Annotated in this window: 112 protein-coding genes and 1 tRNA gene (1 of these 113 only partly in view); 65 read left to right on the top strand and 48 right to left on the bottom strand. The window is 60.1% G+C overall.

The window, feature by feature from the left end:
• The first annotated feature begins 49 nt into the window (after positions 1-49).
• Entirely contained in the window at positions 50-685 is a 636-nt protein-coding gene (gene nth, locus GH722_06830) for an endonuclease III (protein MRG71473.1), read from the top strand.
• Between the two features lie 13 nt (positions 686-698).
• On the opposite strand, the gene GH722_06825 is transcribed toward nth, so the two are convergent.
• From GH722_06825 to hisB, 6 genes are all read right to left on the bottom strand, one after another.
• Positions 699-2,021 (bottom strand): hypothetical protein, encoded by a 1,323-nt coding sequence (locus GH722_06825; protein ID MRG71472.1) that lies wholly within the window; start codon positions 2,019-2,021, stop codon positions 699-701.
• A 145-nt stretch (positions 2,022-2,166) separates the two neighbouring features.
• Positions 2,167-2,892, bottom strand: coding sequence for a 1-(5-phosphoribosyl)-5-[(5-phosphoribosylamino)methylideneamino]imidazole-4-carboxamide isomerase (hisA, locus tag GH722_06820; protein MRG71471.1), 726 nt, complete (start codon positions 2,890-2,892; stop codon positions 2,167-2,169).
• 8 nt (positions 2,893-2,900) lie between these two features.
• On the bottom strand, positions 2,901-3,416 hold the full coding sequence (locus GH722_06815) for a GNAT family N-acetyltransferase (protein MRG71470.1): 516 nt from the start codon (positions 3,414-3,416) through the stop codon (positions 2,901-2,903).
• Between the two features lie 2 nt (positions 3,417-3,418).
• Positions 3,419-4,066, bottom strand: a complete 648-nt coding sequence (gene hisH / locus GH722_06810) for an imidazole glycerol phosphate synthase subunit HisH (protein MRG71469.1) — start codon at positions 4,064-4,066, stop codon at positions 3,419-3,421.
• A complete protein-coding gene (locus GH722_06805) occupies positions 4,063-4,437 on the bottom strand; it encodes a DUF2628 domain-containing protein (protein ID MRG71468.1) in 375 nt (124 codons plus the stop codon). The genes hisH and GH722_06805 overlap by 4 nt, the downstream gene beginning before the upstream one ends.
• 27 nt (positions 4,438-4,464) lie before the next feature.
• Positions 4,465-5,064 (bottom strand): imidazoleglycerol-phosphate dehydratase HisB, encoded by a 600-nt coding sequence (gene hisB, locus GH722_06800; GenBank protein MRG71467.1) that lies wholly within the window; start codon positions 5,062-5,064, stop codon positions 4,465-4,467.
• A gap of 134 nt (positions 5,065-5,198) precedes the next feature.
• Between hisB and hslV the strand changes: the two genes are divergently transcribed.
• Positions 5,199-5,750 (top strand): ATP-dependent protease subunit HslV, encoded by a 552-nt coding sequence (gene hslV / locus GH722_06795; GenBank protein MRG71466.1) that lies wholly within the window; start codon positions 5,199-5,201, stop codon positions 5,748-5,750.
• Entirely contained in the window at positions 5,747-7,057 is a 1,311-nt protein-coding gene (gene hslU / locus GH722_06790; protein ID MRG71465.1) for an ATP-dependent protease ATPase subunit HslU, read from the top strand. The genes hslV and hslU overlap by 4 nt, the downstream gene beginning before the upstream one ends.
• Positions 7,058-7,488: 431 nt before the next feature.
• Here hslU and GH722_06785 read toward each other — a convergent pair whose 3' ends face one another.
• From GH722_06785 to GH722_06755, 7 genes are read right to left on the bottom strand one after another with little or no spacing between them, the layout of a single operon-like run.
• Positions 7,489-7,836, bottom strand: a complete 348-nt coding sequence (locus GH722_06785) for a helix-turn-helix domain-containing protein (GenBank protein MRG71464.1) — start codon at positions 7,834-7,836, stop codon at positions 7,489-7,491.
• Positions 7,833-8,372 (bottom strand): hypothetical protein, encoded by a 540-nt coding sequence (locus tag GH722_06780; GenBank protein ID MRG71463.1) that lies wholly within the window; start codon positions 8,370-8,372, stop codon positions 7,833-7,835. Before GH722_06780 ends, GH722_06785 begins: the two co-directional genes overlap by 4 nt.
• Positions 8,369-9,052 (bottom strand): lactate utilization protein, encoded by a 684-nt coding sequence (locus tag GH722_06775; protein MRG71462.1) that lies wholly within the window; start codon positions 9,050-9,052, stop codon positions 8,369-8,371. The genes GH722_06780 and GH722_06775 overlap by 4 nt, the downstream gene beginning before the upstream one ends.
• Complete coding sequence (locus GH722_06770; GenBank protein MRG71461.1) at positions 9,049-10,473, bottom strand: iron-sulfur cluster-binding protein; 1,425 nt, start codon at positions 10,471-10,473, stop codon at positions 9,049-9,051. Before GH722_06770 ends, GH722_06775 begins: the two co-directional genes overlap by 4 nt.
• Positions 10,470-11,237 carry a (Fe-S)-binding protein gene (locus GH722_06765; protein ID MRG71460.1) on the bottom strand — a complete coding sequence of 256 codons (768 nt, stop codon included), beginning with the start codon at positions 11,235-11,237 and terminating at the stop codon, positions 10,470-10,472. Before GH722_06765 ends, GH722_06770 begins: the two co-directional genes overlap by 4 nt.
• Positions 11,238-11,290: 53 nt before the next feature.
• Positions 11,291-12,463, bottom strand: a complete 1,173-nt coding sequence (locus GH722_06760; GenBank protein MRG71459.1) for a murein transglycosylase — start codon at positions 12,461-12,463, stop codon at positions 11,291-11,293.
• 8 nt (positions 12,464-12,471) lie between these two features.
• Positions 12,472-13,158: a Tim44/TimA family putative adaptor protein gene (locus GH722_06755; GenBank protein ID MRG71458.1), complete on the bottom strand. Its 687-nt coding sequence runs from the start codon at positions 13,156-13,158 to the stop codon at positions 12,472-12,474.
• Positions 13,159-13,309: 151 nt separating this feature from the next.
• On the opposite strand from GH722_06755, the gene GH722_06750 reads away from it, so the two are divergent.
• Genes GH722_06750 through secB form a run of 3 tightly spaced genes read left to right on the top strand, consistent with a single transcriptional unit; the run spans position 13,310 to position 14,997 of the window.
• Entirely contained in the window at positions 13,310-13,822 is a 513-nt protein-coding gene (locus GH722_06750; GenBank protein MRG71457.1) for an FxsA family protein, read from the top strand.
• Positions 13,822-14,376, top strand: coding sequence for a histidine phosphatase family protein (locus tag GH722_06745; GenBank protein ID MRG71456.1), 555 nt, complete (start codon positions 13,822-13,824; stop codon positions 14,374-14,376). Before GH722_06750 ends, GH722_06745 begins: the two co-directional genes overlap by 1 nt.
• A 42-nt stretch (positions 14,377-14,418) precedes the next feature.
• Positions 14,419-14,997, top strand: a complete 579-nt coding sequence (gene secB, locus GH722_06740; GenBank protein ID MRG71455.1) for a protein-export chaperone SecB — start codon at positions 14,419-14,421, stop codon at positions 14,995-14,997.
• Positions 14,998-15,073: 76 nt separating this feature from the next.
• Here secB and GH722_06735 read toward each other — a convergent pair whose 3' ends face one another.
• The 7 genes from GH722_06735 to GH722_06705 form a co-directional block, all read right to left on the bottom strand.
• The gene (locus GH722_06735) at positions 15,074-16,537 is read right to left on the bottom strand and encodes a DUF2927 domain-containing protein (protein ID MRG71454.1); all 1,464 of its coding nucleotides are present in this window, start codon (positions 16,535-16,537) and stop codon (positions 15,074-15,076) included.
• Positions 16,383-17,606 (bottom strand): DUF2927 domain-containing protein, encoded by a 1,224-nt coding sequence (locus GH722_06730; protein ID MRG71453.1) that lies wholly within the window; start codon positions 17,604-17,606, stop codon positions 16,383-16,385. The genes GH722_06735 and GH722_06730 overlap by 155 nt, the downstream gene beginning before the upstream one ends.
• Positions 17,603-18,235 (bottom strand): hypothetical protein, encoded by a 633-nt coding sequence (locus GH722_06725; protein ID MRG71452.1) that lies wholly within the window; start codon positions 18,233-18,235, stop codon positions 17,603-17,605. The genes GH722_06730 and GH722_06725 overlap by 4 nt, the downstream gene beginning before the upstream one ends.
• 248 nt (positions 18,236-18,483) lie before the next feature.
• Positions 18,484-19,440 carry an acetyl-CoA carboxylase carboxyltransferase subunit alpha gene (locus GH722_06720; protein MRG71451.1) on the bottom strand — a complete coding sequence of 319 codons (957 nt, stop codon included), beginning with the start codon at positions 19,438-19,440 and terminating at the stop codon, positions 18,484-18,486.
• Positions 19,441-19,496: 56 nt separating this feature from the next.
• Positions 19,497-20,471 carry a CoA ester lyase gene (locus GH722_06715; protein ID MRG71450.1) on the bottom strand — a complete coding sequence of 325 codons (975 nt, stop codon included), beginning with the start codon at positions 20,469-20,471 and terminating at the stop codon, positions 19,497-19,499.
• 82 nt (positions 20,472-20,553) lie between these two features.
• A complete protein-coding gene (locus GH722_06710) occupies positions 20,554-21,345 on the bottom strand; it encodes a helix-turn-helix domain-containing protein (GenBank protein ID MRG71449.1) in 792 nt (263 codons plus the stop codon).
• Positions 21,346-21,434: 89 nt separating this feature from the next.
• Positions 21,435-22,712: an EamA family transporter gene (locus GH722_06705; protein MRG71448.1), complete on the bottom strand. Its 1,278-nt coding sequence runs from the start codon at positions 22,710-22,712 to the stop codon at positions 21,435-21,437.
• Between GH722_06705 and GH722_06700 the strand changes: the two genes are divergently transcribed.
• Genes GH722_06700 through tgt form a run of 3 tightly spaced genes read left to right on the top strand, consistent with a single transcriptional unit; the run spans position 22,669 to position 25,386 of the window.
• Entirely contained in the window at positions 22,669-23,202 is a 534-nt protein-coding gene (locus GH722_06700) for a queuosine precursor transporter (GenBank protein MRG71447.1), read from the top strand. The genes GH722_06705 and GH722_06700 overlap by 44 nt on opposite strands.
• Positions 23,203-23,224: 22 nt before the next feature.
• Positions 23,225-24,262 (top strand): tRNA preQ1(34) S-adenosylmethionine ribosyltransferase-isomerase QueA, encoded by a 1,038-nt coding sequence (queA, locus tag GH722_06695; GenBank protein ID MRG71446.1) that lies wholly within the window; start codon positions 23,225-23,227, stop codon positions 24,260-24,262.
• Positions 24,259-25,386 (top strand): tRNA guanosine(34) transglycosylase Tgt, encoded by a 1,128-nt coding sequence (tgt, locus tag GH722_06690; protein MRG71445.1) that lies wholly within the window; start codon positions 24,259-24,261, stop codon positions 25,384-25,386. The genes queA and tgt overlap by 4 nt, the downstream gene beginning before the upstream one ends.
• Before the next feature lie 7 nt (positions 25,387-25,393).
• Here the strand turns inward: tgt and GH722_06685 are convergent, their stop codons facing one another.
• Complete coding sequence (locus GH722_06685; GenBank protein ID MRG71444.1) at positions 25,394-26,143, bottom strand: glucose 1-dehydrogenase; 750 nt, start codon at positions 26,141-26,143, stop codon at positions 25,394-25,396.
• A 96-nt stretch (positions 26,144-26,239) separates the two neighbouring features.
• Between GH722_06685 and GH722_06680 the strand changes: the two genes are divergently transcribed.
• Complete coding sequence (locus GH722_06680) at positions 26,240-27,466, top strand: cyclic nucleotide-binding domain-containing protein (protein ID MRG71443.1); 1,227 nt, start codon at positions 26,240-26,242, stop codon at positions 27,464-27,466.
• Here GH722_06680 and GH722_06675 read toward each other — a convergent pair.
• Entirely contained in the window at positions 27,452-28,135 is a 684-nt protein-coding gene (locus GH722_06675; GenBank protein MRG71442.1) for a J domain-containing protein, read from the bottom strand. The genes GH722_06680 and GH722_06675 overlap by 15 nt on opposite strands.
• Before the next feature lie 430 nt (positions 28,136-28,565).
• Here GH722_06675 and GH722_06670 point away from each other — a divergent pair.
• Positions 28,566-28,641, top strand: a tRNA-Thr gene (locus tag GH722_06670).
• A gap of 23 nt (positions 28,642-28,664) precedes the next feature.
• Positions 28,665-29,831 carry a redoxin domain-containing protein gene (locus GH722_06665; GenBank protein MRG71441.1) on the top strand — a complete coding sequence of 389 codons (1,167 nt, stop codon included), beginning with the start codon at positions 28,665-28,667 and terminating at the stop codon, positions 29,829-29,831.
• A gap of 19 nt (positions 29,832-29,850) precedes the next feature.
• Here GH722_06665 and GH722_06660 read toward each other — a convergent pair whose 3' ends face one another.
• The 3 genes from GH722_06660 to GH722_06650 are packed head-to-tail and all read right to left on the bottom strand — an operon-like array spanning position 29,851 to position 33,533.
• Complete coding sequence (locus GH722_06660) at positions 29,851-30,771, bottom strand: EamA family transporter (protein ID MRG71440.1); 921 nt, start codon at positions 30,769-30,771, stop codon at positions 29,851-29,853.
• A 3-nt stretch (positions 30,772-30,774) separates the two neighbouring features.
• Entirely contained in the window at positions 30,775-32,286 is a 1,512-nt protein-coding gene (locus tag GH722_06655; GenBank protein MRG71439.1) for a tetratricopeptide repeat protein, read from the bottom strand.
• A complete protein-coding gene (locus GH722_06650; protein ID MRG71438.1) occupies positions 32,283-33,533 on the bottom strand; it encodes a tetratricopeptide repeat protein in 1,251 nt (416 codons plus the stop codon). The genes GH722_06655 and GH722_06650 overlap by 4 nt, the downstream gene beginning before the upstream one ends.
• 71 nt (positions 33,534-33,604) lie before the next feature.
• Between GH722_06650 and GH722_06645 the strand changes: the two genes are divergently transcribed.
• The 5 genes from GH722_06645 (at position 33,605) to rlmH (ending at position 36,732) form a co-directional block, all read left to right on the top strand.
• Positions 33,605-33,922, top strand: coding sequence for a DUF1289 domain-containing protein (locus tag GH722_06645; protein MRG71437.1), 318 nt, complete (start codon positions 33,605-33,607; stop codon positions 33,920-33,922).
• 3 nt (positions 33,923-33,925) lie between these two features.
• On the top strand, positions 33,926-35,113 hold the full coding sequence (locus tag GH722_06640; GenBank protein MRG71436.1) for an MFS transporter: 1,188 nt from the start codon (positions 33,926-33,928) through the stop codon (positions 35,111-35,113).
• 102 nt (positions 35,114-35,215) lie between these two features.
• Positions 35,216-35,818 carry a nicotinate-nucleotide adenylyltransferase gene (locus tag GH722_06635; protein MRG71435.1) on the top strand — a complete coding sequence of 201 codons (603 nt, stop codon included), beginning with the start codon at positions 35,216-35,218 and terminating at the stop codon, positions 35,816-35,818.
• 81 nt (positions 35,819-35,899) lie between these two features.
• Positions 35,900-36,241 carry a ribosome silencing factor gene (rsfS, locus tag GH722_06630; protein ID MRG71434.1) on the top strand — a complete coding sequence of 114 codons (342 nt, stop codon included), beginning with the start codon at positions 35,900-35,902 and terminating at the stop codon, positions 36,239-36,241.
• A gap of 32 nt (positions 36,242-36,273) precedes the next feature.
• Positions 36,274-36,732, top strand: a complete 459-nt coding sequence (gene rlmH, locus GH722_06625; GenBank protein ID MRG71433.1) for a 23S rRNA (pseudouridine(1915)-N(3))-methyltransferase RlmH — start codon at positions 36,274-36,276, stop codon at positions 36,730-36,732.
• Between the two features lie 197 nt (positions 36,733-36,929).
• Here rlmH and polA read toward each other — a convergent pair whose 3' ends face one another.
• Positions 36,930-39,695: a DNA polymerase I gene (gene polA, locus GH722_06620; protein ID MRG71432.1), complete on the bottom strand. Its 2,766-nt coding sequence runs from the start codon at positions 39,693-39,695 to the stop codon at positions 36,930-36,932.
• An 82-nt stretch (positions 39,696-39,777) separates the two neighbouring features.
• Complete coding sequence (locus tag GH722_06615; protein MRG71431.1) at positions 39,778-40,242, bottom strand: low molecular weight phosphotyrosine protein phosphatase; 465 nt, start codon at positions 40,240-40,242, stop codon at positions 39,778-39,780.
• An 87-nt stretch (positions 40,243-40,329) separates the two neighbouring features.
• On the opposite strand from GH722_06615, the gene GH722_06610 reads away from it, so the two are divergent.
• Positions 40,330-41,043, top strand: coding sequence for an NAD-dependent protein deacylase (locus GH722_06610; protein ID MRG71430.1), 714 nt, complete (start codon positions 40,330-40,332; stop codon positions 41,041-41,043).
• A complete protein-coding gene (locus GH722_06605) occupies positions 41,037-41,636 on the top strand; it encodes a uracil-DNA glycosylase family protein (GenBank protein MRG71429.1) in 600 nt (199 codons plus the stop codon). The genes GH722_06610 and GH722_06605 overlap by 7 nt, the downstream gene beginning before the upstream one ends.
• A 4-nt stretch (positions 41,637-41,640) precedes the next feature.
• On the opposite strand, the gene GH722_06600 is transcribed toward GH722_06605, so the two are convergent.
• On the bottom strand, positions 41,641-41,778 hold the full coding sequence (locus tag GH722_06600) for a hypothetical protein (GenBank protein MRG71428.1): 138 nt from the start codon (positions 41,776-41,778) through the stop codon (positions 41,641-41,643).
• Positions 41,779-41,831: 53 nt separating this feature from the next.
• Between GH722_06600 and GH722_06595 the strand changes: the two genes are divergently transcribed.
• Positions 41,832-42,611 carry an ATP-binding cassette domain-containing protein gene (locus tag GH722_06595; protein ID MRG71427.1) on the top strand — a complete coding sequence of 260 codons (780 nt, stop codon included), beginning with the start codon at positions 41,832-41,834 and terminating at the stop codon, positions 42,609-42,611.
• Positions 42,612-42,621: 10 nt separating this feature from the next.
• On the opposite strand, the gene GH722_06590 is transcribed toward GH722_06595, so the two are convergent.
• Positions 42,622-45,951 (bottom strand): IMP dehydrogenase, encoded by a 3,330-nt coding sequence (locus tag GH722_06590; GenBank protein MRG71426.1) that lies wholly within the window; start codon positions 45,949-45,951, stop codon positions 42,622-42,624.
• Positions 45,952-45,992: 41 nt separating this feature from the next.
• On the opposite strand from GH722_06590, the gene GH722_06585 reads away from it, so the two are divergent.
• Positions 45,993-46,904, top strand: coding sequence for an SDR family oxidoreductase (locus tag GH722_06585; GenBank protein MRG71425.1), 912 nt, complete (start codon positions 45,993-45,995; stop codon positions 46,902-46,904).
• 34 nt (positions 46,905-46,938) lie between these two features.
• Complete coding sequence (locus GH722_06580; protein ID MRG71424.1) at positions 46,939-48,558, top strand: hypothetical protein; 1,620 nt, start codon at positions 46,939-46,941, stop codon at positions 48,556-48,558.
• An 82-nt stretch (positions 48,559-48,640) separates the two neighbouring features.
• Here GH722_06580 and secA read toward each other — a convergent pair whose 3' ends face one another.
• Positions 48,641-51,385: a preprotein translocase subunit SecA gene (secA, locus tag GH722_06575; protein MRG71423.1), complete on the bottom strand. Its 2,745-nt coding sequence runs from the start codon at positions 51,383-51,385 to the stop codon at positions 48,641-48,643.
• 148 nt (positions 51,386-51,533) lie between these two features.
• On the opposite strand from secA, the gene GH722_06570 reads away from it, so the two are divergent.
• The 10 genes from GH722_06570 (at position 51,534) to GH722_06525 (ending at position 60,482) form a co-directional block, all read left to right on the top strand.
• Positions 51,534-52,091, top strand: a complete 558-nt coding sequence (locus tag GH722_06570) for a hypothetical protein (protein MRG71422.1) — start codon at positions 51,534-51,536, stop codon at positions 52,089-52,091.
• Positions 52,088-53,164 carry a hypothetical protein gene (locus tag GH722_06565; GenBank protein ID MRG71421.1) on the top strand — a complete coding sequence of 359 codons (1,077 nt, stop codon included), beginning with the start codon at positions 52,088-52,090 and terminating at the stop codon, positions 53,162-53,164. The genes GH722_06570 and GH722_06565 overlap by 4 nt, the downstream gene beginning before the upstream one ends.
• Complete coding sequence (locus tag GH722_06560) at positions 53,165-53,551, top strand: response regulator (GenBank protein MRG71420.1); 387 nt, start codon at positions 53,165-53,167, stop codon at positions 53,549-53,551.
• 195 nt (positions 53,552-53,746) lie between these two features.
• Positions 53,747-54,604, top strand: coding sequence for a branched-chain amino acid ABC transporter permease (locus tag GH722_06555; protein MRG71419.1), 858 nt, complete (start codon positions 53,747-53,749; stop codon positions 54,602-54,604).
• The gene (locus GH722_06550) at positions 54,601-55,596 is read left to right on the top strand and encodes a branched-chain amino acid ABC transporter permease (protein MRG71418.1); all 996 of its coding nucleotides are present in this window, start codon (positions 54,601-54,603) and stop codon (positions 55,594-55,596) included. The genes GH722_06555 and GH722_06550 overlap by 4 nt, the downstream gene beginning before the upstream one ends.
• On the top strand, positions 55,593-56,348 hold the full coding sequence (locus GH722_06545) for an ATP-binding cassette domain-containing protein (protein ID MRG71417.1): 756 nt from the start codon (positions 55,593-55,595) through the stop codon (positions 56,346-56,348). The genes GH722_06550 and GH722_06545 overlap by 4 nt, the downstream gene beginning before the upstream one ends.
• Positions 56,332-57,039 carry an ATP-binding cassette domain-containing protein gene (locus GH722_06540; protein MRG71416.1) on the top strand — a complete coding sequence of 236 codons (708 nt, stop codon included), beginning with the start codon at positions 56,332-56,334 and terminating at the stop codon, positions 57,037-57,039. Before GH722_06545 ends, GH722_06540 begins: the two co-directional genes overlap by 17 nt.
• Positions 57,040-57,086: 47 nt before the next feature.
• Positions 57,087-58,397, top strand: a complete 1,311-nt coding sequence (locus GH722_06535; GenBank protein ID MRG71415.1) for an ABC transporter substrate-binding protein — start codon at positions 57,087-57,089, stop codon at positions 58,395-58,397.
• A gap of 77 nt (positions 58,398-58,474) precedes the next feature.
• Positions 58,475-59,512 (top strand): carbon-nitrogen hydrolase family protein, encoded by a 1,038-nt coding sequence (locus tag GH722_06530; protein MRG71414.1) that lies wholly within the window; start codon positions 58,475-58,477, stop codon positions 59,510-59,512.
• Between the two features lie 25 nt (positions 59,513-59,537).
• On the top strand, positions 59,538-60,482 hold the full coding sequence (locus GH722_06525) for a LysR family transcriptional regulator (GenBank protein MRG71413.1): 945 nt from the start codon (positions 59,538-59,540) through the stop codon (positions 60,480-60,482).
• A 61-nt stretch (positions 60,483-60,543) separates the two neighbouring features.
• Here GH722_06525 and GH722_06520 read toward each other — a convergent pair whose 3' ends face one another.
• From GH722_06520 to GH722_06510, 3 genes are all read right to left on the bottom strand, one after another.
• Positions 60,544-61,260, bottom strand: a complete 717-nt coding sequence (locus tag GH722_06520) for a BAX inhibitor (BI)-1/YccA family protein (protein MRG71412.1) — start codon at positions 61,258-61,260, stop codon at positions 60,544-60,546.
• A 103-nt stretch (positions 61,261-61,363) separates the two neighbouring features.
• Positions 61,364-63,889: an FtsX-like permease family protein gene (locus GH722_06515; GenBank protein MRG71411.1), complete on the bottom strand. Its 2,526-nt coding sequence runs from the start codon at positions 63,887-63,889 to the stop codon at positions 61,364-61,366.
• The gene (locus tag GH722_06510; GenBank protein MRG71410.1) at positions 63,889-64,599 is read right to left on the bottom strand and encodes an ATP-binding cassette domain-containing protein; all 711 of its coding nucleotides are present in this window, start codon (positions 64,597-64,599) and stop codon (positions 63,889-63,891) included. Before GH722_06510 ends, GH722_06515 begins: the two co-directional genes overlap by 1 nt.
• Here GH722_06510 and GH722_06505 point away from each other — a divergent pair.
• From GH722_06505 to GH722_06485, 5 genes are read left to right on the top strand one after another with little or no spacing between them, the layout of a single operon-like run.
• Positions 64,598-65,302, top strand: coding sequence for an arylesterase (locus tag GH722_06505; GenBank protein ID MRG71409.1), 705 nt, complete (start codon positions 64,598-64,600; stop codon positions 65,300-65,302). The genes GH722_06510 and GH722_06505 overlap by 2 nt on opposite strands.
• Before the next feature lie 3 nt (positions 65,303-65,305).
• Complete coding sequence (locus GH722_06500; protein ID MRG71408.1) at positions 65,306-66,412, top strand: histidine kinase; 1,107 nt, start codon at positions 65,306-65,308, stop codon at positions 66,410-66,412.
• A 35-nt stretch (positions 66,413-66,447) separates the two neighbouring features.
• The gene (locus GH722_06495) at positions 66,448-67,497 is read left to right on the top strand and encodes an aldo/keto reductase (GenBank protein MRG71407.1); all 1,050 of its coding nucleotides are present in this window, start codon (positions 66,448-66,450) and stop codon (positions 67,495-67,497) included.
• Positions 67,498-67,519: 22 nt separating this feature from the next.
• Entirely contained in the window at positions 67,520-68,083 is a 564-nt protein-coding gene (gene thpR / locus GH722_06490) for an RNA 2',3'-cyclic phosphodiesterase (protein MRG71406.1), read from the top strand.
• A gap of 17 nt (positions 68,084-68,100) precedes the next feature.
• Positions 68,101-68,700, top strand: coding sequence for a glutathione S-transferase (locus GH722_06485; protein MRG71405.1), 600 nt, complete (start codon positions 68,101-68,103; stop codon positions 68,698-68,700).
• 8 nt (positions 68,701-68,708) lie between these two features.
• Here the strand turns inward: GH722_06485 and GH722_06480 are convergent, their stop codons facing one another.
• Complete coding sequence (locus tag GH722_06480; GenBank protein MRG71404.1) at positions 68,709-69,707, bottom strand: alpha/beta fold hydrolase; 999 nt, start codon at positions 69,705-69,707, stop codon at positions 68,709-68,711.
• A 5-nt stretch (positions 69,708-69,712) separates the two neighbouring features.
• The gene (locus GH722_06475; GenBank protein MRG71403.1) at positions 69,713-70,681 is read right to left on the bottom strand and encodes an ATP-binding cassette domain-containing protein; all 969 of its coding nucleotides are present in this window, start codon (positions 70,679-70,681) and stop codon (positions 69,713-69,715) included.
• A 110-nt stretch (positions 70,682-70,791) separates the two neighbouring features.
• Between GH722_06475 and GH722_06470 the strand changes: the two genes are divergently transcribed.
• From GH722_06470 to GH722_06440, 7 genes are all read left to right on the top strand, one after another.
• Entirely contained in the window at positions 70,792-70,977 is a 186-nt protein-coding gene (locus GH722_06470) for a zinc-finger domain-containing protein (protein ID MRG71402.1), read from the top strand.
• 218 nt (positions 70,978-71,195) lie between these two features.
• A complete protein-coding gene (gene rpoH, locus GH722_06465; GenBank protein ID MRG71401.1) occupies positions 71,196-72,080 on the top strand; it encodes an RNA polymerase sigma factor RpoH in 885 nt (294 codons plus the stop codon).
• 122 nt (positions 72,081-72,202) lie between these two features.
• Entirely contained in the window at positions 72,203-73,441 is a 1,239-nt protein-coding gene (locus tag GH722_06460) for a hypothetical protein (GenBank protein MRG71400.1), read from the top strand.
• 33 nt (positions 73,442-73,474) lie between these two features.
• Entirely contained in the window at positions 73,475-74,587 is a 1,113-nt protein-coding gene (locus GH722_06455; GenBank protein MRG71399.1) for a CoA transferase, read from the top strand.
• Between the two features lie 69 nt (positions 74,588-74,656).
• The gene (locus GH722_06450) at positions 74,657-75,493 is read left to right on the top strand and encodes an amidohydrolase family protein (protein ID MRG71398.1); all 837 of its coding nucleotides are present in this window, start codon (positions 74,657-74,659) and stop codon (positions 75,491-75,493) included.
• On the top strand, positions 75,472-75,873 hold the full coding sequence (locus GH722_06445; protein MRG71397.1) for a hypothetical protein: 402 nt from the start codon (positions 75,472-75,474) through the stop codon (positions 75,871-75,873). The genes GH722_06450 and GH722_06445 overlap by 22 nt, the downstream gene beginning before the upstream one ends.
• Positions 75,870-76,991, top strand: coding sequence for a hypothetical protein (locus tag GH722_06440; protein ID MRG71396.1), 1,122 nt, complete (start codon positions 75,870-75,872; stop codon positions 76,989-76,991). The genes GH722_06445 and GH722_06440 overlap by 4 nt, the downstream gene beginning before the upstream one ends.
• A 145-nt stretch (positions 76,992-77,136) precedes the next feature.
• On the opposite strand, the gene GH722_06435 is transcribed toward GH722_06440, so the two are convergent.
• Genes GH722_06435 through GH722_06420 form a run of 4 tightly spaced genes read right to left on the bottom strand, consistent with a single transcriptional unit; the run spans position 77,137 to position 80,545 of the window.
• Positions 77,137-78,147, bottom strand: a complete 1,011-nt coding sequence (locus GH722_06435; protein ID MRG71395.1) for a LysR family transcriptional regulator — start codon at positions 78,145-78,147, stop codon at positions 77,137-77,139.
• On the bottom strand, positions 78,026-78,955 hold the full coding sequence (locus tag GH722_06430) for a hydroxymethylglutaryl-CoA lyase (GenBank protein ID MRG71394.1): 930 nt from the start codon (positions 78,953-78,955) through the stop codon (positions 78,026-78,028). Before GH722_06430 ends, GH722_06435 begins: the two co-directional genes overlap by 122 nt.
• Positions 78,952-80,172, bottom strand: a complete 1,221-nt coding sequence (locus GH722_06425) for a CoA transferase (protein ID MRG71393.1) — start codon at positions 80,170-80,172, stop codon at positions 78,952-78,954. Before GH722_06425 ends, GH722_06430 begins: the two co-directional genes overlap by 4 nt.
• Positions 80,165-80,545, bottom strand: a complete 381-nt coding sequence (locus tag GH722_06420) for a VOC family protein (GenBank protein ID MRG71392.1) — start codon at positions 80,543-80,545, stop codon at positions 80,165-80,167. The genes GH722_06425 and GH722_06420 overlap by 8 nt, the downstream gene beginning before the upstream one ends.
• 173 nt (positions 80,546-80,718) lie before the next feature.
• Here GH722_06420 and GH722_06415 point away from each other — a divergent pair, with 173 nt between their 5' ends.
• The gene (locus GH722_06415; GenBank protein MRG71391.1) at positions 80,719-81,009 is read left to right on the top strand and encodes a 4a-hydroxytetrahydrobiopterin dehydratase; all 291 of its coding nucleotides are present in this window, start codon (positions 80,719-80,721) and stop codon (positions 81,007-81,009) included.
• Here GH722_06415 and GH722_06410 read toward each other — a convergent pair whose 3' ends face one another.
• Positions 81,010-83,004 (bottom strand): M24 family metallopeptidase, encoded by a 1,995-nt coding sequence (locus tag GH722_06410; protein MRG71390.1) that lies wholly within the window; start codon positions 83,002-83,004, stop codon positions 81,010-81,012.
• 141 nt (positions 83,005-83,145) lie between these two features.
• Here GH722_06410 and GH722_06405 point away from each other — a divergent pair, with 141 nt between their 5' ends.
• Together GH722_06405 and GH722_06400 are read left to right on the top strand one after the other, a co-directional pair.
• Positions 83,146-83,496 carry a c-type cytochrome gene (locus GH722_06405; GenBank protein ID MRG71389.1) on the top strand — a complete coding sequence of 117 codons (351 nt, stop codon included), beginning with the start codon at positions 83,146-83,148 and terminating at the stop codon, positions 83,494-83,496.
• Positions 83,497-83,556: 60 nt separating this feature from the next.
• A complete protein-coding gene (locus tag GH722_06400) occupies positions 83,557-84,750 on the top strand; it encodes an MFS transporter (protein ID MRG71388.1) in 1,194 nt (397 codons plus the stop codon).
• On the opposite strand, the gene GH722_06395 is transcribed toward GH722_06400, so the two are convergent.
• The 3 genes from GH722_06395 to GH722_06385 are packed head-to-tail and all read right to left on the bottom strand — an operon-like array spanning position 84,735 to position 87,244.
• Positions 84,735-85,790 (bottom strand): 4-oxalomesaconate tautomerase, encoded by a 1,056-nt coding sequence (locus GH722_06395; protein ID MRG71387.1) that lies wholly within the window; start codon positions 85,788-85,790, stop codon positions 84,735-84,737. The genes GH722_06400 and GH722_06395 overlap by 16 nt on opposite strands.
• 24 nt (positions 85,791-85,814) lie before the next feature.
• Positions 85,815-86,516, bottom strand: a complete 702-nt coding sequence (gene ligK, locus GH722_06390; protein ID MRG71386.1) for a 4-carboxy-4-hydroxy-2-oxoadipate aldolase/oxaloacetate decarboxylase — start codon at positions 86,514-86,516, stop codon at positions 85,815-85,817.
• Positions 86,513-87,244 (bottom strand): PIG-L domain-containing protein, encoded by a 732-nt coding sequence (locus GH722_06385; GenBank protein ID MRG71385.1) that lies wholly within the window; start codon positions 87,242-87,244, stop codon positions 86,513-86,515. The genes ligK and GH722_06385 overlap by 4 nt, the downstream gene beginning before the upstream one ends.
• A 371-nt stretch (positions 87,245-87,615) precedes the next feature.
• Between GH722_06385 and GH722_06380 the strand changes: the two genes are divergently transcribed.
• The 8 genes from GH722_06380 (at position 87,616) to GH722_06345 (ending at position 96,143) form a co-directional block, all read left to right on the top strand.
• Complete coding sequence (locus GH722_06380) at positions 87,616-88,314, top strand: FCD domain-containing protein (GenBank protein ID MRG71384.1); 699 nt, start codon at positions 87,616-87,618, stop codon at positions 88,312-88,314.
• Entirely contained in the window at positions 88,311-89,513 is a 1,203-nt protein-coding gene (locus GH722_06375) for a threonine synthase (GenBank protein MRG71383.1), read from the top strand. The genes GH722_06380 and GH722_06375 overlap by 4 nt, the downstream gene beginning before the upstream one ends.
• A gap of 137 nt (positions 89,514-89,650) precedes the next feature.
• Entirely contained in the window at positions 89,651-90,685 is a 1,035-nt protein-coding gene (locus GH722_06370) for a transporter substrate-binding domain-containing protein (GenBank protein MRG71382.1), read from the top strand.
• A 151-nt stretch (positions 90,686-90,836) separates the two neighbouring features.
• Positions 90,837-92,003: an ABC transporter permease subunit gene (locus tag GH722_06365; protein ID MRG71381.1), complete on the top strand. Its 1,167-nt coding sequence runs from the start codon at positions 90,837-90,839 to the stop codon at positions 92,001-92,003.
• 4 nt (positions 92,004-92,007) lie between these two features.
• Positions 92,008-93,132, top strand: coding sequence for an ABC transporter permease subunit (locus tag GH722_06360; protein MRG71380.1), 1,125 nt, complete (start codon positions 92,008-92,010; stop codon positions 93,130-93,132).
• A 17-nt stretch (positions 93,133-93,149) separates the two neighbouring features.
• Positions 93,150-93,917, top strand: a complete 768-nt coding sequence (locus tag GH722_06355; GenBank protein ID MRG71379.1) for an ATP-binding cassette domain-containing protein — start codon at positions 93,150-93,152, stop codon at positions 93,915-93,917.
• Between the two features lie 28 nt (positions 93,918-93,945).
• Positions 93,946-95,091 (top strand): aminotransferase class V-fold PLP-dependent enzyme, encoded by a 1,146-nt coding sequence (locus GH722_06350; protein ID MRG71378.1) that lies wholly within the window; start codon positions 93,946-93,948, stop codon positions 95,089-95,091.
• Positions 95,092-95,096: 5 nt separating this feature from the next.
• On the top strand, positions 95,097-96,143 hold the full coding sequence (locus GH722_06345) for a low specificity L-threonine aldolase (GenBank protein MRG71377.1): 1,047 nt from the start codon (positions 95,097-95,099) through the stop codon (positions 96,141-96,143).
• 19 nt (positions 96,144-96,162) lie between these two features.
• Here GH722_06345 and GH722_06340 read toward each other — a convergent pair whose 3' ends face one another.
• Positions 96,163-97,362 (bottom strand): aminotransferase class I/II-fold pyridoxal phosphate-dependent enzyme, encoded by a 1,200-nt coding sequence (locus GH722_06340; GenBank protein MRG71376.1) that lies wholly within the window; start codon positions 97,360-97,362, stop codon positions 96,163-96,165.
• A gap of 56 nt (positions 97,363-97,418) precedes the next feature.
• Positions 97,419-98,636: an aminotransferase class V-fold PLP-dependent enzyme gene (locus GH722_06335; protein MRG71375.1), complete on the bottom strand. Its 1,218-nt coding sequence runs from the start codon at positions 98,634-98,636 to the stop codon at positions 97,419-97,421.
• 146 nt (positions 98,637-98,782) lie between these two features.
• Here GH722_06335 and GH722_06330 point away from each other — a divergent pair, with 146 nt between their 5' ends.
• From GH722_06330 to GH722_06305, 6 genes are all read left to right on the top strand, one after another.
• On the top strand, positions 98,783-99,997 hold the full coding sequence (locus tag GH722_06330) for a LysR family transcriptional regulator (GenBank protein ID MRG71374.1): 1,215 nt from the start codon (positions 98,783-98,785) through the stop codon (positions 99,995-99,997).
• A 119-nt stretch (positions 99,998-100,116) separates the two neighbouring features.
• Positions 100,117-100,812, top strand: coding sequence for a TetR family transcriptional regulator (locus GH722_06325; GenBank protein MRG71373.1), 696 nt, complete (start codon positions 100,117-100,119; stop codon positions 100,810-100,812).
• On the top strand, positions 100,809-102,746 hold the full coding sequence (locus tag GH722_06320; GenBank protein MRG71372.1) for a TRAP transporter fused permease subunit: 1,938 nt from the start codon (positions 100,809-100,811) through the stop codon (positions 102,744-102,746). The genes GH722_06325 and GH722_06320 overlap by 4 nt, the downstream gene beginning before the upstream one ends.
• A 43-nt stretch (positions 102,747-102,789) precedes the next feature.
• Entirely contained in the window at positions 102,790-103,773 is a 984-nt protein-coding gene (locus GH722_06315) for a TAXI family TRAP transporter solute-binding subunit (protein ID MRG71371.1), read from the top strand.
• Between the two features lie 49 nt (positions 103,774-103,822).
• Positions 103,823-104,695: an amidohydrolase family protein gene (locus GH722_06310; GenBank protein ID MRG71370.1), complete on the top strand. Its 873-nt coding sequence runs from the start codon at positions 103,823-103,825 to the stop codon at positions 104,693-104,695.
• 53 nt (positions 104,696-104,748) lie between these two features.
• Complete coding sequence (locus GH722_06305; protein ID MRG71369.1) at positions 104,749-105,465, top strand: spermidine synthase; 717 nt, start codon at positions 104,749-104,751, stop codon at positions 105,463-105,465.
• An 11-nt stretch (positions 105,466-105,476) separates the two neighbouring features.
• Here GH722_06305 and GH722_06300 read toward each other — a convergent pair whose 3' ends face one another.
• The 3 genes from GH722_06300 to gcvA are packed head-to-tail and all read right to left on the bottom strand — an operon-like array spanning position 105,477 to position 109,329.
• Positions 105,477-107,669, bottom strand: a complete 2,193-nt coding sequence (locus tag GH722_06300) for a cyclic nucleotide-binding domain-containing protein (protein MRG71368.1) — start codon at positions 107,667-107,669, stop codon at positions 105,477-105,479.
• A gap of 46 nt (positions 107,670-107,715) precedes the next feature.
• A complete protein-coding gene (locus GH722_06295) occupies positions 107,716-108,405 on the bottom strand; it encodes a hypothetical protein (protein ID MRG71367.1) in 690 nt (229 codons plus the stop codon).
• A gap of 9 nt (positions 108,406-108,414) precedes the next feature.
• Positions 108,415-109,329: a transcriptional regulator GcvA gene (gene gcvA / locus GH722_06290; protein MRG71366.1), complete on the bottom strand. Its 915-nt coding sequence runs from the start codon at positions 109,327-109,329 to the stop codon at positions 108,415-108,417.
• A gap of 128 nt (positions 109,330-109,457) precedes the next feature.
• Here gcvA and GH722_06285 point away from each other — a divergent pair, with 128 nt between their 5' ends.
• From GH722_06285 to GH722_06270, 4 genes are all read left to right on the top strand, one after another.
• The gene (locus GH722_06285; protein MRG71365.1) at positions 109,458-109,628 is read left to right on the top strand and encodes a hypothetical protein; all 171 of its coding nucleotides are present in this window, start codon (positions 109,458-109,460) and stop codon (positions 109,626-109,628) included.
• Positions 109,629-109,786: 158 nt separating this feature from the next.
• Positions 109,787-112,459, top strand: a complete 2,673-nt coding sequence (gene mutS / locus GH722_06280; GenBank protein MRG71364.1) for a DNA mismatch repair protein MutS — start codon at positions 109,787-109,789, stop codon at positions 112,457-112,459.
• On the top strand, positions 112,456-113,472 hold the full coding sequence (locus tag GH722_06275) for a hypothetical protein (GenBank protein ID MRG71363.1): 1,017 nt from the start codon (positions 112,456-112,458) through the stop codon (positions 113,470-113,472). Before mutS ends, GH722_06275 begins: the two co-directional genes overlap by 4 nt.
• Before the next feature lie 81 nt (positions 113,473-113,553).
• On the top strand, positions 113,554-114,328 hold the 5' portion of the coding sequence (locus GH722_06270; protein MRG71362.1) for a [protein-PII] uridylyltransferase. It continues 2,045 nt past the right edge of the window; the window shows 775 of its 2,820 coding nt (coding positions 1-775); its start codon is at positions 113,554-113,556; its stop codon lies beyond the right edge, outside the window.

The raw sequence follows: 114,328 nt of genomic DNA, 5'->3' as shown, positions 1-114,328 counted from the left end.
AGTTTCCATTCGTTCCCCGGACAGGTAAATTTGCCGCATGACAAAAGCCATGAAACTTGCCGACGTTGATCGCTTCTATGAACGGCTGTGGGAACGCAACCCGGAACCGAAGGGTGAACTGGATTACCGCAACGCCTTTACCCTGCTGGTTGCTGTGGTGCTGTCGGCCCAGGCCACGGATATCGGGGTCAACAAGGCGACGAAAAACCTGTTCCCGATTGCCGATACGCCGGAGAAGATGCTGGCGCTGGGCGAAGACGGACTGAAACAGCATATCAAGACGATTGGCCTGTTTAACGCCAAGGCAAAGAACGTCATCAAACTTTGCGAACAGCTGATCCGCGACCATGGCAGCGAAGTGCCACAAACCCGCGAGGAACTGGAGAAACTGGCCGGTGTCGGGCGGAAAACCGCCAATGTGGTACTGAATATTTATTTCGGTCAGTTAACGATTGCCGTCGATACCCATCTGTTCCGTGTTGCCAACCGGACGGGTCTGGCGCCGGGAAAGAATGAACTGGCGGTGGAAAAGGCCCTGATGCGCCGGACGCCGGACCGTTGGCGGCTGCATGCGCATCACTGGCTGATTCTGCATGGCCGCTATATCTGCAAGGCCAGAAAGCCTGATTGTCCGGCCTGCCCGGTCAATGACATCTGCCTGTCAAAAGAGAAGACGACTGTCTGATCTGATTGTCAGATCAGTTTTTCGCGTCTGAATCCGAGTTCTTGAATCCCTGATATTTGCTCAGTCCCTGTGACATTGCCTGTGCAAACCAGTCGGCATTGCCACTTGCGGCTGCCTGTGGAGCGGCTGCTGCCGACGGGGCGCGGCTGGTCTGGGTCGCAATCTGGGCATCAATCAGGCTGGACCCCGTGCCTGTCAGTTCGGCGCTTTGTGTTGCGGGCTTTTGCGGCGCATCGGTGCCGGTCTTTGCGGGGACTGCCGGATCAACCGGGGCATGGGCTTCTGCGGCAGCTTTTCTGGCGCTGTAGCTGGTTGCCGGAACATTCATGCCCCGTGAATTGACCTGCGCCTGCAGCAGGGCACTCTTGATCTGGGCTTCGCTGAGGCGTTGTTCTTTCACACGCGGCTTGTCATCGCGGAAACGGGTCACATCTTCGGCGTTCTGTGCAAAATCCATTGCGGTGGTCCGGGCTGCCGGGGACACCGGATTGCGCGGCTTGTTGACCGGAAACCATTTGGTCTCCGGGCTTTTCGCCGTGAAGGCCGAGGCGGTGACGGCGGCACTGCCGAGAGTGTTTGGTGTTGTTGCAGCAGCATCCGGGGTGATTGAGAAGGTGGCCGGGCCGGTGGGTGTTGCCCGGACAGTCCCTGCGGGTGCGGCGGCGACGACGTCGTGCAACATGTTCGGGCTTGAAAACGCATTGATATTTGCGTTGCTGTTCGCTGCTGCGGTGGCCTGAACCCGGCTCCAGCCTGCGCTGTCAGCCGCCAGTGATTGCTGCGCAAGAGCAACCGGATCGGTCTGTGCGGCAGCCTGTTGTGGTGCGCCCTGCCCGCCGCTGGCAACGACAACATCTTCCTGGCCATATTCAACGGCATCTTTCCACAGGGCGACGGCATGTTCGCCAATATCCTGTCCGGACATCGCCTCAACGGCCACATTGGCCCCGGAAATGGCAAGACCAATTGGCCCGCCAAACAGAAAACCCCCGGCAAGCCGCGGGGCAGCACCAATTTCGTCACCGGTCATCTCACGATACAGGGTGTTGACGAAAGGGATATGCTGCAGCGGGTTGATGACGTCCAGAATGTCCCAGAAATCAAATCCGTCTTCGCCCCAGAGCGACAGTTCACCACCTCCGTCTTCCGGCAGGTCGTCCGGGTTCGTGCTGTCGGCAGCGCGGGGCGTGGCCAGGGCAACCTGACCCGGCGTACCAGACTGGCGTTCCAGCCAGGGCAGAACCTCTGTCGTCGCCGGTGGTCGTGGCGCCGGAACAGATCTGCCGGTTGTCGCACCGGCCGGCGTGATGATGTCTGATGAGAACGGTATCGTCATCGAAGGCTCCCTTGTCGTCGCGCTTTATCACGCAAAAGAGATGCCAGAAAAATAATGTTTTAAATCAGATGGTTATATGATCACCGATGTGATGAAGATCACAGGGTCGGCAGCTTCTGCCGGGCCGCCCGGCTGTTCCTGCCGGTCAGTCCCGCAGTATCGACAGGGCCTGTTTCAGGTCTATCCTGCCGTCATAGATTGCCCGTCCGGAGATCACGCCGACGATACCGCTGTCGGCTTCCGCCCTGAGGGCACGCAGATCGTCGAGTGAGGAAACGCCACCGGAGGCGATGACCGGGATGCTGATGGCGCGGGCCAGCTCTGCCGTGGCAGACGTGTTCGGGCCGGTCAGGACACCATCGCGGTCGATATCCGTATAGATGATGGCGGCAACCCCGGCATCTTCAAACTTCCGTGCCAGATCAAGTACGGTCATGTCCGAGGTTTCGGCCCAGCCCTCAACAGCAACCCTGCCGCCGCGCGCATCAATGCCGACGGCAACCTTGCCCGGACAGGCGGTGGCGGCGTCGCGAACCAGCTGGGGATCACGCAAGGCGGCGGTTCCCAGAATCACCCGCTCAACCCCCCGCTCCAGCCAGAAATCGATTGTGGCGCGGTCGCGGATGCCACCCCCAAGCTGGATTGGCACGGAGACAGCAGACAGGATTGATTCCACGGCCGCAGCATTGACCGGCTTTCCGGCAAAGGCACCGTTCAGGTCGACCACATGCACCCAGTCGCATCCGGCATCGGTAAAGCTTTTCGCCTGCGCGCCGGGGTCGTCGGCATAAACCGTCGCCTGATCCATATCACCCCTGATCAGGCGCACGCAGGCCCCGTCCTTCAGATCGATTGCCGGAAACAAAATCATGTCAGTGCCTACAGTTCACGTACGTAGTAATGCCCGGCGATAACCTTGCCATCGACAACGGCATAATTTGGATTGCGACCCCAGCAGACAAAGCCCAGAGCTTCGTAATGCTGGATCGCGGCGGTCTGGGTTTCCCGGACATCAAGCGACAGGAACCTGAAGTTCTGGGCTTTTGCCTCGCTCACCACAGCACGGGTCAGCATATTAGCGACGCCTTTGCCGCGCGCCCAGGGGGCCACGAAATTGCCGGTCAGGGTTGCTGTTGCGGCCTGTGCCTCATTGTTTGCCGGCGGCCGCACCAGCTGGGCAGCGCCACAGATCGCCCCGTCAATGCGGGCCAGAAACAGGGTTCGGTCCGGAACAACAAGAACACCGCGCCAGTAACGCTCAAGGGTTTCCCGGGGTGGCGGCTGTAGCCAGCCGAACCCGCCACCATCGACGATGGCACTGTCGGTCGCATCGCACAGGTCGTGCAGATCGGCGCTCTGGATCTCACTGGCCAGCTCTACGAAGGGCTCTGCCATGGTCAGGGCTTCCAGTTCAGGAAGTTTGCCAGCAGATGCAGCCCCGTGCGCTGGCTTTTCTCCGGGTGAAACTGCACGCCGACCATATTGTCACGGGCGACGATGGCGGTCAGCGGGTGGCCGTAATCCACGGTTGCTGCCACCTCCGCAGGGTTTTTGCAGGTCAGGTGATAGCTGTGGACGAAATAGGCATGTTCGCCGGATGATATACCGGCAAAGACAGGGTGGTCCGGTTTCAGAATCTGCAGATCGTTCCAGCCCATATGCGGGACTTTCAGGGCCGGGTCTTCCGGCGCGATATGGACGCAGTCGGCCTCAATCCAGCCCAGTCCTTCATGCTCGCCATATTCCAGACCCCGGGTCGCCATCAGCTGCATGCCGACACAAACACCGAGAAACGGCTTTGCCTGGCGCTCCACGGCCTCACGCAGGGCCTCGACCATGCCATCGACGGCGTTCAGTCCGCGGCGGCAATCACCAAAGGCACCAACCCCGGGCAGCATGATATGGGACGCGCTTTTCAGATCCTCCGGATTACCGGACACGGACACATCCGTCTGCAGACCCTGCTCGCGGATCACCCGTTCACAGGATTTTGCGGCTGAACGAAGGTTTCCGGAGCCGTAATCGATGATAACCAGACGATTCACGCCGCCTGCCCCGCTTTATGTGCCCAGCGCCAGACCGCTTCGTCTGCGTCCTGTCCGCTGACAATGTCATCCAGATACCAGCCGCTGCGCTCAATCTGCCAGCGACGGATATCATTGGCCATCAGACCGAGCAGAAAATAGGTCCCCAATGTCAGCACCAGCCGGGCAGCGGGCGCAATGCCGGACAATTCCAGCCCGACGGACAGAATCGTCAGAACAATGAAGATGGCCGTGCCCACAAGCCACATGCGGTGCCACAGCGCCCAGACAAAGGTGAAGAAAAAGGCCGGCCAGCAGAAACCCTCACGGATTGGCAGAGGGTCGGCTGAAGCCGTCTCTTCCGGGGGCAGGTGAATGGTGAAAACGTTCATGTTGTTTCCTGCGATCAGCAGCAGGCCTCAGAGAGACCCGCCGAGCACACCCTTGGTCGAGGGCACGGCATCCGCCTTGCGCGGATCAATTTCAATTGCCTGACGCAGCGCCCGGGCCAGGGCCTTGTAGCTGCTTTCGACAATATGATGGTTGTTTTCGCCATACAGATTTTCGACATGCAGGGTAATACCGGCTGCCTGGGCAAAGGCCTGGAACCATTCCTTGAACAGTTCGGTGTCCATATCCCCCAGTTTCGGGCGGGTGAAATTCACCTTCCAGATCAGATAAGGCCGCTTGGAGACGTCCAGCGCCACACGGGTCAGGGTTTCATCCATCGGAATCAGCGCGCTGCCATAGCGGGTGATGCCCTTCATGTCACCGATGGCCTCCGCAAAGGCTTCGCCAATGGCGATGCCGACATCTTCCGTCGTGTGGTGAAAATCGATATGCAGATCACCCTTCGCCCGGACAGTCAGATCCATCAGGCTGTGGCGCGACAGCTGTTCCATCATATGATCAAGAAAGCCGATACCGGTTTTCACGTCATACTGACCAGTTCCATCCAGATTGATCTGGACGGAGACTTCTGTTTCCTTGGTTTTGCGCTCGTAAGAACCCTTGCGCATGGCAAATTCCTCCATCAGGCGGGCGGGGTATAGCAGGAACACAGGCCCGCGGAAAGGCCGCAGCGCTTGACCCGGCCCCATATCGGCCCACATTGTGCCGACAACTCCTTAAACCAAGATTTCCGGACAGCGTTATGAGTGAAAAAGGCCCGATCCCCATGCATGGCACCACAATTCTCTGCGTCCGGCGGGACGGCAAGGTCGTTCTTGCCGGTGACGGACAGGTCAGCCTCGGCGACACGGTGGTGAAGGCCAACGCCCGCAAGGTCCGGCGTATTGGCGCGGATGAAGGCGTGCTGGTTGGCTTTGCCGGGGCGACAGCGGATGCCTTTACCCTGTTCGAGCGGCTGGAAGCGAAGCTGGAAAAACATCCGGGTCAGCTGGCCCGTGCCTGTGTGGAACTGGCAAAGGACTGGCGGACTGACCGCTATCTCCGCCGCCTTGAGGCCATGCTGGCGGTAGCTGACAGCGAGGTTTCCCTGCTGGTCAGCGGTACCGGCGATGTGCTGGAGCCGGAAGACGGCCTGATTGGTATCGGGTCTGGCGGCAACTACGCCCTGTCCGCGGCCCGCGCGCTGATGGAGGCGACGGAACTGGATGCCGAAACGGTTGCCCGCAAGTCCATGAAAATTGCCGCAGATATCTGTGTCTATACCAACAACAATGTAATCATCGAGAGCCTATGACCAACTTTTCCCCCCGCGAAATCGTCTCCGAGCTGGATCGTTTCATCATCGGCCAGCAGGACGCCAAGCGTGCTGTCGCCATTGCGCTGCGCAACCGCTGGCGCCGTCAGCAACTGCCGGAGGATCTGCGCGAAGAGGTTCTGCCGAAGAATATCCTGATGATCGGCCCGACCGGGGTCGGCAAGACGGAAATCGCCCGGCGACTGGCGAAGCTGGCCAACGCCCCTTTCCTGAAGGTTGAGGCGACGAAATTTACCGAGGTCGGTTATGTCGGCCGCGATGTCGAACAGATCATCCGTGATCTGGTCGAAGCTGCCATCACCATGACGCGTGAGACATTGCGCAAAAAGGTCACTGCCCAGGCGGAACTGAATGCCGAGGAACGGGTGCTTGATGCGCTGGTTGGTGAAGACGCCCGCCCCGAAACGCGCCAGAAATTCCGGGTCATGCTGCGTGAAGGCAAGCTGGATGACCGGGAAATCGATATTGAAATGGTCGACAGCGGCAATGGCGGTATGCCGATGTTCGAGATACCGGGCATGCCGGGCTCGCAAATGGGCATGATGAATCTGAACGACATGATGTCGAAGGCGATGGGCGGTCCGCGCACCAAGACGCGGAAGATGTCCGTTGTCGAGAGCTATGAGGTTCTGGTCAAGGAAGAGGCCGACAAGCTGCTGGATGATGATCAGGTTGTCGAAGACGCGATCGAAGCCGTTGAAAACAATGGCATCGTCTTTCTGGACGAGATCGACAAGATTACCGTCCGGAATGAGCGCGGTGGAGATGTCAGTCGTGAAGGTGTGCAGCGCGACCTGCTGCCGCTGATTGAAGGCACGACGGTTGCCACGAAGTATGGCTCCCTGAAGACCGACCATATTCTGTTTATTGCTTCCGGTGCCTTCCATTTGTCGAAGCCGTCAGACCTGTTACCGGAGCTGCAGGGTCGTTTGCCGATCCGGGTTGAGCTTCAGGCCCTGACCCGCGATGATTTCCGCCGGATACTGACGGAAACCGAGGCCAGCCTGATCAAACAGTATGTGGCGCTGATGAAAACTGAAGAGGTCGATCTGGTCTTTGGTGACGATTCCATCGATGCCCTGGCCGACCTCGCCGCGGATGTTAACCGGTCTGTCGAGAATATCGGCGCCCGCCGTCTGCATACGGTGCTGGAGAAACTGCTGGAAGAAATCAGCTTTACCGCTTCTGACAGATCAGGCGAGAAAATCGAAATTGATGCCGGATATGTCCATAAGCAGGTTGGCGAACTGGCCAAGGATGCGGACCTCAGCAAGTTCATCCTGTAGCGGTGGATTTCGCGGCCGCCGGTCCTGTACAGACACTGCTCCGGCTCTGTTTCTGATTGGGTTCCGGCTCTCCCCAGAAACGGAGCCGCTTCATAATCAACGGGTTACATCCCCTTTCTGCGGCATTGCCTTAGACTGTGGATGGAAACGGTTTCTTGTTGGGCAGTGCAGCGACAACAAGACCGCAAACAACGGAAAATCCCTGACTGTCAATTAAAATATATTAAAATCAATGGATTACGGGAATATAGTAATGATTTACATAAAATGCCTCATAAATTACATTAACTTTCGACCTGTGGATAATTCTGTGGATAAAACAGAGGGTTATCCAGATCTGATCTGATTTTGTATAAAGTCTGAAAATCCGGCTGGGGTTCGGCGGATGCGGCGATCAAACCGAAACCGGAAAGTCAGCAACAGGATATTACCTATTGTAATTCCTCAAGAAGTCTCAGAATCGTCTGATCATCAAGAGACTTGATCTGCTGTGCCAGCCGATTGGCCAGTAAAGTTGCATTCGGGGAGAGCCCGGCAGTATCGATCGTCACCCGGGGATGCGACAGTTCGGCCAGTTGCTTCAGTTCCTCCGCGTCATCCCAGATCACCCCGAGATAGCCGCAGACCTGCAGGACAAATCCCGCTGACGGGCGTCCGCGATGACCGTGTTCCAGTGCCGAGAGATATGCAGAAGAAACATTAAGGTCAGCCGCCATATCCTTGAGGGCAATGGATTTTTTCCGACGAAGTTCCCGGACCTTTTCACCAAAGGGGGTCATGAGCGCCGCCGTCTCATGATGACATAGAGCGCCCCCTCCCCGCCATGTCGGCGGTGGGCGTAATTGAAGCCCTGTATCAGTTGCCGGGCATTGTCGTTAAGCCATTTCGGAACCTGGCGGCGCAGAATTCCGACTTCCCCTGTTTCGCGCAGGCCCTTGCCGGTAATAACCAGTACGCACCGGCTGCCACGGCGATAGGATTCTTCAAGAAATCGCATCAGGGACTGATAGGCCTGGGTTTGCGACATGCCATGCAGGTCGATGGTTCCGTCGACTTCGACCTGGCCCCGTCGAAGCCGCTGGTTTCGGCGGCGATCCACCCCCGGCATGACACCATGCACCAGTTCCGGGTCCTTGTTCGGCTTGCGGATGACCGGCTCAACGGCCTTTGGCCGGATCGGCTGTTTTTGTTTCGGAGGCGTAACAACTGGTATGTCCGGTTTTGCTTCCGGCTCAGGGTTTCTGCGGCGTACGTCCTGCATGACATGCCGCCAGAGCGCAATCTCGTCCTGGTCGGGAAGGCGTTTGCGGCTCATGCCGGATCGTCGAGCAACAGGATATGCAGACGGCGGGGCCCATGTGCCCCGAGCAGCAGGGTCTGCTCGATATCGGCAGACCGTGACGGGCCGGTAATGAAATTGACCGCCCGGGGCATGAGGCGTGATGCGCCCATATGCTGGCGCAGACGATCCCAGGAATCCTCATATCCGCCGACGATATCCCCGGCCCGGACGACAACAATATGTGTATCCGGCAGAAAATTGAGCGTGATCGGCGATTGCGGACCGGAAGCCATCACCAGCGTGCCGGTTTCCGCGACCCCGCAAAGGGCAACACTTAACCCGACGAGATCATTGCCGTCTGTGGCACCGGTGCTGACGGAAAGCAGGGAGCCAGCCTGCCAGTCCGGTGCTTCGAGCAGCGAATGTTCGGCACGGCGCAGGGCCTTGGGCAGGTTCTGGCCCGCCAGATAGGCGCTGATCCGGGCGGGGGCCTCGGAAATATCAGACAGACGGTCGACGGAGGCCGAGGCTTCGGTTGCCATGGCGATGAAACGCTCAATCAGATCCTGAGGCTTGCCCTGTGCCCGGTCAGGGACAAGATTTCGGGCGGGTTCTGTCAGCCCGGCATTGACGGTCGCGGCCTCGTCAGGCCCGAGCGGACCACGGCCCAGGGCGGTGCGGATACGGCCCAGCATGGCATCACGGCTGCTCATTTCGTCGCCCTCCTGCCCTTGCGGTACTGCTGCATGAAGGTTGCGCCCTCCGGTGCCGGCAGATCCCGGTGGTCGGTCCAGCCCCCTGCCAGCGGCAGGTTCAGGAAGTTTCCATGTCGTCGCCCGAGACGGCCCAGCAGCTTCATCGCCAGCCCCGTGGCGATCTGGTAAAGCCGGGGGCGGCTGGCCAGCATGGCCCAGAGATCAAGGCCCCACCGCACGCTGCGCGGGCTGAGCTTCTTGTCATGTTCGCGTTCGCGCCAGGCGCGCAGCATACGGGGCAACGGGATATGCATCGGGCAGACGGCCTCGCAGCGACCGCAGAGCGTCGAGGCGTTTGGCATATTCCCGGCATCTTCGATACCGATCAGCCCGGGACTGAGAACCGAGCCCATCGGACCGGGATAGACCCAGCCATAGGCATGGCCGCCAATTGCCCCATAGACCGGACAGTGATTCAGGCAGGCCCCGCAGCGGATGCAGCGGAGCATTTCGGAAAATTCGCTGCCCAGCAGGTCGGTCCGGCCATTATCCAGCAGCACGACATGGAATTCACCCGGCCCATCCGGATCATCCGCCCGTCGCGGGCCGGTGGAAAAGGTGGTGTAGACCGACAGTTCCTGACCGGTGGCAGAGCGCGCCAGCAGCCGCATCAGGGTCGAGGCATCTTCCAGCGTCGGGACAATCTTCTCGATAGAGGCAACAACCACATGCGCTTTCGGCAGGGTCTGGGTCAGGTCGCCATTGCCTTCATTGGTGACAATGACCGTCGAGCCGGTCTCTGCGATCAGAAAATTTGCCCCGGTAATGCCGACATCCGCCGCGATGAAGCGGCCGCGCAGTTCTGCCCGCGCCTCGCCCATCAGCTGGGGCGGTTCCATCAGCTGGCGCGCCGGGTCAAGATGGCGGTGATGTTCGCGGAAGGTCTCCTCCACCTGACGCATCTGCAGATGGATCGCCGGTGCAATGATATGGCTGGGCGCTTCATGGCGAAGCTGGATGATATATTCCCCGAGGTCTGTCTCTACCGGGGTAACACCGTTCGCTTCGAGGTAATCGTTGAGCCCGATCTCCTCGGAGATCATGGACTTGCCCTTGGTCACGGTGCGGGCGTCCAGTGACTGGCAGATTCCGAGGATTGCGGCGTTGGCCTCTTCGGCATCGGCACACCAGTGTACCTTGCCACCTGCGGCAATCACCTTTTCCTCGAAAGCTTCGAGGTAATGATCGAGGTTCGCCAGCACCCGGTTCTTGATGTCACGACCCTGATCGCGGAGCGCATCGAACTCAGGCAGCCGGTCGCGGGCAATGGCGCGCTTCGAGGAAAAGCCGGTTTTCATCCGGTCGAGACTGTCCTGCAGCGCCGGATTGGCCATCGCATCGACGGCATTATCCTTCATCCGGTGGGTTGTCGCCTTCATGATTCCGGTCCCTGCGAGATCGGCGCGACATCCCCGGTCATGTCGGCCAGCACTTCGGCCACATGGCGGACCTTTACCGGACGGCCCTCGCGGCTCAGCTTGCCGGCCATGTTCATCAGGCAGCCCAGATCACCGGCCAGCAGGGTATCGGCCCCGGTGGCCAGAATATCCTCGGTTTTGTCGGCAACGATGGCGTTCGAGATATCGGCATATTTGACACAGAATGTACCGCCAAACCCGCAACAGACCTCGGCTCCCGGCAATTCCGTCAGGTTCAGGCCGGCAACCTTGTCCAGCAGCTTGCGGGGCTGGGATTTGACCCCGAGTTCACGCAGGCCCGAGCAGCTGTCGTGATAGGTAACGGACCCGTCATAGCTCGCATCAACCGCGTCAAACCCGACAACATCGGTCAGAAAGGAGGTCAGTTCCCACGTCTTGCCGGCCAGTGCAGTAGCCCGCGCCTCCCAGATATCATCACCGGCAAACAGTTCGGGATAGTGCTTGCGGATCATCCCGGCGCAGGAGCCGGAGGGGGCGACCACATAGTCGAAAGGCTCAAACGCCTCGATCAGGCCGCGGGCGACCTTCTGTGCGTTACCCCGGTCGCCGGAATTGAAGGCGGGCTGGCCGCAACAGGTCTGCGCTTCGGGAACCGAGACGTCACACCCCGCCTGTTCCAGCAGTTTCAGCGCAGCAAACCCGACGGTCGGACGAAACAGATCGACCAGGCAGGTGACGAAAAGCGCGACTTTGCGTTGACTCATGACGGCTCCAGTTAACGGATGTACCGTTAATCTGACCGCAGGACCCGGCCCGGTCAACTGACAGGTGGTGTGAAACCCCGTGGCAGCAGCAGGAACATATTGACCGGCTGGTTCATCAGCCCGGCCTTGTGTGCGGCCTCCGGCCCTGGTCCCCAGAACAGATCAAGCCGGACCACGCCCCTGATTGCGCCGCCGGTGTCCTGCGCCATGGTCAGGCGCCGGATCGGACTGTCGTCATCCGGATCGGTGGTTGATATCCAGACGGGCGTGCCAAGGGGGTAATAGCGACGGTCGACGGCAATGCTGCGGCGGGGCGTCAGGGCAACGCCTTCTGCGCCCATCGGTCCGTCGCCGGTCAGCTCCCGAAAGAAGACATAGGACGCATTGGCGTCCATCAGGGCGGGTGCGCGGTCCGGATTGCTTTCCATCCAGCTGCGGATGGCCTGCATCGACATTTTCTCACGCGGAACCTCGCCATCCTGAATCAGAATCCGGCCAACCGGTGTGTAGCTGCGACCATTGGCCCCGGCATAACCGACCCGCATCACCTGCCCGTCCGGCATCACCACCTGTCCGCTGCCCTGAATTTGCAGGAAGAAGGCATCGACAGGGTTATCGACCCAGATCAGCTCCAGATCGCGATTGGCCAGCGCACCACCGACAATCTGTTTGCGTTCCGGCATCGGGACCAGCCGCCCCTTCTCGACCCGCCCGGTAATCTTTTTGCCTTTCAGCTCGTCACTGAAATCGCCGAGATTGACCGTCACCAGCTCGGGCGGGGTTTTGTACAGCGGCGTCTGGTAGGGTCCGAAGCGGTTCAGGGCACCCCGCAACTGTGGTTCGTAATAGCCAGTTGCGACACCCTTCGCATCTTCGGCGGTGTCTTCGGCCCGCCAGACCGTAAACCATGTCTCGATGGCCTGACGTGCAGCCTGGTCGTCGCCTGCCGGCAGGTCCATGAGCCTGGTACAGACATCGTGCCAGTGTCCGGCGGTCAGGCCGAAGCCTGCAGGTTTGACGGGACGGTCGGCAGGGCGCCTGAGATGCAGGGCGCAACTGCGTTGCAGGGCGGGCAGAAACGCGCTGACATTATCGTCCTGCCAGCCGGCCAGATCTGCAAAGCTGGTCGGTGTGAGTTTCAGGCCAGAGGGTTTATCGGCGGTTTCGCAGGAGGCAATGGCCAGCAACGCGGTCAGGCACAGGACAAACTGCCAGCCATGCCGCATAGAGATTATCATTCCGGTTCGGCGGTATCGACCAGTTGCCAGGTGGGATCGCTCGACTTCAGATCCCGCTCAAAGGTCCAGATATCAACCAGCTTCACGACCTTGTTCGGGTCGCCATCCACCACTTCGCCGGCCTTGTCATAGGTCACATTGACCTGTTCGCTTTCGATCTCGACCGTGATGCGGGCAACGGAACCGTTCAGCTGAGCTTCCAGAATGTCGGTCCGGTTGATACCGATCACCTGCTCTTCGATGCGCTCCCCGGCTTCACGCCGGGCTTCAATCGCACCGGAGAAGCTCTCGAACAGATCGTCAGACAGCAGTGGCTTCAGTGTTTTCGTATCGGAATTGGCAAAGGCACCGACAATCATTTCGAATGCAGCTTTGGCCCCGCCGAGGAATCCTTCGGCAGAAAAACTTCCGTCCGCGATTGCAATGCGGGTCAGACCGGCGCCGACCGGGCTTGAATCATCCATGTCCTGAGGCAGGCGGTCAGCAGGATCAGCATCGGCTGACTTGCGGTCAGGGAGCGCGATGACATTGTCATTATCGGAAGGATCCGCCTTCTTGCGGCTAAAGCCGGGCTGCGGATCGCCTTCATGACCAGACCGGTCACCTAGTTTGCTGCGCAGACGCAGAACCAGAAACGCCGCAAGCAGGGCGAACAGAATGATGTCAACAGGTATACCGCCCATAGTCTTTTCCGGATTCAGTTAGATTTTCGCCGCCCGGGTTGGAAACGACTGACAATGATTTAAGTTACAGTTCAACAGGCTTACGGTCCAGCGGACATAAAGCCAAACCCCTATCGCTGACAGATAGTATCAAAGTATTGCGAGAACAAGTATGGCGCCGTTAATCCTGCTGGCATTCATTCTGGTGCCGATCGCCGAAATTGCTGTTTTTATTCAGGCGGGTGAGCTGATCGGCCTCTGGCCGACGATTGCCACGGTGATTCTGACGGCGATTATCGGCACGGCGATGTTGCGCCAGCAGGGAATTGCCACCCTGATGCGGCTTCGGGCGACAGTGGACCGGGGCGAGATGCCGCTGCGCGAGGTTTTTGATGGTGCCTGCCTGCTGATCGCCGGTGTGCTGTTGCTGACGCCGGGCTTTCTGACGGACGCCGTGGGCTTTCTGCTGCTGATCCCGCCGGTCCGGTTCGCCATCGGTGCCGGTATCTGGCACCGGATGCAGCAGAGTGGCAATTTCACGGTTCACAGCGCCCCGCACCCTGACCCGTCGCAGGGCCAGCACCGTCCGGACTATCCGGATCAGGGGCCGGGGCCGGTTATTGATACGGATTACAGCGTGATCGATGAGGAAAAGGACAGGACGGACCAGGAGCCGAAGAACTGATGTTACTGATCCGGCACGGAGAATCCGAGTTTAACGTCCATTACGGCAAGACCCGGATCGACCCCGGGATCGAAGACCCCCGGCTGACCGAAAACGGCATTGCCCAGGTTGAGGCCGCGGCCCGGCGGCTGGCCCGCGAGCCGGTCACACGAATCATCACCAGCCCCTATACCCGCGCCCTGCATACGGCCCAGATCATTGCTGATGTGATCAATGTGCCGGTCGAGGTCGAGACGCTGGTGCGTGAGCGGTATCACTTCGCCTGCGATATCGGCACCCTGCGTGACGAACTGGCGGTGCAATGGTCGCATCTGGATTTCGCGCATCTGACGGACCGCTGGTGGCCGGAAGTGTCCGAGCCGGAAAGCGCCATCGATCAGCGGGCCGTTGATTTTCATGCGTCCCGTGCATCTCATGACGACATCGCCACGACGCTGGTTGTCAGTCACTGGGGCTTCATCCGAGCGCTCACGGGCGAGCGTGTCGGCAATGCGCAGATCTTGCGGATCAACCCGCTCAATCCCCGCGAGGTTGTGGCGTTTATTGATCCGTGATAGGCAGTAATCTCTGATTTATCCACCGGAGTGATGGCATCCATGGCCCGCAAGACGCGTTCAACTTCCAAGAAACAGGACGACAAGACAAAAACCGAAGCGGCAAAAGACGCACCGGAAACTGAAGTAACGGAAACACCGGCGACGCCTGCAACGGCAGAAACAGCCTCGCCGGCAACCGGTGACGCCGCTCAGCCGATGCTGGTCATCAACGGGCAGTACATCAAAGACCTGTCCTTTGAAGTCCCGAATGCCCCGGCTGTCTTCACCCAGACCGGCACGCCTCCGGAAATTCCGATCAATATCGATGTGAAGGCCCGCAATGTTCAGGCGAACATTTACGAGGTCGTCATCGATATACGGATCGACGCCAAAATCAAAAATGACCCGGCTTTCATTCTTGAACTCAGCTATGGCGGAGTTTTCACCATCAATGTGCCGCAGGAAAACCTGCAGCCGGTTCTGCTGATCGAATGCCCGCGCCTGATGTTCCCCTATGCCCGGAACATTGTCTCCGACATCACCCGTGATGGCGGTTTCGCACCGCTGATGCTGTCGCCGATCGACTTTGCGCAGCTTTATCGCCAGCGCATGCAGCAGGCCGCAGAAGCAAAAAGCTGATTACCGGCTGATAGAAAATCGCCATCCCTGCCATTGCGGGGGTGGCGTTTTGCTGTCCGGGTTCCGGCGTTACCTGTCAGGAGGCCGGTGGTAGACCGATATTGTTGATGATTTGGATCGCATCCTGTTCGGTTATTTTGCCGCTCTCCCGGCAATATTTCCCCGCCGCCCGGTAGCCCTGTGAGTTGCCGTCTTCCGCCCCGGCAGAAACAGCCCCGTCGTTGCGCAACCCGGTTTCAAAATACAGACAGGCAATTTCCGGCGTGGTCAGCGTAATCATCCGGGGATGTCCGGGGACCGGGTCCGGGGCCAGAAAATTGAATTCGGAAAGTCGGCCCGAGATCTCGGCCAGTCTGGTCCGGGTCATGTCGGTTAAAGGGTGCAGCGAGAAGAACTGGCGTTCGTTTTCTGACAATCGGTCCGACTTCAGGATATCCAGCCGGGCTTCGGCCCGATGTGGCGGCTTTGCCCCGAAGATCATTCGTGTCATTGAGGAGTCCGGACGGTCGTCGAAGCTGCCTTCAAAGACCAGAGTGGGTTCGTCGGTGATATCCTGAAGATTGAATCTTATTCCTGTCCTGTCCTGTTTGATGATTTGCAGGGCTGGCCCTAGACTTGTGGTGATCTGGCGAAGCTGGTTACCGGGGTGTTTCAGCATGTTTGCATAGGCATTTGAGACCCGCGTGATCGCTGAGGACTGCGATTCCAGCGGATAGTGAAGCCGATAGAGCATTGCCAGTGTGAGATAATCCCAGTTTGTCAGCGTCGTTTTCCCATGTGCGTAACTGATGGCAGAGGGCAGCGTGTGAGAATGCCCGTTCATGCCCATGGCATGTAAAAGCTCATGAACAACGCAGGAGCTGCTCATAACGGGGTCATCAGAAGGCAGAAAGATCGTTGCCCGGACAATGCGCCCGTACCTGCTGCTGATTTGAGTGAAGCAGCTGACAAGCGCGTGATTCCTGGCCTGAATTTCTGATCGGGGCAAAGCCCGGATGATGATCTCGCCTGACCTGCGGTCCGGATCAAATTTCAGTCTGAGTCCGGTTGCCTCCGTTATTGTTGGTATGGCCCCGCTGATATTCCGGACTGTCTCACTGCTTAGCCGGTTGTCGCCGGAAATGACGAGATCGGTTCCGGACGGCCAGCGAATGATAAGCTTGTGGTTCTGGCCCCGGCGCCCGCCAACATCAGACACATTATCGAATACAGCCTCACCAAAGAACTGGACCAGCCGGCGGTGGGTGACAGCAAGCTCGGCAGGCAAACCTTCATCCGGTACAGTTATCCGCGATGTCGTCGGTTCTGATGTGGTGACGCAGCCCGCAGCCAGAACCGGCAGCAGAACGACACTGAGGAGCCGGGCGGCGACCCGCCACATCCCGTCAGCTTCCCGCTGTCGGGGCCGGGCGCTCGCGCAGACCGGACAGAAGATCAGGTACTTTGTCGGCGCTGAGGCCGTCGCGTTCACAGTGATATCCCCGGAAGAACCGGCCGGCGCTGTTTCCGGACCGGGCGAAGACCACGCAATCACGGCCATAGCTGCGGACGATCTTGAAGATCAGGGAGGTATCTCCGGTCGTGCGTTCCTGCGGTGAATCCAGCGTCGAGACACCCCGGGCAATATGTCGCCAGCGTTTCGAGACCTCCGACCACTGTTCTTTCAGGCTGTCTCCGGAAGCCAGTGTGACCTCGGCGCGCGGATTTCCGTCTGCGGGGGCAAAGGTTGCCCTGGTCTGTACCTGTTCGCTGTTGTCGGCCCGGGTGCTCAGCACCAGACGGGGAAGTGCGGGAATGCCCTTTGCCTTGTAAGTAAAGGGAGTTTCGTCAGCGAACACGGCCCAGTATTCCGGCCCGAGATCCGGCATCGGTGCTGAACCGGCCGTGAGCCGGTTGATCTCGTCGGACAGCAGGGACTGCAGGACCGGCCAGGCATCCTGACGATGAATGCCGGTCTTCAGTGCCGGGCTGTAGAGGGTGCGCAGCATGATCTCGTCCCAGGCCGTCAGCCGCCCGAGATTATGCATATAGCTGAGCGCGGAATTCATGCGGTGGGAATGCCCGCCAAAACCAAAGGCATGCATCAGCTCATGGTCGAGGCAGTCATTCAAAAGACGCTCGCGGTCGTAGGGCAGAAAGATGGTGGCAGAGGTGATTCTGCCGGAAGACTGACGGGTGTTGGCGAAACAGGCAGTGTCATGGCTTGCCCGCTGCCGGATTCCGTTGGTCGCGCTGAGCACAATCTTGACGTTGTAGCGTTTCGCATCCCGGCCTTCCCAGACCAGTCGCACGCCGGTCAGGCTTTGAAAATATTCCAGCCGTTCCCGGACTTTCTTCTCAACTGTTTTGCTGACCACGCCGCCAATGGTGATACGCAAGGGCAGATCCCAGCGGGTGAGAACCCGGTCATAGGATTTGACCTCACTGCGCATCAGCACATCATCATGGCCAAACGCCGCCTCATCAAAGAAGGCCGCCAGCCGGCTGAAGGCGGGGTTGTTCGCCGTTTCGGTCAGGTTATAGGTGTGATCAAGCGCCTTCAGTCGGGTCGGATTGTTGACGCAGGCGGCGAGGGTCAGACCGGCCGCCAGGCAGGTCAGCAGCCTCATGCGCCCGCTTTCCGCAGTTCCTCGGCATAGGCATCACGGTCGTTTACCTTGCGGACACCGGCCATCATGTCTTCGGTCGCCTTGATCAGGTCGTCGTCACCGCAGGCCCAGACCTCAATGATGGTATCGATCAGCCCCCGGTCGTTGTCATAAGGCGAGGGCCCGCCAAGACGATAACCACCACGCGCATAAATACAGTTTACGGTGCCGCGTCTGATGCGGGCAGCAAACCCGCGGGTCCGGACCCGGTCGTTATGGGACAGCTCTGTGATGGTGCTGTCGATGGACCGGTTGTTTGTGATTTCCCCGAGACGCTTGTCGAATTCTTCCCGGCTGGCCGTCCGGTCCTCGGTTTTTTCTGAAAACCAGCTTGAGGCGCGCTGGCTCTGGACACTGCCTTTTTCCCCGAGATTGTAATTATCAATGGGAGACGCGTTATCCCTGATTTCCTGGGTGACCGAGGCGATATGTTCATGCAGGTAAAGCGGGATGGTCAGGTCCGTTTTCGGGAAGGCAACTTCCTGTGCCGGCGTCAGTTGCATCACGGTGCCGCCACTGTCGCGCTCACCGGTGACGCATCCGGTTAGTGACAGGACCGATACCATCAGTCCGGTGATCAGAACCTTCATTGTCGCCCCCTTTGAAAACAGACAACAAAGCGTAGGAAACAGCGCGATAAGGTTCAACCTTTCATTCGCGGGGATTGTCGCCGTTACTCAAGGCTGAATTACCCCGATCACCCGAAGCGATTTGCTCATCAGGGCAAGAGGGGAGGTCGCAAGCAGGAGGGCGACACAGAAATGAGCGCAGAAAGACTGAAAGAGTCTTCGATGACTCATCGTTCCGGCGCATAACCGGCGGGGCTTCCGGAGGAGCGTCAGTTCAGGCCGCTGCGGCCCATCTCCAGGAATTTCTTGCGGCGGCCTGCCCGAAGCTCGTCACCGGACTGTCCGGAAAGCTCGGTGAGGGATCGTTCAATCTGGTCGCCGACGGTGGTAATGGCAGCTTCCGGATCGCGATGGGCTCCCCCAAGCGGCTCGCCAATGACCTTGTCGATAACACCGAGGCGGAACAGATCGTCGGCGGTAATGCGCATGGCGGCAGCGGCATCCGGGGCCCGGCTGCCTTCACGCCACAGGATCGAGGCACAGCCTTCCGGAGAGATGACGGAGTAGACCGCATGTTCCAGCATGAAGACGCGGTTTGCGACAGCCAGCGCAATGGCCCCGCCGGACCCGCCCTCACCGATGACGATGCTGACCAGCGGCGTCGCCAGATCAAGGCAGGTTTCAATGGATCTTGCGATAGCTTCGGACTGGCCCCGTGCTTCCGCATCGATGCCAGGATAGGCCCCGGAGGTATCGACCAGTGTGACAACGGGCAGGTGGAAGCGTTCGGCCAGACGCATCAGCCGGTCAGCCTTGCGATAGCCTTCCGGCCGGGCCATGCCGAAATTATGTTTCAGGCGGCTTTCCGTATCAGCCCCTTTTTCGTGGCCCATCAGCAGGATTGACTGTCCGCGAAACCGCCCGATCCCGCCAATAATGGCCGCATCTTCGGCGAAGTTCCGGTCACCGGAAAGCGGCTCGAATTCATCCATCAGCTGTTCGGCATATTGCAGGAAATGCGGACGTCCCGGATGCCGGGCAACCTGGGTTTTCTGCCAGGGTGTCAGTTTGCCATAGGTCTGGGTCAGCAGTTTTTCGACCTTGCCCTGCAGCCGGCTGACTTCTTCGGCGATGTTAAGCTCGCCGGACCCGGAGATATGACGGAGTTCCTGAATCTTGCCTTCAAGCTCGGCGACGGGTTTTTCAAAATCGAGATAGGATTGCATGACTATGTCCTAGCACAGGCGCGGTGATTTGGCGATTGTCCGTATGGCGTCCGGGTTCAGTGGCCGGCGATCTGTGCGGCCTTCTGGACCATCACTTCGGCCTGCTTGATGGAGGCGATGTCGATCAGGCGGCCATCAAGGGCAACAGCCCCCTTGCCTTCCTTCTGTGCCTTTTCCATGGCTTCGAGAATGCGTTTGGCCTGGGCAACTTCTGCTTCCGAGGGGCTGAACACTTCGTTCGCAAGCCCGACCTGACTGGGATGAATGGCCCATTTACCTTCACAGCCCAGCACGGCAGAGCGGCTTGCCTGCGCCTTGTAGCCCTCAGGATCAGAGAAATCGCCGAAGGGTCCATCGACCGGGCGCAACCCGTTGGCGCGGGCGGCGACGACCATGCGGTTGATCGCATAATGCCACATGTCACCCCAGTGATAATCCCGGTTACCCTTATCGTCCGGGTCGGTCAGCACACCATAGCCGGCATTCGGACCGCCGATGCCCGTAGTTTTCGCCTTTGTGGAAGCGGCATAGTCGGCGACACCGAAATGCAGGCTTTCATTGCGCGGGGAGGCGGCTGCGATTTCGTCGACATTGGCCATGCCGAGGGCGCTTTCGATGATCATTTCGAAGCCGATCTTGCGCGGGCGGCCCATGGCAGTCTCGATCTGGGTGACCAGCATGTCGAGGGCATAGATGTCTGCGGCTGTTCCGGCCTTCGGGATCATGATCAGGTCGAGACGCGGACAGGCTTCGACAATATCGACGACATCGCGGTACATGTAATGGGTATCAAGTCCGTTGATGCGGACGCTGACCGTCTTGTTGCCCCAGTCCACGTCATTCAGGCCTTCGATGATGTTCTTGCGGGCCTGCGGCTTGTCGTCCGGTGCCACGGCATCTTCGCAATCAAGGAAGACCACATCGACCGGTCCCTTTGCCGCTTTCTCGAACAGTTCCGGGCGGGAGCCGGGAACAGCAAGCTCGCTTCGGTTCAGGCGGGGGGTGGCCGGATCGACGATGGTGAAGCTCATTGCGGGACTCCCGTGGTGATCATGTGCATTTGTGCAGTGCAATGAACAAATGCCGGGCCGCAGGGTCAAGCGGAATCGGGGATCAGCCCTTCACAACCGGGCGGATACCGCCCAGCGCCTGGGTTGCTTCCAGCGCCACGGTCTGTATCAGCCGGCCCAGAACCGGGATGCGTTCGTCGGTGACCCGGGCGGCGGGGCCGGAAACGCTGACGGCAGCAATCGGGTCACCATGTTCGTTGAACAGGGCCGCCGCAACACAGCGCAGACCGACCGCATGTTCTTCATCATCGATGGCATAGCCAAGCTCGCGGGCCTGGGCGAGCTCTGCTTTCAGGGCGGCTGGTGTGGCGATGCTGCTGCCGGTGACTTTCTGCAAACCGACGCGGTTCAGCAGGCGGGCCACCTGATCATCCGGGCGGGCCGCAAGCATGGCCTTGCCGACGGCTGACGAGGTCATGGGCACGCGGGCGCCGGGCTTGGCAAAGGCACGCATCATTTCACGACATTCAACCTGCGCCAGATAGACCGCCTCTTCCCGGTCTTCGACGGCAAGGTTTGTCGTCTCGCCGCTTTCTTCCATCAGCCGGCGCATATAGGGGCGTACCATGCTGATCAGTTCCCGCGAGCGGACAAAGGCGTTGCCGACGGCGAAGGCCTGCAGGCCGACCAGCCAGACTGATCGCTGGTCATCAAAGCGGACGAACCGCTCCTGTTGCAGGGTGGTCAGCAGGCGGTGGGTAGTAGAAGGGGCCAGACTGACGGTATGGGACAGTTCGGTCAGCGTCAGTCCGTTTTCCTCAACCGACAGGGCATTGAGGATGCTGATTGCCCGGGTAACGGACTGGACCTGGCCAGAACGATTGGCATCGTTCATCGGTTTTTTGGAAGTAGTGTTCATATGGTGGAAAATTGCACTTGTTGTGACAGTTTCAATCTGCGTTTCCATCATGTGGAATTGTACATCTAGAAAATGGAAATTGCGATCACCCCGGCCGCGACAAACAGGGCGGCGGTAATACGCCGGGGGCCAAACCTTTCGCCGAGAAAAAACACCCCGATCAGGGCTGCAAACAGGACGCTGGTTTCCCGCAGGGCGACCACACCGGCAGTTGCTCCGAACTGAAAGACCCAGACCGCCGCACCATAGCTGACCCCGGCGATCAGGCCGCCGCCAATCCAGACATGCCAGCGTTGCCGCAGTTCCGGGATCAGGTGGGACCGTCGCCGCAGAATCGTGAAGATCACCAGCGGCAGGCAATCAAGAGCCAGCAGCCAGCCGATATAGCCGAGGCCGGTGGTTGAAGCCCGGATGCCGGCCGCATCAATCGAGGAATAGGCAGCGATGCAGACCGCGACCCCCAGTGCCCAGCCGACCGACCGGAAATGGGCAATGCCCCCCATCCGGATATAGGCAATTACCAGCACCCCGACGGAGACCATGATGACCCCGGCCAGTTGCGGCGTGCGCAGACCCTCATCCAGCAACAGCCAGGCAATGGCGGCGGTGAACAACGGCGCACTGCCCCGGGCAATCGGGTAGACCTGACTCAGATCCCCTTCCCGATAGGCCGACAGCAGGCAGAAATAATAGACGATATGGGTGGCGATGGAGCCGGCCAGCCAGGGTGCGGCGTCCCAGCCCGGTGGCTCGACGAACGGCAGGGCGACAACCCCCATGATGCCGGAGACACCGACCACGGCGGTCAGCAAGACCAGGCGGTCACCGGAGGATTTAATCAGGGCATTCCAGCAGGCATGCAGGAAGGCCGAGAGCAGGACGAGGGCAATGGCGCCGAGGGGAAGAGACAGGGTCATGGAGTTTTCACACGGAGAGGGACTCTGTTTATAGATTTTTAACCCTGTTTGCGCTACGAGTTTCCAATGACCATCGGACCCACCAGCATTGATACCCGCGTCGGCGGCGCACCACCGCAGTCGCGAGACTATGACAGTGCGGTGAATCTCGAACGCCGGGTCAAGGTTTCCAACTTCCGGCGCGATCCGATGATCGAACGCGCCGTTGAACGGCTGGATGCGCTGCTGGCATCCGGTCAGCAGCTGCGGACCGACGTTCCGCGTGGTTATTATATCGATATCGTTGTCTGACCGCGGGTTTCCGCGCCCGCAGGTCTCGACTTTGCATGAATAGCGCACTATACCGTCGCTTTTCCGCGCCCGCAGACAGGAACCGCACATCATGCCGGTCATTCTTATTCCTATTGCCGCGATGGCCCTTGTCATCGGACTGTCGAACTTTGCTGTCCAGTTTCCGATCAATGACTGGGTTACCTGGGGCGCGTTCACCTATCCCGTTGCCTTTCTTGTCACGGACCTGACCAACCGGGTTGCCGGCGCGCAAAAGGCACGGCTGGTGGTCTATACCGGTTTTGCCGTCGGCGTTGCCCTGTCGCTGTGGCTGGCGGACTGGCGAATTGCGGTGGCTTCCGGAACCGCTTTTCTGGCTGCGCAGCTGCTGGATGTCGCGGTTTTCGACCGGCTGCGTCAGGGCCGGTGGTGGAAAGCCCCTCTGGTCTCCACCCTGCTGGCCTCCGTTCTTGATACGGTGATTTTCTTCTCGCTCGCCTTTGCCGGATCCGGGTTGCCCTGGATGACATGGGCGGTCGGTGATTTTGCCGCCAAGCTGGCGATGGCTCTGTTGCTGCTCGGTCCGTTTGGTCTGCTGAGCCGGCACTTGCCGACGCTGTCTGTCGAACGCGCGCTGCGCGCCTGAAGCGTCAGCGGCGGATCGGGTCATGCTGGTCGATATCTTTGACTTTGAGCTGCCCGAGGAGCTGATTGCGCAGACCCCGGCAGTCCCCCGGGAATCCGCGCGCCTGCTTGACCTTTCCGCAGCCGGAACGACTGATCGCACCGTCTCTGACCTGCCCGGACTGCTGCGCTCCGGTGATGTGCTTGTCAGCAACGATACCCGCGTTATCCCGGCCCGCCTGTTTGGCCACCGGGGCGAGGTCAGGGTCGAGGTTACCCTGCATAAACGGGTTGGCCCTGCGGCATGGCATGCATTTGCCCGCCCGGGAAAGCGGCTGAAGGTTGGCCAGGAAATCCGTTTCGCCGATGACTTCACGGCAACCATTGCCGAAAAGCGGGAGGGCGGCGAGATTCATCTGGATTTCAATCTGGGTGAAGGCGCGCTGTTTGCCGCGCTGGAACGTTATGGTGCCCCGCCCCTGCCCCCTTATATTCATCGCGAACGCGGTGGCGATCCGACTGATCGCGAGAACTATCAGACCATTTTTGCCCGCCGTGACGGCGCCGTTGCGGCCCCGACTGCGGGACTGCACTTTACCGACCGGCTGCTGGCGGAAGTGGATGCCCGCAACATCGCCCGCGAGACCATCACCCTGCATGTCGGGGCCGGTACGTTTCTGCCTGTGAAGGTGGATGACACGACGGATCACCGGATGCACAGCGAATGGGGTGAAATATCGCCGGAAACGGCGGACCGGCTGAACCGGATGCGGGCGGACGGCGGGCGTCTGATCGCAATCGGCACGACATCGCTCCGGCTGCTGGAATCAGCGGCGGATGAACAGGGCATCATTCATCCGTTTTCCGGTGAGACCGACATCTTCATTACCCCCGGCTACAAATTCCGGGCGGTTGACCTGCTGCTGACCAATTTTCATCTGCCGAAATCCACCTTGTTCATGCTGATCAGTGCTTTCTCCGGCCTCGACCGGATGAAGCAGGCCTATGCCCATGCCATTGCTGAGAAATACCGGTTCTATTCCTATGGTGACTGCTGCCTGCTGGCACGGGGTGACGCATGACGGACTTCTCCTATGACCTGATTACCACGGATGGTGCCGCCCGGCGCGGGCGGGTGAAGACAGCGCATGGCAGTATCGAGACCCCGGCCTTCATGCCGGTCGGTACGGCGGCAACCGTCAAGGCGATGTTCCCCTGGTCGGTCGGGGAAACCGGGGCCGAGATCATTCTCGGCAATACCTATCATCTGATGCTGCGTCCGGGGGCAGAGCGGATCGACCGTCTTGGCGGACTGCACAAGTTTATGAACTGGGACCGGCCAATTCTGACGGATTCCGGCGGCTATCAGGTGATGAGCCTCGCCAAGCTGCGCAAGATTGACGAAAATGGTGTGACCTTCCGGTCGCATGTCGATGGCTCTGCCCATGAACTTACCCCGGAGCGGTCGATTGATATTCAGCGCCTGCTGGATGCGGACATCACCATGTCCTTTGACGAATGCACCCCCTATCCGGCGACCGAGAAAGAGGCCGCAACCTCCATGCGCCTGTCGATGCGCTGGGCAAGGCGCAGTCGCGATGCCTTTGTCGAGCGGCCCGGCTATGGCATTTTCGGCATTGTTCAGGGCGGGATTCATGCTGATCTGCGAGCGGAGTCCGTCGCCGCGCTGACGGATATCGGCTTTCACGGCTATGCGGTTGGCGGGCTGGCGGTTGGTGAAGGTCAGGAGCTGATGTTCTCGACGCTCGATGTGACCACGCCGCTGATGCAGACCGACCGGCCCCGTTATCTCATGGGTGTCGGTAAACCGGATGATCTGGTGGGTGCCGTGGCCCGGGGGATCGACATGTTTGATTGCGTGTTGCCGACCCGGTCCGGGCGTAACGGTCAGGCTTTCACCTGGCGGGGGACGGTTAATCTGCGCAATGCCCGTCATGCGGACGATCCGCGTCCGCTGGGCGAAAACTGTGCCTGCCCGGCCTGCAGCAAGTTCAGCCGGGCCTATCTGCACCATCTGGTCAAGGCAGGCGAGATGCTCGGCCCCATGCTGGTAAGCTGGCACAATATTCAGTTCTATCAGGACCTGATGGCAGCAATGCGTACAGCCATTGAACAGGGACGGTTCAGTGCCTTCGCGGATGATTTCGCGGCAACTTACGGCAAGGGCGATATCGACCCGGTCTGACCCGGCCTCAGATACAGCGTCCGCCATCCACCTCCATACAGACACCGGTAATGAAATCCGCCTCATCCGAGGCCAGATAGAGCGCGGCATTGGCGATGTCGCGTGGTTCACTCATGCGGCCCAGCGGGATGGTGGCCAGGAAACTGGCCCGGTTTTCCGGTGTGTCCGGCAGACCCATGAAAGATTCCAGCAGGCCCGTTGCGCCGATAACCGGATTGATGGCGTTGACGCGGATGCGGTCACCCGCCAGTTCAGCGGCCATTGACTTGGTCATGGTGATCGCCGCTCCCTTGGTGGCGTTGTACCAGGTCAGGCCGGGACGTGGCCGGACGCCGGCCGTCGAGGCGATATTGATGATGACACCGCCGCTAGCCTGCTGCATCACCGGCACGATATGGCGGGTGCAGAGAAAAATGGATTTGCAGTTCACGGAGAACATCCGTTCGAAATCCGCTTCCGTCACATCCAGCAGCGACTGGCGTTTTGTCGTCCAGCCCGCGTTATTGACATGGATATCAATCCCGCCCCAGGCTTCTGTGACCTGACCGGTCATGGCCCTGACGGAGCGATCGTCGGTGACATCGGTCGCGATGAACAGGGCAGCCTCGCCAAGCTCCGCGGCGACACGCTTGCCTGCCGCCTCATTGATGTCGGCGATGGCGACTTTCGCACCTTCCGCGACAAACCTGCGGGCGATGCCTTCGCCAAACCCGGATCCGGCACCCGTCACAATTGCTCGTTTTCCTGCAAGTCGCATTCGACTCCTCCCCGAAGCTGGTTATATATAGGCAAGACATTATCTGTCGTACGAAGGCAAGCAAGCGATGGGTCATCGCATATCAGGAGATACGGGTTGACCGGCAAAGAACAAAAACCCAAGACGGGCCGCATCCGGGTCAGTGAAGCGACAACCGACGAACAGAAAGAACGCCTGTACCGGTTCCGCTATGACATCTATGTCGATGAACTGGGCAAAAGCGGTGTTTCAGCCGCCGATCATGACAACCGCATGCTGGTTGATGACTATGATCAGGAGGCCCGCCAGTATTTTGTCGAGACCGGTGACAGCCTGACCGCCTGCCTGCGTATTCTGATGACCGGCAGCCGGGATGGCGACAGCGCCATGCCAAAGGCGCTGGAAGATCTGTATCATGTCCGCCCGTTTCTGGAATTTTCCCCCCGCGCCCGGATTTCCTTCACCTCGCGTCTGATGGTGGCGGCCGGCCAGCGTGGTTCCGCGGCGCTGCATCTGATGCTGTCGCAGGCCTATGAAGTGGCGCTGGATCAGGGGGTGTTGTTTGATTTCTGCCATTGTTCCCCGGCGCTGGTGGAACTTTACGAGCATCTGGGCTATCGCCGTTACGCCCCGAACTTTACTGACCCGGATGTTGGCTACCGGGTGCCGCTGGTGCTGTTGCTGCGGGATGCGGACCATCTGCGCGCTATTCGCTCACCATTCTGGCGCAAGCTTCGGGAACGCCCCAACCTCTGGCATTCCGAGACGGTTGGTGCCTGGTTGCGGTCGGAATTCCCGATGTCGGCGACCATCAGCGAATGGCTGCTGGATGAAGAAAGCTTCTGGGAATTTCTCGCCAACAAGCTGCTGCCGGTTCCCCGGCAGGACATCCCCTTCCTTGACGGGCTGTCTGATGATGAGACCAAGAAGGTTCTGCGCAGCGGAACCGTTCTGTCCGCCCGGGCGCATGACACGATCATCCGTGCCGGTGAGGTGGGTAACGAGCTGTTTGTGATTCTGTCCGGACTGGTCGAGGTACGGGCTGCACAGAGCGGCCGGCCGATTGCGGTCTTTGAGCCGGGCCAGGTGTTTGGTGAAATCGCCTTTATCTCCAACACCACCCGTTCTGCCGATGTGGTGGCGCTGGATGATACGGAAATCCTTGTGGTGACACAGGGCTGGCTCAAGAAAATGATGCTGGGATCACCGGAACTTGCCTCGAAAGTACTGCTGAACCTGTCGCGTATTCTCTGTGAACGGCTGGTGGTCAGCACCCGCACCTGGGTTGGCTCCGAAAATCTGTCTTCCGCCTATGCGAATGAGGACGCGCTACCGTTTCAGTAAATGTTCCGCAGCCTGATTAAGCAGGCTCATGCGTTCATGGCTGCCAAATTCGCTGTCCGGGTGATGGACGGTTGCCAGCATCCGGAAACGCGCCCTTATCTCAGCCTTTGCCGGGGACGCACCGGGAACAAAGCCCAGAATATGCAGGGCATCTCGGGCTGACTGAACCCCGCTCGGCGGTGCGTCATTGACCAGCATCCCGGCAATGCTCTGCAACCGGTCGATCTGTTCACGCTGTTGCGCGCAAAGGCGTTTCAGCTCAGTCTCCGTGGCAGTGGGGCCGGGCGGTGGCGGGGGTGGATCGCCGGGAAGCGAAAGGGTCATTTCGACATCATTACAGGCAAGTAACAGCGCCAGATTAAGGGCTTTGCGCAGATGCTCCGGTTTGATCGCTTCCGGCATTCGCAGTTGCAGCCGGGGCTTGCGCCGCAGTTCGCGACCGCTGGTCTTGCCGGATTTCAGGATAATTGTTTCACGATCGTCATCTGCCGGTTCGCCCGGATCAGGGCTGCGATCAATATCCGCTTTCGGGATCGTCAGAAGGATGGACCGGGCGAGGTCAGCGGTGTTCACCCCCTGCTTTTCAGCCAGCGCCTCGACCTGATCCCGGAAGGCGGAGCTGCAGGGGACTGTGCAGGCAATTTTTGACAGGGTTTTATCCTCGTTCAGGAGTGAAACAGCAGATTACCAGCCCTGTAAGCGACCGGAAACTACATAAGTATTTTCCACAATGGACAACTTCACTGATTTCTGGATAACTTTTAAAAATAGAGTCTAACCGATTGATATTTATGAAAAATAATATCCACAGGAGGGTAATATCAGGGCCTGTTCGGGGCTGCGCTGGCGATGAATTTCCGGATTTAGTCCCGGTTCTTCCCCGATTGCCGGGTTTGCCCGGGTTGCTGTAACTTTCATTGTAGTACAAAACTTCGATTCTGGTCCCCCGCCCAGCTTTGTCATGGTTTGTCAGTGGTGTTGAGACTGCCGGAGCAATCAGGCCTGTGAAAACAGTTGTCATTCAGAAATGAAAACAACAGGTCGCTCTCTGCTTGAAAAAGAATCTGAACGCGCATAATGTCCCGCCAAATCGCCGGAAGCCGCCTTAGCTCAGTTGGTAGAGCATCGCATTCGTAATGCGGGGGTCGGGTGTTCGAGTCACCCAGGCGGCACCACGATCGCTTCACAACGTGAAGCGATGAATTCCCCTCCAAAGCCACAATCAGCGTCAGCCGTTTCACAGAAACGGCGAGAGCGTCGGTCACCTGTTTCCTTTCTGTTTGCTCGGAATCCCCGTCTCATATCCGTCAGGGAATTCGTAACCATATCCGGCCAGACTGTGTCCGGTATTCTGGCCCCTTCGGTGAAACCTGATTTGCAACCCTGCCCGCCCGGTCCCGGTGATCGTCTGAACGACTTCCTGCTGACAGATCAGCAGGGCCTGCCTTTCTCGCTGTCCGGTGGCGCACGGGGGCGGCCGGTTCTGGTGCTGTTTTGCCGTGAGGAGGGAGGCGACCTGTTCGGGACGCTGGCCCGGCAGCAGGGGGCGATGGACGCGGCCGGTCTGGATATTGTGCTGATTACCTCGTCGACGGTTCCGGATAATGCCCGGAGATGCCGTGACGCTGGGGTGCAGTTTCCGGTGCTGGCAGACCCGGAGGGCGCGGTCTGCCAGTCATATCTTGCGGCGGCGGGGCGGACAGAGGGGCCGCTTGGCTATCTGATCGACCCCAACCAGCGGATCATTGAGGTTCTTGCGGCGGATGCCGGTCTGTCTGACGCCCGGGCCCTGGAGGCGATGGCAGGGCAGCCTGAAGTTCCACCGCCGGTGCTGTTCATTCCCCGTGTCGTTGATCCTGACTTGCGCGATGAACTGATCGGCCTCTGGCGGATGCAGAACGAGGAAATCGGCTATTCCCTTGGGAATGGTGATGACCGCGACCGGGAGGCGAAATCAAGCCGCGACCATGTGGTCCGTGATCCCCGCATGAACGCCCGGCTGATGGATCTTGTCACGCGACGTATCCGGCCGGAACTGGAGCGGGCGTTTGGCCTGCGCGAGGCGCTGGATTTCGAAGTGTTTGTGATTCTCGGTTATCACGCTGACCGGCAGGATTTCTTTGGCCCGCACCGGGACAATGATGCCGCCCGCATGGCGCACCGCCGGATCGCTATATCGATCAATCTGAATGATGATTATGACGGCGGGGAGTTGCAGTTTCCCGAATACAGCCTGCGGGGATATCGCTTTCCGGCGGGCATGGCGGCAGTCTTCGGTTGTGGCCTGTTACATCAGGCCCTGCCGCCAGTCAGTGGCGAGCGTTTCGTGCTGACCACCTTTCTGTGCGATCCTGAACAGCCATGAGCAGACCGGCTGATATTTATCAGATTGGTCGGGCCGTGCCGTCGTCCTTGACCTTTTTCAGGCGGGATTCCCGGTAGGTAATGAAGGCGGTCGATCCGAAGATCACCACGGCACCGACGAAAGTCCAGATATCCGGCATCTCCGTGAAGATGATCCAGCCGAGAATGGTGGTGACGATCAGGCGGCAGAAATCAATCGGCATGACCACGCTGGCATCGGCTTCCCGGAAGGCCTGTGTCAGGCAGAGATGGGCAACAGTTGCCAGACAGCCGATGGCGACGAGGCGGACATATTGCGAGGCATCCGGCCAGACCCAGACCGGCCAGGCGGCGATTAGCGATATCGGGGTGGAAAACAGCGCGGCATAAAACACGATGGTGACGCTGGAGTCGTCCTTAGAAACCAGCTTGACGATGGTCAGGGAGGCTGCCCAGAACACGGTCGATGCCAGCACCAGCAGGGCACCGACATCAATCTCCAGCAGTCCCGGCCGCAGGATGATCATGGCCCCGACAAAACCGAAAAAAACCGCCGCCCAGCGTCTCGGGCCGACAGATTCCTTCAGGATAAGGGCGGCGGCGATGGTGATGAATACCGGAGCGGCAAAGCTCAGCGCGGTTGCCGTCGCTACGGGAACCATCGACAGCGAATTGAACCATGTCAGGATGGCAAAGGCGCCGATGATGCCGCGCAATGTATGCAGCCAGGGGTGACTCGTGCGCCAGGTGGCGGGGCCCGAGCTCAGGATCATCGGTGCCATGAAGGCCAGGGTGACGAGATTACGGAAGAAGGCGATCTCGAAGGCGTGAACCTCGCGGCTGAGTTCCCGGATCATGACATGCATGACCGAGACGACAGCTGTTGCCATGGTCATCAGGATGATGCCCCGGACAGGGGCGGAGACACCGCTGAAAATATGGTCGTAGAAGCGGGCGATCATGGGTCAGTCCGATCGGAGAATGTCGAAGGCGATGGAAATCCGGGTCTCGTCGGACGTGAACGGGACGGTGCGATGGTAGAAATAGGAGGGAAACAGAAACAGTCGGCCTGTTTTAGGCTGGACCGTCCGCAACGGGCTGGGCCGCTGCGGCCGAAGGTCAGGCTGTGGCTCACCAAATTCCAGCCAGCCCTCTTTTGCGTCTGACCCGGCGGCGACAATTGACGGAAGCTTCGCGTAATAGACCCCGCTCAGCCAGGCGACGGGGTGGATATGCGGAATCTGATGCCCCATGGCCCGCATGACCACGGCCCAGACCGTCAGCCGCCAGTCCGTCGGCGGATCAGACAGGAAGGGATGTGCGCCGTCCCTGCCCTGCCGGTCAATATAATGACGAACGGCGGTGTTGACGGCCTGCTCAAACGCGGCGAAGGGGCCTTTCGGGTCACTCAGCAACTCGCCGGTATGCTGGCCATTGCGGGTCGCATGGTTGGCCGGATCTTCCTGCAGGGTCGGATGCGACAGGATATGTGCTTCCAGCGCGGCGTTGAAGGCGTCGATATCGCTGTAACCTTCCGGCAAATCGATATCCACAGGCAGAATGAAGCGATCCATGTCGACCAGTTCTGCCGCCTCGCTCTCCCTCCCCGCATCGTTCAGGGCGACGGCCCGGAAGGCCAGGGCCCCGGCATCATCTGACCGGCGTTTCAGCATTTCATTGCAGGCAGTCAGGCATTCAGTTGTCCGGCCATCAGCCTGACAGGCTTTGGCCAGGTTATAGCGGGCTTCCCGGCTGTCCGGATTGCCTGCCAGAGCGGCCTGATACTGTTTTATTGCGTCTTCGAAACGATCCAGTTCCTGCAAGGCATTGCCGAGATTGACGCGGGCATCGGCAAAATCCGGATTATGTTCCAGCACGGCCTCATATTCCGTGATTGCCGCTTCGGCCTCGCCGGATTTCAGCAGGGTATTGGCCAGATTGAAACGGGCACCGAAATTGCCGGGTTGCAGGGTGAGTGTTTGCTCGTAGGCGGCGCGGGCGGCGGCCGGTCTCTCCAGCGCATCCTCGGCGGTTCCCAGATTGAACCAGGCATCCGCATTGGCGGGCTGCAGGCGGACGGCTTCCCGGTAACTCTGACAGGCGTCAGTGTACTGTCGGGCCTGCTGTCTGAAGACACCCTGAACGTAATGCAGCCTCGGCTCATCGGGTGCGAGGCGGAGAGCACGGTCAATGCAGTCCGTCGCCTTTGCCAGATCGCCCTGCCCCTGATGCAGCATGGCAAGGTTATAGAGCGGCTGGGGTGCCTGTGGCGCGGCGGTGGCGGCTTTCCTGAGCCACTTCATCGCTTCGGCGGGCTGCCCGGCCATGGCAGCCGCCGCCCCGCCCAGTACCAGAATGTCCGGATGGTTCGGTGCTGTCTTCAGAGCCTTGCGACATTGCGCCAGAGCTTCTGCCGGCTGCCCGGCATTCTGTGCGGCCTGCGCAGCCTGAAAGGCACGGGCGGCGCGGGGATTCATTGGTTCACCGGTTCGATATCAAAGGCGATGGACACCCGGGGATGGTCGCTGTCGAACGGTATCGTCCGGTGAAACATGTAGGACGGAAACAGCAGCAGACTGCCTTCGCGGGGTTCGATCATCCGGGTGACAGGCTCCTGCTCGCAGGGAAACTCATCCCCCGGCCGGCCGAACTCGATCCAGCCTGCATCAGAGTCTGCGGTCGTCATTTCCGGCGGCAGGGCGGCGTAATAGACCCCGCTCAGCCAGGCACCGGGATGGATATGAGGTGCCTGACGGCCCTGACGGCGGAGCAGCGTTCCCCACATGATCAGCCGCCATTTCCGGGGTGCGAAGGCAAGATAGGGATGCCGGGCCGGGTCTGCGTCTGCGATATAGGTTTCAACGGCGCGTCTGACTTCCGCCTCAAGCCGGGCAACCGGTCCTGCGGGGCCTGCCAGAAGGTTCTGGGTTTGTGACCCGCCTTTTGTGGCTTTCAGGATCGGCTCATAGGTCAGGTCTGGGCGGGCTTCGATATGGGCAACCAGCGCCTTGTTCAGGTTATCCAGCTCCTCTGCCGGCATCTGCCCGGCCAGATCGACCCGGCGCATCAGGCTGTCGAAATCCAGAATCTCTGCGGCGTCGCTGCGTCGGCCCAGTTCGGTCAGGGCAATGGCCTGATAGGTCAGGGCGCGGCGGTGTCCGGGGTTGATGTCGAGGGCGCGGGCGGTTGCCTGTTCTGCGCCGGACCAGTCTTTCAGGCGAAGCGCGGCCGCCGAACGATTGACCCAGATATCGGCATCGCCCGGTTCCAGTGCAGTCGCCTGTTCATAGGCGTTGAGAGCGGCCTGAAGATGTCCCAGCTTCTGATGCGATGCGCCCAGTGCCGACCAGGCCTGTCCGTTTCCCGGTTGCAGGCTGGTCGCCCGCTCCAGCGCCCGGACAGCGGTCTGTGTTCTGTCCATCTGGAACAGGGCAACACCATACATATACTGCAACCCGCCATGGTCCGGCTGCAGCCGGGTTGCCCTGGCCAGCAGGGGCAGCGCTTTCTCCTTCAGTCCGCGCATCAGACAAAGCTCTGCCGTTATGGTGAGGGCGGGCAGGTCGTCGGGGCTGTCGGCCAGAGCCTGATCGCACAGCCGGAGCGCCTCTTCAAAACTGCCGCGTGCCGCAGCCGCGCGTGCCTCGCCGACCAGCAGGGCGGCGACGGAGGCTGTCCCGGAATTTGTCGGACGGCTGGGTTTATGGCGGGGGCTAAAGGGCATTGGTCAGTCGGAAAAGAAGGAACAGATGTCCGACGATATCACCTGACGGCCACCCGGCAAGCCGGTCCGGGATGAAGGCATGCCGGTTCTGGCTTGTTTCAGGCCCCCGGCTGCATCAGTTTCACTTTATTCTATCCGATGAGGCTGATGTGGCGAAACGCGCGACTGTTATCTCTCCCTGTATCGGGGTGTGTATTCTGGACCCGAGATCCGGCCAGTGCGCCGGCTGTTTCCGTACGGCAGAGGAAATTCAGGCCTGGCCGAGTGATGATGATGCGCGCCGGCTTGAAGTTCTGGAAGAGCTGAAGGCCCGTCGCCGGGCCGCCGGTCTTACCAGCCCGGCTGATTCCCGCCCGCGACGGCGACAGCAGCGCCGGACTGCCGGATAAAGAATGATGGCGGGACGGGTCACTAACTGGGGTCTGGTCTGGCTGTGCATTGGTGCCGGAATTGTCAGCGCGCTGCAGATCGGCAAAGCCCCGCCGGTCATTCTCGAAATTCAGGCTGATCTTGGCCTTGATAAAGTCACCGCCGGCTGGGCGATCTCCCTGATCAGTGCTGTCGGCATGACAATCGCGGCATTTGTCGGGGTGCTGGCGGGGGTGCTCGGGGCCAAACGGGTTCATCTGTCGGGATATCTGCTGATCGCGCTGGGTAGCGGGCTGGGTATGACGGCGGACAGCGGCAGTTTCCTGCTGTTCAGCCGTCTGGTGGAAAGTCTCGGATTTCTGGCGATCATCGTTTCCGCTCCGCCCTTGCTGCAACGGGTCATTGCGCCGGCTGATCAGGGCCGGGTGATGGGGTTCTGGGGCTGTTACATGCCGGGCGGCATGGTGATTGCGCTGGTCGCGGCCCCGACGCTGGCCGGTCTGATTGGCTGGCGGGGGCTGTGGGGCGTCTTGGCCGGGGTGACGCTGCTCTGGGGTCTGCTGGTGCTCTGGCGGATGCCCGCCGATCCATCCGGGGCACGGGCTCGACCGGACTGGACACTGGTTATCAGTGCCTTCTGGCGACCCCGCTCCTGGCTGCTGCCGGTGATCTTCTGCGTTTATAACATTCAGTGGATGAGTGTGATGGGCTGGCTGCCCAGTGTGCTGGAAGACGGTTTCGGACAAACCGGACAGGCCGCCGCCCTGCTGACAGCGGTCCCGATTGCGGTTAATGCGGCGGTCAATCTGGTGGCCGGGCGACTGATGCATGGCGGGATGCCGCGCTGGGGGCTGATCATGTTTGCCTCTCTTGTCATGGCAGGCTCTGCTGTTGGCATCTTCAATGCGGATCTGGCACCGCAATTGCGGTTTGCACTGGTTGTCCTGTTCGGCGGCATTGGCGGACTTATCCCCGCCTCGCTGTTCGCCATGGCCCCCCGTGTGGTGGCTGAACCCTCGCAGCTCGGGGTCATCAACGGCCTGCTGGTACAGGGCTCCAATCTCGGTCATGTCATCGGCCCGCCCATGGCGGCCGCTGTGGCGACGGCCTATGGCGGCTGGAATGCGTCGATCTGGCTGATGCTGGCGGCGGCCCTGGCGGCCATTTTGCTGGCGGCCATCCTGCGACCCATCGAACGGGGAACGGTATGATCATGGACCGGGTGCCCGGCTGGCATTCCCCAGACCGCTTGCACTTGTGGCGCTCCGCCGTAATGCTGCGGCAATCCGATTGAAACAATTCATCCCGTCATCATGATCCTGCCCGCTTTCGGGTCCCGTCAGTCACAGCGTATCGGTTTGCTTGGCGGCTCCTTCAATCCGGCCCATGAAGGCCATCTGCATATCAGCCTGATCGCCCTCAAGCGGCTGAGGCTGGATGCTGTCTGGTGGCTGGTTGCCCCGCAAAACCCGCTGAAACCATCAAAAGGCATGGCGGATATTGATACGCGGCTTGCAAATGCCCGTGCGATGGCCGATCACCCGCGCGTCGTCGTGACAGATCTGGAGCGACGACTCGGCACCGTCTATACGGTCGACAGCATTGCACGGTTGCAGACAGTTTATCCGCGGCTGCGTTTTGTCTGGCTGATGGGTGCCGATAATATGGTCCAGTTTCCGCGCTGGAGCGGCTGGACCAGAATCATGAAACGCGTGCCAGTTGCGGTGATTGCGCGTCCGTCATATGTTGGACATGCCTTGTCGGGCAGAATGGCTGGACGATTCGCGGGTAACCGGTTGCCTGCAGAAGCTGCGGGACAACTGGCCGATGCGCCCCCGCCGGCCTGGGTTTTTATCCATGGTCGGCTGCATTCAGCCTCGGCAACGCAAATCAGAGCCGCCGCCGGCCCTTCGTGACGGGCGGCATGTGAAACGGTGTTGGCAGGAAAGGACAACCTCATAGCAACACTGAAAAAAGCCCTGCTCTCAGCAGGCGACATCCTCGGGCTGGTCAATACCTCCCTTGATGACAACAAGGCTGAAGACGTTTCCGTCATCGACCTTAAAGGACGTTCCGACGTCGCCGATTACATGGTCGTTGCCAGTGGCAGGTCTTCGCGACATGTCGGTGCACTGGCCGATCACATCATCCGGAAGCTGAAGGAAGAGAAACTCGGCATGGTTCGCGCCGAGGGCAAAGCCACGGGTGACTGGGTGCTGATCGATGCCGGGGACGTGATCGTCCATCTGTTCCGTCCGGAAGTGCGCGAGTTCTATGAACTCGAAAAACTGTGGGCGCCGGTCGCGGCAACAACCCGCACACAGGCTGCTCACGCCTGAGCAGCGGCGCGGTTTACCGCGGCGGAGGTGAGATGAAGATCGTCATTGCAGCGGTCGGCCGTTCCAGGCCCGGACCGGAGAGGGAGCTTTTTGACAGCTATCTCCAGCGGGTCACATGGGATGTCGACCTGCGTGAGGTCGAGGTCAAACGCAACCTTCCCGATCCCAAACGGATCGAGGCCGAGGGTGAAATGCTGCTGGCACAAACCCCGCCCGGCAGCCGGATTGTCGCCCTCGACGAACATGGCAAGACAACCACCAGCCGGGCTCTGGCAACGGTTCTGTCAACCTGGCGGGACGAGGCGGTTCCGGCTGTCTGTTTTCTGATTGGCGGCGCGGACGGACATTCCCCGACGGTGCTGCGCCGTGCCGGCATGATCCTGTCCTTCGGCAAGCTGACCTGGCCGCATATGCTGGCCCGGGCAATGCTGGCCGAGCAGATCTACCGCGCCCAGACCATCCTGACCGGCCATCCCTACCACCGGGACTGAATTCTGCAGGGGAATGCGGCGTTTCTGGCCATCCTTCGAGACGCAGCTGCGCTGCTCCTCAGGATGAGGAAAGTTCAGCTTGCAGCCTCATCCTGAGGAGGCGCTCTGCGCCGTCTCGAAGGATGGCCAGAAACTCAGACAATCAGGGCTTACACAGGACTCCGGGACGACAGGCGTCCCCTGCTCCCCTGCCCGGCCTAGTGGGCTTCGGCCCAGTTTGGGCCGGTGCCGGCATCCGCGATCAGGGGTACGCTGAGGGTGGCGGCGGTTTCCATTTTTGTCCGGATCAGCGAGATGGCGTCTTCGACCTCACCTTCCGGTGCCTCAAAGATCAGTTCATCATGGACCTGCAGCAGCATGCGGGTTTTCAGGTTGCTTTCGTTCAGGGCCGCATGCACCCGGATCATGGCCCGCTTGATGATATCGGCGGCGCCGCCCTGAATCGGTGCGTTGATGGCGGCTCGTTCGGCAAAGCCCCGCATGTTCGGGTTCTTGTCACGGATCGAGGGCGTGTGAATCCGGCGACCGAACAGGGTCTGCACATAGCCCTTTTCTGCCGCCATGGCCTTGGCCTGATCCATGTAATCGCGGATGCCCGGATAGCGTTCGAAATAGGCGTCGATATATTGTTTTGCCTCACCCCGCTCGATGCCAAGCTGGCGGGCCAGACCGAAGGCCGAAATACCATAGATGATGCCGAAATTGATCGCCTTGGCCTTGCGGCGGATCATCGGGTCCATACCCTCGACCGGGATGCCGAAGACACCCGACGCCGTAATGGCGTGGATATCCTCACCATCGGCAAAGGCCTGTTTCAGCACATCGATATCGGCGACATGGGCCAGCAGACGCAGTTCGATCTGTGAATAATCCACGCTGATCAGGGTGCAGCCTTCTTTTGGAATGAAGGCTTCGCGGATTTTCCGCCCTTCTTCTGTCCGGACCGGAATATTCTGCAGGTTCGGCTCGTTGGAGCTCAGACGACCGGTCGAAGCCCCTGCCATGCCGTAATTGGTGTGAATGCGCCCGGTATCCGGGTTGATTTCGTTGACCAGTGCATCCGTGTAGGTGCTTTTCAGTTTTGACAGCTGACGCCAGTCGAGAATCCGCTGCGGCAGTTCGTGCCCCTGTGCGGCGAGATCGTCCAGCACCTCGGCGCCGGTTGCCCAGGCACCGTTCTTGTTCCGCTTTCCGCCGGGCAGCGACATCTTGTCGAACAGGATTTCGCCCAGCTGCTTGGGAGAGCCGACATTGAATTCCTCTCCGGCCAGCTCGTGAATCTGGGTCACAAATTCCGCCATCCGGCCGGCAAAATCCTCGCTGAGGGCGCGCAGCTGCGCGACATCGACCAGAATGCCTTCCCGTTCCATATCGGTCAGCACATGAATCAGCGGGCGTTCGATGGTTTCATAAACGGTTGTCAGCTTTTCCAGCGGCAGCCGGGGTTTCAGTATCTGCCACAGCCGATAGGTCACATCGGCGTCTTCTGCAGCGTAATCCAGCGCCTTGTCGAGGGCGACTTCCGCAAACCCGATCTGCGATTTTCCGCTGCCGACCACATCCTTGTACTTGATGGTGTGATAGCCGAGATGCAGTTCTGCCAGTTCATCCATGCCGTGACCATGCAGACCACCCTCCAGCACATGCGACAGCAGCATCGTGTCGTCGCAGGGGCTGATCATGATGTCGTGGCGGGCCAGAATCTCGATGTCATATTTGATGTTCTGGCCGATTTTCAGGACAGCCGGGCTTTCCAGCATCGGTTTCAGCAACTCGATGGCGCGGGCCATGGGAATCTGTTTCGGGACATCCTTGCCGCTGCTGTCGCCACTGTCGCCGAAATCAAGCGAGCCCTGACTGCCGCCGCCAACATGGCCGAGCGGGATATAACAGGCCTTTCCGGCTTCGGTGGACAGCGAGACACCGACCAGCTTTGCCTTCAGCGCGTTGAGCGAGGTGGTTTCCGTATCAACAGCCACCACACCAAGCCGGCAGGCTTCAGCGATCCAGCGTTTCAGGGCAGCTTCGTCCTGAACCAGTTCATAGCTGCCGTAATCGACATTTTCTGCCGTTGCAGTCAGTGTGTCTTCTGCCCCCAGCGCGGTTGCATATTTCGTATAGAGCGTGCGGAAATTCTGTGCTTCCAGGAAAGGCAGCAGCACTTCCGGGTTTGGCTGGTTGATGATGAAGGCATCAAGATCGCGATCAACATCCACATCGTCGCGCAGTCGGACCAGTTCCCGTGAAATGCGGGCGGATTCCGCAAATTCGATCAGGTTTTCCCGGCGCTTGTTCTGTTTGATTTCCCCGGCCCGCGCCAGCAGCGTATCCAGGTCACCATATTCGTTGATCAGCAGGGCGGCGGTTTTTACGCCGATCCCCGGCACGCCCGGTACGTTATCGACGGAATCGCCCGCCAGCGACTGCACATCCACCACCCGGTCCGGCGCGACGCCGAATTTTTCCATGACCTCATCAAGACCGATTTTCCGGTTCTTCATGGGGTCCATCATGGCGACGCCGTCGCGCACCAGCTGCATGAGATCCTTGTCGGAGGAGACGATGGTAACTTCGGCCCCTTTTTCCCGGGCCTGTCTGGCATAGGTCGCGATCAGGTCGTCAGCCTCAAACCCTTCCATTTCGATGGGTTTCAGGTTGAAGGCCTCGACGGCCTGACGGATCAGGGCAAACTGCGGAATCAGATCTTCCGGCGGGGCGTCGCGGTTGGCCTTGTACTCCGGATAGATGTCATTGCGGAAATTCTTGCGCGCGGCATCGAAAATCACCGCGATATGATCCGCCTCCGTGTCTTCCATCAGCTTCATCAGCATGTTGCAGAAGCCATAGACCGCATTGGTGGGTGTACCATCCGGGCGGTTCATCGGTGGCAGGGCATGATAGGCGCGGAAAATATAACCGGAGCCATCAACGAGATAGAGATGTTCGAGCGCACGTTCTGTCATGCGCGGAAGTATAAAGCCTGCCTCCGCGAGAGACAGCCCGAAGTCTGTGGATAACGCCCCGGGCGGGCAGGAAATCCGGAACCTATGGCCTGCCCTGCAACTGCGTCAGCAGACCCCGGCAACCTTCCTCGATCAGATCGAGCGCCAGTTCAAAGGCTTCAGGGCCGTCATAGTAGGGGTCGGGGACATCCCTTTCCGGCTTTCCGGCATAAGCCATCATCATCCGGATGTCGGTTGTGGAGGTGGCCGGTTTCATCCCCTCCAGATCCCGCAGATGGCCGGCATCCATGGCGATAATATAGTCAAACCGGCTGAAATCATCGGGGGACAGTTTGCGGGCACGCAGGGCCGAGAGTTCATAACCCCGTTTCAGGGCATGGGCCTGTGATCGTTCATCAGGGGCTTTGCCGATATGCCAGCCCTCAAGGCCACATGAATCGACGGAGATGCGGTCACTCAGACCGGCGTCATCGATCATGCGACGCAGCACGCCTTCTCCCGACGGTGAGCGACAGATATTTCCGGTGCAGACAAACAGAACCTGAATCAAATGCTTTCTCCCTCTGGCCGGCAGATTATCATGGCACCGGGGTAGCGCGGCAAGGCCGGAGCACGGGCGGGGAGATCTGAATATATGGCGCGCAACATTGTGGTGCTGACCGGGGCCGGGATATCGAAAGAATCCGGTCTCGATACCTTCCGGGATGCGGATGGCATCTGGTCACGGGTGCGGATTGAAGATGTCGCAACCCCGGATGCCTTTGACGCCAATCCGGCGCGGGTGCTGGATTTCTATAATATGCGCCGCCGGGGGCTGCTGGCAGAGACCGTGGCACCAAATGCGGCGCATCTGGCACTTGCCCGGCTGGAAGCGGACTGGCCGGACGAGGTTCTGATTGTGACCCAGAATATTGATGACCTGCATGAACGGGCCGGGTCGAAAAACCTGATCCATATGCATGGCGAACTTCTGAAGTCGGTCTGCCGGCATTGTCAGGCCATCGCGGAGATACGGACAGACTTCTTCCCGCATACCGCCTGCACCGGATGTGGCAAGGTGGGCGGTCTGCGCCCGCGGGTTGTCTGGTTTGGTGAGGAGCCACTGCTGATGGACCGGATTTACCGGGCGCTGGATACCTGTTCGCTGTTCATCTCCGTCGGCACCTCCGGTCATGTCTATCCGGCAGCCGGTTTCGTGCAGGTGGTGCAGGCCGCGGGAGGTGCTCATACGGTTGAACTCAGCCTGGAACCCTCGGACTCGGCGACCCTGTTTGCCGAAGCCGGGTATGGCCCTGCTACCCAGCTTGTGCCAACCTATGTCGACAAGATACTGGCGGAACAATGGTAGCGGGTGACCCGGAAACCCTGTCTGCGCTGCTGCGTGATATCCGGGCCTGCCGGATTTGCGAGGACCATCTTCCACTTGGCCCACGGCCGGTTGTTGTCGCTGATAAATCAGCAAAGATTCTGATTATCGGTCAGGCGCCGGGCACGGCGGTACACGCAAGCGGCGTGCCCTGGGACGACCCGTCCGGTGATCGCCTGCGTGACTGGATGAATCTCGGCAAGGAGGAGTTTTATGACCCCGCCCGGATTGCCATCATGCCGATGGGTTTTTGCTACCCCGGAAGGCTACCCAAAGGTGGCGACGCCCCGCCCCGCCCGGAATGCGCGCCGAAATGGCATGAGCGGCTGCGGGCGCAGTTACCGCAGATCGAACTGACCCTGCTGGTCGGCAGTTATGCCCAGAATCATTATCTGCATGACCGCCGGTCGAAGAACATGACGGAGACATTGCGCAACTGGCGTGATCTTGGCCCGGACCTGCTGGCGACCCCGCATCCAAGCTGGCGCAGCGGGATCTGGCTGAAGAAAAACCCGTGGTTTGAAGCAGAGGTTCTGCCTGTGTTGCGGGAACGGGTAGCTAAACTTGTTGGCTGATATCTCAGATGTTGTCGCAACGGCGACGGGAGGTCATGATCCGGCCATGAACAGATTCGGCAATACCGGAACATATGCGGGCATCCTTCGAGACGCGACTTTGTCCCGCCTCAGGATGAGGCTCCGCAATATCCTGCCCCATCCTGAGGAGCAGCCTCGCGACCTCTCGAAGGACCACAGAGGCTATGATTTGTCATGAACAGTCCCGCTACACCTCAACTCGAAATTACCGGACTCAGCCGCGCCTTTGATGGTGTTCCGGCGCTGCAGAATGTTGACCTGACGGTCAGCCGGGGTGAATCCGTGGTGCTGATCGGCGAAAGCGGGTCCGGCAAGACCCTGTTGCTGAAATGCATTCTTGGCCTGATTGAGCCGGATAGCGGCGTTATTCGCATCGGTGGCGATGACATGGCGGAAATGTCCGGCGCGGAACATGAGCAGGCGATCCGGCGTGTCGGCATGCTGTTTCAGCGTTCGGCCCTGTTCGACAGCCTGCCGGTCTGGGAGAACATCTGCTTTCGGCCGCTGCAGGAAAAGCGGCTGGACCGGGTTGCAGCGCATGAACTTGCCGTAAAAAAACTGGCCATGGTTGGTCTGGGTGCCGATGTGGCTGACCTGCTGCCGTCTGAATTGTCCGGCGGGATGCAGAAACGTGTCGGGCTGGCCCGCGCCATTGCAGACGATCCGGAAATCCTGTTTCTGGACGAACCAACCGCCGGTCTCGACCCGATCATGAGCAATGTCATCAACGACATGATCCGCCAGATTGTCAGCGATCTCGGGGCGACCGTGATCTCCATCGACAGCGATATGGCGGGTGTCCGCCGCATCGCCGACCGGGTGGTGATGTTGCAGCAGGGTGCCAAGATCTGGGACGGTCCGACCGCCGGCCTCGATCAGTCCGGCAATGCAGACGTCGCGGCCTTCATCGGCTCGAAACCGCTGCCCAGCCTTGCCCAACGACGGGCCGGTTAGGTAACCCGCCCTATTTGAACCGCCTCAGATCCAGCGTCATCGGGAATTCCGGGTTGCGGGGGGTGTCGAGTGGCTCGAAGCTGCCTTCCGTGTGGCCGATGTCGAAGAAGCGGGCCAGACGGCGGCTTTCCGCTTCGTAGGAATTGACCGGCGCGGTATCGAAGTTCCGGCCACCGGGATGGGCCACATGGTAGGTGCAGCCACCGATTGCCCGCTCTGACCAGCTGTCATAGATGTCGAAGGTCAGCGGCGCATGGACGCCGATGGTCGGATGCATGGCCCGTGACGGCTGCCAGGCGCGGAAACGGACACCGCCGACGCCTTCCCCTTCAATTCCGGCGGGATGCATCGGTACGGCATGTCCGTTGCACAGGATCCGGTAGCGCCCGCCGGTCAGGCCGGTTGCCCGGACCTGCAGGCGTTCCACTGAGGAATCCACATAGCGGGCGGTGCCGCCGATGGCACCATCTTCCCCGAGCACATGCCAGGGTTCCAGTGCCTGACGCAGTTCCAGCGTGATGCCGCTGCGTTCGATCTCGCCATAGAGCGGGAAGCGGAACTCGCGGTGGGCCGCAAACCAGTCATCCTGCAGGGGATAGCCGGCATCGCGCATATCCTGGAGCACGCCGGTAAAATCCTGCCAGACAAAATGCGGCAGCATGAAACGGTCATGCAGGGCCGTGCCCCAGCGGACCAGCGGCTTGTTGTAGGGCTGTTTCCAGAACCGGGCGATCAGGGCCCGCAGCAGCAGTTGCTGGGCCAGACTCATTTCCGCATGAGGCGGCATCTCGAAGGCCCGGAACTCGACCAGTCCGAGGCGACCGGTCGGGCCGTCCGGGGAATAAAGCTTGTCGATACAGATTTCCGTCCGGTGGGTATTGCCCGAGGAATCGATCAGGATGTCGCGCAGAATGCGGTCCAGTATCCAGGGCGGGCAATCGCCCTCTCCCCGTTTCGGGATTTGCTGAAAGGCGATTTCCAGCTCGAACAGACTGTCATGCCGGGCCTCGTCAATCCGGGGTGACTGGCTGGTCGGGCCGATGAACAGGCCGGAAAACAGATATGACAGCGACGGGTGGTTCTGCCAGTAATTGATCAGGCTTTGCAGCAGGTCGGGCCGCCGCAGGAACGGGCTGTCGCCGGGTGTTGCGCCGCCGACAACCACATGGTTGCCGCCGCCGGTGCCGGTATGACGGCCGTCGACAAGAAACTTTTCCGTATCCAGACGGGTCTGGCGGGCTTCCTCGTACAGTGCCTCCGTGGTCTCGACGAGGCCGGTCCAGTCGCTGGCAGGGTGAATATTGACCTCGATAACACCGGGATCTGGCGTCACCTTGATGACATTCAGCCGCTCGTCCGATGGCGGGGTATAGCCTTCAAGATGGATCGGCTGATCCAGTTTGCCGGCGGTCTGTTCGATGGCGGCAATCAGGTCGACATATTCCGCCGCAGACTGCGTCGGTGGCAGGAAAACGCAGATCCGCCCGTCCCGCGGCTCCACGGCAATTGCGGTACGAACGGCACCACCGGCATCCGGTGATCCCTGCTCGACCTGTTCCTGACGTTCGGACTCCGGGCTTGTTGCCTGCGCGGTTGCGGTCCGCATCTGGCTGATCGGGGCCTCGGTTTCCCGGGTCATTTCCGGGTCAGACAGCGGCGGATGCGGGGCAAACGGGTCCAGCGGATTGAAGTAGGGATAGTCGGATTTCGGCACCCAGGGCAGTGAGCCGAGTGGCAGGCGATATCCCGCCGGTGAATCGCCGGGTGCCAGGAACAGCTTGCCGCGCCGGAGCGACCATTTTTCACTGACCCATCCGGCACCGGCGGCAGCCTGTGCCCGCTGAATCGGCAGGGCATAGCCAACAGCGGTTCCGAGGCCGCGGGAGAAGACACGGGTCAGCCGCGCACGCTCTTCCGGGTCATCGAGTTTGGAATCCAGCGGATCGACATTATCCGGCAGCCGGGCTTCTTTTGAAATATAGGGCAGCGGGTCTTCATAGGCGGGCAGTACATGGTCGCTGCTGACGCCCAGTGTTTCCGCCAGCGTGCGGGTGAATTGTTCTGCCATCTCCAGCGTTGCCCTGCCGGTATTGACCTCATCGGCAATCAGCTTCGGGTTGGTCCAGAGGGGGCGGCCATCGCCGCGCCAGTACAGGGCAAAGGCCCAGCGTGGCAGGCTTTCACCGGGATACCATTTGCCCTGCCCGAAATGCAGCAGACCCTCCGGGGCAAACCGGGCGCGCAGCCGCTGGATCAGCTCGGAGGCCAGCGCACGCTTGGTGTCGCCAACTGCTTCCGTGTTCCATTCCGGCAGGTCCGGATGATCGATGGAAACAAAGGTCGGCTCACCTCCCATTGTCAGCCGCACATCGCCGGATTTGAGCTCGGCGTCAATTTCATGGCCCAGCGCCTCGATCGCGGCCCATTGCTTGCGGGTATAGGGCTTGGTGACGCGGGGGGATTCATGGATGCGCTCGATCTGCATGTCGAAACTGAAATCGACTTTGGCTTCTTCCGCCATGCCGGTAATCGGCGCGGCGCTGGTCGGACTTGGTGCACAGGCCAGCGGGATATGGCCTTCCCCCGCCAGCAGACCGGAGGTCGGGTCGAGCCCGATCCAGCCTGCGCCGGGCAGATAGACCTCTGTCCAGGCATGCAGGTCGGTGAAATCGACTTCGGTGCCGGAAGGGCCGTCGAGAGCCTTCAGATCGGGTTTGAGCTGGATCAGATAGCCGGAGACAAAACGGGCGGCGAGGCCCAGATGGCGGAGGATCTGAACTAGCAGCCAGCCGGAATCTCGACAGGAGCCGAGAGCCTTGCCGAGGGTTTCCTCACAGGTCTGAACCCCGGCTTCCATGCGCACGACATAGCCGATATCGGATTGCAGGCGCTGGTTCAGGCCGACCAGAAAATCGATGGTGGGCGTTGCCTTGCGGTCGACACCGGCAATCCACTCGGTCAGCAGCGGACCGGACTCCTCGACTTCAAGGAACGGTTCCAGCTCCTTCTCCAGCCGTGGCTCATAGGCAAAGGGGATGGTTTCCGCATCCGGCTCCAGAAAGAAATCAAAGGGGTTGAGGACCGCCATCTCCGCAACCAGATCAACGCGGACTTCAAACAGATCGGTCTTTTCCGGGATCACCAGCCGTCCCAGAAAATTGCCCTGCGGATCCTGCTGCCAGTTCAGGAAGTGACCTGCCGGTTCGATATGCAGGCCATAGCTGAGAATGCGTGTGCGGCAATGGGGTGCCGGGCGCAGCCGGATGGTCTGGGGACCAAGCGCGACGCGGCGGTCATAGCTGTAGCGGGTGATATGGGTCAGGGCGACCTGTATGGTCATGGCGGCTTTAGCTTCTCGTCAGTTGCGGGAAAGCAGCGGATATGGAGCCTCTTGCGGCTGCCGGGTATTTATACCGCAGCGCATCATTCGACAGGATAGGGGTGAACGGGTGGAAATGCACCAACCAAACCTGTTTCTGTTTTCCGTCTCTGGTATGTTGTACAATACATTTTGACACTGATTCTACCGGAACACTGCCAATGACCGCCCCTGCCAGCTCAGATATGGACCTTTCCGGCCAGACGGCTTTTGTAACGGGTGCGGCAAGGGGGATTGGTGCGGGAATTGCTGTCTCGCTGGCAAGGGCCGGGGCGCTGGTCGTGGCGGCGGATATTCTGGATGTGGCAGATACTGTCGGACAGATCGTTGCGGATGGCGGGCAGGCTGACGGGCGGCAGATGGATGTCTCGGACCGTATGTCGGTTGAAGCCGCAGTTGCCGGGGCGACAGCGCTGACGGGCAGGCTGGATATTCTGGTCTGCGCTGCCGGTATCATGCCGCTTGGTCCGGTTGTTGCTGATCAGGCACAGTGGGACAGGGTGATCGCCGTCAATCTGACCGGTGTGCAGAACTGTCTGGCGGCGGTCTGGGATCGGATGACGGCTGCCGGATATGGCAAGATCGTGCTGGTCTCCTCAATCGCGGCCCATGCCGGGGGCAGCCTCGCCGGGCCGGAATATATTGCGGCCAAGGCCGGGCTGCTGGGCCTGTGCCGTCACGCGGCGCGTAATGGCGGTCCTCTCGGCATCTACTGTAACGCGGTGACACCCGGCGTGATCGAAACCGACATGAACAGGGATATCGGCAAACCGGATCCGCGGACGATTCCCCTGCAGCGGCTTGGCACCGCGGAAGATGTCGCCGGGCCGGTTCGCTTTCTTTGTTCGCCCGCCTCCAACTATGTCACCGGGGCGATTATCCCGGTCAATGGCGGCCAGCTTTTCAGCGCCTGATCCTTAACCCTACTGACAACCGGAACCCTGACCCATGACTGAACAGACTGTCGCGCAGCTCCTGATGAAGACCCTGGCCGAAGCCGGATGTCCCCGTGGCTTCGGCGTGCCGGGCGGTGGCTCCAGCCTTGATCTGATTGCAGCGGGCGAGGCGAACCGGATGCCCTTCATCCTGACCCGGACCGAGGCCGGGGGCATCATGATGGCGGCTGCGACGGCAGAGATGACGGGAGCACCGGGATTTGCCCTGACCACCAAAGGCCCGGGCACGGCAAATGGTGCCAATGGCGTGGCCTATGCATCGCTGGACCGGGCGCCGACCGTGGTGGCGACGGACGGTTTCTCCCCGGCGATTTCAGCCTATGTGACGCATCAGTATTTCGATCAGAAAACCATGTATGCGCCGGTGGTGAAGGGGCATTCACTGCTGACCGGTGATCATCCGGGGGCAGAGATTACGGCTCTGTTGCAGGCGGCCTATACGCCGCCGCTGGGGCCGGTGCATGTTGAACTGACCACCCCGGCAGGCAAGCGGGTCACATCAGACCAGCTTGATGGCGCGGCGTTACGGATCGCTGAGCCCGGTGAGGCACCAGAGGGCGGGGCAATTGCCCGGGCGACCGAACTGCTGGCCCGTGCCCGTCGCCCGGTGGTGGTGGCCGGGGTGGATGCACGCAGTCCGGCAGCCGCCGCAGCAACACTGAAGCTGCTGGAAAAACTGGGCTGTCCGGGTTTCGTCACCTACAAGGCGAAGGGCGTCATTCCGGATACTCATCCGCTCTATGGGGGCATATTTACCGGCGGTGTCGCAGAGAAGGCGATCATCGACAAGGCAGACCTGATCGTCCTGGCCGGCCTCGACCCGGTTGAGCTGATTTTGCAGCCCTGGCCCCATGCACAGCCGGTTGTCGATCTGGCGCTGCGGGAATGGGACCCGCATTACACCACGCCTGAGGCCCGTGTTACCGGCCGCATTGGCGAGATGATCGATGAAGTCGCAGAGGGACTGTCGGCGGGCAGTGACTGGCAGCAGTCGGGGATTGCCGAAGATCGCGCGGCCATGCGCCGTCGTATTGCCTTTCCCGGCAATGAACCGCTGAATCCGCAGAGCATTGTCGAGCGGGTCTGGTCTGCGACCGGCGGTATTCCCCGTGTCACGGTTGATGCGGGAGCGCATATGTTCTCGGCCACTGCTTTCTGGGAGGTCGCCCGGCCAAACGACATTCTGATTTCCAACGGGCTGGCGACCATGGCGCTGGCCCTGCCCGCGGGTATCGCGGCCGCCCTGCAGGATCCGCAGCGGGGCGCGGTGGCGCTGACCGGTGATGGCGGGCTGATGATGTGTGCCGGGGAACTGGCAACGGCGGTGCAGTACAACGCCAATCTGCTGGTTGTTGTGTTCAATGACAGCGCCCTGTCACTGATCGACATGAAACAGCGCTCCCGCCAGATGGACCGCAGTGGTGTGGCTTTTGCGGGTACGGATTTTGCGGCTGTGGCCCGCGGCTTTGGCTTGCAGGCCTGGAAGGCGGAGACCATCGCGGAATATAACGCCGCCCTTGATGCCGCGACCGCAACGACGGGACCCCGCCTTATCGATGCCCGTTTCGACCCGTCCGGCTATGCCGGCCAGCTGAAAGCCATGCGCGGCTGACGGGTCCGGCTTTCCCTCTTCTCCTCATCCTGAACCCGTTTCAGGACGAGGAGAAAAGCAAGAGGGGCTTTTGCCCGGGCTGTCAGATGGCGCCGTGGCAGTGTTTGTATTTCTTGCCGGAACCGCAGGGACAGGTGGCGTTGCGCTGGACCTTGCCCCAGGTTGACGGATCATCCGGGTCGATCTCGGCCACTGCGGCCCGACGGACCGGTTCGCGAATCCGGGCTTCCTCGCGGGGCTGTGACGGAGCGAGACCACCCATGCCGGCACCACCGCCAAGACCGGCGATATCATCATGCTGTTCCTGCATGTCCTGCTGCGGTTCAGGCAGCAGGTCTTCTTCTGACGGGGCAGTCTGCAACTGGACGTGAGACAGCACCCCGGTCACCCGTTCGCGCAGCTGCGCCAGCATGGCCTCGAACATGTCAAAGGCTTCACGCTTGAATTCGTTCAGCGGGTCCTTCTGGGCATAGGCACGCAGGCCGACTCCCTGACGCAGATGGTCAAGCGCCAGAAGATGCTCTTTCCAGCTCTGGTCGAGCAGCTGCAGCAGCAGGCTTTTCTCGACCATGCGCATGACTTCCGGGCCGAAATTGGCCGCACGGGTGGCCATCAGACGGTCAGATTCGGCCAGAACGCGGGCCCTGATCTCTTCGTCGGCAATCCCTTCCTCGGCGGCCCAGTCCTGTACCGGCAGGTCGAGGCCAAGCAGTCGCATGCATTCTTCATGCAGGGCAGCGACATCCCATTCGCTGGCCATGGCCTTTGGCGGGATGCAGCGGGCGATCATGTCGTCGATCACCTCATGGCGCATGTCGACCACGGTCTCATGCAGCTCTTCGGCGCTCATCAGGTCCTTGCGCTGTTCATAGATGACCTTGCGCTGGTCATTCATGACATCATCATATTTCAGCAGGTTTTTCCGAATATCGAAGTTGCGGGCTTCAACCTTCGACTGGGCTTTTTCGACGGCCTTGTTGATCCAGGGATGGACGATGGCTTCATCTTCCTTCAGGCCGAGTTTCTGCAACATGCCATCCATGCGCTCGGACCCGAAGATGCGCATCAGGTCATCTTCAAGGCTGAGATAGAATTTTGATGCACCGGGATCGCCCTGACGACCGGAACGGCCCCGCAGCTGGTTGTCTATCCGGCGGCTTTCATGGCGCTCGGTGGCGATGACATACAGTCCGCCCGCTGCCCGCACGACTTCCCGGGCTGCGGCAACTTCCTCACGAATGCGGTCGGCCTTGCCCTTGTTGACGGCTTCATCCGTTCCGTCGCCGATTTCGGCGGCAATCAGCATGTCGGCGTTACCGCCCAGCTGAATATCGGTCCCGCGACCGGCCATGTTGGTGGCGATGGTGACGGCACCGGGCTTGCCGGCCTGACCGACGATATAGGCTTCCTGCTCATGATAACGGGCGTTCAGCACATTATGCGGGATATTCTTTGCCTTGAGCAGACTGGCCAGATGTTCGGATTTCTCAATCGAGACAGTCCCGACCAGAACCGGCTGGTTGCGCTCCCGGCAGGCTTCGATTTCAGCGACGATGGCGCGGTCTTTTTCGGCCGTCGTGCGATAGACTTCGTCATCATAATCGACCCGGCTGACCGGGACATTTGTCGGAATCTCGACGACTTCCAGACTGTAGATCTCGGCAAACTCCGAGGCTTCCGTCATCGCGGTGCCCGTCATGCCGCCAAGCTTCGGATAAAGCCGGAAATAGTTCTGGAAGGTGATCGAGGCGAGGGTCTGGTTTTCCTGCTGGACCTCGACGCCTTCCTTGGCTTCCAGCGCCTGATGCAGACCTTCGGAATAACGCCGTCCTTCCATCATGCGGCCGGTAAACTCGTCGATGATGATAACCTTGTTGTCCTTGACGATGTAGTCCTTGTCGCGCTCGAACAGGGTGTGGGCGCGCAAGGCCTGATTGGCGTGATGGACCAGACTGACATTGCCGATGTCGTAAAGGTCTTCCGACTGCATCAGGCCCGCTTCGGTCAGCAGGGTCTGCATCTTCTCGATGCCGGCGTCGGTAAAGCTGACGGAACGGGTTTTTTCGTCTTTTTCGTAATCTTCCGGCGTAATGTTGGGGATCAGCTGATCCAGTGCGAAATAAAGTTCTGTCGCGCTTTCTGCCGGGCCGGAGATGATCAGGGGGGTACGGGCCTCATCGACCAGGATGGAGTCAACTTCATCGACGATGGCAAAATTGAAATCACGCTGGACCATGTCTTCCAGCCGGAATTTCATGTTGTCGCGCAGATAATCAAAGCCGAGTTCGTTGTTGGTGGCATAAGTGATATCTGCGGCGTACTGGGCGCGGCGCTCGTCATCGGTCAGGCCGTGGGTAATACAACCGGTCGTCAGGCCGAGGAACTGATAAACCTGCCCCATCCAGTGCGCATCACGGCTGGCGAGATAGTCGTTGACCGTGACCACATGCACGCCCTTGCCGGCGAGGGCGTTCAGATAGACCGGCAGGGTCGCGACCAGCGTCTTGCCTTCCCCGGTTTTCATTTCGGATATCATACCGGAATGGAGGATGATCCCGCCCAGCAGCTGGACATCGAAATGGCGCTGTCCCAGCGTCCGGCGGGCAGCTTCCCGAACCGTTGCAAAGGCGTCGACCAGCAATGCGTCGAGGGTTTCCCCGGCTTCTATCCGGCCTCTCAGCCAGTCTGTCCTGCCGCGCAGCGCGTCATCGGACAGGGCTTCGATTTCCGGCTCCAGTGCGTTGATTGCATCAACGGTCTTCTGGTGGGTTTTGAGAAGGCGGTCATTGGCGCTGCCGAACAGCCTGCGAGCGATATTTGAAAACATATGGGATCTCTGTTGTTCTCCGGGCGGGTAAACTTTGCCGGAAATGCGCCCAACAGATAGACGCGGCAGGGGCCTTCGTCAACGTTACCACCCTGCTTCATGCCAGTCTTTGGCGAGTTGCGGTTGACGATTCGGCTATTGAGGTAACATGTTAGGCACAAACCCGCTTCCGACAGGCCGCCTTATGAGCAAATCCCGAATGTCACCGCTTTTTGCGTTAGGTGCCTCGCTGGCCTATATGATCCGTGCGGACGGTGAGACAAAAGTAGAAGAAAGAGCAACCTTTCTCACGGTTTTTGGCAAACAGGTTACCAACGGCAACATGACGGACGACCAGTTACGGGCACTCACTTCAGCCTCCTTCCGTTTTGCCCGGCAGACACCCCTGAAAGATTTTCTGATCGTTGCCGCGCCCCGTCTGAGCTTTGCCCAGAAAATGGCAATCTTCATGAATATTTATGAAACCGTACTGGTGGACGGCATGATACGGGAAGGGGAAAAGCGGATGCTCCACGAATTTGAACAGCATTTCGAAATCAGCCGCGAAAAGCTGCGGGCGGTCCGCGAGTTGCTGAAGCTGAAAAATGACACCAACCTGTTCACCGATGACGCACATCCACAGAACGAGCCGGACTTCAATTTTGATCTGGTTTATATTGGTTCTGGTGACGATCTGGACTGGGCGGGGCGTTCCGGTCAGGCATGACCGCAGGGCACAACAGGCCCGTAAATAACGGACTTTCTGCCGGTGCTTCCCGGCGGCGATGGCTGCTGATAACGGTCATTCTGACGGGCTCTGGTGTGGCATTGTCCGCGGCTCTGGTTTTTTCAGGAATCATCGGATGGAGTTTCGGCAACGGGGTGCTGGTCTTGCTGCCGGTCGTTGCTGCCGGTCTGCTGTCCCTGTTGCTCAACCTTTTTCTGGATAACAGATATCTCAGGCAGGCTTTCGAGTTTCAGCAGGACACAATGGAAGTTCTGGAAGAACAGAAGCGGTTCCAGATCGAGGCGCAGCAGGTTGTTGCGGAGCGGGACCGTCTGAGTGCCATCGGTACCATGGCCGGCGGGTTTGCCCATAACTTCAATAATCTGCTGCTGCCGATCCTCGGGCTGAGCCAGAGCGTACAGGATGATCTGCCGGAGACGTCACCCCTTCGCGAAGACATGGGGGTTATCATCAGTGCTGCCCGTCAGGCAAAATCGCTGGTTGATGCGATCCTGTCCCAGGCACGAACGCCGGACAAAGGCGAGGAAGAGACGCTGGCCCATGCCTTGCACAGTGCGGCGGCTCTGGCACGGGCGGCCCTGTCGTCCCGCCTGCAGCTTGAGATTGACGAGCCGGCTGATGTTGCCGGCACAGTTATTGTGCCCGCCAGCTCACTGGAAGCGGCATTGCTTAACCTGATCGCGAACGCTCGGGATGCCTATGGCGAAAAAGAAGGTACAATCACTCTGCGGGCGGTGGTCAGGAGGTTGCAGGGACCGAGGCTGGTCAGCGGTAACCTTTTGTCACCCGGCCGTTATCTGGATGTCAGTGTTGCGGACAAGGCCGGCGGTATGGCCAGAGAGGTTCAGGCAAAGGCCCTGACCCCCTTCTTCACCACCAAATCCGCTGATGTCGGGACGGGTCTTGGTCTGCATACCGTGATGATTTTTGCCCGCGACCACGGGGGATCGGTCGAAATCACCAGCGAGGAAGGTATCGGGACAAGGGTGAATGTCCTGCTGCGGATTACCGAGGATAACCGTCTGGCGACAGGCGACGGACCGGGGGCGTGAATGGCGAGAATATTGCTGATCGATGATGAACCGCTGGCGCGGGCAACCGTGCGGCGATATCTGCAGCATGACGCACATGATGTCACGGAAGCCGAGAATGGTGCCGTTGGGCTGAAGCTTCTGGATGATATGGAAGTTGATCTGGTCATCACGGATATCGTCATGCCGGAACGGGAAGGTCTTGAGGTCATCCGGGAGCTGAAGGCGATCCGACCGGGACTGCCGGTTGTGGCAATCACCGGCGGTGGCGGGGATGTCTCGCGGGCGGTCAGTTATGCTGAATGGGCCGAGATTATCGGGGCCAGGGCGGTTTTGCAGAAGCCCTTCACCCGCAATGACCTGAGACAGGTGCTTGTGACGCTGCTGCCGGCAAGCGACCCCGGCTGAAGACCATCATATTCTGACCGGAGAAGGCAGGGCACTGTGAAATCGGTTCGATGACCTGTGCAAAAATGCACAGTTATGTGCAGTTTTTATGAATTGTCGCGCAAGTTTATAACTCACATCATTCCGATTGATGTAAATCGCTGTCGGTCTTCGGGAACAGCGGGCATCTGCAGGGACAGAAGGGGCTGAATCTATATGGAGCTTGTCGTCGCACTGGCGCTCAACGGGATTGTCTGGGGGTTGATCATCGCCCTCATTGCCCTTGGCCTTTCGATCATCTTTGGCCTGCTGGACATCATCAATATTGCACATGGCGATTTCTTTATGGTCGGCACGGTGCTGGCATGGGTGGTGTTCGACACCACCGGAAATTACTGGCTGGCCTTCGCCCTGGTGCCGATTATTGGTTTCGGGCTGGGTGCGCTGATCGAATATACCGTCATCCAGCCGATCAAGAATGCCGCGGCGCTGTCAATCGTGGCGACATTCGGTCTGTCGATCATTCTGCAGGAAGGTGTACGCGCAACCTTCGGCGCGACCCCCAGCCGCATGCTGCCGCCGATTGAGGGCACGGTCCTGCTGTTCGGTATTCAGTATGAGCTGTATCGGATCGCGGCGGCACTGATCTCCATTCTGGCAATCTGTCTTTTCTTTGTTTTTCTGCACCGGACCAAGTTCGGCACCTGGATGCGCGCCGTTCGGTTTGATCCGGAAACGGCAACCGCGATGGGGATCCCGGCCCGTCGCATTTATATGGTGACCTTTGCCATCGGTTTCGCCATGGCAGCCTTTGGTGGTGTGGTTGCTGCCCCCATTACGACCGTCGATTTTCAGGCGGGCATCGACATTCTGCCATTCTGCTTCATGGCGGTGATCATTGGCGGGCTGGGCAATCTTGAAGGTACGGTTGCGGCGGCTGTGCTGCTGGCCTTCGTCGAGGGCATCATCACCAGCTTCGCAGATCCGACGGTGGCCCGGATCGGGTCTCTCTGTCTGATGAGTGCGGTGCTGATGTTCCGTCCGCACGGAATCTTTGCAGGTGCGACACGATGAGCAGGATGGGAATAAATCGCGCCGGTACGCTGTTGCTGGTTCTGTTCACCCTCAGTGCACCCTGGGTTCTGCCGCTTCTTGTCGACTCATTCTGGGTTGATATCTATTCGGAAATCCTGATCTGGTCACTGCTGGCGGCCAGCGTGAACCTGCTGTTCGGTTATGTCGGCCTGCTTTCCTTCGGCCAGGCGCTGTTTTTTGGCATCGGCATGTATGGTGTCGCGGTCGGTGTGGCCAAGTTCGGGCTCGGCTTCTGGCCGGCCTTCGGGCTGGGTGTCGGCCTGTCAACGGCCATGGCGGTGGTTGCCGGTGCGCTGGCTGTCCGACTGACCTGGCATTACTTTGCCATCATCACCGTTGTCTTCTCGCTGATCTTCTACTTCGTCGCCCTGTCATGGAAGCCGGTGACCGGCGGCGATGACGGATTGCCGTTCTCGGTACCTGAAATCATTTCAATCGGCGATTTTGAACTGTCGATCACCAACCCGGACGTTCAGTACTTCTTTATCGTCCTGATGGTTGGCGCCTGTTATCTGCTGATGGACAGAATCATCAAAAGCCCCCTCGGCCGTGCCTTCATCACGGTGCGTGAGAATGATACCCGGGCAGCCCTGATTGGCCTCAACGTCTATCTGATCCGCCTCAGCGCGTTTGTTCTGGCGGGGTTTGTCGCCGGTGTTGGCGGCGCGCTGTTTGCCTTCTTCGGCCGCTATGCCTCTGCGAGTTACATGTTCTACCATGTCTCGGGAGAGGCCGTGGTCTGGGCGATTATTGGCGGGGTCGGAACCCTGTTCGGGCCGATTGTCGGCACCGGGCTGCTGATCGTCCTGCGCGAAGAGCTGTCCCATGTCTGGGATCATTATCTGCTGCTTGTCGGTGTTGCGGTGATTGTCGTGGTGATTTTCGCCCCTCGCGGACTGGGCGGCATTTACACGGCGCTGGTGACGCGGCTTGCCAGAGAGTCACGGTCTGACAAGGGAGACGGCCAATGACCGGCACCCCTCTCCTTGAAATCACGGATGTCAGCAAACGGTTTGGCGGACTCAGCGCGCTGGATGGTGTGAACCTGTCGCTTGAGACGGGGAAGCTGCATGCCATCATCGGGCCGAACGGTGCGGGCAAGACCACGTTCTTCAACGTCATTACCGGTACCCTGCCGGTCTCGGGCGGGCGGATAAAGTTTCTCGGTGATGATATCACCGACCGTCCGGTGCATCAGATCAGCCGTCGCGGTCTGGCCAGAACACTTCAGATCAAAAGTGTTTTCGGCAATATGACCGTGCGTGAAAATCTCTGGATCGCGGCACAGTCCCGCGACGGCGTGTTTTCGATATTCCGGGACTGGAGAAAATGCACCCGCGCCCGTGAAAAGGCCGATTCCATCTGCGAACAGCTTAACCTGACCGCGCTGGCCGACCAGCTTGCGGCGAACCTGTCCTATGGTGATGTCGCGCTGCTTGAAATCGGGCTGGCACTGGCGACGGAGCCGAAACTCCTGCTGCTGGATGAGCCGATCTGCGGCATGGGACCGGCCGAGACCGAGCAAACCGTCGAGAAAATTCAGGAAATCTCGAAACATACCGACATCATCATCATCGAGCATGACATTGAAGTGGTCTTCAGGATCGCCGACCAGATCACCGTGATGGCTAACGGCAAGGTGCTGGCTCAGGGAACGCCGGAGGAGATCGCCGTAAATCCGGATGTGCGGACCGCCTATCTGGGGGATGACGACGATGATTGAACTCAAGGGTCTTAATGCGCATTACGGCAAGGTGCATGTGCTGCGCGGCGTCGACATGAATGTTCAGCCGGGAGAAGCGGTTGCCCTGCTTGGCCGCAATGGCGTCGGCAAGACGACAACACTGAAGACGATCATGGGGCTGGTCCCGTCGACCGGCGGGACGGTCACCTTTGACGGTCAGGTGGTCTCACGCATGGCACCGCATCGCATTCCCTCGACCGGGCTCGGCTATGTTCCGCAGGGCCGCGGGATCTTCCCGATCCTGAGTGTCGAGGAAAACCTGTTTATCGGTGTCTCGAAGCGACCGCCCTCTGCCGTCGTTGATTATGTCTTTGACCGCTTTCCCCGGCTCAAGGAGCGCCTCCGGCAGCCGGGCGGCACGCTGTCCGGCGGCGAACAGCAGATGCTGGCCATTGCCCGCTGTCTGGTGATGCAGCCAAAGCTGATCATCCTGGACGAGCCGACCGAAGGCATCATGCCGATTCTGGTAAAGGAGATCCGCCGGGAAATCGAAGCCGTCAGGGAAACCGGGGTTTCGATTCTGCTGGTCGAACAGAACATCAAGACGGCCCTGCGGCTCTGTACCCGTGTCTATCTGATGGAAAAAGGTCAGATCGTCCACGAGGCCGCAGCAGAAGACCTGAAGCACGACAAGGACACTCTGCATCGCTATCTGGGTGTCACCGTATAGGCGCAACAGACGCCGGTTCAATGGGAGCCTCACAAAGGAGAGTAATCATGAAGTCCTCTAAAAAGTCCGATAAGACGATCGTCTCAGCCGGCACGTCACGCCGGTCGTTCATGCAGACCGCCCTCGCCGGTTCTGCACTGGCCTCGACCGCTTCCCTCAGCATCACACGGGATCTGTTTGCCAAGGAAAGCGGCCCCATCGTGATCGGTCATCACTGCGAACAGACCGGCGGGTTTTCGTCCTGGGGTTACTGGCATGACAAATGTGCCCAGGCCGCCGTCAAACTCATAAATGAAGGTGGTGGTATTGCCGGTCGTGAACTGGAACTGGCCACCGAAGATACGGAATCCAATCCGGCGATCGGTGCCCGCAAGCTGCGCGCACTCATCCAGCGCCGCAAGGCCTCCTTCGTTGTCGGCTCGGTACATTCCGGCATCATGCTGGCTTCAATCCCCGTCGCCACCGAACTGAAGACGCCGTATTTCTCCTCCGGGGAAGCGACGGAAGCGACAGGCTCGAAGGGGTCGCGATACAGTTTCCGGACGGGCACCGACACCTATGCACTCGCCGCTGCCGGCGCACCCTGGGCGGTCGAAAACCTGGGTAAGAACTGGACGATGATCTTCCCGGATTATGCCTGGGGTCACAGCCATCATCAGGAACATCGCAAGCTGATCGAGGAAATGGGCGGCACGGTCAACGACCCGATCGCGGTTCCGCTGGGCACGAAGGATCTGGTGCCTTACCTGGCAAAAATTCCGGAAGAAACCGAAGTCCTGTTCTCGGTGTTCTTCGGGGCGCTGTCGGTTGCCTTCTATTCCCAGTCCAAGGCCATGCGTCTGGACGAGAAAATGAAGATGTATTCTGTTGCCGGCACCATCGAAGCCATTGACCCGCGTGCCATCAATGGCGCAGCAGAAGGGGTTTACTTCCTCGAAAACTTCCCGCGGCCGCTGGAATACAAGAATGATGAATTCCACAAGGCGTTTATTGAGTTGCTGGAAGTCGACCCGGTTCATGCGCAGGAAGCCGGTTCTGACCGTGTCATGGCAAAAAGTCATGCCTGGCAGAGCTATGAGAACTTCTTTGCCCTGAAACAGGCGATTGAAATGTCCGGATGGCAGACGTCGAAAGACACACCGGGCGTGATTGAGGCCCTCGAAGGGCTTGAGATGGAAAACTCACATGCCTATCCGCAGGGGTCAAAGCTGCTTCGGGCAGAAGACCATAGCGGCATGATTGATTGCTATATCAGCAAGGTCGAGGATTCGAAATTCGTGCTGCAGAAGAAGATCGGGCGCGATGAGATGATGGCGAAACTGCCACCACGCTACGATTTCCGGAAAGAATCCCTGTAAGACGACGCCTCCCCCCCCCCCCCGGTTCCCCCGGCAGTCATGCCGGGGGAGCTCTCTGTTTTGTTAAGGAAGAACACATGGCGCAACGAGTCAAAGTCGCGGCAGCACATGTCGCTCCGGTTTATCTGGATGCACGTGCAACGGTCGAAAAAGCATGTGGCTTAATTCATGATGCGGCAGCCAGCGGCGTTGAGCTGCTGGTCTTTCCGGAATCTTTTGTCCCCGGATTTCCGTTATGGGCAGCGGTTTCTGCGCCAATCAGAAATCACGATCTTTTTGTCTCCTTCGCCCGTGAATCCATTCAGGTTCCGGGTCCGGAAATACTCCAGCTCTGTGCGGCAGCCCGGGATGCGGGGATCATTGTTTCCATCGGCATCAGCGAGGCGGCCCCGCACAGTGTCGGCTGTCTCTGGAATTCGAATATCCTGATCGGCGCAGACGGGTCGATCCTGAACCATCACCGCAAGCTTGTGCCGACATTCTACGAGAAGCTGATCTGGGCAAATGGCGACGGAAGCGGTTTGCGGGTTGTCGAGACCCCGGTCGGTAAAATCGGTGCCCTGATCTGCGGCGAGAACACCAACCCGCTGGCGCGCTATTCCCTGATGGCACAGGGTGAACAGATTCATATTTCCAGCTACCCGCCGACCTGGCCAACCCATGAGCCGTCAAAAAACGAACGCTACGACCTGGCCTCTTCAATCAGGATCCGGGCGGGTGCCCATTCCTTTGAAGCCAAGGCGTTCAATGTTGTCGCGGCTTCCCTGGTCGACAGCACAACGCTTGAGCGGTTGTCGGAGCTTGGCCCGGAGATGCTGCGGGTGATGACAGATTCTCCGCAGGGCATATCAATGATCGTCGGTCCGAACGGGCTGCCGGTTGCGGAGACTGCCTCGACTGAGGACACCCTGCTAATCGAGGTGATCGACCTTGATGACTGCGTTGTGCCGAAGCAGTTCCATGACGTGGTCGGCTATTACAACCGCTATGATGTTTTTGACCTCCATGTAAACCGCGAGGCCATGGGGCCGGTATCCTTCAGTGATGATCTGCAGAATGCACGCAGTCTGGACTTTGATGAACTGCAGCGCATGATGGGGACAGAGGGAGCCTGATCCCTGATGTTTGCGAGAGAGATTGATGGCGGAGGATCCAGCTGCCGGTATCAGTACGACCCGCCCCGACCTGTCGCGGTTCGAATGGGGTGATATCGCGGTCTTTCTGGCGCTGGCCCGGTACAAGTCACTCAGCGGTGCGGCCCGCGCGCTTTCTGTAAATCATTCGACAATTGGCCGGCGGGTCCGGGAGCTTGAGCGGGCGCTGGAGACGAAGCTGTTTGAACGCACCCGGCATGGGTTTCTGCTGACCGACGCAGGTGACCTTCTGTTTCGGGATGCGGAAGGCGTCGAGGCGCATATCAGCAATATCGCTGTCCAGTTCTCCGGCGAGGCTTCGCGGGTTGCCGGGACGGTGCGCGTCGCCACCATGGAAGCACTGGGAAGTCTTTTCCTCGCTCCGGCCTTTGTGAAGCTGTATGAGCGAGCCCCCTCCGTGAATGTGGAACTGGTCACCGCAGCGCACTGGATCAACCTTTCAAAACGGGAAGCTGATGTTCTCATCAGTTTTCCGAAACCAAACGGGCATCGCATCGTGTCCGAGAAGATTGGCGAGTTTGCGCTGTTTCTCTATGCCTCGCATGACTATCTCGAACAGCACGGAATGCCCGCCACGATTGATGACCTGAAAGATCATCATTTCGTCGGCTATATTGATGAGCTGATCATGATTTCAGCGGTTCGCTGGCTGTCCGATGTGCTGCGAAATCAGGAAACGCGGTTCCGCTCAACCAGTCTGGTCGCGCAATATCACGCGACGGCATCCGGTATGGGGGTTGGCATGCTGCCGACCTTTGTCGCCGAACGCGACCCGCGTCTGAAACGGGTGCTGCCGTCAGCGATCAGGGTGAAGCGTGATCTGTGGCTGAGTGTGCATCATGATCTGGAACATATCGCCCGCGTCAAACAGGTGATGAAATTCCTGAAAGACCTGTTCCGGGAGAATACGGACTTTCTGAACGGTACCTGAAAGAAAACCGCCCGGACCATGGGCCCGGGCGGTGCATCAGTTCAGTGCTTTTCGGTAGCGACTATTCGCGGTTACCGAGGAACTGCAGCAGGAACAGGAAGATGTTGAGGAAGTCGAGATACAGACGCAGCGCGCCCATGATTGACTTCTTCTGTGCGTCTTCGCTGCTGTCACCCGCATAATACATCATCTTGATCTGCTGGGTGTCATAGGCCGTCAGCCCTGCAAAGATCAGCAGTCCGACCACCGAGATGATCCACTGCATCATCGTGCTGGCGAGGAAGATGTTCACAACCATCGCAATGACCAGACCGATCAGGCCCATCATCAGGAAGGTGCCGAAGCCCGACAGGTCTTTCTTGGTCGTGTAGCCATAGAGGCTGAGACCGGCGAAGGCACCGGCGGAGATGAAGAACACCCGCGCCACGCTCTCACCCGTGTAGACCACGAAGATTGAAGCCAGTGACACCCCGACAAGGGCAGCATAGACCCAGAACATCGCCTGCGCTGTGCTGGCCTGCATTTTGTGGATGCGGGCTGACAGGAAAAACACCATGCCCAGCGGGGCAAGGATAGCGACCCATTTCAGCGGTGTGCCGAAAATAAGGTTGAGCATGTACGGCGACTGCGAAACTGCCAGGGCGACAAGGCCGGTCAGTACGACGGCTGACGCCATGTAGTTATAGACACCGAGCATGTACTTCCGCAGGCCGGCATCCAGCTCCATCGAGCCGGTGCGCCCCTGCGGCATTGCACGTTCGTTAATACCAAAAGCCATTTGAACACCCCTAGGTTCTGCGAATTACTAAGCGTCCCTAATATGGCACGGTCAGGGAAGGATTCAATAACTGTAGAATCGAAAAACGCGTTATTATTTGCCTTTACTCGTTTCTGAGTAGCGGCGCGGCCTTTTTCCCCAGTGCATTCCAGGCTCCGCCAAATCCAAATGCCAGCGTTACAGCAATACAAAGCAGCGCCGTCAGAAGTGCCAGCAGGGGCTGGAAAGTAAATCCGGTTTTCATGACCTGTGTCATCACCGCCCACCCGGTCAGGCTGCCGACGCCAATGGCGATCAGCCCGGCAGCCAGTCCCAGCAGACCGTATTCGATCAGGAAAGCACGGAGAATATCGCCCCGGGTTGCCCCCAGCACCTTGAGCACGACCGCATCATAAATCCGCCGTCTGTGCCCGGCGGCAACGGCACCGGCCAGCACCAGAGCCCCGGCCAGCAGGGTCAGTCCTGCTGTCGAGCGGACGGCCAGCGCGATATTGCCCAGCATGACCTTTACCAGATCAAGGGCATCGCGGATGCGGATGGCAGAGATATTCGGATATTCCGTAATCACGGCACGTTCGATGCCGTCTTCCGCAGCCGGACTGGCCTTGGCGGTTGCGATATAGGTATAGGGCGCGCCGTCGAGTACGCCGGGCGAAAACACCATGACAAAGTTCAGGCGCAGGGTTCCCCAGTCGACATCCCGCAGATTGGCCACTTTCGCCGAGATTGTCCGGCCAAGGATATTGACGGTGATCTGGTCGCCGACTTTCAGTCCGATCCCGCGTGCGGCATCGGCTTCGAACGAGACCAGAGGTTCTCCGCGATACTCAGGATCCCACCATTCACCTTCGACAATATTGGCGTCCGGTGCGGGGCGGGCGGCATAGGTGATCGAACGGTCACCCTGGAGCACCCATGCCTGATCGGGGTCGGCGGCAATTTCTGACGCCGGCCGGCCGTTGACGCCGACAATCATGCCGCGCAGGGTTGCCGTGCGCTCAATATCTCCGGCGCCGTCGACCTTGCTGACGGCGGCTTCAAAACCGTCGATCTGGTCGCGCTGGATATCGATGAAGAAAAAGGCCGGTGCTTCTTTCGGCAGTTCCTGATCAACCTGCTGACGCAGATTGCCCTCGATCTGGCCGACGGCGACAAGAACCGCGAGGCCAAGGCCAAGCGACAGGACAACTGCCGGCGTTGCAGCGCCGGGCCGGTGCATGTTTGCCAGCGCCAGCCGCAGGCCGGCATCCCGGCCGGGTTTGATGCGGGCCGCCAGTTTCATGACCCCGAAGGCGCAATAGCGGAAGACAAGCATGGCGGCGATGGACCCGACCACAAAGGCAATGGCAAAACCGGGCCGGCTGGCCCCGAGGATGGCCAGTGCAATCAGGGCTGTCGCGGCGATGGCGAGCGTTATCAGCACGCCGCCCTTTGGTCTGCTGGCTGTCGGGGCCACCAGATTGCGGAACAGGGCAGCGCCGGGAATGACGCCAACCCGGCCCAGCGGCCAGAGAGCGAAAACCAGTGCTGTCAGCAGGCCAAAGGCAGTCGCCTGCAACATGGGCAGCAAATGAAACCCGAAGGGAATTTCAGAAGGCAGGGCGGCTTCAAGCGCACGGGCAAACAGCAACGGCGAGAAGGCCCCCAGCAACAGCCCGATGGCCGTACCCAGCAGGGCGATCAGCATGACCTGGATAAGGTAGGCCCGGAAGACTACTGAGGATGTCGCCCCGACACATTTCAGGACAGCGATCGAGCCGATACGGCTTTCCAGATGCGACCGGACCGCGTTCGAGACACCGATGCCCCCAACCAGCAGGATGGTCAGGCCAACCAGGGTCAGGAACAGGCCGAGCCGGTCGACAAAGCGGGTCACACGGGGGGCGGCGTCCTCGGTGGTACGGATACGCCAGCCGGCATCCGTGAAAGTATCACGCATGCCGTCGAGCCATTGTTCCCGGTCAACGCCGTCATTCAGCCGGACACGATAATAGTTGCGGATCAGGCTGCCGGGCTGGATCAGGCCGGTTGATTCCAGCGCCTCGCCGGAGACCATCAGGCGGGGCCCGAGGGTGAAGACACTGGTCACCCGGTCCGGTTCGCGGGCTATTGTGCCGCGGATTTCAAAACGGGCATCGCCGAGATTTACCCTGTCACCGACCTTTGCGGTCAGCCGGGTCAGCAGGTTCGGATCAACCAGTGCGCCATACACCCCGTCTTGCCGGGCCAGCGCGTCGGTAAGGGAAATATTTTCATTCAGGGTAATCGCGCCATACAGGGGATAGGCATCATCCACTGCCTTGACCTCGACCAGTGTTCCCCGGTCCGGAATATCTTCAAGCCGGACCATGCCACGCATCTGGCGTGAGAAGGAGACCTGCCCCGCCTCCTGCATGGCGGCAACCTGAGGCGCGGCTGCCTCGCGATGCAGCAGCCGGAATTCTGCGTCACCTCCCAGAATGGCCTGGCCGTCGCGTTGCAGGCTTTCGACAACACTGGCCGACAGCGCCCCGACGGCGGCGATGGCGGCCACGCCAAGCGCCAGACAGGCGATAAAGATTCTGAATCCGCGGATCCCTGCCCGCAGTTCGCGCAGGGCGATCCGAAGTGACACCGGCATTGACGACATCAGGCAACAGCCTTCAGTTTTTCGCTGACAATCCGGCCATCAGCCAGCGTCAGGGTGCGATCGCACTTCGCGGCAAGCTTGGGGTCGTGGGTAATCAGCATCAGCGTGGCCCCCCGTTCGTTACGCAGCCGGAACATCAGATCCACGATCTGCTGGCCGGTTTCGCCATCCAGATTCCCCGTTGGCTCATCTGCCAGCAGGATATCCGGTTCAATGGCAAAGGCGCGCGCCAGTGCGGTGCGTTGCTGTTCGCCGCCGGAAAGCTGGCCCGGATAGTGGCCGAGACGGTGCGACAGGCCGACCGCCTCAAGTTCGCGTTCTGCCCGTTCGAAGGCATCATCACGTCCGGCCAGCTCCAGCGGTATTGCCACATTTTCCAGTGCAGTCATGGTCGGGATCAGGTGGAACGCCTGAAAGACAATGCCGACATGCTTGCGCCGGAACAGGGCCAGGCGATCTTCCGACAGTCCGGTAAGAGAGGTGCCGGCGACGGCAACCTGACCGGAGGTTGAGCGCTCCAGACCGGCGATGACCATCAGCATGGATGTCTTGCCAGAGCCTGACGGGCCGACGATTCCGACGGCTTCTCCCCGGGCGACCTGAAGATCGATACCGCGCAGGATGTTGACCTCCCGGGACTCTGCACCCAACGTAAGATGTAAGTTGTCGAGCCGGATGGCCGGGTCGCTGTTTTGCGGAGTATCATTCATGTCGGGGCTTTCACTCAGGGATCGACCGGTTGGCATTGCAACCGCATATGGCGGATTTCGACAGTTTTTCAACGTTGTTTTTGTTTTTGTAACGGTCCTTTTACTGTCCGGAGCGTCTCAGGCTGCCGGAACAGGACCGCTGAAACTGCTCGTGCTTGGTGACAGCCTGACGGCGGGCTATGGCGTGAAACAGGGTCAGGCTTTCACGGACCAGCTGTCAGCGGCACTGCAGCAGGCGGGTCGGGATGTGACGGTTATCAATGGTGGTGTTTCCGGTGATACCACCGCCGGCGGGGCTGGCCGGCTGGGCTGGTTGCTGGCGGACAGGCCGGATGCCGCGATTGTCGAACTGGGGGCCAATGATGCGCTGCGGGGACTCGACCCGGCGGCAACCCGGGCCAACCTCCGGCAGATTCTCACGGAATTGCGAACGGCAAACATACCAGTTTTACTTGCAGGGATGCTGGCGCCGCCTAATCTTGGCCGTGAATATGGCGAGGCTTTTAATAAAATTTATCCTGATCTGGCGGAGGAAAAAGGCGTGCTGCTTTACCCCTTCTTTCTCGAAGGAGTGGCGGCCATGCCGGAACTGAATCAGCAGGATGGTATTCATCCTAACCCGGAGGGTATTGCCGTCGTGACGAAAAGAATTTTGCCTTATGTCCTGAAGCTGCTGGACCAGGCCGACGGCGGGAGCCGCTGACCTTTGGCCTTCGCAGCAGCAATCGCCGCAGGCACCGACTGGCAGACCGCGGCGGCAGGTATTGCAGAACAGCTGGCCGGGAAAACTGACGGGCATCAGATGGGCTTCATCTATGCCACCGATGTCCTTGCTGAAACGCTGGACCCTGTTCTCGACATGCTGAAACAGGAAACCGGAATCATGGACTGGACCGGGACCACAGGCTACGGCGTCTGCGGTGGCGGAGAGTCACATTTCGACATTCCCGCCTTGTCTGTGATGACCTGCGATTTCGCCGCGTCTGACTATCAGCTGTTCAGCCCGTCCGGTGAGCGGGCTGCGCTGGAAGCCGGAGGCTGGGAAGAGTCGTTCGCCCCGCCTCTGGTTGTCGCGCATGGTGATCCGGGCAGCGAGAACCTGCTGCAGGCCATGACCTGCACTGCGGCCACAACCGGCGGTTTCCTGATTGGTGGGCTGACCGCGTCGCGGGGCCGCAGTCGCCAGATCGCAGGAAGAATGATTTCCGGCGGGCTTTCCGGGCTTATGCTGTCGCCTGAAATTGAAGCGGTCAGCGGCCTGTCCCAGGGCTGTACCCCGATCGGGCCGCTCCATACCATTACGGAATCAGTGGAACATATCCTGATGACCCTGGACGACCGTCCGGCACTGGAAGTGATGAAAGAGGATATGGGCGAGTTGCTGTCGCGGGATCTGCACCAGATTGGCGGGCTTATTCATGTCGCCCTGCCGATTTCCGGCTCTGATACCGGCGATTATGTGGTCCGCACTCTGGTCGCGCTTGACCCCGAGCGGAGTCTGGTCGCCATCGGTGACCAGGTTGAGGATGGCGACCGAATGATGTTTGTGCGCCGGGATCCGGAAGGGGCAGAAGAGGATATGCAGCGCATGCTGGCGGATATCGCCCGCCGGCTTGAGAGCCGCCAGCCGCGTGGCGCGCTCTATTATTCCTGCATTGCCCGCGGACCGGGGCTGTTCGCCGACCCGCATTTTGAGGCGAAAGCCATCCGTGAACAATTCGGTGACATTCCCCTTACCGGATTTTTCGGTAATGGCGAGATTTCCAATAATCGCCTCTACAGCTATACAGGCGTTCTCACCCTGCTGATGTAAGATCAGCGTCATATCCGCAAGTTAAAGAGAATCTCATGAAATACAGACCCCTTGGCCGCACCGGGCTTGATGTCAGCCTCGTTTGCATGGGCACCATGACCTATGGCGAACAGAACACGCCGGATGAAGCATTCGAACAGCTCGATTACGCCCTCGATCAGGGTGTGAATTTCATCGATACGGCCGAGATGTATTCCGTGCCGGTGAAGCCGGAAACCTATGGCCGGACAGAGGAAATCGTCGGCGACTGGGTGGCCGCAAGGGGCAACCGGGACAAGGTTATTCTGGCGACCAAGGCGCTGGGTCCGGGTGACCGTTTTCCGACAGCGCGTCCTGGCGGGACGCGTCCCACACTTGATGCTGCCGATATCCGGGTGGCTGTTGACCAGAGCCTGAAACGTCTGAAGACGGATTATATTGATCTGTACCAGATTCACTGGCCGGCCCGCAGCACGAATTATTTCGGCGCGCTGAACTACACTCATGACGATGCAGAAAATGTAACCCCGATTGCCGAGACGCTGGCCGTACTGGGTGAAATGGTCGACGCTGGAAAGATCCGCCATGTCGGGGTTTCAAACGAAACGCCCTGGGGATTGCTGGATTATCTGCGCCAGTCAGAAACCGGTGGCCTGCCGCGGATTGCCAGCATTCAGAACCCCTACAATCTGATCAATCGTACGTTCGAGGTCGGGACAGCCGAGATCGCGATCCGCGAGAATGTCGGGTTGCTGGCCTATGGCTGCCTGGCGTCGGGAATGCTGACCGGCAAATATATGGGTGATGCACGCCCGGATGGCGCACGCCTGTCGCTGTGGCCGGATTACTTTCCGCGTTACATGTCGAAAACCTCCTTCGAGGCGACGGAAAAGTATGATGCGCTGGCAAAGCAGCATGGTCTGAAGACCGCAGAAATGGCGCTGGCGTTTTGCGGATCGCGCAGATTCATGACCAGCGTTATCATCGGTGCCACAAAGATGCCGCAACTGAAGGCAAATATCGAAGCGGTGGGGACGGATCTGTCACAGGACGTGCTGGACGGAATTGAAGCCATTAATGCGGAGCGGCCGAACGCCTACCTCTGACCGGCCGCCGGGGAGATGACGCATGTTGCGCCTGTTTGTCGGACTGACACTGCCGGACGAAATCCGCCGTCAGCTTGAATTCCTTCAGACTGATTTGCCCGGTGCCCGATGGGTGCCGGCGCACAACATGCATCTGACCCTCTGTTTTCTGGGTGAGGTTGACCGCCATACGGCTGCGGATGTCGATCTGGCGATGGAAGCAGTGCGATCTCCTGCTTTTGATCTGCGGCTATCCGGCGTTGACTGGTTTGGCCAGAAGGCGCGCGGCGGTGAGGGTCGCCTGCTGTATGTCGATGTGGAGAAGAATCCGGATCTGATCCGGTTGCAGGAACGGGTCACCTCGGCTTTGCAGCGGTTCGGGATACGCCCGGAAAAGCGCAAGTTTCATCCTCATGTGACCATTGCCCGGCTGCGGGATATTCACTTTGACCGGCTGGCCGGGTTCTGCCGACGGAAAAACCTGTTTGCAACGGAGCCATTCGGGGTCGAAGATTTTAGCCTGTTTTCCAGCGTGCTGACGCGGGATGGCTCGCACTACTCAATCGAAGCCAGCTATCCGCTGACGCCCCAACCCATAACCGTCTGATCGGGAGATCCTGTCCTATGAAGCTCGTCTTTTCGCCTGCCTCTCCGTATGCCCGCAAATGTATGGCTGTTGCTATTGAAACCGGCATCGTCGACCGTATCGAGAAGGTCTCACCGGACGCCAGCCAGCCGCTGCAGGGCATCAACCCGCTCAGTCCGCTTGGCAAGCTGCCGTCGCTGGAAACCGACGATGGTGACCTGCTGTTCGATTCCTCGGTGATCACGGAATATTTCGACAGCCAGCATTCCGGCCACAAGCTTTATCCGGCTGAACCACGCGCCCGTTTCAAGGCCCTGACCCTGATGGCGCTGGGCAATGGTATGGCCGATTGTTCTTTCCTGATCGTCCATGAAGGCCGTATCAACGGCGAGCGGTCACCGACCTGGGGTGAGCGTAACTGGAACGGCATCCGCTCCGCCACGGAAGCGCTGGAAAAAGATATTTCCCAGCTCGACGGCGATGTTCATATCGGCCATTTCGCGATCGGTGCGGCGCTGGGTTATCTCGACCTGCGGCATGACGAAAAGAACTGGCGCGAGGGTCGCCCGAAACTGGCGGCATGGTTCGCCGAATTCTCAAAGCGCCCGGCGATGGCCCAGACGGTACCTGTCGGCTGACCTGAGGTTCAGTCTTTCGCCAGAAACGCCCGGGTATGGGCTTCAGCACCGGAGGGCAGAGCGTCCTCCGGTTGTCTGATCCAGTTCGCAATATCGCGCCAGACAACCTCGCCCTGAAGATCGCGCAGCAACATGTGCCAGCCGTCCGGATAAACCGCGATCCGGCGCCGGGCTTCGGCCTCCGCAGGCAGGCTGCGGAGCATCTGGCGGGTTGGTTTTGCCGGGATCACCTCATCCTTCGCACCATAAAGAATCAGGGCCGGGGTTTTGAGATCCCGACTGGCCAGCAGGGCTGAGTCCATCAGCCGGACCAGCCCGTAGACGGCATCGATCCGGGTTTTCTTGATGACCTTCGGGTCGCGCCCGAGACTGCGCAGCATGTCAATATTGTCGGAGGCCTGAATACCCAGCCCCTGACCGGTTGGCCGCATCCAGGGCACCGTATGGGCGAACAGCCAGAGACCGCTCCGCTGCCACCAGGGCTGTGTCGAGGCTCCCCAGATGGCCGGGGCCAGCAGAATGGTCCCGCTGACCGCACGGCTGACCCGCGGGTCTGCCAGACTGGTGAGCGCAACCGCCCCGCCCATGCTGACGCCCATCAGATAAATCGGTATGTCCGGATAACGCTGGCCCAGCAGATCCAGTGCCGTTGCCACATCGCCGGTCAGGGCGGTCTCGCTGTGCCAGTAACCACGATCCGGGGCATCACCAAACCCGCGCTGGTCAAAGGCAAAGACCGCCAGGTTCTGCTGTGTGAACCAGGGCGCTGCGGTGCTGAAGGCGTTGCTGTAATCGTTGAAGCCATGCAGGGCCAGAATGAGGGCCTCCGGCCGGTCATCTTCGGGCAACCAGCGTCGCAATGGCAGGATGGCCCCGTCGAAGCTGATCAGGCTGTCGTCGGTCAGGGCCGGTTGCTGCTGTCCGGCACCCGCCGGAATTTCAATCGGCGCACAGGCGCCGGTCAGAGCAAGGAGAGCCAGCGCAGCGCCAAGAGCGAGCCGTCTCATCTTTTCTACCCCTGCTGTCCGGTCCCGCTCTCGTCCCCGCTGTGGCTGGTAAGCGAGAGGAAAATATCTTCCAGATCGGCTTCGACTGTCGACAGGTCATTGATGGTGAGACCCGCCTCGCGGACCGCATCAAGGATGGCTGCCACATTGACCTTTGACGGTGAATAGCGAAAGACCAGCCGGTTGTCGTCCTGCAGTTCCGGGTCATAAACCTGCAGGGCGTCGGGAACCGAGGACAGGTTTTCACCGGTCTGAATCTGCAATTCCTTGGAATCCATGCGTTTCAGCAGTTGTTGGGTCGGTTCGCAGGCGATGAGCTTGCCATGATTGATGATGGCGATGGTATCGCAGAGTTCCTCGGCTTCTTCGAGATAGTGGGTTGTCAGCAGAACCGTGGTGCCCTGCCGGTTCAGTTCCCGCACATAATCCCACAACTGCCGGCGCAGTTCGATATCAACCCCGGCGGTCGGTTCATCGAGCACAAGAACCGGCGGTGTATGCACCATCGCCTTGCCGACCAGCAGACGACGGCGCATGCCGCCGGAAAGGGAGCGCGCATAGGCTTCGGATTTGTCGGCCAGGCCGATGGCGCGGAGAATCTCGTCGGTCCGGCGTTCACGTTTCGGGACACCGTAAAGACCGGCCTGAATGTCCAGCAGCGCCCGCGGTGTGAAGAAGGGGTCGATATTCAGTTCCTGGGGGACGATGCCAATGGCGGCACGGGCCTGACGCGGGCGTTCATCGATATCGCGGTCCCAGATACGGGCGGAGCCGCCGGTTTTCAGAACCAGTCCGGCGAGAATATTGATCAGCGTTGATTTGCCTGCGCCGTTCGGTCCCAGCAGGGCAAAAAACGAGCCGCGGGGGATGTTCAGGGAGACGTTGTCGAGCGCCCGTACCTCGCCGCCACTTTTCGGGCGGTAGGTCTTTGAGAGGTTCTCGATTTCGACGGCATAGCGGGGAAGTTCGTTCATGGCCGTTCAGGCTGTTGATCAGAGCGCGCGCATGGGTATCATTCAGCCTTGGGGTGGTCAACGACCGCCCTGAGATTGATCTTAACACCCTGAACCCCCGGATTGTCGCCATGGACCCGTTCGAAGTCATCGAAATAGAGACCCGCAAAACCTCCTGTGATGGTGGTGGCGGCGCACTCGGCCATCCCCGCGTCTATCTGACGGTCGGTGTGGGTGAGGCGGAGATTGTCTGCCCGTACTGCTCACGGACTTACCGCCTGAAAGAAGGCGCTGAGGCGGCTGCGCACGGCCACTGAGGCCGTTTTCCGCCGCTTAGGCGGGATAAACCTCCCTGTTACTGACTCTGGCTGCCCCGGTCTGAAATCGGGATGGCCGCGCTTTTGCCTGCCGGCAGGCAGGCTTTTTTTGCTCTCCTGATGATCCGCATCCGTCCCTTTGCCGTAGATGATGCAAGTACGGAACATAACCGGTCACGGTGCTGTCACCGAGGACCGTCATTTGGCCGGAGGGGATCATGGCACAGGCAATCAGCAACGTAACCACCACACCGGACGCTAATCTGTCGCGCTACATGCGTGAAATCCGGAAATATCCGATGCTGGAACATAAGCAGGAGATGGAGCTTGCCCGTCGCTGGCAGGAAGACGCCGATGAGGAGGCAATGAACCTGCTGATCAACAGTCATCTGCGGCTGGTGGTCAAGATTGCCATGGGCTATCGCGGTTACGGACTGCCGGTCGCCGAGCTTATTTCGGAAGGCAATGTTGGCATGATGCAGTCGGTGAAGCGGTTTGACCCGGACAAGGGGTTTCGCCTCTCCACCTATGCGATGTGGTGGGTCAGGGCCGCAATACAGGAATATATCCTGCATTCATGGTCGCTGGTGAAGATGGGCACCACCGCCTCGCAAAAGAAACTGTTTTTCAACCTGCGGAAGCTCAAGGGCAAGATGAAGGAACTGTCGGATGGTGATATGCCGACCGAGGCCGTGGATGAGATTGCGCACAAGCTGGCCGTATCCACAGGCGATGTGATTTCAATGAACCGCCGCCTGTCCGGTCCCGACCAGAGTCTGAATGCGCCACTGAGCATGGATGGCGAAGGCGAATGGATGGACTGGCTGGAGGATGAGTCCGACAATCAGGAACAGCTTCTGATAGCAGACGATGAATCCCACTATCGGCATGGCTTGCTACAGAATGCCCTGACGGCGCTGAACGAGCGGGAACGGCATATCATCGTTTCCCGTCGCCTGGAAGAAGATCCGAAAACGCTGGAAGACCTCAGTCACGTCTATGGCGTTTCCCGGGAACGCATCCGGCAGATCGAAGTACGTGCCTTTGAGAAGTTGCAGCGCGCAGTGAAGAATGCCGATACGGAAAGGCGTCTGGGGTTGTAGCTGCCCGGTCTGGCAAGGAATATCTGGTATATTTTGAGCTTCTTATACAACTAATCCGTCTATGAGGGTTTATACTTATTAGGTAGCCTGTTGCTGTCGTGTCATGATTTGGCCTTGGCCAAATGAAGACAGCGGAGGGCAGCATGTCTGATTTCTTTGGATGGCTCGCAAATTCAGAAGGGTTTGCAGCCCACGGATATTGTCTGATCTGGGACCCGGCACTGATCGACCTGTTTGTGGCCTCGGATGTCGTCATTGCGATTTCCTATTTCAGCATCCCGCTGGTTCTGCAGATCATCGCCCGGCGTCGCCCGGACCTTAATTCGTACAATTGCCTGCATCTGTTCAGTGCTTTCATTGTGTTCTGCGGCGTGACTCATATTTTCAGCATTATCACGCTCTGGGTGCCGGTTTATGCGGCTGCGGGTATGGCCAAACTGGCAACGGCGCTGATTTCACTAACGGTGGCTGCCGTCCTCTGGCCATTGCTGCCCCGGGTACTTGCCTCGCCGAGCACGAAAGAACTGGCAACGGCGAACGAGGATCTGAAGCATCTGACGGAAAGCCTGGAAAGAATTGTTGAAGAGCGCACGAGGGCCCTGCGGAATGCCTTCGCTGAAGTGGAGACTGCGCGTCAGCAGGCTGAAGAAACCAGCAGCATGAAGTCCCAGTTCATGGCGACGATGAGCCATGAGCTGAGAACCCCGCTGAACGCCATCATCGGCTTCACGGATATGATCCGCAGCGGATATGCCGGTGATCTGACAGATCAGCAGAAGGAATATGTCGACGACATCCATGCCTCTTCCACGCTGCTCTATGCGCTGATTGGTGATGTGCTGGATATGCAGCGGCTTGATGTGGCGGACGAACCGGAGCAACTGGTCAATCTCCGGGAGCTGGCGTCGGAGGCCGTGTCCATCGTTACCGTTGCTGCCCGGGAAAACAGTGTTGAAATTGAAGTTGATGTGGCGGAACGTCTCTATCTGACCACACGACGGCGTGGTCTGCTGCGGGTTCTGGTCAATCTTCTCACGAATGCGGTGAAATATATCGGTAACGGGGACAAGGTGGGTCTCCGGTTTATGCGCCTGCCGGATCACCGGATTGGCCTGGAGGTCTGGGATAACGGGATCGGCATTCCGGCGGACCGGATTGACAGCATTTTCGAACCCTTTGTCCGGTTGCATGGTGATGTCAGCGGCCCGTCCGGTACCGGCATTGGCCTGGCGCTGGTCAGACAGGTGGTCGACAAGCTCGGCGGGCATATTGTTGTCGATAGCGAAGTGCAAAAGGGATCCTGTTTCCGGATTGACCTGCCCGACCATACAATTCGCCTGATTGACGGCGCGGCAGACTGAAGGTCTGCTCGGGCCTTCTGTTTCAGGCATGGAGTGCCATCCGTGAATCCGCTTCCGCTCGAAGATGTGACCATCGTCGATCTCTCGACCCTGTTGCCGGGCCCGCTCGCGACGCTGTATCTGGCCGAGGCGGGGGCGCGGGTCATCAAGGTGGAACGCCCGCCGGACGGAGACGAAATACGTATGTTTCCGCCCTTGTCCGGAGACAGCAGCGCGGCCTTTGCCCTGCTGAACCGGGGTAAGGAATCGATCTCTGCCGACCTCAAATCGTCAGCGGGCCGGGCGCGTGTTCTGACTCTGCTGGGTGATGCCGACATTCTGGTCGAACAGTTCCGGCCCGGTGTTCTGGCACGTCTGGGGCTTGGAGCAGATGTTCTGCAACAGATCAATCCGCGGCTGATCATCTGTTCGATCACGGGTTTCGGACAAACCGGACCCCGCGCCGCAGAGGCCGGGCATGACCTGACCTATATGGCGGCGAGCGGTCTGCTGTCGCTGGCCTGCGGTACTGACGGTGCGCCCGTCGTCCCGGCGACCCTGAATGCGGATATTGCCGGCGGATCATGGCCCGCTGTGATGAATATCCTGCTGGCATTGCGGCAGCGCGATCGTACAGGACAGGGCATGCATCTGGATATTTCGATGGCTGAGAACCTGTTTCCCTTCGCCTTTCTGGAACTGGCAAGAGGCTTCGCCGGGGACTGGCCGGCGGGAGGTGACGGGCTGCTGACCGGCGGATCACCCCGGTACAATATCTATCGCACGGCAGATGACCGCTTTCTGGCGGCGGCACCACTGGAGCAACGGTTCTGGGACCTGTTTTGCGATCTGACGGGAGTGCCGGACAGCCTGCGCGATGATGCTTCTGATCCGGCGGCGACAAAAGCGGCTGTCGCGACCCTGGTTGCAGCCCGTACAGCCGCAGACTGGCAGGAACGGTTTGCCGGACAGGATGTCTGCTGCGCAGTGGTTGCCTCGCTTCAGGAAGCGGTGGCAGACCCGGCATTTGCTGCCCGCAATCTGTTCGGGCGTTCAGTCACCGATACCCTCGGCAACTGCCTGCCGGCGCTTCCCCTGCCCCTGGATTTCGCATTGCGGGATGACCGACAGAAAGTTGATTGTCCGGGACTGGAAAAGTCCGGTTAAACTGCCGGCTTGAAACGGGGCACTGTCCTTGCCATTGAAAGCTGTAACCTTATTGCGGAGCACAAGCCGATGCGATCACCCGCAGGACGACTGATAACGTTGCTGTCACTTTGTTTTTGTTTCAGCGGACCCGCCGTGGCGGCAGACCCGATGCCGGTTGCAGACGCCCATATGCATTACAGCCATGACGCCTGGGATATGCTGCCACCGGCACAGGCGGCGGAAATTCTGCGCAAGGCAGGCCTGCGAATGGCCATGGTGTCGTCCTCCAGTGATGAGGGTACCCGGATGATTTATGAGGCGGCGCCGGATATCGTGGTGCCTGTCCTGCGGCCTTATCGCCGGCGGGGTGAACTGGGCACCTGGTTTCGTGACCCGACGGTGATCGACCATCTGAAGGCCCGGCTGGCGAAATACAAATATGCCGGGATCGGCGAGTTTCATATCTATGGGTCGGATGCAGACAGCCCGGTGATGCGGCAGGTGGTGGATCTGGCAAAGCAGCACAACATCTTCCTGCACTCTCACTCTGATGCCGATGCTGTTGCCCGGCATTTTGCCCAATGGCCGGAAGCGACGGTGCTCTGGGCGCATTCCGGGTTTGATTCCCCGGCAGACATCCGTGCCATGATGGAACGTCATCCCCGGCTTTATGGCGATCTGGCCTACCGGACAGACCATGCCTTCAAGGGCAAGGTGTCCGACAGCTGGCGGCAGTTGTTCCTCGATTTTCCGGACCGTTTCATGCTTGGCTCCGATACCTTCACGCCGGAACGCTGGTACTACGTCATCGACCATGCGAACTGGAGCCGGGAATGGCTGTCCGATCTGCCCCCTGATGTGGCGGAACAGATTGCCTGGAAGAATGCGAGAGAACTGGCGACATGGGCACTTGGTACAAACTGACGATTTCTGCGGCCATATTGCTGCTGATCTCCGCCAACACGGCGCTGGCCGGCTGTCCCGGTGGTGAAGGGGCGACACGACTGAAAGCCGGGTCCGCCCGTCTGGTCTACCGGCCTGTCGGGGAAATCACCGTGGGCGAGCCGTTTGAGATGGAAATCTGTATTGATCCGGTGCCGGACGATGTCCGCCTGACCGTTGATGCCATCATGCCTGCACATGGCCACGGCATGAACTATCAGATTGATGTGCGGGAGACAGAACCCGGACTGTTTGTCGCGGAAGGCTTTATCCTGCATATGCCCGGCCTCTGGCGGTTCCGTTTTGTCCAGCGGGCGGAGGGCGTGGAAGCTGTGTTTTCATCCGACCGGCAGGTGCAATGACGCACAGACTGGCCGGGCTGCTGGTTGTCTTGCTGACGGGTGTTTCCGGCAGTTTCGCCGCTGAATTCACGCCGGGCGAGACCGCGACCATTCTGTCACATGGTCCCTGGCCCCCGGTCTTTCAGGCGGAGTCAACCAACCGGGTTTCCGGCGATGACAGGGCCATCCGGTTTGGTGAAGCCCTGTTCCGTGATCCCCGTTTGTCCACTGACGGGTCGATGGCCTGTAGTGACTGCCATCGCCCGGACCTTGCCTTCAGCGACGGTTTGCCCACGCCCACCGGACGGGCGGAGATTACCCGGAACACGCCAGCTACCCTGAATCTGGCCGGTCGTCGCTGGTTCGGATGGGACGGGGCGAGTGACAGCCTCTGGGCGGCCAGTATCCGGCCCATTCTGAACGCAGCCGAGATGAACAACACGGTGGAAGGCGTTGCCGCAACCGTGCGGGGAAATCCTGATCTGCGGGATGGTTATCGCCGCAGTTTCGGTGTTTTGCCGGACCAGGTGGCTGCCGACCGGCTGCTGGCGGATATCGGCAAGGCGCTGGCCGCCTGGCAGGAAACACAGATGACAGAGCGCACCGGTTTCGATGATTTCCGGGACGCGCTGGCCCGCGGTGATACAGCGGTGATGGCCCGTTATCCGGAACCGGCGCAACGTGGTCTGAAACTGTTTGTGGGTAAGGGGCGCTGTTCGCTCTGCCATTACGGTCCGGCCTTCTCGAACGGGGAATTTGCCGATGTCGGGGTGCCGTTCTTTATCCCCGGCGGTGTTGACCGGGGCCGCTATGGCGGTATCCGAGCCTTGCAGGAGAACCCGTTCAGCCGCACCGGCAGCCATTCCGACGACCGGTCACCGCAGGCACAGCACCAGACCCGTCAGGTCCGCCTGCTGCACCGTAATTTCGGGGAGTTCCGGGTGCCCTCCCTGCGCGCCATTGCCCGGACGGCCCCCTACATGCATGACGGCAGTCTGGCGCGGCTTGAAGATGTCATCGATCATTATTCGGAACTGGATGAAAGCCGCCTCCATGTCGACGGTGAACGCATCCTGCGTCCGCTTCACCTGACTGCCAGCGAGAAGGCCGACCTGCTGGCATTTCTCCGCAAACTGTAAACCAGCACGATTTTAAAGCCCTCCTCATCCTGAACTCGTTTCAGGACCTCCCTCAACGCCCTCATGCACCTGCAACAGATCCTGAAACGAGTTCAGGATGAGGGGGGGCTGAGAGTGGCAGTGTGTGACCGGGTGATGCCTGTGCTTATCCGGCCAGTGCCTGCGACAGGGCGCGGGCGGCCGGGGACAGGCCGGTGAAATCGCGGGCGATGAGCATCAGTTGCCGGGTTGCCCAGACCTCCTTGATGGCAAGGGCGGTGACGGCCAGACGGTCGAGATAGGGATCGACAGCGCCACGCGGCAGGACCGTGATGCCGAGACCGGCGGCGACCATGCGACGGATCGCATCAAAACTCAGCATTTCAACCCGGATTGCGAGGCTGCCGCCCAGTCGTGCCGCCTCGGCCTGCAACAGATTGCGCAGCGAGCTTTCCCCCTGCAGGGCAATGAAGTCGAGATCGGCCATATCCGCCATCCGGACCGCCGCCCTCCCGGCAAGCGGATGGGCAGAAGGGACGACCGCAACCAGTTCGTCCTGCCGGTAGGGTCGCGATTGCAGGCCCGGCATGGGGACATGCGAGGCGGCTATGCCCAGATCGCTGAGACCGTCTGAAACGGCGGCCACGATATCCCCGGAGACCAGTTCCCGCAGTTCAATCCGGACATCCGGATGGGCCTGACCAAAACCGGCGAGGTCATCCGGCAGATACTGGGTGACGGCAGATGTATTGGCCGCCAGCCGCACCGTACCGCGCACGCCGGTTGAGAAATCTGCCAGATCGCCATCGATCCGGTCGGCAAGACGCAGCATATCCTCGGCACGGGCCAGCAGCGCCTGACCGGCGGCGGTTGGGGCTACCCCGCGTTTTGACCGCTCCAGCAGGGTGACGCCGCTGGCGGCTTCCATCTCCGCCAGTCTGCGGCTGACGGCAGATGCCGCGATGTGATGGGCTGCTGCCGCCGCGGTGATGGATCCGCGACGACAGGCCGTCACAAACAGTTGCAGGCTGGCGAAGTCGATCCGCATGGAGCGGCTATTGTGCGGCTGCGGCGTGCTGGACCGAGGTGACGCGGGCTCTTGGCAGCAGGCGGACATGACCTCCGGCCTGCCCCGGCTCGACGGCGGCACAGAAATCGGCGGCTTCCAGCAGGGCATCCAGATCAACACCGGTGCTGATGCCCATATGTTCGAAGGCAAAGACCAGATCTTCGCTGGCGGTATTACCGGTGGCCCCCGGTGCAAAAGGACAGCCCCCAAGCCCGCCTGCCGCTGCATCAAAGATACGCACACCGGCTTCAAAGGCGGCGATGGCGTTGGCGACCCCTAAGCCAAAGGTATCATGGCCATGAAAGCCGAAGCTTGTTTTCTCGCTGGCATAGTCCGCGATCAGGCCCTGAAACAGGTCACGGACATGACCGGGCCCGGCCCGTCCGGTGGTGTCACAGATGCCGAATTCTGTCTCTGGCCGCAGGCGAAGGGCGGTTTCCACGCAATCCCGTACGGCCTGAATGGCAACCGTGCCGTCGAACGGGCAGTCGAAACAGGTGGCCAGGTTGAAGCGGAAACTGAACGTCCGGTCTCCGGCCTCTGCCAGAGCGCGCTCAAGCTCGGCAAAGGAGTCGGCGACGGAGCGTCGCACATTGCTCTGGTTATGGGCTTCCGAGACAGATAGGACGTAAACGATGTCTTCTGCCCCTTTTTCCAGCGCCAGCGCGACCCCTTTTGCGTTCGGGGCCAGTACCGCAGCGCGGTAGGGCTTGCCCTGTGCTTCTGCCAGCAGGGCATCGATATCGGCCATCTGCGGGATTGCCTTCGGGCTGACACAGGCCCCGATTTCGATCCGGCTGAGACCGGCCCGCTCCAGTTTTCGCAGGGCCTCGATCTTGGTTTCGGTCGGAATGAAATCCCGCACCGCCTGGAATCCGTCGCGCGGGGCAACATCAATCAGGGTTATATCGCTCATATCACTTTTTCCTCTCTGAGGGTGCGGACTGTCTCATCATCCAGTCCGAGGGCTTGCAGCACATCTTCTGTATGTTCACCGACGGCGGCACCCGGCCAGCGGACGGCCGATTTGCGGTCGATCCCGCCAAAGACCGGCACCGCGCCGGGATGGCGGGTATTGCCGAAATTCGGATCCTCAACATCATGCACCATGTCGCGGGCAAGGAACTGCTCGTCTGCGGCACAATCGGCAATGGTCGCGACCCGGGAAGACGGAATGTCGGCGGCTTCCAGCAGGTCGAGGGCGGTTGTCGCCTTCAGGCTGGCCGCCCAGTCGCTGATCAGGCTATCCAGCGTCTCCCGGTGGGCGACCCGCGCCGGATTGTCGATATAGTCCGGGTTTTCGGGCAGGTCCGGCCTGCCGATCAGTTTCGACAATCGGCGGAACAGCGGGTCCGAATTGGCGGCAATCAGAATCCAGCTGCCGTCGGACGTGCGATAGGCGTTGGAGGGGGCGTTGGTCGGCAGGGTCGATCCGGTTGGCTGCCGGATTGTACCGGTCAGGCCATATTCCGGCAGGGAACCTTCCAGCAGGGTGAAGACCGATTCATTCAGAGCGACATCGACAATCCGGGCCTCGTCACCGCCTTCGCTGCGCTGGCGCAGCAGGGCAGCCAGTGCCCCCAGCCCGCCATACAGCCCGGCAACACTGTCGCCCAGGCTGATACCGGTGCGGACCGGCGGCAGGTCCGAGACCCCCGGCGGATGGTCGCAGAGATGACGCAGGCCGCCGCGGGCCTCGCCGATAACACCGAAGGAGGCGCGGTTGCGGTCTGGCCCGGTCTGGCCATAACCGGAAATCCGGACCAGCACGATGCCGGGCCGGGCGCTGGCCAGCACCTCGGGGCCAAGTCCGAAGCCTTCCAGCTGACCGGGGCGGAAGTTTTCGACAACGATTTCGCAGGTCCGGACCAGATCAAGCACCAGACCGACAGCCTTCGGATGCTTCAGATTGACGGTAATGGACTTCTTGTTGCGGCCGTGGACTGACCACCAGGGTGCCCGCCCGTCGATCTGCAGCCCCCAGCTTCGGACCGGATCGCCCTTGCCCGGCGGCTCTACCTTGATGACATCGGCCCCCATATCGGCAAGAACCCGGGTGCAGAAGGGGGCGGCAATATAATGGCCAAGTTCCAGAACCCGGACCCCGGCGAGCGGCAGGGCAGCATCAGTCATAGGTTGAGACCTCCACCAGATTGCTGTCCGGATCCCGGAAATAAACCGAGGTGATCGGCCCGGTCGCGCCTGTGCGGGTGCTGGGGGCAATTTCGATATCGACACCGCAGGCTTCCAGATGCCTGACGACTTCGGGAATTGCGGTGGTGGTAATCAGGCAAAAATCAGTTCCGCCGGGTGTCGGACGGGCGGCTTTCGGTTCCAGCTCTGCACCGGCCTGATGCAGATTGATTTTCTGTTGGCCGAAGGTCAGCGCGGTGCGTCCGGCGCCGAAGGTAACGATCTTCATGCCCAGTACCCGCTCATAGAATGCTGCGGTTTTCGCAACATCCCGCGCGGTAATGACAAAATGATCTATTCGTTCAATTTCCATCTGGTCTCTCCCTGTCTGGCAGGAAGTATAACGCTGTTCATGGATTGCTGAAATTAGAGAATTGATGTGTTTGTCGTGCCGAATGAAGATGGATAGATGATCTGGTGCAGGTTGTTGATTCCCGGCCAGCCACCCCAACATCAGAGGGGATGAAGTTTAAGGGAGAAACCGGCATGACCATTCTGAAAGACGCGGCGCGGGCAGAAGCCCTGGCGGCCCTGCCCGACTGGCGCGAGGTTGAAGGTCGTGATGCCATTACGAAGGTTTTCACGTTCGATGATTTCAACGCCGCCTTCGGGTTCATGACGCGGGTCGCGATGGCTGCAGAAAAGGCGGACCATCATCCGGAATGGTTCAATGTCTACAAAACGGTCGAGGTGACCCTGTCCACCCATGATGCGGGCGGTGTGACCGAAAAGGACATCGCGCTGGCCCGCAGGATGGAGACCTTCGCGGCAGGCTGATCAGCCTTTCAGCGGTGCGGTGGCCTGTGCCAGCCATCTGGCTGCCGCCCCGTCAAGCTGTGGCCCGACAATCCTTGCCACATCGGCATGATAGGCATCCAGCCATCTGATCTCTGCGGCATCCATCAGGTCGATATCAATCAGCCGCCGGTCAATCGGGGCCAGTGTCAGTGTCTGGAAGCCCAGCCATTCGCCCTCGCCCGTATTGTCGATGTCTTCCACCAGAACAAGGTTTTCGATGCGGATGCCAAAGCCGCCGGTTTTGTAATAGCCGGGTTCGTTGGAAATGATCATCCCCGGCTCCAGCGGCACGTCACTCATCCCGCCAATCCGTTGCGGCCCCTCATGAACACCGAGGTAAGATCCGACGCCGTGGCCGGTGCCATGGTCATAATTCAGGCCATGACGCCAGAGATGTTCCCGAGCCAGACTGTCGAGCTGTCCGCCCTTGGTCCCTGCCGGAAAACGGGCGGTGGCCAGCGAGATATGGCCTTTCAGTACCAGTGTGAAGGCGCGCTTCATTTCATCACTGGGCGCACCGATGGCGATGGTGCGGGTGACATCGGTTGTTCCGTCCAGATACTGACCGCCGGAATCAACCAGAAACAGTTCCCCGGCCCCCAGTTGCCTGTCAGTCGCCTCCGTAACCCGGTAATGCACGATGGCACCGTTCGGGCCTGATCCGGCGATGGTGTTGAAGCTGGGGCCACGATAATGCTCCCCGCCCTCGCGGAAGGCAGCGAGCCGGTTCACGCATTCCAGCTCACTGACCCCCGGTGCATTTTCGTCGAGCCAGTGCAGAAACCGCGACAGCGCCGCCCCGTCCCGGTTATGGGCGGCGATGGTCCCCGCCCGCTCAGCATCGTTTTTCAGGGCACGGGGCAGAATGCAGGGATCATCTTCATTGATGATCTCGGCGCCACCGGCCAGCAGGCGCAGGCGAATCCATTCATTTGCGCCGGTCGGGTCGATGCTGATTCTGGTGCCGTTTGCCCCCAGTGCTTCAAGGGCGGCCCCCAGCTGATCCGGCTGATGCAGAGTGACGGACGGGCCGAGATGGTCGCGGGTGGCCGGGGTCAGTTTCAGGGAATCGATGAACAGGTCGACAGAGCCGTCTGCCCGCAGAATGGCATGGGACAGGGGCAGCGGCGTGCTTTCCGTGTCCTGTCCGCGGATATTGAGCAGCCAGGCGATGGATTCCGGCTGTGACAGGACCGTGGCGACAGCGCCCTGTGCAGCGACGGCCTGACCGATACGCTGCCGCTTGCGGTCGGCGGGTTCACCGGCAAAGAAATCCGGGTGCGGCAGGACAGGTGATAACGGTCGCAAGGGCCGGTCCGTCCAGACCGCATCTACCGGGTTCTCATCAACAGCAACCAGTTCCCCGCCGGCTTCTTCGACGGCCTTGCGCAATCCGGCGGCGGCGCGGATGCCATGCAGCCGGGCGTCGAATCCGATCCGCATGCCGGCCTTTACCTGTTCTTTCAGCCAGTCGGTTGCCGGCTCCCGGATCAGATGACGGAATGTGAAGACGGATTCGTCGGCCTGATCCCTGACCTGAAGGGTATAGCGCCCGTCGATGAACAGGGCCGCCCGGTCGCCCATGACGATCGCCAGACCGGCAGAGCCGGTGAACCCGGTCAGCCAGGCCAGCCGTTCGGAATCTGCGGGAACGAATTCACCGAGATGTTCGTCCGAGCGGGGAATGATGAAGCCGTCCAGTTTCAGTTCACCCAGCCGGGTCCGCAGCCGGGCAACCCGGTCGCTGCCCGGTTTGCCGGCAGAAGGTTCCAGTTCACGACGCAGGGCCAGCAGGGCCTCACGGATGGGTGCGTCGGCGGCAGGTGCGATCAGATCAATCCAGCCATCGGCAGGCCAGGCAACCGGGGCGGCTGCCGCCCGCGCTACCGCCTCGCCAAAGGCTTCAGCCGACAGGCTGCTGCGGGAGCGGGCATGGAGGTCACGAATGCTGGTCTGGCGCTGGTCGTCGGGCATGGTCTCTCCGGTATCGGGGATGCAATTCAGATCATGTGAGTTAACCACGGTACCGCGCCTTGGCAATGGTCTGACCGTTATTCTGCACGGCAATTCACAATCCGGGTGGTTTTCGGCTATTATTGCCGTATGAAACCTGCCGTGACCGTTTTGTTCGCGATGCTGATGGCTGCCACCGGGTTGGCGGCCCGGGCCGCAGATGACCCGCTGAATGGGGAGCGTCTGGCGCAGACCCATTGCGCCCGCTGTCACGTGATCGGCAGCTTCAACCGGCTCGGGGGAATCGGCAGTACCCCTTCTTTTGCGACCCTGCTTACGCTGCCGGATGCCGATAACCGGTTTGAGACCTTCTTTGCGCGCCGTCCTCATCCGGTCTTTGTCCGCATCCCCGATAATCCGCGCCCGAGCAAATTGCCGCCAAACGCGGCGGCTGTCCCGCTGAGCCTTCAGGAACTGAGCGACCTTCTGGCTTATGTCGCTACCCTGAAGTAGCCGTTTTTCCGTTCTGGATCCGGGCTTTCCCTGATCGGGTATTCGGGATAAGTCCGGGCCATGAACGGGCATGACCAATTGGCCTCCGGGCCGGAACAGACGGACTGGCGCAGCATTGCGGCGGTAACCACCGGTATCAGCGTGCTGTCGGTGATGATGGGGCTCAGTCACCCCCTGCTGGCCTTCAACCTGAACAGTCAGGGCGTAAGCCCGACCATGATCGGGCTGAATGCGGCGATGCTGGGCCTTGGCCTGCTGATTGCCGGCTGGGCGATGCCGTCGGTTCTGTCCCGCTTCGGATTGCGCAGTACGGCGATTGTCTGCATTACCCTGACAACCGGGATTTTTGTGTTGTATCCGGTATTTCCCGGTCTGGAATCCTGGTTCGTGATCCGCTTCCTGCATGGTCTGGCGTCCAGTGGAATCTTCATCATCTGTGACATCTGGATCAACCGGCTGGCACCGCAGAGGATCCGGGGGCGTGTTCTCGGAGCCTATGCGACGGTCTTTGCGCTGGGCTTTGCGATTGGCCCGGCGATTCTGACTCTCACCGGGACAGAGGGCTGGCCACCTTTCCTGTCGGGTGTGGCTTGCGGGATCGTCTCGCTGGCCGGGATTCTGTTCGCGACCGAACCGGCCGGAGATGAAGAAGCGCAAGCCGCGCCGGGTGTCTCTGTCCTGGGGTTCTTGCGCTATGCCCCTTCCCTGCTGATTGCCTTTCTCGGCTTCGGGCTGTTTGAGGCAGGTTTGCTGTCATTGCTGCCGATCTATCTGCTCGATTTCTCTCATACAGAAAGTGCTGTCGCCATTCTGCTGGCGACGCTGATTCTCGGTTCCGCCCTGTTGCAGATACCCATCGGCATTCTGGCGGACTGGCTGCCGGGCCGGACAATGTTCTTCATCTGCGTCGGGCTTGCCGTACTGGCCCCGGTTCTGTTGCCGGTTCTGGCGTCAGACTGGTATCCGCTGCTGGTGCATCTGTTCCTGTGGGGTGGCTTCGCGTTTGGAATTTATACGCTGGCAATGAAGGAACTGGGGGACAGGTTTACGGGCAAGATGCTCATTGCCGGGAATGCGGCCTTCGCAATGGCCTGGTCTCTCGGCAACCTGATCGGTCCGGCGATCAGCGGCGGCATGATTGCCTGGACCGGGCTTGCGGGCCTGCCGGTCTTTCTGGGGGCCGCCTTCCTTCCCGTATTGGTGATTGCCGCTGTCCGGTCGGCTTCCCGGCGCTGGCGTCAGTCCTCCGAATGATCGAACACGCGGCCTTCGAACAGCTTGCGGGCGGTGCGCAGGAAGGCGGCACGGTCGATGGAGACATTGCCGTCTGCCTGCTCGCTGACTTCCATGATGACATCCAGTGCGCCGATCGGATGTTCGACGGCCATCTGCTTCGATCTGCTGCCGGGTATGACGGCCAGTTCCGCTGCGGGTGATCCCGGCAGCAGGCAGGCTGTGGCGACACTGACAGCACCGAATACGCCGATGGTGGCGTGGCAGCGATGCGGGATGAAGGTGCGGGTCGAGATACAGCCCCCCTTCATCGGCGGTGAAACCATCGTCATTTTCGGCACGGTCTTGGCGGTAACGTCGCCGAGATTCATCAGATGTCCGGCGGCAAGGCGGACTTTCTCCAGCCGGGCTTTCAGGGCCTCGTCAGCTTCCAGTTCGTCACGGGTTTCGGTACCCTTGATCCCCATGTCCGAGGCCCGGAGCACGACAACCGGCATACCATTATCGACCATCGTCACCTCAACCCCGGCGACAAGATCAACATTGTTGCCGGTCGGCAACAGCGCCCCGCACATGCTGCCGGCGGCATCAACAAAGCTCAGTGGCACAGGGGCTGCCGTTCCCGGCACCCCGTCGATGCTGGCGTTCCCGCGATAGGTTGGCCGCCCGCCGGGTGTGGCGATGGTGGCGACAGCGGTTTGCTCGCTGTTCTCCATGAAAATGGTGATTTCTGTTTCCGGATCGCCGGCCGCGACCATGCCCTGTTCGATGGCAAAATAGCCGACCCCGGCCAGAATATTACCGCAGTTCTGGCCATATCCGACCCGCGCCTCGTCAACGAAAACCTGCGCGAACAGGTAGTCGACATCAATGCCGGGTCGTTTCGATTTCGTAACGATTGCAATCTTGCTGGTCAGCGGGTCAGCACCGCCAATGCCATCGATCTGGCGCGGATCAGGCGACCCCATGACGGACAGCAGAAAGGCATCCCGGGCCTCGCCCGCAGGCGGCAGGTCTTCGCTGCGGAAGTAGGCGGCCTTTGATGTGCCGCCCCGCATCATCGTGCAGTTTACGCCGGAAATGGTTCAGCCCTCCTTGCTGTAGTCGGCATGGGTGACGTAGCGCAGCCCTTTTTCCGCCAGCCGTTCACGCATGCCGTAGTAATCCAGGCCAAGTTCACCGGAGATCAGTTTCGCGCGGGTGATATCTTCCTTGGCAACGCGTTGCCGGGACTTCTCCAGCACCGCATCGGCTGACTCCCGGCTGACCACGCAGACACCATCATCATCGGCAATAATGACATCGCCGGGGCTGATCGCCGCACCGGCGCAGACGATGGGAAGGTTCACCGATCCGATGGTTTCTTTCACGGTGCCCTGAGCGGAGACCGCTTTCGACCAGGCCGGGAAGCCCATTTCCGTCAGTTCCGCGACATCACGCACACCGGCTTCGATGACAATCCCGATGACGCCGCGTGATTTCAGGGACTGGGCCAGCAACTCGCCGAAATAGCCCGCATCGCTGGGGGATGTCGGGGCGACGACAAGAATATCGCCCGCGCCACATTGTTCGACCGCAACATGCAGCATCCAGTTATCTGCGGGTGCAACGGACACGGTAACCGCTGATCCGGCAATCCGGGCGCCGGGATAGATCGGGCGCATATGGCTTTGCAGCAGGCCGGTGCGACCCTGTGCCTCATGCACCGTGGCGACGCCGCATTCCGCCAGTCCGGCAATGGTTTCCGTGGCCGCGCGGGGGACATCGGTGACAACAATACCGGTCATAGCTGGTCAACCGTGCGCGGGAAGATCGACTGGAAGGCTTCCGCATAGCGGGCCGGGCGGCCACCGGCCTGTCCGCCGGAATTGCGGCGGAACTGATTGCCCCGGTTTTCACCGACATTGGTGTAGTAATCCCAGAGATGCTCCTGCCCGGCCATGCATTTGATGGCAGCCATTTTCTTGTCCCAGACATCGGTGATGTCGAGGATGGTATCCGGCTTCCAGCCACATTGTTCGGTCTGGTGCGGTTCGAACAGATACATCTGCGGCGCGCCCAGCACTTTCTCGCCGGGATTATGTCCCCAGGCCTGCGCAATCATGCGGCATTCCATGGTCACTGCCGTCGCGTAGGGGTGGTCGGTGTTGTAGGGATCGGACTGAGAGTGGGACATGATGAATTCAGGCTGCACCTGACGCATCACATCGACCAGACGCATCTTGCCGTCCATATCCATGACCAGCGGGTAATCACCTTGGTCGAAAAACTGGATATCGTGAACGCCCAGCGCCTTTGCGGCGGCTTCGGCCTCGCCACGGCGGTCGGTCTTGACCTGCTCCAGCGTGACGTCACCTTTTTTCCAGAGTTTTGCCGACTCGCCACGTTCGCCGAAGGACAGGCAGACAACGGTGACGTTGTAGCCCTTTTCGGTATGCAGCGCGATGGCGCCGGCGCAGCGCCAGACAAAGTCGGCAGCATGTGCGCTGACCACCAGTGCAGTTTTTGAAGCCATGAGAATCATCCTGATCTGTTACTGTTGGCAAGCCTACTCCCGCCGCGCCGGGAGAGAAGCACGTTCTGCGTATCAGCTTATCACTTTTTGCTATTCAGGATTTCTGTCCGGCAGGGCAATTCGCGATAATTCAGGGGCATAATTGTTTTCCTGTCGGGATTTTATCTCACCTCCCCGGTTATCTGTTCACGCTATTTACCCGGAATCCTGACCGCTGCCAGATGGCCTCCGGGTCAGGAAATAACCGACAGAATGTCCCGGTCATTTTTCCCCTGATCGTCTAAACGGGCAGTCCTGAGAAATGAGAGAGATGGCAAATTTACCGCTTTTTCTCCGTTGACTCGATTCTCAAATTCGGCTGGTATACCGGTATGTCGGATACCTCGATCTTCGAGCGCGACCGCGCCTATCAGCGGCTTCTGGACCAGATTCTCGGTGGAGAATTTGATCCGGGAGAGCCGTTGTCAGAGCGCAAGCTGGCAGACAGTCTGGGCATGGGCCGAACACCGGTCCGGGAAGCCATCAAGCGCCTGACGGCGGAAGGCCTGCTGACGGTCCGCCCGGCGCGGGGAACTTACGTCAACAAGCTGACCCCGGCAGATGTTACCGAAATTTACGAGGTCCGGTTCGGCCTTGAAGGCACGGCGGCCTATCTTGCTGCGGAACGGGGCCCAACGCCTGAATTTTCCCGCTATCGCCGCGCCTTCGTTGATATGATCGAGCGGCCGGAATCCTATGACCTGAACGAAATTCACAGATGCGGTCAGGAATTCCATGTCGAGATGTTCCGGGCGGCCCGGAATCGCTATCTGCTGGAAATTTATGAGCCGATGCGATTGCGCCATTCGGTGACCCTGGGCCTGCCCCGGCATTACGACCACGGATGGGTGCTGGAATCAGTGCGGGAACATCTCGGCATACTGGACGCGATTGTCAGTGGTGATCCGGCAGTTGCCCGGCAACTGGTCTGCGATCATCTGGTGGTTGGTCTTGAGGTCCGGTCACGCATTTTCGAGACGCTGCATGTTGCTGTACAGCCGGATCTTTATCGAAAGGTGGTCGGGGCGTGACGTATGTCGACAGAATCGCCAGCTGGCATTCCGGTGAGCCGGTCAGCAATCTTGGATCCTCAGCTCTGACGCCCGGTGATTTTCCGGTTGTCTCCTATGACCTGAAGCGTCTGAAAGCTGAACTTGACCGGGATTCCATTTCACGGGGACCGGCGACGCTGTGGCGTTATGCCGCCCTGCTGCCGGTGGAAACACCGGAGACCGCCGTCAGTCTTGCCGAGGGCTGGACACCGATGCTGGCGACGCCGTCGCTGGGCCGTCATCTCGGTTATGACCGGCTGTTCCTGAAGGATGAGGGGCGCAATCCCTCCGGCACCTTCAAGGACCGTGGTGCCAGTGTTTCGATTACCCGCCTGCGTGAACTTGGCGTGACGACGGTTGTCCATAACAGCTCCGGTAATGCCGGTGGATCCTGGGGCCTGTATGCGGCGCGTGCCGGTATGCGCTGCGTCAATCTGATGCCGGACGACGTGTTGCCGGCAAGCCTGCAGCAAAGTGCGCTGGCGGGGGCCGACACCTGTATTCTGGACGGTCCCTGGCGGGATGCCGGGGGTATGGTTGGCGACGCTGTAGCGACCAGGGGCTGGTGCGATGTCCGGACCCTGAAAGAACCTTATCGCCTTGAAGGCAAAAAGACGATGGGTCTGGAAATCGCCGAACAGCTTGGCTGGACCCTGCCGGATGTCATTGTCTATCCGACGGGCGGCGGGCTTGGGGCGATTGCCATTTACAAGGCGTTTGAGGAATTGCAGGCGCTGGGCTGGATTGCAGCCGGACCCCTGCCGAAACTGATTGTTACCCAGTATGAAGGCTGCGCACCGATTGTCCGCGCTTTTGAGAACGGCGCGGATCATGCCGATCTGTGGCCGGATATTGATGTGCCGCCCGGCGGCCTGAAATCCACCCGCCCGCCCGGCGATCAGAAAGTTCTCGAAATCGTCCGGCGGACCGGCGGGACGGCTGTGACTGTTTCCACCGGGGAGGCGGTCGATATGGTTGGTACCATCACCCGCCATGAAGGGATTTTTCCCTGCTCGGAATCAGCGACTGCAGTTGCCGGCTTGCACAAGGCCCGGGAACTTGGCGTAATTGAGGGCGGAGAGAGAATTGTCGTTGTTTCGACAGGTGCCGGAATGAAGTCAATTCCGGTGTTGCCGGCGCCGAATATCCGGCATGTCCGGTCGGGGGAGGCTTTATAGTGACAACAGATAAGCGCCAGAAGGTGCAGATGTCACTCGGGAGTGTCCGGAACTGCCAGAGTTGCAGGCCGGATATTGACGGAAGCAGTTTGTATGGTGCGCGCCAGCCGTCCGCGCTCGAAACAGGGAGACTTTTTATGACACGAATACTCAAAACACTTTCGATGCTGGCGGTTGCCGGCGGCGTCGGTCTGACAGGGACAGCGCCCGCATTTGCTGAAGACGGGCCAACGCTTAAAGCAGTTAAGGAACGCGGCGAACTGCTGTGCGGCATTCATCAGGGCCGGTATGGCTTTGCCTCCGCGGACAGTCAGGGCAAATGGTCCGGTCTGGATGTTGATTTCTGCAAGGCAGTCGCTGCTGCTGTGCTCGGCGATGCCGACAAGGTCAAATATCTGCCGATGGGCAGTGTCCAGCGGTTCCCGGCCCTTCAGTCCGGTGAAATCGACATGCTGTCGCGCACCACAACAATTACCCTCACCCGTGATGCCGCGCTTGGCCTGAACTTTGGCCCGCCGACCTTCTATACCGGCACCGGCTTTATGGTGCGTACGGAAATCGGCGCGAAGAAACTGGAAGATCTCAACGGGGCGACGATCTGCGTATTCCCCGGCTCGACCACGGAAAAGAACATTGCCTCGCTGTTTGCAGCCAGAAAGCTCGATTACAAACCGGTGGTTATCGAAAGCTCGAAGCAGCTCGTCGGTTCCTACATGTCCGGTCGCTGCGATGTGCTGTCGATGGATCAGGCCGGTCTTCCGGGTCACCGTCAGTATGATGCGAAGGTTCCGGCAGAGCATGCCATTCTGCCCGGCGTGTTTTCCAAAGAGCCGCTTGGCATTGGCGTCCGGGCTGGTGATGACCAGTGGTTCGACATCATCAAATGGGTCACCTATGCGACCTTCAATGCGGAAGAATATGGCGTCTCTTCGGCCAATGTCGACGAGATGAAAAAGTCGCCGAACATTGAAATCCAGCGCCTGCTGGGTGTGAAGGATGATCTTGGCGTCAAGCTCGGCCTGAAAGCCGACTGGGCGTACAACATCATCAAGCAGGTCGGCAATTATGCGGAAATCTATGACCGCAACTGGGGCCCGCCGCTGAATCTTGACCGGGGGATCAACAATCTCTGGACCAATGGCGGCCTGATGTACGGCTTCCCGATGAAGTAAGGCCGGTATCCGATGGTCCGGACGGGATTTCTGATCCGCGGCCGGACCATCGTTACCCGACATTCCCGGTGCAGCCTCTTCTGTCTGCGCCGGGCATGATCTGCCATGTCATAGCCGCGCGTTTGCCGCGCCAACGGGTGCTATTTTCTCGATGAATATGAACAAGACCGACCAGTCGGTTCTGCACAACAAGGCTTTTCGCAGCATTGCCTATCAGGCCATCCTGTGTCTCCTGCTCGGCAGTCTCGCCTGGTATCTGTACAGCAATGTGAATGAGAACCTCTCGCGGCAGGGTATCGCCACGGGCTGGGACTTCCTTCATTTATCCGCCGGTTTCGATATTGGTGAGACCGTCATCCCCTTTAATGCAGGCGATACCTACGGCCGGGCACTGTTTGTCGGTATTCTGAACACATTGCGCGTTGCGATGTTCGGTATCGTCATGGCAACGATCCTCGGGATCTTTATCGGTATTGCGCGGGTGTCCAGCAACTGGCTGCTGGCCAGCCTGTCCTCCATGTATGTGGAGGTCTGCCGCAATGTGCCGGTGGTGCTGCATGTGATCTTCTGGGGGACGCTGATTCACCTGATGCCGGCACCGCGTCAGGCCATTATCCCCTTTGAGGGGGCCTTCATCATGAATCGCGGGGTCGTGATGCCCTTTCCGGTTTATGACAGCATCTATCCATGGGTCGGGGTGGGCCTGCTCGCCGGTATTGTCGGTGTTTTTCTGCTCAATCGCTGGGCGCAGAAACAGCGTGAACGTACAGGACGTTATATTTCGACGCTCTGGTCCGGCCTGGCTGTCCTGATTGCACCACCGCTGCTGATCTGGCTGGTGGCTGGCGCGCCGCTGGAATGGGATGTCCCGGCGCTGCGCGGGTTCAATTTCCAGGGTGGCCTGCAACTGTCACCGGAATTCATTGCCCTGCTGGTCGGTATTACCGCCTATACCGCAGCCTTCATTGCGGAGATTGTCCGTGCCGGTATCCAGTCGGTGCCGCATGGGCAGATCGAGGCGGCCCGCGCGCTGGGTGTCCGCCCCGGTTTCGTGATGCGCTATATCATCATGCCGCAGGCGCTGCGGGTTATCGTGCCGCCGACAACCAGCCAGTATCTCAGTCTGATCAAGAATTCATCGCTGGGCGTGCTGATCGGTTATCCGGATCTGGTCAATGTCGGTAATACCACCCTTAACCAGACCGGACAGGCAGTCGAAGCCATTGCCGTGATGATGGTGGTCTATCTGTCGATCAGCATCTTCATCTCGATCTGCATGAATTTCTATAACCGCTTCGTCGCGATCAAGGAGCGCTGAGATCATGGAAGTCGATTTGAAAACCACCGCTCCTGAAACTGCCGGCCCGACCCGGACGGCACCGCCGCCGACGGAACGGATTCCGGTGCTGCGCTGGATGCGGGAAAACCTGGCCAGCAGCCCGTTCAATGTGGTCGTCACCATTCTGTGCCTGACCGGATTGTATTATGCCGTCCCCGCCTTCATCAGCTGGGGGCTTGTTGATGCGGTCTTTGTGGCGGAAAGCCATGAAACCTGCCGGGCTGCAGAAGGCGCCTGCTGGGCCGTGGTGGGTGAGAAACACCGGCCGATGTTCTTCGGTGTCTATCCTTACGAGGAACACTGGCGGCTGGTGATTGCGCTGATCATCTATCTCGGTGTCATCGCCATGACCATGATGCCGCGTTTCTGGAGCTACCGGATACTGGTGCCGCTCTGGCTGTTCGCACTGGTCTCGACCCTGACCCTGCTGTGGGGCGGGGTGTTCGGGCTGATGGAAGTGGATACCAGCCAGTGGGGTGGTCTGCCGCTGACCATGGTGCTGTTTACCGGCACACTGGTGATCGGTTTCCCGACCTCGGTTCTGCTGGCACTGGGCCGACGGTCCGACATGCCGATGATCAAGGCGGTCTGCGTGATTTTCATCGAAAGTCTGCGCGGGGTGCCGCTGATCACCATTCTGTTTGTGGCGGTCAACGTATTCCCGCTGTTCCTGCCGCAGGGTCTGGAATTCGACAAGCTGATGCGGGTCATGTTCGGGATGGCGGTCTTCTTTGCCTGTTATGAGGCAGAGGTGATCCGGGGCGGCTTGCAGGCCATTCCCCGCGGTCAGTATGAGGCGGCGGAGGCCCTGGGTCTCGGTTACTGGAATACGATGATCCGGATCATTCTGCCGCAGGCTCTGCGGATCTGTCTGCCGGGGATCGTCAATCATGTGATTGCGGCCTTCAAGAATACCTCCTTTGTGCTGATCATCGGACTGTTCGACATCCTGACCGCGACGACCTCGGTCATGCAGGACCCGGTCTGGCGACTCTTCACGGTCGAGGCCTATCTCTGTGTTGGCCTTGTCTATTTCTGCTTCTGTTATGTGCTGTCCAAGTACAGCCAGCTCGTTGAACGCTGGCTGGGCGAAGGCAAACGGTTCTAGGTTCCGGGAAAACAATGATGAATGACCAGACGACAACAACTGCCTCTGACGACCTCGCCATCGAGCTGATCGATGTGAACAAGTGGTATGGTGATTTTCAGGCGCTCTGCGATGTGAATATCAAGGTCCGCCGGGGAGAGAAGGTCGTGGTTTGCGGCCCTTCCGGCTCCGGCAAGTCAACGATGATCCGCTGTATCAACCGGCTGGAACATCACCAGCGGGGCCGCATCATCGTCGACGGTATCGAGCTGACCGATAACCTCAAGAATATCGAGGCGGTGCGCAGTGAGGTCGGCATGGTGTTCCAGTCGTTCAACCTGTTCCCGCATATGCGGGTGATCGACAACCTGACACTGGCACCGATGCTGGTTCGCAAGATGCCGAAAGCCGAGGCGGAAGCCATCGCCATGCAGTATCTGGAACGGGTGCAGATACCGGAGCAGGCCTACAAATATCCCGGCCAGCTTTCCGGTGGTCAGCAGCAGCGTGTCGCCATTGCCCGGTCGCTCTGCATGCAGCCGCGGGTGATGCTGTTCGATGAACCGACATCGGCGCTGGATCCTGAAATGATCAAGGAAGTGCTCGACGTGATGGTGGAACTGGCCGACGAAGGCATGACCATGGTCGTCGTCACCCATGAAATGGGCTTCGCCAAGACCGTCGCTGATACCATGATCTTCATGGACAAGGGCGAAGTGGTCGAAATCGCGAAGCCGGAGGTGTTCTTCACCAATCCGGAAAGCGAACGCACCCAGCTTTTCCTGAAACAGATTCTGACTCACTGAAGTTGAAAACAATGCAAGGCAGCGTGTTATGAGCGGGACGACAGCCTCCCCGGTTGACTGGGAGGCGCTGCGTCGCGACTTCCCGACGACAGAGAAATTTTGTTATCTGAATCTCGCGAACAAGGCGATCCTGCCGCGCTCGGTCGAAGCCAGCATGCAGTCCTGGATGGCCGATATTTATGACGATGCAGGGGATACCGCATTCTCGATGGGCGAGATCGAGAAAACCCGTGACGCGGTGGCCGATCTGTATGGCGCGGACCGTGACTGTATCGCGCTCATCAAGAACACTTCGGAAGGTGTGAATATCCTGGCTCAGGGTTTTCCCTGGAAAGCCGGAGATAACGTCGTCATCAGTGAATTTGAACATGAGAACAACACCTTCCCCTGGCGGCATCTGGCCCGGCGCGGCATTGAAATCCGGATGGCAGAGCCGGATGAAGACGGTCGTGTCACCATCGACCAGTATCGCAAGCTGGTAGATGACCGGACCCGCATTCTTGCTGCTGCATGGGTGGTGTATGGCAACGGTTTCCGCACCGATCTGCCGAAGCTGGCCGGGTTCTGCCATGAAAAGGGTGTGAAACTGATGGTCGACGGCATTCAGGCCGTGGGCATTCTGGGTGATTCCATCCGTGATCTCGGCGTCGACGTTCTGATTGCCGGTGGTCACAAGGCGCAGTTCAGTCTGGCCGGTGCCGGGTTCATGTATATGACGCCGGAAATGATCTCGATGGTGCAGCCACCTTACGCCGCGAAATTCAGCTTCAATACGCTGGACCGGACAGTGCCGGAACCGGCCCTTGCGGATGATGCGCACCGGTTTGAATATGGCAATCCGAACTTTCTCGGGACCTGGGTTCAGCGGCGCTCGGCGGAATATGTGAAATCCATCGGTCTGGCGAATATTGAAGCGCGGGTCTGCGAGCTGACCAGTTATCTGATCGAGCAGGCGGATCGTCATCAGGTCCGGGTCCGCACGCCGCGTCCCTGGGCCGACCGGGCGGGTATTGTCAGTCTCGACCTCGGGCGCCATGCGGGCGAAACCGTACAGGCCCTGAAGGAACGTGATGTCATTGTTGCCGAGAAGGACGGGCATCTGCGGGCCTCCCTGCATTTCTACAATAACAGGGCAGACATCGATCAGTTTTTTGCCACCTTGCAGGCGGTCTGACGCAAATGACCGGAATACGTATTGATCTTTCCAGTGATACCTCGACCCGGCCATCAGCCGGCATGCGCGAGGCCATGGCGCGGGCAGAAGTGGGAGATGAGCAGAAGGGCGAAGACCCGACAACAAACGCGCTTTGTGAACGGGTTGCCGGTATGCTCGGCAAGGAAGCGGCAATGCTGCTGCCGTCGGGTATCATGTCGAACGTGGTGGCGATCCTGACCCATTGCCGGGCCGGGGATGACATTATCTGTGATTCCCATGCCCATATCATCGGATCAGAGGGCGGTGCTCCGGCGGCTCTGGGGGGTGTATCGATCACGCCGATCCCGACCAGCCTTGGTATTTATTCAGCCGCAGAACTGGAAGCGGCCATTCGCCCTGCCCGTTCACGCTCCCCCCGGTCACGGCTGGCGCATATCGAACAGACGACAAATCGCGGAGGCGGTGTGATCTGGCCGCTGACGACAGTGACGGAAGTGGCAGAGATGGCCCGGTCACATGGCTTAAGCGTGCATATGGACGGTGCCCGTCTGCTGAATGCGGCAGCGGCATCAAATGTCCCGGCATCTGACTTTGCGGCACCCTGCGACAGTGTCTGGATTGATCTGTCGAAGGGGCTGGGAGCGCCGATTGGCAGCGTTCTGACCGGTAGCCGTGATTTCATCGAACAGGCATGGGACTGGAAGCACCGGCTTGGCGGTGCCATGCGGCAATCCGGGGTGATTGCCGCAGCAGGACTTTATGCGCTGGATCATCACCTGGATCAGCTGGTTACCGATCATGCTAATGCCCAGAGCTTTGCGCGGCAGATCGCGGGAATTCCCGGTATCCGGCTGGACCCGCCGGACGTCATGACCAACCTGGTTTTCTTTGATGTCGGAGAAACCGGCCTGAGCGCACCGGAAGTCGCAAAGCGGCTGCTGGCACAGGGTATTCGTGTCGGCGCACAGAATCAGCGCCGTATCCGTGCGGTCACTCATCTCGATGTTTCGGAAGATGATATTACCATCGCCGCCGAAGCCATCCGCGACATTGTCACGGATGGCGATTAGGCGGGTAATCAGACCCTGATCAGGTCAGCGCGGTGCAGGCCCGCTGGATGCGTTCACAGGCTTCCGTCAGTTCTTCCGTGCTGGAGGCATAGGAAATCCGGAAGTAGGGCGACAGACCGTAAGCAGCACCATGCACGGTGGCGACATATTCGGTTTCCAGCAGATATTCGACGAAGTCCCGGTCGTTCTCGATCACCTTGCCCTGCGGGGTTTTCTTGCCGATGACCCCGGCACAGCTTGGATAGACATAGAACGCGCCTTTAGGGCGGGGGCAGCTGATGCCCGGTGCCTGATTCAGCATCGAAGCGACGAGATCACGGCGTTCCTCAAAGGATTTCGCCCGTTCCGCCAGATAATCCTGGGGTCCGTTCAGTGCAGCAACGGCGGCGGCCTGACCGACGGAGCTGGCACCGGATGTCACCAGCGACTGCAGTTTGTGCATTTCCGCAATCATCGCTGCCGGGCCTGCCGCATAACCAACCCGCCAGCCGGTCATGGCAAACGCCTTGGAAATACCGTTGACGGTAATCGTGCGGTCTTTCAGGGCGGGCTCAACGGCCACGATGGTCGTCGGCTTCAGGCCCTCGAACACGATATGCTCATAAATGTCATCGGAAATGACGCCGACATGCGGATGGCGTAACAGCACGTCCGCCAGTTCCCGGAGATCGGCTTCCTCATAGACTGCGCCGGTCGGGTTGTTCGGCGAATTCAGCAGCAGCCACCGGGTCTTCGGGGTAATCGCAGCTTCCAGCTGTGCGCCGGTCAGCTTGAAGCCGTTATCTTCAGCGCAGGAAACAGTGACCAGCTTGCCGCCGGCAAATTTGATCATGTCCACATAGGCGACATAGTAGGGGGCTGGCAGAATGACTTCGTCACCGGGTTCGGTGCCGGCCATGAAGGCATTGAAAATGACCTGTTTTGCGCCATTGCCGATGATGACCTCGTTCATGGCATAGGTGATGCCGTTTTCACGCTTCAGCTTGTCGATGGCGGCCTGCTTCATTTCTACCGAACCGGCGATCGGCGTATATTTGGTTTCGCCCCGCAGCATGGCCACATGGGCGGCCTCGATCACATGCGGTGGCGTCGGGAAATCCGGCTGCCCCGAAGAAAGCGCGATGACATCAAGCCCTTTTGCCCGCATATCCCGTGAATTCTGGGTCATGACGGCGCTGGGGGAAGTCTGGATATTGCCCATACGGCTGGCGAATTTCATCGATAGAGCCCTTTGTTCTGATGTTCCGGTGTTGCCCGGCCGGGAGGCCGGGGCGGTTATGATCGGGATGACTGCCAGTCGCGGACCAGGCTTTCCACCCGGTCAATGTCAGCCGTTGTATTATAAATATGAAAAGCGAAGCGCATCATGCCGCGACGGATGCTGTGGATCACGTCATGTGCGGTCAGGTGATCCGACAGGGCCTGAATATCGCTGTCACTGGTGGAATCATGTCCTTCCGCCAGATGGCCGATTGAGACGATGCTGGCCAGATGCGGCCCGGATGGTCCACCCATGACCGGCAGGCCCAGCGCCAGCATCCGGTCGGCAAAAGCGCAGGACAGGCTGGTGACATGACGCTCGACCTCTGCCATGCCGATATCGGCCAGAATGCCGAGTGATTCATGAACCACGGCTGCTGCCGGGTAATTGTAATTGCCGAGATCAAACCGCCGGGCGCCCGGCATCAGGTCATAGCCGAGGGTTGCGGTGGCGGCCTCGCTGGCACCGCCACCCAGATCGACGCCGAACCGGGCGAGATAAGCCGGGGTCATCCTGTCGGCCCAGTCGCGGCGACAATACAGAAAGCCCATGCCGTACAGACCACAGAGACCTTTCTGGGTCGAGACGGCAAAGCCATCGACGATCATGTCCTGAACGTCACAGTTCAGCACGCCGACGGACTGTACCGCATCGACCAGCAGGAAGATGTCGCGCTCACGGCAGAAGGCGCCGATTTTCCGGGTGTCGGCGCGGAAGCCGGGGGAAAAGGTTACCGTCGGCATGGTAACGAGCCGCGTTTTGTCGTCAATGGCGGCAATCATCGCGTCGATATCAATATGGCCGTCACGTTCCGGCACAATGCGAACCTCGATGCCGGTGCGCTCTTTCTGGTTCAGCCAGGGAAAAACATTGTTCGGATGTTCAAGGCCAAGGGTGACGACCACGTTGTCGCCGGCCTGCCAGGGCATGGAGGCGGCGATGATGTTCAGCCCCTCGGAGACGTTCTTGGTGAAGGCGATTTCGTCGGGGTCGGCGTTGACCAGTCCGGCAAACCGTGACCGGGTTTCCTCCATCAGATCAAACAGCCCGGCCTTGTCTGTCCGTCCGGTGACCAGACTGTCGAGATGCCGGTCCAGCGCCTTGCGCCCGGATGCGGGCATCAGCCCCCGCATGCAGGAACTGAGATAGGTCGATTCCAGCGCGCCGGGAAATTCTGTCCGGGTCAGCATGGTGGGGCTGATGCCGTCCTGTTCGATGCGGTGATCCATCATTTTGTCCTGATCTGATTGAGCGGGGCCGGCCGGAAAGGAGAAAGATTTTCCGCCAATTTGGAGTTTGCCCTGAATTTGTCCGTACCGGTAGTGATAATCTGGCGTTTTCAGATTAGATTTGGCTATTCGATAACAGGAAATGTCATATGTTCAAACGGCCCAACATCCGACATCTCCGGGCTTTCAGTCTCACCGTTCGTCATAACAATGTCAGCCGTGCAGCCCAGCTTGCCCATTTGTCGCAGTCGGCTGTCAGTCAGGCTATTGCCCGTCTGGAAGATTATTACGGCTGCAGCCTGCTGGAACGCCGGAATGTCGGCGTTTTCCCGACCGCCTATGGCAGCATTGCCACCCGGCGGATTGACCGGGCAACGGACCGGCTGGGCCGTGCTGTTGAGCGCCTGCTGATCAACCGCCGCAGCACAAGCCGTCTGCCGGTCGAGGTGGACCGGATGATTTCCGTCTCCCAGCTTTCTGCGCTCTGTGCGGTCGCTGCAACGGGCGGGTTCAAATCTGGCGCCGACCAGCTTGGCCTGGCCCAGCCCAGTGTGCACCGGGCGGTTCGGGATCTTGAATCCCTGCTGGGTGTTTCCCTGTTTGAACGTACCAGCCGGGGCATTTCACCGACGCGGCTGGGGGCGGGATTTGCCCTTGAGGCAACACTGGTGCTGAAGGAAGTCGATAATATCGGCGATGATCTCGATATCGCCCGCGGCCGGTTTGAAGGCCGGATCGCGGTGGGGTCACTGGCGCTCGGACAATCGGATCTGCTGCCCCTCGCCATTACCGAAGTCAGCCGGCGGTATCCCCGGGCCGATTTTTTCCTGCAGGATGGTTCCTTCGAGCAACTCCACCATGCCCTGCAACATGGCGAGATTGATATGGTGATCGGTGCGCGCCGCCTGCATCCGGAGCCGGGGCTGGTACAGGAAGTACTGTTTACCGACCAGCTTTCCGTCATGGCCCGGGCGGGTCATCCGCTGGCAGGACGGACTGATATTCAGATTGCTGATCTCGCCGCATGGCCCTGGGTACTTCCGCGTCCGGGCACGCCCACCCGGGCTGTCAGTGATGCCATATTCGAGGGCAGCGGATATGCCCCGGCTACCGGCGTTATCGAAACCGGATCAATGCTGATGGTGCGCGGGCTGCTGGCTGCGAGTGATCGCCTGACCGTGCTGTCGCGCCGTCAGGTCCGGGTTGAGGAGCAGGCGGGTCTGCTGGTGTCGCTGGATTTTCACCCGCCCGGCATGGCGCGGGAGATTGCCCTGATGCATCGCCTCGACTGGCGACCGACCCAGTTGCAGGAAGTCCTGATTCAGCAACTGCGCGACCTTGCGCCAGAATCTCCCGCTGACTGACCAGCCCGCCGGAGGGCTGGCAAAAAACCACCAGACCCGGTTCAGTCACCCGGCTGTCAGCGGATGATTTCTGTTGACGCCGCCTGCTGTTTGTACGTATGACCAATTAAAGGAAACAAATGACCAGAAAAACAGAACGGTCGTCCAAATTGGAAAAACCATCAACACGTGACGCGATTCTCGACGCCGCAGAGACCCTGATGTCTGAGCGCGGATTTCATGCTGTGGGCATGCGGGAGATTGCGCGAACTGCCGGAATTAACCTGGGTGGCGTCACCTATCATTTTGGCACAAAGGAAAACCTGCTGGCGGAAATCTATGCCCGTCACACCCGGCCCATGAACCAGCGCCGGCTGGATATGCTGGCGGAGGCGGAACGGATTTCTGACCCGGACGACCGGCTGCTGGCGATCATCCGGGCCTTTGTGGTTCCGGCCTTTTCATCGCGCTCGGATATTGCCGGTGGCGGTGCCCGCTTTACCCGTCTGCGGGCCATTCTGTCCATGGAAGGCAATGAGGCTGCGAAACGGATCATCGCCGAATCCTTCGATGAGACCAGCAGCGCCATTATCGATGCGATTGGCCGCTGCGTGCCGGATGCAGACCGGGGCAGCATCGTCTGGCGCTGTCATTTTCTGCTCGGCGCTCTCTATTACGCGCTGGTCAGCAATGACCGGATCGACCGGCTGGCAAAAGGGGCGACATCGGGCAGCGATCACGAGCGGGCAATTGACGAACTGGTGCGCTCCTCTGCGGCTTCGCTCAAGGATCTCGCGGGTTCAGCCCGCTCGGGCGACAAGGACCACGCCGCATGACGGTGAGAGACAGCGAGACGATGACCACGGGCAGCGCGCTGGCAGGCAGGCTTGCAACGGCCTGCGCCTTCCTGATGCCGGTCCTGTGTATCCTCTGGAACATGGACGCGCCGACCCGCATCGGCATTTCCATTCTGACCGAACAGTTCCTCGCGATGGAACTGGGTCTTGCCATCGCTGTGCTGTATCTGACCTCCGGCTTCCGGGGCACCCATCAGGCACCGGGCCTGCTGAATATCCTGCTGGGACTTGTCGGTCTTGCGACCCTGACCTATGCCGCCGTCGCCTTTCCGGCCCTGCTCGGAGAGATCGCCTACCGTCCGGTGAGCCTGACCATCATTGGCAGCGTTGTTGTGATGCTGGTGATGGAAGGGGTTCGCCGGGGCTCCGGCTGGACAATCTTCGTGATCGTCATGATTTTCATTGTCTATGCCCTGCTGGCCCACCGGGTTCCCGGCCCGCTTGTCGGTCGCGAGATGAGCTATATTCAGCTTGTTCAGTATATCGGTTTTGATCCCAGTGCCGTGTTCTCGACGCCACTCACCGTGGGGGCGGTGATTGTGGTGTTGTTCGTGTTCTTTGGCCATCTGCTGTTCCGGGCCGGTGGCGGTGAATTCTTTACCGATATCGCGCTCGCCCTGACCGGTCGCAGCCGTGGTGGTGCGGCCAAGATATCGGTGGTTGCCTCGGCCCTGTTCGGCTCGATTTCCGGCAGTGCGGTCTCCAACGTGGTTACCACGGGGGTCATTACCATTCCGCTGATGCGCCGGGGCGGCTACAGCCGGACCGATGCCGGCGCAATTGAAGCCATCGCCTCAACCGGGGGTCAGCTGACACCGCCGATCATGGGGGCTGCGGCCTTCCTGATGGCTGAATTCCTGGATATTTCCTATATGACGGTCGCCGCGGCCGCGCTGTTGCCGGCGATGCTCTATTACCTCAGCGTCTTTGTGCAGGTTGATCTGATCGCCGCCCGTGACGGGATCGAGGTGGTGGATCAGGATGTGCCGGGAATCCGTGAGGTACTGGTCTCCGGCTGGCATCTGGTTCTGCCTTTCGTGATACTGATCGGTGCCCTGTTCGGCCTGCAGACCGATCCGGAAACGGCTGCCCTCTATTCTGCTGTTTCCATCATTATCGTGGGTGCGATCCGGCCCTATCGGGGCAATCGCATCACCTTGTCCGGGCTGGTCGCGGTCTGTGTGGAGACCGGCAGGTCGATGGTCAATCTGCTGCTGATCGTCGCCGCAGCCGGTTTCATCATCGGTATCCTGAATGTCACCGGTCTGGGCTTTGCGCTGACCCTGATGCTGGTCGACAGTGTCGGGAACAATCTGGTTCTGATTCTGGGCATATCGGCGGTTATCAGCATCATTCTCGGTATGGGGCTGCCGACCTCCGGTGTTTATGTGCTGCTGGCTGCCCTTGTTGCGCCGGCCATTGTCGAAGCCGGGGTCGATCCGCTGGCGGCGCATATGTTCATTCTCTATTTCGGCATGATGTCGATGATCACGCCGCCGATTGCCCTCGCCGCCTTCGCGGCCTCCGCAATCTCCAAGGCGGATGCGATGGCAACCGGGTTTGCCGCAATGCGGATCGGCTGGGCCTCCTACATCATTCCCTTCATCTTTGTCGGCACGCCAACCCTGCTGATGATCGGATCGACCGGGGATATCGCCGTTGATCTCGGCAAGATGGTACTGGGGGTAGTCGCAACCTCTGTTGCCGTGGTCGGATTCTTTACCCGGCGGCTGGGAACGGTCATGCGGGGCGGCATCATGGTTCTGGGTCTGGCCAGCCTGCCGCTGGGTCTTGCCGGGCCGGGCTGGACGACAATCAACCTCATCTCAATCGCGGTGCTTCTTGTTCTGCTGACCGTCGAATTTCTGGCGGGCCGGCGCGAACGGGCTGCGACTGTTTCCGGGGCTTCATGAGAATGCCTCAAATCAACAAACAAAATAACGGGAGAGAAACGACATGAACAAACTGATGATCCTTGGCGCCGGGCTGCTGTCCGGACTGATCGCCAGCACCTCCATTCAGGCACAGGTCGTGGGTATCGCCACAGGCGCGCAGGGCAGCCTTGGCTATAACACCGGTCAGGCGGTCGCGAAGGTTGCCAATCAGGTGGGTGGCATTACGGCCCGCACCCAGCCCCTCGCCGGAACGGCAGCCTATATGCCGCTGATCAACCGGGGCGAAATGGACTTCGGTTTCTGCAACGCTGTCGAAGCCGATTATGCCCTGAACGGAACGGGTAACTTTGACGGTACGGCCAATCCTAATCTGCGGATGGTCGGCGTCATGTTTCCGCTGCGCACCGGCCTGATGGTCCGCGCCGATTCCGGTATCCGGACGATTGCTGATCTGAAGGCACGGTCGAAAGACCTGCGGATTGCCTCGGAATATACCGCTTCGACGATCATCAAATATTACATCGAAGGCGCGCTCGCCAATGGCGGCATGACCTATGACGACTTCAAACAGGTACCGGTGTCGAACTTTGTGAAGGGCATGTTCGCCCTGGGTGACGATCTGGTGGATGTGACCCTGATCAGCCTGAATTCCGCCGCCGGTAAAAAGGTTGATGCGCAGCTCCGTTCCAACGGCGGCATCCAGTATGTCTCACTGGATTCATCGCCGGAAGCAGAGGCGCGCTTCAAGAAGTTCCTGCCCGCCGCCAGCATTATCTCCATGAAGGCGAACGACAAGATTCCGGGCCTTGGTGAAGCGGCCAATATTGTCGAAATCCCCTGGGTCATGGTTACTCACAAGGATGCGTCGGAAGAACTGGTCTACAACATGACAAAGGTCATCGCGGAAAACTTCGACAAGCTGGGTGCGTCCTTCGGTGCGTTCAAGCGCGGCAAGTCGGCGGCAATGGCTCCGGCCAGCGTCGTCGAATATCACCCCGGCGCCCTGCGCTATTTTGCCGAAGCCGGTATCAAGGTCGGCAAATAGCCTGCTGACCCTTCGCCCTGACTGAAAATCTGAACCGAGGACACTGACTGTGGTTTCACCTGGCTATCTGGCGTTTCACCCCGATCCGAAAAAACCGGATATCACCCTGCCCGATCTGGCATGTGACAGCCATTGTCATGTCTTCGGCCCGGCCGATGTCTTCCCCTATGTGCCGACCAGCAGCTATATCCCGGTCGATGCTCCGAAGGAGACTCTGTTCCAGCGCCATCGGTTCCTTGGCTTTCAGCGTTCTGTCATTGTGCAGGCCAGCTGCCATGGCACCGATAACAGCGCCATGGTTGATGCGCTGATCGCCGGTGGTGATGCCTATCGCGGCATCGCCATCGTGCGCCCGGATATCGACATGGCCGAACTGGAGCAGCTGCATGAAGCCGGTGTGCGGGGTGTACGCTTCAATTTTGTCAAACGCCTGAAAGCTGCACAGCCGGTTGAGGTGCGTCGTGCGATCATCGAGAAGATAGCGCGGCTGGGCTGGCATATCGTTGTCTATTTCGAGACCGAAGACCTGCCGGGCATCGAGGATTTTCTGAAGGAGGTCCCGATACCGGTCGTGATCGACCATATGGGCCGTGTGCCTGTCGAAGGCGGGCCGGACTCCGAAGCTTTTGTCCGGCTGGCTTCGCTGATCGACGGGGATGACAAATTCTGGATCAAGGTCAGCGGCTCCGAACGTCTGTCGGCTGCCGGTCCACCCTACAGCGACGTCGACCGGATCGCCCATGCACTGGTTGCCCTGAAACCGGACCGCGTGCTCTGGGGGACCGACTGGCCGCATCCGAACATGAAATCCCATGTGCCGGATGACGGCCTGCTGGTTGACCGGCTGGGGGTCATTTGCCCTGACCCGGCCGACCTTCAGCGGTTGCTGGTGGATAACCCGGCGGCACTGTACTGGCGCTGAAACCGTGTTAGCCTCCGTCTCTGGCCGCATCCTCCGGGTCAGAAGGGAGCGCCATGAGCCGTCTGTTTGAAGAACTCGACTATCGCGAAACGCCAATCGGGCCGGTCAGTCTGCGCCGCCGCCGGGTGATGGCGCTGGATGTGGATGTCTTCGAGATCATCCTTGGCGACGAGCATCTGATGTCGAGCCTGTTCACCGCGTCCGAGATCGCGCTGGCGGATCTCGGACTGGCAGCCATTGAGGGCGATCATCTGGACGTGCTCGTCGGCGGTCTTGGTCTGGGCTATACGGCGCGGGCCGTGTTGCAGAATGACCGCGTCGCTTCCCTGACAGTGATTGAACATCTCGATGCGGTGATCGACTGGCACCGGTCCGGTCTGCTGCCGCTGGGGCCGACCCTCACCGGCGATGACCGCTGTCGTCTGGTTTCAGGTGATTTTTTCCGCCTCACTGCCTCAGCCGATGGTTATGATGCCGGTCAGCCGGGCCGCCGCTTCAACGCCATTCTGGTGGATATCGATCATGCGCCGGACTTCTTCCTGAACCCGGCCAATGCTTCCTTCTATACATCCGAAGGCCTGTCCGCCCTGTCCCGCAGGCTGCAACCGGGTGGCGTCTTCGGTCTGTGGTCGAACGACCCGCCGGACCCGGCCTTTACCGCTGCACTGGCAGAAGTCTTCAGGACTGCCGTGGCAAAGCCGGTCACTTTCGCCAACCCGCTGCAGCAGAATGCCGAGGTTACCCAGACCGTCTATCTGGCAACTGTGTGAGAGGCGCGGCGCTAGCGTTCCAGTTCCCGCAGGGTAGCGGAGGTGGCGGCGAGGCGTTTGGAGAGTTCCCGTGACAGGCCGCGGACAAGTGCCAGTGCCGTCGCCGGGTTTTCCCGGCAGACAGCTTCGAAATCGGTCGCGGTGAGCCGGTAGCAGACGGCGGCGATATCAATGACGATATCGGCGGTGCGGGCGGTATCTCCCAGCACGCCCATCTCACCGAGCACGACACCGGGCAGGTAAGTGGCCAGCCGCACGGCGCGACCATCCGGCAGGGTTTTCAGCACCGATGCCTGACCGCTGGCCAGAATATAGATGGCATCACTGCGATCTCCCTCAACGATCAGCCGGTCACCGGCATTGTAGGATTCGCGATGCAGGCGGCCCGCGATCAGATCGAGCGCCGCAGGGTCCAGTGCGAGGAACAGATCGAGGTCTTTCGGGGCCAGAACCTGACGGCTGGCCGGGGCGTCACCGCTGTCAGACAACAACTGGTTTTCGGCTGCGGTCAGGGCGCTGTCGAAATCCTCGAACAGGCGGCTGTCATCTTCAAACGCCATATGGCCTGCTTCCCGGATCATGGCACGTCCGGAATGGCTTTCGCTGAGACCGGCCAGCAGCAGCCGGACCCCGTCGCGTGACAAATTACGGTCAATCTGGGCCAGGGCTGCCGCGCCGGTGGAATCGATGCTGGTGATGCGTCGCAGATCAAGGATCAGGGTGCCTGTCTCCGGGGCATGCTGATCAACCGCAACCATCAGCGAGTCGGTGGCACCAAAGAACAGGGGCCCCTGAAGCGCCAGAATGCGGATTTTGTGACCATCGTTTTCCAGCCGTTGCAGGTCGCGGAGCGGGCGGGCGACCCTTGAGCGGGTGCTGCTGCCGTCGAAGGCCCGGTGAACAACCGTGCGGCTGGCGGTCTGCAGATGCGCCAGCAGGGAAAGCGCCATGCCGACCCCGACGGCAATCACCAGGTCGGACAGGGCAACCAGCAGGGCCACGGTAATCACGATGAACAGGCTGCCTCCGATTTCCCGGCGAATGGCGGGATCGCGGGTAGTGGTCCAGCCGCGGATCAGTTGCCCGGTCCAGCGATCGACCACGCCCAGCGCGATGATCAGGATCATGCCGGCGACGACAGCTTTCGGCAGCCAGGCCATCACCGGGCCCGCACCAAACCCCACTGCGGCCAGAAGACCGGCGACAAGCAGGGCGGTGCGCCGGCCATGGCCACCTGCGGACAGGGCGGCGCGGGTATAGGGAACCGTGCCGCTCGATGTCATGCCGCCCAGCGCGCCGGAGAACATATGAGCCAGTCCCTGCGCCCGCAGTTCGCGTCCGGAATCGTGACGGCTGCCGGTTTCGCTGTCGATGGCTGTCGCTGACAGCAATGTCTGGATGGCGTTGATGACAGCCAGTGACAGGGCCGTCGACAGGATAACGGCCAGCAGGCCGGTTGTGGCCGGACCGGTGAACAGGGCCGGAATCTGCGTAATGACCAGCGTCAGCCGGATGGCTTCTCCGCTTTCGCCGATGACGCCGCCCATATTCAGCGCGGGCCAGAACATGAGGCCGAGATGATAAAGGCCGGAGCCTGTGACCAGTCCGACCAGTGGTGCCGGCAGCCCCGGCATTCTGGCCCGGCTGATAATCATGACGATGATGGTCAGGGTTCCCAGTATCAGCGCGCCGGGATAGATTTGCGACGGATCATGGATGACGGCAGCCATACCGCCGGAAATCCCGGTCAGGGCCGGGAATTGGGACAGCACGACCAGAATCGCCAGCCCGTTGAGGAAACCGGCAATAACAGGTTGGGGCACGAATTTGACGAAACGCCCGAGGCCGGTTGCCCCCAGCGTGAATTCAAGAGCGCCGGATAATATGACAGCTGCGAATATCGCGAGGATTATCTGCCCGTCGCTGAGGTCGGTTCCCGCCGTCATCAGTTGTGTACAGGCCCCGGCAAGGATGGCGGCTACCGCCGTCTTGGGGCAGGCGAGATGAAACCCGGATCCGCCAGTCAGCGCCAGCGCGACAATCGATATAACAGCGGCAATGAACGCAGCGGCAATGCCGGCCGGCAGCCATTCGGCCCCGAGCGGTGCGAAGATCACCACGCCGGAGGACAGCACGGCAGGCAGTATGGCGGCAGCCCCGGTCAGGGCGCCTTTCAGGTCATTCAGGATAGCGGGTGATGTCACGTCAGATCCTTGCAGACGGGGCGCATGTCAGATTGATCATACAGGATCAGCCGTCTTCGGCGATCCGGTCTTCCAGTGCCCTGATCCAGAGAGGGTCAGGTATTTCACCCCGTGCATGGCCAATACGGGCATGATCGAGCGCCTTGCGATAATCGCCCATCCGCCGGTAGAGAATTGAAAGTGCCAGATGAACATTTGGTACTTCCGCATCCAGTACCAGCGCCTGCTGAAACGCGACCACGGCTTTTTCGTCTTCCCGCTGATCGGCCAGCAGACGACCGTAATGCATGCGGAGCGCCGGATCATTCGGCTGCCGGTTGATGGCGGCGACAAGTTCCTGGCGGGCCAGTTTCGGCTGATCGTCACGGTAATGGCGGATCAGGGCAAAGCCTGCGGCGATGGTCGGACTGTCCGGATCCAGAACCCAGGCACGATTGAGCAGGGATGTCGCCTCATCATATTTGCGGATCAGCAGTCTTTCCCAGCCCAGTCTGGCAAAGGCGTCGGCGGCCTGCTGGCTGGTCAGGCCCCGCTCCGCCGCATTGGCGGCAACCTGTCCGGTAAAGGCTTTCAGTTCGGCGTCGCCCGGCGCACCCAGCCGGACAGCACGGTCATCAAATCCGTCTGATGTTGTCGTCTGACAACCGGCCAGCAGCAGGGCACAGACAATCAGGAGAGGGCGCAGGATCAACATGTCCCATCCTAACCCGGTCAGCCGGTCTGCCGTCAATCGCATCCTGATATCTCAGCAGGCCAGATCACTTGCGGCCTCTTCTTCAATCCATTCGATGAAGGCGGCAATGACCGGGTCATCCCTGCGGTCGCGCTCACAGACGATGGAAAAAACCAGCCCTGTCGACAGATCGATATCAAACGGGGCGACCAGTCGCCCGGTGCGCAGGTCATTGACGGCCAGCCTCCGCCGCCCCAGTACAACGCCGCCGCCGCCGATTGCCGCATCAAGGGCATGATCTGCATGGCTGAAATCCGGCCCCCGCAGGGGGTTGATTCCGGTGACACCGGCCAGGCTCAGCCACTCGATCCAGCCCGGTGCTCCTTTGATCTGCGCCATGGATTCGTCACGGATCAGGGTATGCCCGGCCAGATCGGCCGGGGTTTGCAAGGGTCTGGGGCCACGCAGCAGTTCCGGACTGCACATCGGTGTCATGGCTTCCTCGAACAGGATGGTCCGGTGCAGGCCGGGATAGGGCCCGGGGCCGAACCGGATGGCGACATCAATACCTTCCTGTCCGAAATCCAGCAGGTTCATGGTTGCGGCCAGCCGTATTTCGATATCCGGATGGCGTTCCATGAAATGGACAAGACGCGGGGCCAGCCATTTTGCGGCGAAAGCCGGACCACAGGTCACGACCATCACGTTGCTGGTCCGTCCGGGTTTCATGATGGCGGTCGCTTCGCGGAGTTTCTCGAACCCCTCACGAACCTTCGGCACGGAAAGCTGGCCGATTTCGGTCAGCAGAATCGACCGGTTGCGTCGTTCAAACAGCTTCACGCCGAGGATATCTTCGAGGTTTCTGATCTGATAACTGAGCGCAGCCGGTGTGACGTTCAGTTCATCCGCTGCCCTGGCGAAACTGAGGTGTCTTGCCGCAGATTCAAAGGCGCGAAGGCCATTCAGGGGTGGTAAACGATCAGGCATTTCAGACAAAAATATTTTAACTGAAACACAAGATTAACCCGTTTGTCGCGGAACGCAATCAGGTCCACATTCAGGGCAACAGAAATGCCGGACCCTGATGTGTCTGGTAACCAGAAAGGATCATTATCATGACCTACAGAAACGGACTGATGACCGCAGCGCAGCTTGAAGAGCTGATGGCACGCGGCCGCCGGGAACGCTCAGAAGCATTCCGGGCTTTCTTCTCCCGCCTGTTTTCCCGGATCAGCGGGCTTCTTCACCATGATCGCGCACCGGGCGGAAAACTCGGCGCTGCCTGAACCACCCGAAGGCAGGTCTCCCATGACTGCCTGACACCTCCCGGGGGCTCACGGCCTCCTGCGGCGAATCTCACCAGATTGAGGTTCGCCGCTTTCTTTTGACGGTTCGGGGTGACGCCGTGGTTGCGAGCGCCCGCGCAGACTGCAATATCTTGGGCATGAGCCCAGACAGCAGCACCAGCAAGGCGGAACCAGCCGCCGCCACGCCGATGATGACCCAGTATCTCGGCATCAAACAGGCCCATCCGGACTGCCTGTTGTTCTATCGTATGGGTGATTTCTACGAACTGTTCTTTGACGACGCGGTGGCCGCATCTGCGGCGCTGGATATCACGCTGACCAAGCGGGGCAGTCATGACGGTGCGGATATCCCGATGTGCGGGGTGCCGGTCCACAGTCATGAGGGTTATCTGTCGAAGCTGATCCGCAAAGGCTTCAAGGTCGCGGTTTGCGAACAGACCGAGGCCCCGGAGGAGGCACGCAAGCGCAAGGGTAACAAGCTGGTGGCCCGGGACGTGGTGCGTGTCGTCACGCCGGGCACCCTGACAGAAGACAACCTGCTGGATGCGCGCAGCCATAACTATCTGGCTGCGCTGGCCGATGCGCAGGGTAAGTTCGGCCTGGCCTGGGCGGATATGTCGACCGGCGACTTCCAGACCGAACCTGTTACGGCGGCAGGTCTGGCGGCTGCACTGGCGCGCATTGCGCCCGGTGAACTGATCGTACCGGACCGGCTTTACGGGCGCGAAGAGCTGCGTGATGTCATGGATGACAGCCACGATATTCTGAGCCCGCTGCCCGGTTCCCGTTTTGACAGCGCCGGAGCTGAGCGCCGGATGCTGGAATGTTTCAATGTCCGGGCGCTGGATGCTTTCGGTGACTTCTCCCGGGCTGAAGTCGCGGCTGCCGGGGCGCTGATTGACTATCTCGACCTGACCCAGAAAGGCCGGATGCCCCGGCTTGGCATGCCGAAGCGTCAGGCTGCCGGCGCGGCAATGGAAATTGATGCGGCAACGCGGCGCAATCTGGAGCTCACCCGCACCCTTGGCGGCGACCGCAGCGGCAGTCTTCTGGCCACCATTGACCGCACGATTACCGGCCCCGGTGCCCGTCTTCTGGCCGACCGGCTGGCGGCACCACTGACGGATGCCGCCCGGATCGAAGCCCGTCTCGACGCGGTTCAGTTCTGCCTGACGCAACAGCGCCTGCGTGAAGACCTGCGGGCGGCCCTGAAACAATGCCCGGATATCGAGCGCGCCCTGTCGCGTCTGCTGCTGGGGCGCGGTGGCCCGCGTGATCTCGCGGCAATCCGTGACGGGCTGACGCAGGCTGTCGGTATTGCGGCAGCCCTGCCCGCGGACAGCCTGCCCGCTGAATTGCAGCAGGCCTGCCTGTCGATCGGCGACCATCAGGCACTGATTACGCAGCTGACTGATGCGCTGGCCGAAGACCTGCCGGTGAATGCACGGGATGGCCGCTTCATATCCCGCGGGTTTTCAGCCGAGCTTGATGAACTGATTGTCCTGCGTGATGAAAGCCGCCGGCATGTGCTGGAACTGGAGGCGGGATACCGGGAACTTTCCGGTGTCACCAATCTGCGGATCAAACACAATAATGTGCTGGGCTACTTCATCGAGGTTTCGGCGAAGGCGGCGGACCAGATGCCGTCAGACGGCCCCTTCATCCATCGGCAGACGCTGGCCAGTGCCGTTCGTTACAGCTCGGTCGAACTGGGTGAGCTGGAAGGCCGGATTTCGCAGGCCGCCGACAAGGCACTGGCGCTGGAGCTGGAAGTCTTTGACCGGCTGATTGCGGCGGTGACCGCGGAAGCCGATGCAATTTCCGGCGCGGCGCGCAGTCTGGCTATCCTTGATGTCTCGACCGCACTGGCGGAACTGGCCGAGGACCGGCGCTATAACCGGCCTGTTGTCGATGACAGCCGCGCCTTTCGTATCGAGGCGGGTCGTCATCCGGTGGTCGAAGCTGCACTGGCGGCGTCCCAGGAAGGGGCGTTCACGCCGAATGACTGTGATCTGGAAACCGATGCCCGGCTCTGGCTGCTGACCGGCCCGAACATGGCCGGTAAAAGTACCTTCCTGCGGCAGAATGCGCTGATTGCGATCCTGGCGCAAACCGGCTCCTACGTTCCGGCAACGACGGCCCATATCGGCATTGTCGACCGCCTGTTCAGCCGGGTCGGTGCTGCGGATGATCTGGCGCGGGGCCGTTCCACCTTCATGGTCGAGATGGTGGAGACGGCGGCCATCCTGAACCAGTCCGGGGAACGGGCGCTGGTTATTCTGGACGAGATCGGGCGGGGCACGGCGACGTTTGACGGGCTGTCGATCGCCTGGTCCGTGGTCGAACATCTGCATGAGGTCAATCGTTGCCGGGGGCTGTTCGCGACCCATTACCACGAACTGACGGCGCTGAAATCGCGGCTGGATTTTCTGGCCTGTCATTCCATGCGGGTGAAGGAATGGAATGGCGACGTGGTGTTTCTGCATGAGGTCATGGCCGGTGCCGCTGACCGTTCCTACGGTATTCATGTTGCCCGGCTGGCGGGCCTGCCGGCGGCCTCGATTTCCCGCGCAGAGGAGGTTCTGCGCAGCCTCGAAGCCGGTGACCAGTCCGGGGCGGTGACCCGGCTGGCAGAAGACCTGCCCCTGTTTGCCGCGATGGCCGAGCGCCCGAAGGCGGGGATGGTGGCCTCTGGCGAACCGGATCCGATCCGAGGCAGGCTGCGGGAAATCAACCCTGATGAACTGACCCCGAAAAGCGCCCTTGATCTGCTGTACCGGTTGCGTGCTGAAGCCGACGGGGAACCGTGAGCCGGGCGCTCCGCTATGTCGCGGCCTTGCCGGTCTGGGGTGATTTCTATTGCGATTTCTTCCTGAAGGCGGGTCTGCCCAGCCTGCTTCAGCCGGGCAACCTGCCCGCCTTTGCGACGCCTGAAACCTTTACGGCGCTGGTCTATACCCGTCCGCAGGACCTGCCGGTATTGGCCAGCCATCCCCTGATGAAACAACTGGCCCGGTTCTGTGATGTCCGCTTCAAGGCGCTGCCTGAGGATATCGGGGAATTTTCTGTCGCCGCTGACGGTATCCGGCAGAAGCTGAGCATCATGTCGCGCTGTCTCGAAGTGGCGATCCGGGCGGCAGAGGACGACCCGGATCTGGTAGCCCTGTTTCCGCTGGCCGACCTGATCTATGCAGATGGCACGCTGGGAGAAATTGCCCGGCGCATGGCGGACGGGGTACGGGCTGTCGGTGTTGTCACCCCGCATGTTACCTGTGAGGCGATACTGGAGACGGCAGCGCCGGAGCTTGCGGCGGTTCTGGCAGCGCCGCGAGAGCTGCTGCGCTTCACGCTGGATCACGCACACCCTTCATTCCGGCGTCAGTTCATCGACAGTCAGCCATTCAGTGGCCGCCCCAGCCAGTTCTATGTTTCCGCCGGCGCGGCGGGTTTTGTCGGCCATGCGTTACATCTGCATCCGCTGGCTGTGCGTCCTGTGGTGCGGGTTAATCAGCTCAGTGCCAGTATCGATACAGACTATTTTTTCTCTGCGGTGCCCGGAGTTTCTGATCGCAGCGTCATTGATAACAGTGACGACGCCCTGATTGTTGAATGCTCGCGGTCGGCCTATCTGGCTGATCTGCCGGACTGGCCTGCCTTCAGTGAGGCGCGCCTGGCGGCATGGGTCAATGCACTGAAACTGGTTCCCGGGCAGCGCGACATGCTGGCGACGGTGGTGAGGTTTCATCTTGATGAGGCCGCGGAAAACATGGCCCGTGCCGAAGCACAATCCCGGGCCATTGCGGGTAAACTCTGCCGGCCCTGACTGGCAGCCTGAAGCCAGCCCTCGTCATTACGGGTGGCAGGCATTATGTTTGTCAGGATTGAATTCATAATGGAATGACAGATGCTCGCCCCGAAGGTTCGCAGACGGAAAGAGATTATTGATCGCCGGAAACTGGTGGTCGAGCTGGAAGCACTGGTTGGTGAGGCGAATGCCCGCAACGTTATTCTTGCCCGTCTGAAAGAGGCGCTGGAAGCGGGGGAAGCAGAAATTGAATCCCGTTTTCTGGACCGCAAGATGACCGGGGTCGAGGCGGTTGCCGGACGTTCCTACATGATTGACCAGCTGGTGCGGATCATTCATGACATTGCCGATCAGCATGTCTATTCCGCCGGTTCGCGCACCACGTCGGATCTGCTGACCATCATCGCAGTCGGCGGATATGGCCGGAACCGGCTGGCCCCGCAATCTGATGTCGATCTGCTGTTTCTGCGCGCCTACAAGGACGCGCCCCGGGTCGAACAGATTGTCGAATATATCCTTTATATGCTGTGGGACCTGGGCCTGAAGGTTGGCCAGGCGACCCGCACCATTGTCGAATGCATGCGCTATGCGACGGACGACCTGACCATCCGGACCTCGCTGCTGGACGCGCGCTGGCTGTGGGGTGATCAGGAACTCTATCATGAACTGCGAGACCGGTTTCAGACCGAAATCGTGCTGAAAACCAGATCGGAATTTGTCGCCGCCAAACTGAAAGAGCGCGACGACCGGCATGACCGGCTGGGTGATTCCCGTTATGTGCTGGAACCGAATATCAAGGACGGCAAGGGCGGTCTGCGTGACCTGCAGACGCTGCGCTGGATTGGTCGTTATATCTATAACACCGAGGATGTCC

It is taken from the genome of Alphaproteobacteria bacterium HT1-32 (assembly GCA_009649675.1).
Taxonomy (GTDB): Bacteria; Pseudomonadota; Alphaproteobacteria; order Rhodospirillales; family HT1-32; genus HT1-32.
Note: the sequence above shows the minus strand (reverse complement) of the source record. Positions and strands in the feature narration are given on the sequence as shown.

Coding starts and splice junctions, on each gene's coding strand:
- nth (MRG71473.1), top strand. CDS start 50: ATGAAACTTGCCGACGTTGATCGCTTCTATGAACGGCTGTGGGAACGC.
- GH722_06825 (MRG71472.1), bottom strand. CDS start 2,021: ATGACGATACCGTTCTCATCAGACATCATCACGCCGGCCGGTGCGACA.
- hisA (MRG71471.1), bottom strand. CDS start 2,892: ATGATTTTGTTTCCGGCAATCGATCTGAAGGACGGGGCCTGCGTGCGC.
- GH722_06815 (MRG71470.1), bottom strand. CDS start 3,416: ATGGCAGAGCCCTTCGTAGAGCTGGCCAGTGAGATCCAGAGCGCCGAT.
- GH722_06805 (MRG71468.1), bottom strand. CDS start 4,437: ATGAACGTTTTCACCATTCACCTGCCCCCGGAAGAGACGGCTTCAGCC.
- hisB (MRG71467.1), bottom strand. CDS start 5,064: ATGCGCAAGGGTTCTTACGAGCGCAAAACCAAGGAAACAGAAGTCTCC.
- hslV (MRG71466.1), top strand. CDS start 5,199: ATGAGTGAAAAAGGCCCGATCCCCATGCATGGCACCACAATTCTCTGC.
- hslU (MRG71465.1), top strand. CDS start 5,747: ATGACCAACTTTTCCCCCCGCGAAATCGTCTCCGAGCTGGATCGTTTC.
- GH722_06785 (MRG71464.1), bottom strand. CDS start 7,836: ATGACCCCCTTTGGTGAAAAGGTCCGGGAACTTCGTCGGAAAAAATCC.
- GH722_06780 (MRG71463.1), bottom strand. CDS start 8,372: ATGAGCCGCAAACGCCTTCCCGACCAGGACGAGATTGCGCTCTGGCGG.
- GH722_06775 (MRG71462.1), bottom strand. CDS start 9,052: ATGAGCAGCCGTGATGCCATGCTGGGCCGTATCCGCACCGCCCTGGGC.
- GH722_06770 (MRG71461.1), bottom strand. CDS start 10,473: ATGAAGGCGACAACCCACCGGATGAAGGATAATGCCGTCGATGCGATG.
- GH722_06765 (MRG71460.1), bottom strand. CDS start 11,237: ATGAGTCAACGCAAAGTCGCGCTTTTCGTCACCTGCCTGGTCGATCTG.
- GH722_06760 (MRG71459.1), bottom strand. CDS start 12,463: ATGCGGCATGGCTGGCAGTTTGTCCTGTGCCTGACCGCGTTGCTGGCC.
- GH722_06755 (MRG71458.1), bottom strand. CDS start 13,158: ATGGGCGGTATACCTGTTGACATCATTCTGTTCGCCCTGCTTGCGGCG.
- GH722_06750 (MRG71457.1), top strand. CDS start 13,310: ATGGCGCCGTTAATCCTGCTGGCATTCATTCTGGTGCCGATCGCCGAA.
- GH722_06745 (MRG71456.1), top strand. CDS start 13,822: ATGTTACTGATCCGGCACGGAGAATCCGAGTTTAACGTCCATTACGGC.
- secB (MRG71455.1), top strand. CDS start 14,419: ATGGCCCGCAAGACGCGTTCAACTTCCAAGAAACAGGACGACAAGACA.
- GH722_06735 (MRG71454.1), bottom strand. CDS start 16,537: ATGGCCGTGATTGCGTGGTCTTCGCCCGGTCCGGAAACAGCGCCGGCC.
- GH722_06730 (MRG71453.1), bottom strand. CDS start 17,606: ATGAGGCTGCTGACCTGCCTGGCGGCCGGTCTGACCCTCGCCGCCTGC.
- GH722_06725 (MRG71452.1), bottom strand. CDS start 18,235: ATGAAGGTTCTGATCACCGGACTGATGGTATCGGTCCTGTCACTAACC.
- GH722_06720 (MRG71451.1), bottom strand. CDS start 19,440: ATGCAATCCTATCTCGATTTTGAAAAACCCGTCGCCGAGCTTGAAGGC.
- GH722_06715 (MRG71450.1), bottom strand. CDS start 20,471: ATGAGCTTCACCATCGTCGATCCGGCCACCCCCCGCCTGAACCGAAGC.
- GH722_06710 (MRG71449.1), bottom strand. CDS start 21,345: ATGAACGATGCCAATCGTTCTGGCCAGGTCCAGTCCGTTACCCGGGCA.
- GH722_06700 (MRG71447.1), top strand. CDS start 22,669: ATGCCGGTCATTCTTATTCCTATTGCCGCGATGGCCCTTGTCATCGGA.
- GH722_06705 (MRG71448.1), bottom strand. CDS start 22,712: ATGACAAGGGCCATCGCGGCAATAGGAATAAGAATGACCGGCATGATG.
- queA (MRG71446.1), top strand. CDS start 23,225: ATGCTGGTCGATATCTTTGACTTTGAGCTGCCCGAGGAGCTGATTGCG.
- tgt (MRG71445.1), top strand. CDS start 24,259: ATGACGGACTTCTCCTATGACCTGATTACCACGGATGGTGCCGCCCGG.
- GH722_06685 (MRG71444.1), bottom strand. CDS start 26,143: ATGCGACTTGCAGGAAAACGAGCAATTGTGACGGGTGCCGGATCCGGG.
- GH722_06665 (MRG71441.1), top strand. CDS start 28,665: ATGAATTCCCCTCCAAAGCCACAATCAGCGTCAGCCGTTTCACAGAAA.
- GH722_06660 (MRG71440.1), bottom strand. CDS start 30,771: ATGATCGCCCGCTTCTACGACCATATTTTCAGCGGTGTCTCCGCCCCT.
- GH722_06655 (MRG71439.1), bottom strand. CDS start 32,286: ATGAATCCCCGCGCCGCCCGTGCCTTTCAGGCTGCGCAGGCCGCACAG.
- GH722_06650 (MRG71438.1), bottom strand. CDS start 33,533: ATGCCCTTTAGCCCCCGCCATAAACCCAGCCGTCCGACAAATTCCGGG.
- GH722_06645 (MRG71437.1), top strand. CDS start 33,605: ATGAAGGCATGCCGGTTCTGGCTTGTTTCAGGCCCCCGGCTGCATCAG.
- GH722_06640 (MRG71436.1), top strand. CDS start 33,926: ATGATGGCGGGACGGGTCACTAACTGGGGTCTGGTCTGGCTGTGCATT.
- GH722_06635 (MRG71435.1), top strand. CDS start 35,216: ATGATCCTGCCCGCTTTCGGGTCCCGTCAGTCACAGCGTATCGGTTTG.
- rlmH (MRG71433.1), top strand. CDS start 36,274: ATGAAGATCGTCATTGCAGCGGTCGGCCGTTCCAGGCCCGGACCGGAG.
- polA (MRG71432.1), bottom strand. CDS start 39,695: ATGACAGAACGTGCGCTCGAACATCTCTATCTCGTTGATGGCTCCGGT.
- GH722_06610 (MRG71430.1), top strand. CDS start 40,330: ATGGCGCGCAACATTGTGGTGCTGACCGGGGCCGGGATATCGAAAGAA.
- GH722_06605 (MRG71429.1), top strand. CDS start 41,037: ATGGTAGCGGGTGACCCGGAAACCCTGTCTGCGCTGCTGCGTGATATC.
- GH722_06600 (MRG71428.1), bottom strand. CDS start 41,778: ATGGGGCAGGATATTGCGGAGCCTCATCCTGAGGCGGGACAAAGTCGC.
- GH722_06595 (MRG71427.1), top strand. CDS start 41,832: ATGAACAGTCCCGCTACACCTCAACTCGAAATTACCGGACTCAGCCGC.
- GH722_06590 (MRG71426.1), bottom strand. CDS start 45,951: ATGACCATACAGGTCGCCCTGACCCATATCACCCGCTACAGCTATGAC.
- GH722_06585 (MRG71425.1), top strand. CDS start 45,993: ATGGAGCCTCTTGCGGCTGCCGGGTATTTATACCGCAGCGCATCATTC.
- GH722_06580 (MRG71424.1), top strand. CDS start 46,939: ATGACTGAACAGACTGTCGCGCAGCTCCTGATGAAGACCCTGGCCGAA.
- secA (MRG71423.1), bottom strand. CDS start 51,385: ATGTTTTCAAATATCGCTCGCAGGCTGTTCGGCAGCGCCAATGACCGC.
- GH722_06570 (MRG71422.1), top strand. CDS start 51,534: ATGTTAGGCACAAACCCGCTTCCGACAGGCCGCCTTATGAGCAAATCC.
- GH722_06565 (MRG71421.1), top strand. CDS start 52,088: ATGACCGCAGGGCACAACAGGCCCGTAAATAACGGACTTTCTGCCGGT.
- GH722_06560 (MRG71420.1), top strand. CDS start 53,165: ATGGCGAGAATATTGCTGATCGATGATGAACCGCTGGCGCGGGCAACC.
- GH722_06555 (MRG71419.1), top strand. CDS start 53,747: ATGGAGCTTGTCGTCGCACTGGCGCTCAACGGGATTGTCTGGGGGTTG.
- GH722_06550 (MRG71418.1), top strand. CDS start 54,601: ATGAGCAGGATGGGAATAAATCGCGCCGGTACGCTGTTGCTGGTTCTG.
- GH722_06545 (MRG71417.1), top strand. CDS start 55,593: ATGACCGGCACCCCTCTCCTTGAAATCACGGATGTCAGCAAACGGTTT.
- GH722_06540 (MRG71416.1), top strand. CDS start 56,332: ATGACGACGATGATTGAACTCAAGGGTCTTAATGCGCATTACGGCAAG.
- GH722_06535 (MRG71415.1), top strand. CDS start 57,087: ATGAAGTCCTCTAAAAAGTCCGATAAGACGATCGTCTCAGCCGGCACG.
- GH722_06530 (MRG71414.1), top strand. CDS start 58,475: ATGGCGCAACGAGTCAAAGTCGCGGCAGCACATGTCGCTCCGGTTTAT.
- GH722_06525 (MRG71413.1), top strand. CDS start 59,538: ATGGCGGAGGATCCAGCTGCCGGTATCAGTACGACCCGCCCCGACCTG.
- GH722_06520 (MRG71412.1), bottom strand. CDS start 61,260: ATGGCTTTTGGTATTAACGAACGTGCAATGCCGCAGGGGCGCACCGGC.
- GH722_06515 (MRG71411.1), bottom strand. CDS start 63,889: ATGTCGTCAATGCCGGTGTCACTTCGGATCGCCCTGCGCGAACTGCGG.
- GH722_06505 (MRG71409.1), top strand. CDS start 64,598: ATGTCGGGGCTTTCACTCAGGGATCGACCGGTTGGCATTGCAACCGCA.
- GH722_06510 (MRG71410.1), bottom strand. CDS start 64,599: ATGAATGATACTCCGCAAAACAGCGACCCGGCCATCCGGCTCGACAAC.
- GH722_06495 (MRG71407.1), top strand. CDS start 66,448: ATGAAATACAGACCCCTTGGCCGCACCGGGCTTGATGTCAGCCTCGTT.
- thpR (MRG71406.1), top strand. CDS start 67,520: ATGTTGCGCCTGTTTGTCGGACTGACACTGCCGGACGAAATCCGCCGT.
- GH722_06485 (MRG71405.1), top strand. CDS start 68,101: ATGAAGCTCGTCTTTTCGCCTGCCTCTCCGTATGCCCGCAAATGTATG.
- GH722_06480 (MRG71404.1), bottom strand. CDS start 69,707: ATGAGACGGCTCGCTCTTGGCGCTGCGCTGGCTCTCCTTGCTCTGACC.
- GH722_06475 (MRG71403.1), bottom strand. CDS start 70,681: ATGAACGAACTTCCCCGCTATGCCGTCGAAATCGAGAACCTCTCAAAG.
- GH722_06470 (MRG71402.1), top strand. CDS start 70,792: ATGGACCCGTTCGAAGTCATCGAAATAGAGACCCGCAAAACCTCCTGT.
- rpoH (MRG71401.1), top strand. CDS start 71,196: ATGGCACAGGCAATCAGCAACGTAACCACCACACCGGACGCTAATCTG.
- GH722_06460 (MRG71400.1), top strand. CDS start 72,203: ATGAAGACAGCGGAGGGCAGCATGTCTGATTTCTTTGGATGGCTCGCA.
- GH722_06450 (MRG71398.1), top strand. CDS start 74,657: ATGCGATCACCCGCAGGACGACTGATAACGTTGCTGTCACTTTGTTTT.
- GH722_06445 (MRG71397.1), top strand. CDS start 75,472: ATGGGCACTTGGTACAAACTGACGATTTCTGCGGCCATATTGCTGCTG.
- GH722_06440 (MRG71396.1), top strand. CDS start 75,870: ATGACGCACAGACTGGCCGGGCTGCTGGTTGTCTTGCTGACGGGTGTT.
- GH722_06435 (MRG71395.1), bottom strand. CDS start 78,147: ATGCCCTGCTGGAAGCCGCCGATTTCTGTGCCGCCGTCGAGCCGGGGC.
- GH722_06430 (MRG71394.1), bottom strand. CDS start 78,955: ATGAGCGATATAACCCTGATTGATGTTGCCCCGCGCGACGGATTCCAG.
- GH722_06425 (MRG71393.1), bottom strand. CDS start 80,172: ATGACTGATGCTGCCCTGCCGCTCGCCGGGGTCCGGGTTCTGGAACTT.
- GH722_06420 (MRG71392.1), bottom strand. CDS start 80,545: ATGGAAATTGAACGAATAGATCATTTTGTCATTACCGCGCGGGATGTT.
- GH722_06415 (MRG71391.1), top strand. CDS start 80,719: ATGACCATTCTGAAAGACGCGGCGCGGGCAGAAGCCCTGGCGGCCCTG.
- GH722_06410 (MRG71390.1), bottom strand. CDS start 83,004: ATGCCCGACGACCAGCGCCAGACCAGCATTCGTGACCTCCATGCCCGC.
- GH722_06400 (MRG71388.1), top strand. CDS start 83,557: ATGAACGGGCATGACCAATTGGCCTCCGGGCCGGAACAGACGGACTGG.
- GH722_06395 (MRG71387.1), bottom strand. CDS start 85,790: ATGATGCGGGGCGGCACATCAAAGGCCGCCTACTTCCGCAGCGAAGAC.
- ligK (MRG71386.1), bottom strand. CDS start 86,516: ATGACCGGTATTGTTGTCACCGATGTCCCCCGCGCGGCCACGGAAACC.
- GH722_06385 (MRG71385.1), bottom strand. CDS start 87,244: ATGGCTTCAAAAACTGCACTGGTGGTCAGCGCACATGCTGCCGACTTT.
- GH722_06380 (MRG71384.1), top strand. CDS start 87,616: ATGTCGGATACCTCGATCTTCGAGCGCGACCGCGCCTATCAGCGGCTT.
- GH722_06370 (MRG71382.1), top strand. CDS start 89,651: ATGACACGAATACTCAAAACACTTTCGATGCTGGCGGTTGCCGGCGGC.
- GH722_06365 (MRG71381.1), top strand. CDS start 90,837: ATGAATATGAACAAGACCGACCAGTCGGTTCTGCACAACAAGGCTTTT.
- GH722_06360 (MRG71380.1), top strand. CDS start 92,008: ATGGAAGTCGATTTGAAAACCACCGCTCCTGAAACTGCCGGCCCGACC.
- GH722_06355 (MRG71379.1), top strand. CDS start 93,150: ATGAATGACCAGACGACAACAACTGCCTCTGACGACCTCGCCATCGAG.
- GH722_06350 (MRG71378.1), top strand. CDS start 93,946: ATGAGCGGGACGACAGCCTCCCCGGTTGACTGGGAGGCGCTGCGTCGC.
- GH722_06345 (MRG71377.1), top strand. CDS start 95,097: ATGACCGGAATACGTATTGATCTTTCCAGTGATACCTCGACCCGGCCA.
- GH722_06340 (MRG71376.1), bottom strand. CDS start 97,362: ATGAAATTCGCCAGCCGTATGGGCAATATCCAGACTTCCCCCAGCGCC.
- GH722_06335 (MRG71375.1), bottom strand. CDS start 98,636: ATGATGGATCACCGCATCGAACAGGACGGCATCAGCCCCACCATGCTG.
- GH722_06330 (MRG71374.1), top strand. CDS start 98,783: ATGTTCAAACGGCCCAACATCCGACATCTCCGGGCTTTCAGTCTCACC.
- GH722_06325 (MRG71373.1), top strand. CDS start 100,117: ATGACCAGAAAAACAGAACGGTCGTCCAAATTGGAAAAACCATCAACA.
- GH722_06320 (MRG71372.1), top strand. CDS start 100,809: ATGACGGTGAGAGACAGCGAGACGATGACCACGGGCAGCGCGCTGGCA.
- GH722_06315 (MRG71371.1), top strand. CDS start 102,790: ATGAACAAACTGATGATCCTTGGCGCCGGGCTGCTGTCCGGACTGATC.
- GH722_06305 (MRG71369.1), top strand. CDS start 104,749: ATGAGCCGTCTGTTTGAAGAACTCGACTATCGCGAAACGCCAATCGGG.
- GH722_06295 (MRG71367.1), bottom strand. CDS start 108,405: ATGCGATTGACGGCAGACCGGCTGACCGGGTTAGGATGGGACATGTTG.
- gcvA (MRG71366.1), bottom strand. CDS start 109,329: ATGCCTGATCGTTTACCACCCCTGAATGGCCTTCGCGCCTTTGAATCT.
- GH722_06285 (MRG71365.1), top strand. CDS start 109,458: ATGACCTACAGAAACGGACTGATGACCGCAGCGCAGCTTGAAGAGCTG.
- mutS (MRG71364.1), top strand. CDS start 109,787: ATGAGCCCAGACAGCAGCACCAGCAAGGCGGAACCAGCCGCCGCCACG.